Annotated in this window: 99 protein-coding genes and 1 pseudogene (1 of these 100 only partly in view); 65 read left to right on the top strand and 35 right to left on the bottom strand. The window is 69.9% G+C overall.

Annotated features, from left to right (window positions below):
- The 7 genes from ACWD5F_RS37465 to ACWD5F_RS37435 form a co-directional block, all read left to right on the top strand.
- Positions 1 to 302, top strand: the end of a protein-coding gene (locus tag ACWD5F_RS37465; RefSeq protein WP_451260760.1) for a hypothetical protein. 733 nt of this gene lie to the left of the window's left edge; the window shows 302 of its 1,035 coding nt (coding positions 734–1,035); the start codon falls outside the window, past its left edge; its stop codon occupies positions 300 to 302.
- Between the two features lie 147 nt (positions 303 to 449).
- On the top strand, positions 450 to 773 hold the full coding sequence (locus ACWD5F_RS37460; RefSeq protein WP_451260759.1) for a hypothetical protein: 324 nt from the start codon (positions 450 to 452) through the stop codon (positions 771 to 773).
- Positions 770 to 2,122, top strand: coding sequence for a hypothetical protein (locus ACWD5F_RS37455; RefSeq protein WP_451260758.1), 1,353 nt, complete (start codon positions 770 to 772; stop codon positions 2,120 to 2,122). The genes ACWD5F_RS37460 and ACWD5F_RS37455 overlap by 4 nt, the downstream gene beginning before the upstream one ends.
- Positions 2,123 to 2,178: 56 nt before the next feature.
- Positions 2,179 to 2,856: a hypothetical protein gene (locus ACWD5F_RS37450; protein ID WP_451260757.1), complete on the top strand. Its 678-nt coding sequence runs from the start codon at positions 2,179 to 2,181 to the stop codon at positions 2,854 to 2,856.
- A 38-nt stretch (positions 2,857 to 2,894) separates the two neighbouring features.
- Entirely contained in the window at positions 2,895 to 3,572 is a 678-nt protein-coding gene (locus ACWD5F_RS37445; protein WP_451260756.1) for a hypothetical protein, read from the top strand.
- A 37-nt stretch (positions 3,573 to 3,609) separates the two neighbouring features.
- Positions 3,610 to 4,212, top strand: a complete 603-nt coding sequence (locus tag ACWD5F_RS37440; protein WP_451260755.1) for a dihydrofolate reductase family protein — start codon at positions 3,610 to 3,612, stop codon at positions 4,210 to 4,212.
- Between the two features lie 40 nt (positions 4,213 to 4,252).
- On the top strand, positions 4,253 to 5,224 hold the full coding sequence (locus tag ACWD5F_RS37435; protein ID WP_451260754.1) for an LLM class flavin-dependent oxidoreductase: 972 nt from the start codon (positions 4,253 to 4,255) through the stop codon (positions 5,222 to 5,224).
- Positions 5,225 to 5,346: 122 nt separating this feature from the next.
- Here ACWD5F_RS37435 and ACWD5F_RS37430 read toward each other — a convergent pair whose 3' ends face one another.
- Positions 5,347 to 5,835 carry a DinB family protein gene (locus ACWD5F_RS37430; RefSeq protein WP_451260949.1) on the bottom strand — a complete coding sequence of 163 codons (489 nt, stop codon included), beginning with the start codon at positions 5,833 to 5,835 and terminating at the stop codon, positions 5,347 to 5,349.
- Between the two features lie 134 nt (positions 5,836 to 5,969).
- On the opposite strand from ACWD5F_RS37430, the gene ACWD5F_RS37425 reads away from it, so the two are divergent.
- Positions 5,970 to 6,776, top strand: coding sequence for a class I SAM-dependent methyltransferase (locus tag ACWD5F_RS37425; protein WP_401713470.1), 807 nt, complete (start codon positions 5,970 to 5,972; stop codon positions 6,774 to 6,776).
- 15 nt (positions 6,777 to 6,791) lie between these two features.
- Here ACWD5F_RS37425 and ACWD5F_RS37420 read toward each other — a convergent pair whose 3' ends face one another.
- On the bottom strand, positions 6,792 to 8,060 hold the full coding sequence (locus ACWD5F_RS37420) for a winged helix DNA-binding domain-containing protein (protein ID WP_451260753.1): 1,269 nt from the start codon (positions 8,058 to 8,060) through the stop codon (positions 6,792 to 6,794).
- A 749-nt stretch (positions 8,061 to 8,809) separates the two neighbouring features.
- On the opposite strand from ACWD5F_RS37420, the gene ACWD5F_RS37415 reads away from it, so the two are divergent.
- The 7 genes from ACWD5F_RS37415 to ACWD5F_RS37385 all read left to right on the top strand — a co-directional run bounded on the left by ACWD5F_RS37415 (position 8,810) and on the right by ACWD5F_RS37385 (position 15,920).
- Positions 8,810 to 9,583 carry an isoprenyl transferase gene (locus tag ACWD5F_RS37415; RefSeq protein ID WP_401713467.1) on the top strand — a complete coding sequence of 258 codons (774 nt, stop codon included), beginning with the start codon at positions 8,810 to 8,812 and terminating at the stop codon, positions 9,581 to 9,583.
- Positions 9,584 to 9,928: 345 nt separating this feature from the next.
- A complete protein-coding gene (locus tag ACWD5F_RS37410) occupies positions 9,929 to 11,254 on the top strand; it encodes a PhoH family protein (RefSeq protein ID WP_402352406.1) in 1,326 nt (441 codons plus the stop codon).
- A gap of 400 nt (positions 11,255 to 11,654) precedes the next feature.
- Complete coding sequence (locus ACWD5F_RS37405; protein ID WP_451260752.1) at positions 11,655 to 12,368, top strand: aggregation-promoting factor C-terminal-like domain-containing protein; 714 nt, start codon at positions 11,655 to 11,657, stop codon at positions 12,366 to 12,368.
- Positions 12,369 to 12,526: 158 nt separating this feature from the next.
- Positions 12,527 to 13,999 carry an AI-2E family transporter gene (locus ACWD5F_RS37400; protein WP_451260751.1) on the top strand — a complete coding sequence of 491 codons (1,473 nt, stop codon included), beginning with the start codon at positions 12,527 to 12,529 and terminating at the stop codon, positions 13,997 to 13,999.
- A gap of 134 nt (positions 14,000 to 14,133) precedes the next feature.
- Positions 14,134 to 15,030, top strand: a complete 897-nt coding sequence (locus ACWD5F_RS37395) for a MarR family transcriptional regulator (RefSeq protein ID WP_451260750.1) — start codon at positions 14,134 to 14,136, stop codon at positions 15,028 to 15,030.
- A gap of 58 nt (positions 15,031 to 15,088) precedes the next feature.
- Positions 15,089 to 15,487 (top strand): roadblock/LC7 domain-containing protein, encoded by a 399-nt coding sequence (locus tag ACWD5F_RS37390; protein ID WP_401713459.1) that lies wholly within the window; start codon positions 15,089 to 15,091, stop codon positions 15,485 to 15,487.
- 4 nt (positions 15,488 to 15,491) lie between these two features.
- Complete coding sequence (locus tag ACWD5F_RS37385; RefSeq protein ID WP_123998003.1) at positions 15,492 to 15,920, top strand: hypothetical protein; 429 nt, start codon at positions 15,492 to 15,494, stop codon at positions 15,918 to 15,920.
- Between the two features lie 30 nt (positions 15,921 to 15,950).
- On the opposite strand, the gene ACWD5F_RS37380 is transcribed toward ACWD5F_RS37385, so the two are convergent.
- The 5 genes from ACWD5F_RS37380 to ACWD5F_RS37360 all read right to left on the bottom strand — a co-directional run bounded on the left by ACWD5F_RS37380 (position 15,951) and on the right by ACWD5F_RS37360 (position 20,849).
- The gene (locus tag ACWD5F_RS37380; RefSeq protein WP_451260749.1) at positions 15,951 to 18,287 is read right to left on the bottom strand and encodes an ABC transporter permease; all 2,337 of its coding nucleotides are present in this window, start codon (positions 18,285 to 18,287) and stop codon (positions 15,951 to 15,953) included.
- Positions 18,284 to 18,973 (bottom strand): ABC transporter ATP-binding protein, encoded by a 690-nt coding sequence (locus ACWD5F_RS37375; RefSeq protein WP_401713453.1) that lies wholly within the window; start codon positions 18,971 to 18,973, stop codon positions 18,284 to 18,286. Before ACWD5F_RS37375 ends, ACWD5F_RS37380 begins: the two co-directional genes overlap by 4 nt.
- Positions 18,970 to 19,494, bottom strand: a complete 525-nt coding sequence (locus ACWD5F_RS37370; protein ID WP_123998000.1) for a PadR family transcriptional regulator — start codon at positions 19,492 to 19,494, stop codon at positions 18,970 to 18,972. The genes ACWD5F_RS37375 and ACWD5F_RS37370 overlap by 4 nt, the downstream gene beginning before the upstream one ends.
- Positions 19,495 to 19,668: 174 nt before the next feature.
- On the bottom strand, positions 19,669 to 19,911 hold the full coding sequence (locus tag ACWD5F_RS37365; RefSeq protein ID WP_451260748.1) for a hypothetical protein: 243 nt from the start codon (positions 19,909 to 19,911) through the stop codon (positions 19,669 to 19,671).
- Positions 19,908 to 20,849, bottom strand: coding sequence for an SPFH domain-containing protein (locus ACWD5F_RS37360; RefSeq protein WP_451260747.1), 942 nt, complete (start codon positions 20,847 to 20,849; stop codon positions 19,908 to 19,910). Before ACWD5F_RS37360 ends, ACWD5F_RS37365 begins: the two co-directional genes overlap by 4 nt.
- A gap of 268 nt (positions 20,850 to 21,117) precedes the next feature.
- Here ACWD5F_RS37360 and ACWD5F_RS37355 point away from each other — a divergent pair, with 268 nt between their 5' ends.
- Positions 21,118 to 23,565 (top strand): transglycosylase domain-containing protein, encoded by a 2,448-nt coding sequence (locus ACWD5F_RS37355; RefSeq protein WP_451260746.1) that lies wholly within the window; start codon positions 21,118 to 21,120, stop codon positions 23,563 to 23,565.
- A gap of 20 nt (positions 23,566 to 23,585) precedes the next feature.
- On the opposite strand, the gene ACWD5F_RS37350 is transcribed toward ACWD5F_RS37355, so the two are convergent.
- The 4 genes from ACWD5F_RS37350 to ACWD5F_RS37335 all read right to left on the bottom strand — a co-directional run bounded on the left by ACWD5F_RS37350 (position 23,586) and on the right by ACWD5F_RS37335 (position 29,861).
- Positions 23,586 to 25,049 carry a catalase gene (locus tag ACWD5F_RS37350; RefSeq protein WP_451260745.1) on the bottom strand — a complete coding sequence of 488 codons (1,464 nt, stop codon included), beginning with the start codon at positions 25,047 to 25,049 and terminating at the stop codon, positions 23,586 to 23,588.
- Between the two features lie 171 nt (positions 25,050 to 25,220).
- On the bottom strand, positions 25,221 to 27,371 hold the full coding sequence (locus ACWD5F_RS37345) for a SpoIIE family protein phosphatase (RefSeq protein ID WP_451260744.1): 2,151 nt from the start codon (positions 27,369 to 27,371) through the stop codon (positions 25,221 to 25,223).
- 325 nt (positions 27,372 to 27,696) lie between these two features.
- Positions 27,697 to 28,392, bottom strand: a complete 696-nt coding sequence (fomD, locus tag ACWD5F_RS37340) for a cytidylyl-2-hydroxypropylphosphonate hydrolase (protein ID WP_401713428.1) — start codon at positions 28,390 to 28,392, stop codon at positions 27,697 to 27,699.
- Between the two features lie 83 nt (positions 28,393 to 28,475).
- Positions 28,476 to 29,861: a class II fumarate hydratase gene (locus ACWD5F_RS37335; protein WP_401713425.1), complete on the bottom strand. Its 1,386-nt coding sequence runs from the start codon at positions 29,859 to 29,861 to the stop codon at positions 28,476 to 28,478.
- Between the two features lie 163 nt (positions 29,862 to 30,024).
- Between ACWD5F_RS37335 and ACWD5F_RS37330 the strand changes: the two genes are divergently transcribed.
- Positions 30,025 to 30,606, top strand: a complete 582-nt coding sequence (locus ACWD5F_RS37330; protein ID WP_451260743.1) for a SigE family RNA polymerase sigma factor — start codon at positions 30,025 to 30,027, stop codon at positions 30,604 to 30,606.
- Between the two features lie 53 nt (positions 30,607 to 30,659).
- On the top strand, positions 30,660 to 31,124 hold the full coding sequence (locus ACWD5F_RS37325) for a PASTA domain-containing protein (RefSeq protein ID WP_451260742.1): 465 nt from the start codon (positions 30,660 to 30,662) through the stop codon (positions 31,122 to 31,124).
- A 74-nt stretch (positions 31,125 to 31,198) separates the two neighbouring features.
- On the opposite strand, the gene ACWD5F_RS37320 is transcribed toward ACWD5F_RS37325, so the two are convergent.
- The gene (locus ACWD5F_RS37320; protein ID WP_451260741.1) at positions 31,199 to 32,866 is read right to left on the bottom strand and encodes a fumarate hydratase; all 1,668 of its coding nucleotides are present in this window, start codon (positions 32,864 to 32,866) and stop codon (positions 31,199 to 31,201) included.
- Between the two features lie 167 nt (positions 32,867 to 33,033).
- Here ACWD5F_RS37320 and ACWD5F_RS37315 point away from each other — a divergent pair, with 167 nt between their 5' ends.
- Both ACWD5F_RS37315 and ACWD5F_RS37310 read left to right on the top strand, forming a co-directional pair.
- Positions 33,034 to 33,741, top strand: a complete 708-nt coding sequence (locus tag ACWD5F_RS37315) for a DUF1707 SHOCT-like domain-containing protein (protein ID WP_451260740.1) — start codon at positions 33,034 to 33,036, stop codon at positions 33,739 to 33,741.
- Between the two features lie 173 nt (positions 33,742 to 33,914).
- Positions 33,915 to 34,292, top strand: coding sequence for a WhiB family transcriptional regulator (locus tag ACWD5F_RS37310; protein WP_123997989.1), 378 nt, complete (start codon positions 33,915 to 33,917; stop codon positions 34,290 to 34,292).
- Positions 34,293 to 34,360: 68 nt separating this feature from the next.
- Here ACWD5F_RS37310 and glpX read toward each other — a convergent pair whose 3' ends face one another.
- A complete protein-coding gene (glpX, locus tag ACWD5F_RS37305; RefSeq protein ID WP_451260739.1) occupies positions 34,361 to 35,395 on the bottom strand; it encodes a class II fructose-bisphosphatase in 1,035 nt (344 codons plus the stop codon).
- Positions 35,396 to 35,522: 127 nt separating this feature from the next.
- Between glpX and ACWD5F_RS37300 the strand changes: the two genes are divergently transcribed.
- Positions 35,523 to 36,080: a DUF4245 domain-containing protein gene (locus ACWD5F_RS37300; protein ID WP_451260738.1), complete on the top strand. Its 558-nt coding sequence runs from the start codon at positions 35,523 to 35,525 to the stop codon at positions 36,078 to 36,080.
- A gap of 70 nt (positions 36,081 to 36,150) precedes the next feature.
- On the opposite strand, the gene ACWD5F_RS37295 is transcribed toward ACWD5F_RS37300, so the two are convergent.
- The 4 genes from ACWD5F_RS37295 to ACWD5F_RS37280 all read right to left on the bottom strand — a co-directional run bounded on the left by ACWD5F_RS37295 (position 36,151) and on the right by ACWD5F_RS37280 (position 40,002).
- Positions 36,151 to 36,741, bottom strand: a complete 591-nt coding sequence (locus ACWD5F_RS37295) for a malonic semialdehyde reductase (RefSeq protein WP_451260737.1) — start codon at positions 36,739 to 36,741, stop codon at positions 36,151 to 36,153.
- 216 nt (positions 36,742 to 36,957) lie between these two features.
- On the bottom strand, positions 36,958 to 37,197 hold the full coding sequence (locus tag ACWD5F_RS37290) for an exodeoxyribonuclease VII small subunit (protein WP_451260736.1): 240 nt from the start codon (positions 37,195 to 37,197) through the stop codon (positions 36,958 to 36,960).
- 10 nt (positions 37,198 to 37,207) lie between these two features.
- Positions 37,208 to 38,425, bottom strand: coding sequence for an exodeoxyribonuclease VII large subunit (gene xseA / locus ACWD5F_RS37285; RefSeq protein ID WP_451260735.1), 1,218 nt, complete (start codon positions 38,423 to 38,425; stop codon positions 37,208 to 37,210).
- A 203-nt stretch (positions 38,426 to 38,628) separates the two neighbouring features.
- Positions 38,629 to 40,002, bottom strand: coding sequence for an APC family permease (locus ACWD5F_RS37280; protein ID WP_451260734.1), 1,374 nt, complete (start codon positions 40,000 to 40,002; stop codon positions 38,629 to 38,631).
- A 106-nt stretch (positions 40,003 to 40,108) separates the two neighbouring features.
- Here ACWD5F_RS37280 and ACWD5F_RS37275 point away from each other — a divergent pair, with 106 nt between their 5' ends.
- Both ACWD5F_RS37275 and ppgK read left to right on the top strand, forming a co-directional pair.
- Positions 40,109 to 41,182, top strand: coding sequence for a 4-hydroxy-3-methylbut-2-enyl diphosphate reductase (locus tag ACWD5F_RS37275; RefSeq protein WP_451260733.1), 1,074 nt, complete (start codon positions 40,109 to 40,111; stop codon positions 41,180 to 41,182).
- A 29-nt stretch (positions 41,183 to 41,211) separates the two neighbouring features.
- Entirely contained in the window at positions 41,212 to 41,967 is a 756-nt protein-coding gene (gene ppgK, locus ACWD5F_RS37270) for a polyphosphate--glucose phosphotransferase (protein WP_451260732.1), read from the top strand.
- A 119-nt stretch (positions 41,968 to 42,086) separates the two neighbouring features.
- Here the strand turns inward: ppgK and ACWD5F_RS37265 are convergent, their stop codons facing one another.
- The gene (locus ACWD5F_RS37265; protein WP_451260731.1) at positions 42,087 to 42,689 is read right to left on the bottom strand and encodes a DUF6542 domain-containing protein; all 603 of its coding nucleotides are present in this window, start codon (positions 42,687 to 42,689) and stop codon (positions 42,087 to 42,089) included.
- 235 nt (positions 42,690 to 42,924) lie between these two features.
- Here ACWD5F_RS37265 and ychF point away from each other — a divergent pair, with 235 nt between their 5' ends.
- Positions 42,925 to 44,013, top strand: coding sequence for a redox-regulated ATPase YchF (gene ychF / locus ACWD5F_RS37260; protein WP_401713389.1), 1,089 nt, complete (start codon positions 42,925 to 42,927; stop codon positions 44,011 to 44,013).
- A 106-nt stretch (positions 44,014 to 44,119) separates the two neighbouring features.
- Here the strand turns inward: ychF and ACWD5F_RS37255 are convergent, their stop codons facing one another.
- A complete protein-coding gene (locus ACWD5F_RS37255) occupies positions 44,120 to 45,811 on the bottom strand; it encodes an AIPR family protein (protein WP_451260730.1) in 1,692 nt (563 codons plus the stop codon).
- Between the two features lie 195 nt (positions 45,812 to 46,006).
- Between ACWD5F_RS37255 and ACWD5F_RS37250 the strand changes: the two genes are divergently transcribed.
- Positions 46,007 to 47,512: an ATP-binding protein gene (locus ACWD5F_RS37250; RefSeq protein ID WP_451260729.1), complete on the top strand. Its 1,506-nt coding sequence runs from the start codon at positions 46,007 to 46,009 to the stop codon at positions 47,510 to 47,512.
- Between the two features lie 37 nt (positions 47,513 to 47,549).
- On the opposite strand, the gene ACWD5F_RS37245 is transcribed toward ACWD5F_RS37250, so the two are convergent.
- Positions 47,550 to 49,892: a hypothetical protein gene (locus ACWD5F_RS37245; RefSeq protein WP_451260728.1), complete on the bottom strand. Its 2,343-nt coding sequence runs from the start codon at positions 49,890 to 49,892 to the stop codon at positions 47,550 to 47,552.
- 65 nt (positions 49,893 to 49,957) lie between these two features.
- On the opposite strand from ACWD5F_RS37245, the gene ACWD5F_RS37240 reads away from it, so the two are divergent.
- From ACWD5F_RS37240 to ACWD5F_RS37220, 5 genes and pseudogenes are all read left to right on the top strand, one after another.
- The gene (locus tag ACWD5F_RS37240; protein WP_451260727.1) at positions 49,958 to 51,190 is read left to right on the top strand and encodes a CHAT domain-containing protein; all 1,233 of its coding nucleotides are present in this window, start codon (positions 49,958 to 49,960) and stop codon (positions 51,188 to 51,190) included.
- 20 nt (positions 51,191 to 51,210) lie between these two features.
- Positions 51,211 to 51,555 carry a hypothetical protein gene (locus tag ACWD5F_RS37235; RefSeq protein ID WP_451260726.1) on the top strand — a complete coding sequence of 115 codons (345 nt, stop codon included), beginning with the start codon at positions 51,211 to 51,213 and terminating at the stop codon, positions 51,553 to 51,555.
- Positions 51,552 to 52,172, top strand: coding sequence for a hypothetical protein (locus ACWD5F_RS37230; RefSeq protein WP_451260725.1), 621 nt, complete (start codon positions 51,552 to 51,554; stop codon positions 52,170 to 52,172). Before ACWD5F_RS37235 ends, ACWD5F_RS37230 begins: the two co-directional genes overlap by 4 nt.
- A 237-nt stretch (positions 52,173 to 52,409) precedes the next feature.
- Positions 52,410 to 53,381 (top strand): glycoside hydrolase family 11 protein, encoded by a 972-nt coding sequence (locus ACWD5F_RS37225; RefSeq protein ID WP_451260724.1) that lies wholly within the window; start codon positions 52,410 to 52,412, stop codon positions 53,379 to 53,381.
- A gap of 34 nt (positions 53,382 to 53,415) precedes the next feature.
- A pseudogene (locus ACWD5F_RS37220) lies at positions 53,416 to 54,117 on the top strand (polysaccharide deacetylase family protein); the annotation flags it as partial.
- Between the two features lie 190 nt (positions 54,118 to 54,307).
- Here ACWD5F_RS37220 and ACWD5F_RS37215 read toward each other — a convergent pair.
- Positions 54,308 to 55,063, bottom strand: a complete 756-nt coding sequence (locus ACWD5F_RS37215; protein ID WP_451260723.1) for an SDR family oxidoreductase — start codon at positions 55,061 to 55,063, stop codon at positions 54,308 to 54,310.
- Between the two features lie 15 nt (positions 55,064 to 55,078).
- Positions 55,079 to 56,581: an FAD-dependent monooxygenase gene (locus ACWD5F_RS37210; protein ID WP_451260948.1), complete on the bottom strand. Its 1,503-nt coding sequence runs from the start codon at positions 56,579 to 56,581 to the stop codon at positions 55,079 to 55,081.
- Positions 56,582 to 56,707: 126 nt separating this feature from the next.
- Here ACWD5F_RS37210 and ACWD5F_RS37205 point away from each other — a divergent pair, with 126 nt between their 5' ends.
- The 5 genes from ACWD5F_RS37205 (at position 56,708) to ACWD5F_RS37185 (ending at position 61,501) form a co-directional block, all read left to right on the top strand.
- On the top strand, positions 56,708 to 57,319 hold the full coding sequence (locus ACWD5F_RS37205; RefSeq protein ID WP_451260722.1) for a TetR/AcrR family transcriptional regulator C-terminal domain-containing protein: 612 nt from the start codon (positions 56,708 to 56,710) through the stop codon (positions 57,317 to 57,319).
- Between the two features lie 177 nt (positions 57,320 to 57,496).
- Positions 57,497 to 58,426 carry an ABC transporter ATP-binding protein gene (locus tag ACWD5F_RS37200; RefSeq protein ID WP_451260721.1) on the top strand — a complete coding sequence of 310 codons (930 nt, stop codon included), beginning with the start codon at positions 57,497 to 57,499 and terminating at the stop codon, positions 58,424 to 58,426.
- Entirely contained in the window at positions 58,426 to 59,289 is an 864-nt protein-coding gene (locus tag ACWD5F_RS37195; protein ID WP_451260947.1) for an ABC transporter permease, read from the top strand. Before ACWD5F_RS37200 ends, ACWD5F_RS37195 begins: the two co-directional genes overlap by 1 nt.
- Before the next feature lie 22 nt (positions 59,290 to 59,311).
- Complete coding sequence (locus tag ACWD5F_RS37190) at positions 59,312 to 60,670, top strand: sensor histidine kinase (protein WP_451260720.1); 1,359 nt, start codon at positions 59,312 to 59,314, stop codon at positions 60,668 to 60,670.
- Positions 60,671 to 60,832: 162 nt separating this feature from the next.
- Positions 60,833 to 61,501, top strand: a complete 669-nt coding sequence (locus ACWD5F_RS37185) for a response regulator (RefSeq protein WP_451260719.1) — start codon at positions 60,833 to 60,835, stop codon at positions 61,499 to 61,501.
- Positions 61,502 to 61,508: 7 nt separating this feature from the next.
- Here ACWD5F_RS37185 and ACWD5F_RS37180 read toward each other — a convergent pair whose 3' ends face one another.
- Complete coding sequence (locus ACWD5F_RS37180; protein ID WP_451260718.1) at positions 61,509 to 62,411, bottom strand: LysR family transcriptional regulator; 903 nt, start codon at positions 62,409 to 62,411, stop codon at positions 61,509 to 61,511.
- A gap of 99 nt (positions 62,412 to 62,510) precedes the next feature.
- Here ACWD5F_RS37180 and ACWD5F_RS37175 point away from each other — a divergent pair, with 99 nt between their 5' ends.
- The 8 genes from ACWD5F_RS37175 to ACWD5F_RS37140 all read left to right on the top strand — a co-directional run bounded on the left by ACWD5F_RS37175 (position 62,511) and on the right by ACWD5F_RS37140 (position 72,755).
- Positions 62,511 to 63,389, top strand: coding sequence for an SDR family NAD(P)-dependent oxidoreductase (locus tag ACWD5F_RS37175; RefSeq protein WP_451260717.1), 879 nt, complete (start codon positions 62,511 to 62,513; stop codon positions 63,387 to 63,389).
- A gap of 284 nt (positions 63,390 to 63,673) precedes the next feature.
- Positions 63,674 to 65,881, top strand: a complete 2,208-nt coding sequence (locus ACWD5F_RS37170; RefSeq protein WP_451260946.1) for a DEAD/DEAH box helicase — start codon at positions 63,674 to 63,676, stop codon at positions 65,879 to 65,881.
- Positions 65,882 to 66,000: 119 nt separating this feature from the next.
- Positions 66,001 to 67,185 carry a DUF4190 domain-containing protein gene (locus ACWD5F_RS37165; RefSeq protein ID WP_451260716.1) on the top strand — a complete coding sequence of 395 codons (1,185 nt, stop codon included), beginning with the start codon at positions 66,001 to 66,003 and terminating at the stop codon, positions 67,183 to 67,185.
- Between the two features lie 147 nt (positions 67,186 to 67,332).
- The gene (locus tag ACWD5F_RS37160) at positions 67,333 to 68,085 is read left to right on the top strand and encodes a GntR family transcriptional regulator (RefSeq protein WP_401713334.1); all 753 of its coding nucleotides are present in this window, start codon (positions 67,333 to 67,335) and stop codon (positions 68,083 to 68,085) included.
- A gap of 350 nt (positions 68,086 to 68,435) precedes the next feature.
- Positions 68,436 to 68,636, top strand: a complete 201-nt coding sequence (locus ACWD5F_RS37155) for an SPOR domain-containing protein (protein WP_401713331.1) — start codon at positions 68,436 to 68,438, stop codon at positions 68,634 to 68,636.
- A 63-nt stretch (positions 68,637 to 68,699) separates the two neighbouring features.
- The gene (locus ACWD5F_RS37150; RefSeq protein ID WP_401713328.1) at positions 68,700 to 69,113 is read left to right on the top strand and encodes a (deoxy)nucleoside triphosphate pyrophosphohydrolase; all 414 of its coding nucleotides are present in this window, start codon (positions 68,700 to 68,702) and stop codon (positions 69,111 to 69,113) included.
- 147 nt (positions 69,114 to 69,260) lie between these two features.
- Entirely contained in the window at positions 69,261 to 69,722 is a 462-nt protein-coding gene (locus ACWD5F_RS37145; protein WP_401713325.1) for an ATP-binding protein, read from the top strand.
- 330 nt (positions 69,723 to 70,052) lie between these two features.
- The gene (locus tag ACWD5F_RS37140) at positions 70,053 to 72,755 is read left to right on the top strand and encodes a SpoIIE family protein phosphatase (protein ID WP_451260715.1); all 2,703 of its coding nucleotides are present in this window, start codon (positions 70,053 to 70,055) and stop codon (positions 72,753 to 72,755) included.
- 60 nt (positions 72,756 to 72,815) lie between these two features.
- On the opposite strand, the gene ACWD5F_RS37135 is transcribed toward ACWD5F_RS37140, so the two are convergent.
- The gene (locus ACWD5F_RS37135) at positions 72,816 to 74,573 is read right to left on the bottom strand and encodes a hypothetical protein (protein ID WP_451260714.1); all 1,758 of its coding nucleotides are present in this window, start codon (positions 74,571 to 74,573) and stop codon (positions 72,816 to 72,818) included.
- Between the two features lie 100 nt (positions 74,574 to 74,673).
- Here ACWD5F_RS37135 and ACWD5F_RS37130 point away from each other — a divergent pair, with 100 nt between their 5' ends.
- On the top strand, positions 74,674 to 75,786 hold the full coding sequence (locus tag ACWD5F_RS37130; protein ID WP_451260713.1) for a hypothetical protein: 1,113 nt from the start codon (positions 74,674 to 74,676) through the stop codon (positions 75,784 to 75,786).
- Positions 75,783 to 76,838, top strand: a complete 1,056-nt coding sequence (locus ACWD5F_RS37125) for a phosphotransferase family protein (protein ID WP_451260712.1) — start codon at positions 75,783 to 75,785, stop codon at positions 76,836 to 76,838. Before ACWD5F_RS37130 ends, ACWD5F_RS37125 begins: the two co-directional genes overlap by 4 nt.
- On the opposite strand, the gene ACWD5F_RS37120 is transcribed toward ACWD5F_RS37125, so the two are convergent.
- Genes ACWD5F_RS37120 through ACWD5F_RS37105 form a run of 4 tightly spaced genes read right to left on the bottom strand, consistent with a single transcriptional unit; the run spans position 76,813 to position 80,660 of the window.
- The gene (locus tag ACWD5F_RS37120; RefSeq protein WP_451260711.1) at positions 76,813 to 77,589 is read right to left on the bottom strand and encodes a succinate dehydrogenase/fumarate reductase iron-sulfur subunit; all 777 of its coding nucleotides are present in this window, start codon (positions 77,587 to 77,589) and stop codon (positions 76,813 to 76,815) included. The genes ACWD5F_RS37125 and ACWD5F_RS37120 overlap by 26 nt on opposite strands.
- Entirely contained in the window at positions 77,586 to 79,529 is a 1,944-nt protein-coding gene (locus ACWD5F_RS37115; protein ID WP_451260710.1) for a fumarate reductase/succinate dehydrogenase flavoprotein subunit, read from the bottom strand. Before ACWD5F_RS37115 ends, ACWD5F_RS37120 begins: the two co-directional genes overlap by 4 nt.
- Positions 79,529 to 80,350, bottom strand: a complete 822-nt coding sequence (locus ACWD5F_RS37110) for a hypothetical protein (RefSeq protein WP_401713305.1) — start codon at positions 80,348 to 80,350, stop codon at positions 79,529 to 79,531. The genes ACWD5F_RS37115 and ACWD5F_RS37110 overlap by 1 nt, the downstream gene beginning before the upstream one ends.
- Positions 80,351 to 80,369: 19 nt before the next feature.
- On the bottom strand, positions 80,370 to 80,660 hold the full coding sequence (locus ACWD5F_RS37105) for a hypothetical protein (protein WP_123997959.1): 291 nt from the start codon (positions 80,658 to 80,660) through the stop codon (positions 80,370 to 80,372).
- 370 nt (positions 80,661 to 81,030) lie between these two features.
- On the opposite strand from ACWD5F_RS37105, the gene ACWD5F_RS37100 reads away from it, so the two are divergent.
- The 7 genes from ACWD5F_RS37100 (at position 81,031) to ACWD5F_RS37070 (ending at position 92,273) form a co-directional block, all read left to right on the top strand.
- On the top strand, positions 81,031 to 83,232 hold the full coding sequence (locus ACWD5F_RS37100; protein WP_451260709.1) for an ABC transporter family substrate-binding protein: 2,202 nt from the start codon (positions 81,031 to 81,033) through the stop codon (positions 83,230 to 83,232).
- 250 nt (positions 83,233 to 83,482) lie between these two features.
- Positions 83,483 to 85,390, top strand: a complete 1,908-nt coding sequence (gene typA, locus ACWD5F_RS37095) for a translational GTPase TypA (RefSeq protein ID WP_401713298.1) — start codon at positions 83,483 to 83,485, stop codon at positions 85,388 to 85,390.
- Between the two features lie 656 nt (positions 85,391 to 86,046).
- Positions 86,047 to 87,084: an ABC transporter permease gene (locus ACWD5F_RS37090; RefSeq protein WP_451260708.1), complete on the top strand. Its 1,038-nt coding sequence runs from the start codon at positions 86,047 to 86,049 to the stop codon at positions 87,082 to 87,084.
- Between the two features lie 87 nt (positions 87,085 to 87,171).
- The gene (locus ACWD5F_RS37085; RefSeq protein WP_451260707.1) at positions 87,172 to 88,980 is read left to right on the top strand and encodes an ABC transporter substrate-binding protein; all 1,809 of its coding nucleotides are present in this window, start codon (positions 87,172 to 87,174) and stop codon (positions 88,978 to 88,980) included.
- A gap of 90 nt (positions 88,981 to 89,070) precedes the next feature.
- Positions 89,071 to 90,051 (top strand): ABC transporter permease, encoded by a 981-nt coding sequence (locus tag ACWD5F_RS37080; protein WP_451260706.1) that lies wholly within the window; start codon positions 89,071 to 89,073, stop codon positions 90,049 to 90,051.
- A gap of 21 nt (positions 90,052 to 90,072) precedes the next feature.
- A complete protein-coding gene (locus ACWD5F_RS37075; RefSeq protein ID WP_401713287.1) occupies positions 90,073 to 91,134 on the top strand; it encodes an ABC transporter ATP-binding protein in 1,062 nt (353 codons plus the stop codon).
- Between the two features lie 11 nt (positions 91,135 to 91,145).
- Entirely contained in the window at positions 91,146 to 92,273 is a 1,128-nt protein-coding gene (locus ACWD5F_RS37070; protein ID WP_451260705.1) for an ABC transporter ATP-binding protein, read from the top strand.
- Here ACWD5F_RS37070 and ACWD5F_RS37065 read toward each other — a convergent pair.
- The gene (locus tag ACWD5F_RS37065; protein WP_451260704.1) at positions 92,267 to 93,007 is read right to left on the bottom strand and encodes a class I SAM-dependent methyltransferase; all 741 of its coding nucleotides are present in this window, start codon (positions 93,005 to 93,007) and stop codon (positions 92,267 to 92,269) included. The genes ACWD5F_RS37070 and ACWD5F_RS37065 overlap by 7 nt on opposite strands.
- 138 nt (positions 93,008 to 93,145) lie before the next feature.
- Here ACWD5F_RS37065 and ACWD5F_RS37060 point away from each other — a divergent pair, with 138 nt between their 5' ends.
- The gene (locus tag ACWD5F_RS37060) at positions 93,146 to 94,429 is read left to right on the top strand and encodes an MFS transporter (protein WP_451260703.1); all 1,284 of its coding nucleotides are present in this window, start codon (positions 93,146 to 93,148) and stop codon (positions 94,427 to 94,429) included.
- A gap of 165 nt (positions 94,430 to 94,594) precedes the next feature.
- On the opposite strand, the gene ACWD5F_RS37055 is transcribed toward ACWD5F_RS37060, so the two are convergent.
- From ACWD5F_RS37055 to ACWD5F_RS37035, 5 genes are all read right to left on the bottom strand, one after another.
- Positions 94,595 to 95,644 carry an ABC transporter ATP-binding protein gene (locus ACWD5F_RS37055; protein ID WP_451260702.1) on the bottom strand — a complete coding sequence of 350 codons (1,050 nt, stop codon included), beginning with the start codon at positions 95,642 to 95,644 and terminating at the stop codon, positions 94,595 to 94,597.
- 25 nt (positions 95,645 to 95,669) lie between these two features.
- Complete coding sequence (locus tag ACWD5F_RS37050; RefSeq protein WP_451260701.1) at positions 95,670 to 96,710, bottom strand: ABC transporter ATP-binding protein; 1,041 nt, start codon at positions 96,708 to 96,710, stop codon at positions 95,670 to 95,672.
- Between the two features lie 49 nt (positions 96,711 to 96,759).
- Positions 96,760 to 97,740, bottom strand: a complete 981-nt coding sequence (locus tag ACWD5F_RS37045) for an ABC transporter permease (protein ID WP_451260700.1) — start codon at positions 97,738 to 97,740, stop codon at positions 96,760 to 96,762.
- Positions 97,741 to 97,842: 102 nt separating this feature from the next.
- Positions 97,843 to 99,573: an ABC transporter substrate-binding protein gene (locus tag ACWD5F_RS37040; protein ID WP_451260699.1), complete on the bottom strand. Its 1,731-nt coding sequence runs from the start codon at positions 99,571 to 99,573 to the stop codon at positions 97,843 to 97,845.
- A gap of 95 nt (positions 99,574 to 99,668) precedes the next feature.
- A complete protein-coding gene (locus tag ACWD5F_RS37035; RefSeq protein WP_401713264.1) occupies positions 99,669 to 100,694 on the bottom strand; it encodes an ABC transporter permease in 1,026 nt (341 codons plus the stop codon).
- A gap of 396 nt (positions 100,695 to 101,090) precedes the next feature.
- Between ACWD5F_RS37035 and ACWD5F_RS37030 the strand changes: the two genes are divergently transcribed.
- Genes ACWD5F_RS37030 through ACWD5F_RS37005 form a run of 6 tightly spaced genes read left to right on the top strand, consistent with a single transcriptional unit; the run spans position 101,091 to position 106,901 of the window.
- Positions 101,091 to 102,725, top strand: a complete 1,635-nt coding sequence (locus tag ACWD5F_RS37030) for a peptide ABC transporter substrate-binding protein (protein ID WP_451260698.1) — start codon at positions 101,091 to 101,093, stop codon at positions 102,723 to 102,725.
- A gap of 6 nt (positions 102,726 to 102,731) precedes the next feature.
- Complete coding sequence (locus tag ACWD5F_RS37025) at positions 102,732 to 103,655, top strand: ABC transporter permease (RefSeq protein WP_401713259.1); 924 nt, start codon at positions 102,732 to 102,734, stop codon at positions 103,653 to 103,655.
- Positions 103,648 to 104,628 carry an ABC transporter permease gene (locus tag ACWD5F_RS37020; RefSeq protein WP_451260697.1) on the top strand — a complete coding sequence of 327 codons (981 nt, stop codon included), beginning with the start codon at positions 103,648 to 103,650 and terminating at the stop codon, positions 104,626 to 104,628. The genes ACWD5F_RS37025 and ACWD5F_RS37020 overlap by 8 nt, the downstream gene beginning before the upstream one ends.
- A 4-nt stretch (positions 104,629 to 104,632) precedes the next feature.
- Entirely contained in the window at positions 104,633 to 104,839 is a 207-nt protein-coding gene (locus ACWD5F_RS37015; RefSeq protein ID WP_451260696.1) for a hypothetical protein, read from the top strand.
- 9 nt (positions 104,840 to 104,848) lie between these two features.
- Complete coding sequence (locus ACWD5F_RS37010; RefSeq protein ID WP_451260695.1) at positions 104,849 to 105,823, top strand: ABC transporter ATP-binding protein; 975 nt, start codon at positions 104,849 to 104,851, stop codon at positions 105,821 to 105,823.
- Positions 105,816 to 106,901: an ABC transporter ATP-binding protein gene (locus ACWD5F_RS37005; protein WP_451260694.1), complete on the top strand. Its 1,086-nt coding sequence runs from the start codon at positions 105,816 to 105,818 to the stop codon at positions 106,899 to 106,901. The genes ACWD5F_RS37010 and ACWD5F_RS37005 overlap by 8 nt, the downstream gene beginning before the upstream one ends.
- Positions 106,902 to 107,029: 128 nt before the next feature.
- Here the strand turns inward: ACWD5F_RS37005 and ACWD5F_RS37000 are convergent, their stop codons facing one another.
- A complete protein-coding gene (locus tag ACWD5F_RS37000) occupies positions 107,030 to 109,144 on the bottom strand; it encodes a prolyl oligopeptidase family serine peptidase (protein WP_451260693.1) in 2,115 nt (704 codons plus the stop codon).
- A 196-nt stretch (positions 109,145 to 109,340) separates the two neighbouring features.
- Here ACWD5F_RS37000 and ACWD5F_RS36995 point away from each other — a divergent pair, with 196 nt between their 5' ends.
- From ACWD5F_RS36995 to ACWD5F_RS36970, 6 genes are all read left to right on the top strand, one after another.
- Positions 109,341 to 109,535: a hypothetical protein gene (locus ACWD5F_RS36995; protein ID WP_123997939.1), complete on the top strand. Its 195-nt coding sequence runs from the start codon at positions 109,341 to 109,343 to the stop codon at positions 109,533 to 109,535.
- Positions 109,536 to 109,581: 46 nt separating this feature from the next.
- Positions 109,582 to 110,460: an N-acetyl-1-D-myo-inositol-2-amino-2-deoxy-alpha-D-glucopyranoside deacetylase gene (gene mshB, locus ACWD5F_RS36990; protein ID WP_451260692.1), complete on the top strand. Its 879-nt coding sequence runs from the start codon at positions 109,582 to 109,584 to the stop codon at positions 110,458 to 110,460.
- The gene (locus ACWD5F_RS36985) at positions 110,457 to 110,867 is read left to right on the top strand and encodes a DUF6113 family protein (protein WP_451260691.1); all 411 of its coding nucleotides are present in this window, start codon (positions 110,457 to 110,459) and stop codon (positions 110,865 to 110,867) included. Before mshB ends, ACWD5F_RS36985 begins: the two co-directional genes overlap by 4 nt.
- A 155-nt stretch (positions 110,868 to 111,022) precedes the next feature.
- Positions 111,023 to 113,332: a hypothetical protein gene (locus tag ACWD5F_RS36980; RefSeq protein ID WP_451260690.1), complete on the top strand. Its 2,310-nt coding sequence runs from the start codon at positions 111,023 to 111,025 to the stop codon at positions 113,330 to 113,332.
- A gap of 125 nt (positions 113,333 to 113,457) precedes the next feature.
- On the top strand, positions 113,458 to 114,384 hold the full coding sequence (locus ACWD5F_RS36975; RefSeq protein ID WP_451260689.1) for an ABC transporter ATP-binding protein: 927 nt from the start codon (positions 113,458 to 113,460) through the stop codon (positions 114,382 to 114,384).
- Positions 114,381 to 114,954 (top strand): ABC transporter permease (locus ACWD5F_RS36970; RefSeq protein WP_451260688.1); only part of this gene is annotated, 574 nt, incomplete at its 3' end. The genes ACWD5F_RS36975 and ACWD5F_RS36970, both read left to right, overlap by 4 nt.

Below are 114,954 nucleotides of genomic sequence, written 5' to 3'. Positions count from 1 at the left end.
CGGTCTCGGTGAAGATCGAACCCGGCACCGCGGACGCCCAGACCTACCCCGCGTCCGGCGTCTGCCCGCTCGACGGCGACCGCATCGGCGAGCCCTACGCCAAGGGCAAGGCCGGCGAGACCCCGCCCTGCGGCGTGAAGTATCTGCGCTCCTCGGGCGACGGCACCTACCCGCTGCGGGCCACGATCACCTGGAACATCAGCTGGACCGGCACGAACTCCCCGGGCGGCGACCTCGACCCCGGCACCTTCGGCGCCACCCAGAACGTCGTCGTACAGGAGATCCAGGCCGTCAACCGCTGACCCCGGCAACCCACTCCACTCCGCCGCACCCCCCGCTGTCCGGTAAGCGCTCCCCCTAAAGAGGGGAGCACCCCACCGTCCGTCACAAAACCCGGACCCGGTCGTTCCTCCCATCGGTGCTGATCAACTGGGGAGAGGGACCGGGGCATGGCGGAACGCTTGGTCGTCGACGGCGACGAACTCGCGCATTTCATGAAGCTGTTGAAGAAGTCGAGCAACTCACTCAGCGGACTGCGCAGGGCCTTGAGCGATGCGACCGTCGCCGGGCTCGGGACAGACGATCTGGACTCCGCCTGCGAGGACTTCCAGGAGGACTGGAAGGACGGCACAGAGCAGATCGGCGAGCAGACGGAGGGCCTCGCCGAGATCATCGGCAAGAGCCGGGACAGCTACCGAGAGGTCGACAAGGCGCTGGAGGAGGCGCTGAAGAAGGCTCGCGGCGGCGGTGTCGGGGCGAGTGGTGCGAAGTGACGTACACCCCCGGTGTCGAACGACCGGGCGCAGCTCTCGACCCCCGGTCCCGCGCCGACCTCGACAAGCCGCAGGGCCTCAAGTCATCGCGGCCGATGGCCAATCCGGACTACCCGCATCTGGGGTTCAACCCCGCGCCGGGCAACACGGACACCGTTTGTGATCTGCGGAAGAAGCTCACGAACTGCGCCAAGGTCCTGGAGGAGACCCACGGCCTGGTCACCAAGTTGTTGGACGGCAGCTACTGGCGGGGCGACGCCGCCGTCGCCTTCCGGGAGCAACTCGGCGACGGTCCGTTGCCGCTCAATCTGAAGAACGCCGCGCACTCGATCCACAAGGCTGCCAAGCAACTTGCCCGATGGGAGGACGGACTCGACGAGTTCCAGCGGCGGGCCAAGCGCCTGGATGACGATGCGAAGGACGCGCGGGCCGTGCTCGCCCGGGCGAAGGGCCGCGCGAGTGATGCGGAGAACGACCTCGGCGCCCACGAGAAGGGCTCCCGGCACGGCGACGCGAAAGCGGCGTTGACCCACGCGAATACGGCCGTGGCGGAGGCGCAGGCCGAACTCGACAAGGTCATCGGCAGAGCGAAGAAGCTCGCCGAGGAGCATGAGGAGAAGGCCCGGCACCGGGCCGGCAAGATCCGCGATGCCACCAGGAGGCTGGCGCCGCACGAGCCGGGCTTCTTCGAGGACGCGCTCGACTGGTTTGTCGACAACCTGCCGGACATTCTCAGTTGGGTCGCGGCCGGCCTCGCCATCGCGGCCCTGTTCGTCGTCACCGGCGGCACCGCCGCGGCCGTACTGCTTCTGGCCGCGTCCGCGTTGAGCGCGGGAGCGGTCGTGGGGAGACTGATGAAACCGGAGGTCCGCACGTCCCTGTGGGACGGCGTCCGGCATGGGGAATTCGACGCCGACTTCTGGAGCAACGCAATCGGTGTCGCGGCGGACGGCCTTGGGATGCTGCCCGGCCTGGGGGCCGTCAGCAAGGGAGCGCCCTTGTTGGTCAGGGGAGTGGGCGAGGCCGGTGAGGCGCTGACGCTCGGCCAGAGGTTTCTCGCCGCCGGGGACAGGACCGTCGCCGAAGCCAAGGAGTTCACCGAACTGCACAATCCGTTCACGTCGTGGGTGGTGGAGAAGGCACCGCGTCTGACCAGGACCGTCGAGGTCGTCGAAACGGTCGCTCCGTGGGCCGGTTTCACCACCGCCTCGTACGGCGTGGCCGCCAGTCGTTTCGACTCCCTGGAGAGCGACGGGGTGGCCAATTCCGGTACTGCGGCGGACGGCCTCCTACTGGGGCCTGTCGACGTGGCGGAGACGGTGGACCTTGCTCGGCGTGTATTCCAATAGGCCCCAAGCTGCTCAAATCCCTGAAACGACAACGAGTGGGAAGGCGACCGCCTGACATGAATGCGATCCACCATCCTGTGGCGTGGGATCATCCGCCGACCCGTCATGCTTGGGCGAGGCACATGGCCATGAACGTGATCGGACTCGTCGGCTGGCCCACGGGCTGGATCGCGCTGCTGGGCCTCTCGACGTACACACCCAACTGGATTGTCTGGTTCTTCGTGCCGTATTTCCTCTACGGCTTCTACCGGTTCGTCAATCAATTCACCTATTTTCCCTGGGCCTTTCGGATGCGCCGCATCCTGCGCGCGTACGCATGGCAGGCCCTCGAAGGCGTGCCCAGCGGGATCGGGAAATACCCCGGTGCCCAGGACGACGGCATGTGGTTCGAGTTTCGGAATCCGGCTGATCCGGAGGCGAGGATCCCGTTGGTGTTCATCAAGCACCAGCGGTCCTACTGGTGGCTGAGGCGCATGGACGGCCCCCGCACCAAGCCCGGGCGCAGAGCAGAGATCGAACCCCTCTGGTTCGCGGGCGACCCGCGCTTCTTCGCGGTCATCGCCGCGCCCGCTCGGGGTGGCAAGACGCCCAAGCGCCTCCATCTCCTCTATCAGCGCCCGGTGTTCGACCGCCGTTGCACTCCGGAGAACTGGGATGCCGCATCCGCGGACATCGAGCGCGCCCAACGCGCCGGCGCCGTACAGGTCGGCCACGTTCCGCAACCGCACCTCTAGCGCAACCGACAACGCACCCGCACGGAGTCCCGCGAACCATGACGGCACCCCTGCCGAACCTCGTCATTCACCCCAGCGCCAGGACAGAGGGAGACGGCATCTGGTTCCTCAAGCCGCCGGGATTCGTCTCGTTGCCCCTCGACTCCCTCTCTGCCGAGCCCGCTTCCCGGAAGACCGAGGCACTGCGGGAGGCGATGGAACCTCTCCTGGCCACAGCACCCGACGAGCCGGCGCGACAGCGTTTCGTCGCTGATCTCCTCTTCGCCGAGCGGTTGTTCGCCACCTTGCGCTCGGACGGCACCGTTCACTGCTCCCTGGGTCTGCACCGCAACGACACCGGAGACGGAGACGCGGGCATGGTGTGCTCCCTGTTCACCGTCACCTGGGTGAACACCGCATGGGCTCCCCGAGGCGTGACCGCAGCCCGTGCAATCACCGCCGCGGAAGGCCACACACATGTCGAGTACGCCGAAATGCCCTGTGGCCCGGCCTCGTTCAGTGAGAGCGTCCGCACTCCCCGGGTGGACTCGGGCTTTCCGCAGGAGCCCTTGCTTCAACTCCACGCACACCTTCCGCACCCTGACGGCACGAGCCTGGCGCTCCTCACCCTCAGCACAACTGCCACACCCCACCGGGACCATTTCCGCCGGCTCCTACGCCAGATCGCGGAACTGGTGAGTTTCGACGATCCGTTCGCGGCGGACTCCCAGGGATGATTGCGAGGACGTGAGCCGGGAGAAGGAGAAGTGTCAGATGCCGAAAATCGTGTTGATGATGTCCGTGTCCCTCGACGGCTACATCGAAGGCCCCGACAAAGACATCTCCTGGCACACCGTCGACGACGAACTCCACCAGCACTTCAACGACGAGATCGGACAGCTGGGCGCGTTGCTCAGTGGGCGGGTCATGTATGAGCTGATGGCGGACTTCTGGCCCACCGCCGACGCCGACCCCGAGGCCGACGCCGTGACCGCCGAGTTCGCCGGGATCTGGCGGGAGCTGCCGAAGGTCGTGTACTCGCGGACGCTCGCGCGGGCCGAGTGGAACGCCACGGTGGTGCGGGAGATCGTGCCCGAGGAGGTCGCCGCGCTCAAAGAGGGCACCCGTGGGGACCTCTGGGTCGGTGGGGCCGGTGTCGGTGGGGAGTTTCTGCGGCTCGGGCTGGTCGAGGAGCTGCGGTTGTACGTCCATCCCGCGCTGGTCGGGCAGGGGACGCGGCTCTTCCCGGAGGCGACCGACATCGCCACCTCCCTCCGCCTCCTCGAGAACCGTGTCTTCGGCAACGGCGTCGTGCTGCTCCGTTACGGCATGGGCATGAGCAGGGACGGGGGCAGCGACGGTTTGTCAGGGGTGTAAAGGTGTTGTTCCTGCTCCCCGCGCCGGGTAGGAAAGGTCCATGACTGGACTCGGCGCTGTGTTCCGGCCCCAACTGCCCCCTGAGCGACTGCGTTCCGTCGCCCGGCTCGCTGATGAGACTGGGCTGGAGGAACTGTGGTTGTGGGAGGACTGCTTCCGGGAGGGCGGGATCTCCACCGCCGCGGCGGCCCTCGCCTGGACCGAACGCGTGCGGATCGGCGTGGGGCTGCTGCCCGTCCCGCTGCGCAACGTCGCCGTCACCGCCATGGAGGCCGCCGCCCTGCACCGCATGTTCCCCGGCCGCCCGATCCTCGCCGTCGGCCACGGCGTGCAGGACTGGATGGGCCAGGTCGGCGCCCGCGTCGAGTCACCCGTGACCCTGCTGCGGGAGCATCTCGACGCGCTGCGCGCCCTGCTGGCCGGTGAGCGGGTCACCACCAGCGGGCGGTACGTGAAACTGGACGACGTCGCGCTCGACTGGCCGCCCGCCGAACCCGTCCCCGTTCTCGCCGGCGCCACCGGACCCCGTACGCTCCGCCTCGCCGGTGAGGCCGCCGACGGCACCGTCCTGACCGCCAGTACTTCGCCCGAGGGCGTACGCCGGGCCCGCCAACTCATCGACGAGGGGATCAACGGGAGGAACGAGCAGCGGCAGAAGGCCACCGGTCCAGCCCCCGCAGACCTCTCCTCCGCCGATCCCGCCTCCTCCGACCCCTCCTCCGCCACCAGCTCCCCCCAGCCCCCAACCCCCCGGCACGAGGTCGTCGTCTACCTCCTCGCCGCCACCGGTCCCGACGCCCCCGCCCGCCTCCGCGCCGAACTCGCCGCCGAGGGTGTCGAGTCCGTCCCCGACCTCGGTGTCGCCGGGGACGCCGGAGCCGTCGCCAAGGCCGTTCAGCGGCTCGCCGACGCCGGTGCCGACACGGTGATCATCCAGCCGACGGGCGACGAGCCCGACCCCGAGGGATTCGTACGGTTCGTGGCGGAGGAGGTCCGGCCCCTCGTCCCGTAGCCCTCAATCCGCGGGCCCCCAATCCACGGGCCGCCAATCCGTGGACCCCGTTCCGTAACCCCTCGTCCCGCAACCCCCGTCCCGTAACCCCTCCCGCCGCGACCATCGCCCAGGCCGACACCTCAGCCCCGGCGATGGTCCCCGGCCGCCCCGTCGAGCAGCTCCCGCACGATGTCCATGTGCCCCGCGTGTCTCGCCGTCTCCTCGATCATGTGGACCAGGGTCCAGCGCATCGACACGGAGTGCTCGCGCCACGGGGGCCGGCCCAGGTCGTCCAGTGATCGCCCGGCGATCATGAGGTCGGCGGCGGCGCGGGCGCGGCCGTAGAACTCGATGATCTGTCCGGTCGTCTCGTCCTGGTCCGCGCGCATGTCCTCGTCGCTGTACGGGTCGAACCACAGCGGCTCGACCTCGCCGCCGAAGGTCTCCACGAACCACCCGTACTCGACCGACGCCAGGTGCTTCACCAGGCCGAGCAGAGTCGTGCCCGACGGGGTCATCGGGCGCCGCAGCCCCTCGTCGTCCATCCCCTCCAGCTTCCACAGCACCGCGTCCCGGTGCCGGTCGAGACTCTCCCGCAACGTCTCCTTCTCACTGCCCGCGTACGGCATGCCCATTGCCGTCGTGCCTGCGGACGGGGCACCTTCGCCCGCCGTGCTCCCCGCCACCGTGCCCGATGCGTTACCAGTCGTCATGCTCGAAAAATTAGCAGCGCCCACTGACAACGCCCTGTCACGATGACCACATGGACGTACACCCGCGCACTTTCGAAGACCTGGTCGCCGAAGGCGTCGCCGTCCCCACCGCAGGCTGGGACTTCTCGTGGTTCGAGGGGCGGGCCAGCGAGGCGCGGCCCTCCTGGGGGTACGCCAGTTCGATGGCGGAGCGTCTCGCGGAGGCGACCGCCGCGCTCGACATCCAGACCGGGGGAGGGGAGGTCCTCGGGTTCGCCCTCGGCTCCGTCCCCCGCCCGTTGCCCGGCGCCGCCCCGCGCCCCCTCCTCACCGCCGCCACCGAGGGCTGGCCGCCGAACGTCGCCAAGGCCACCGCCCTGCTCCGCCCGCACGGCGTCGCCGTCGTCGCCTCCGGGGAGGACGCGCCGCTGCCCTTCGCCGACGCCGCCTTCGACCTGGTCGTGAGCCGGCACCCGGTGCGCGCGCACTGGCACGAGATCGCCCGCGTGCTCCGCCCCGGCGGCACGTACTTTGCCCAGCACGTCGGCCCAAGCAGCGTCTACGAACTGGTCGAGCACTTCCTCGGCGCCCAGCCCGACGCGACCCGCAACGCCCGCCACCCCGACCGCGAGCGCGCCGCCGCCGAGGCCGCCGGTCTCGAAGTCGTCGAACTGCGCGCCGAGCAGCTGCGGATCGAGTTCTACGACATCGCCGCCGTTGTCCACTTCCTGCGCAAGGTGATCTGGATGGTCCCCGACTTCACCGTGGAGAAGTACGAGGACCGACTCCGCTCCCTGCACGAACGCATCGAGTCCGAGGGCCCGTTCGTCGCGCACAGCACCCGCCACCTCTTCGACGCCCGCAAGCCCCTCGCCTGAGAGCCCTCACGCCCGTCACGCGTGCGGCCCCGTCGTCACCGCCCCGATCACTAATTCCGCCTCCGCCTCCAGCACTTCCCCCACGCGTCGGACCCGCTCGCCCAACTCCCGTTCCTGGCCCGCCGTCAGCCGCCCGAGCGGCTCGACCGTGACCGTCGTACGACGTCCCCGGCGCCGTTGGTGCCAGACCCCGGCCACGATCCCGTCGACCAGCAGCACAGGGAAGTTGCCGGCCTGGCCGCCCGCGAGGGCCCTTCGGTACGCGGCCCCCGGGAACAGCAGCTCCCGAGGCTGCGCGGCGATGGCGTACGCATCGAAGTACGGCAACAACCGCACCCCGCGCGCGGGTTCGGAGGAGAACACGGTGTCGCCGGCCACGACCCAAGCGACCCCGTTCCCTCTCCCACTCCCGTTGCCGCTCCCGTCCCCGGCGCCCTTGGGCGCCACCCCCTCCAAGACCGCCCCTCCCAAGACCGCTCCCTCCAGGACCACCTCCTCGATCTCCCCCGCCGCCGCCAGCTCCCCGAACAGTTCCGCCGCCCAACCACCCCGCGCCGCGAGCCACTTGGCGAAGTGCGCCGGTGTCGACGGGCCGTAGGCGTGCAGATAGCGGCGCACCAGCTCACGCAGCGCCTCGTCCGCGGGCTGCGGGGCGAAGTGCGGTGGGCGGGTGTACGTCACCTTGCGGCCCCGGTTCGGCCCGAAGCAGAGGGCGCCCGACTGGCCGGCCCGGTGCATCACTTGGCGCCAGCGCGGCCACAGATCCTGGAAGGCGGGCATCACCCGGTCGCCGGCCCAGGGCCCGGTGCGGGCGACCACCGCCTCGCCCAGTTCGTCGATGGTCAGACAGGTCCCGTCGAGCGCGTCCCCGATCGCCGTCACGATCTCCCGCGCCTGCTCCTCGGTGACCCGCACGTCCGGCGCGAACGGACTGGCCCCGCCCGGTACCGCGGGCAACGCCGAGCACCACAGGGGCAGTTCGCGCGTCGGCAGCAGATGCACGGTCCCGCGCGGACCGTACGCCTTCACCAACGACGCCGACGCCGAATCCGTCGACGATGCCGACGTCTCGTCTCCCCACAACCCCGTCCGTACATCCGCGCGCGTCAGCCCGACCGCGCGCACCCCCACCGACACCTCCGCCGCCGACAGCACTTGCGCGTGCGTGGCGAGCATGGCGCTCACCACATCGGCGACCGGTGTGCCCGCCGGCGCCGGGTTGGCCAGGAACTGCCGCTCCATGCGACGCGCGCTCGCCTGTTTCCACGTGATCGTCAGGGTCATGGACCGACGGTAGAGGGGGAGTAGGACGGGAGGTGTCCGCCATGGCATAACACCCCCACAGCGCCCGCCTACGGCGTATTCGCAGGCAGGGGCGGGGTTTCCACATTGTTATCGAGGTCGGCTCGCATCTGGGCCTATGGCTCACGTAAGTTCGTACCAAGGTAATTCGCGTGAGCAAAGCTGCGCGGGCGGCACCGCGCAGTGGAGGGGGCTGCGCGGTGCCGATTTTTCTGTGGTTCCGTGACCGTCCGTTTGTGCCCATGTGCGCGTCAAGTGAGCGTTCGCCGACGGGGTCACCCACCCGGGGGACGGGTAAAACGCCTGGGAATCCGCTGTGTTTCGGCCATGTGCGCGCTACGAAAGGGCCCTTGTACGGCCATCGGCGCGTCGCCGTTCGATTCCGGAGAGTAGTTGTGGCACGCCGATGCACGCAGCATCACTTACGAAGGGTTATGGTGGAAACCCCCCCTCGGGCCGGTCCGTATCCCCCCCACGGACCGGCCCGTTTTATGTGGGCGGACAGGGATACCCGGAGCGGACGCTCACGGCAGGCACCCGGGGGTTGCGGGAACCGCTCGACCGGCCCCCGCCGTCCTGCACTCGGCGACGCATCCTCAAGCACCGCAACTTCAAGCACCGCGTCTCGCACCACCGCGTCCTCGACCGCCGGACCCCCCAACTCGGGTGCGGCCAGGCAGCGGTACGCTGCCGACGCGGGGACCGCCACCGTACGGAGGGGCTGACATCACGTGAACCTGCGCGACAAGCTGCGCGGCCTGCTGGTCAGGCTCTACGCACGCCGGGTGGAAGGCCACCTGGACCACGCTCAGGTGCCCAAGCACATCGGCGTCATCATGGACGGCAACCGCCGCTGGGCGAAGGCCGCGGGCTCCACCACCGTGCACGGCCACCGGGCCGGCGCGGAGAAGATCGAGGAGTTCCTCGGCTGGTGCACCGAGACGGATGTCGAGGTCGTCACTCTCTGGCTGCTGTCGACGGACAACTTCGACCGGCCCCAGGACGAGCTCGGCCCGCTCCTCGGCATCATCGAGGACGTCGTGCGCACCCTCGCCGCCGACGGCCGCTGGCGCGTGCACCACGTCGGCACCCCCGACCTGCTGCCCGGCCAGATGCAGACCGCGCTGAAGGAGGCCGAGGAGGCCACCGCGCTGGTCGACGGGATAGTGGTCAACGTGGCCATCGGTTACGGCGGCCGGCAGGAGATCGCCGACGCCGTGCGCTCGATGGTCCTCGACGCCCACGACAAGGGCCACTCCATGGAGGAGCTCGCCGACGCCGTCTCCGTCGACATGATCAGCCGCCACCTCTACACGGGTGCGCAGCCCGACCCCGATCTGGTGATCCGGACCAGCGGCGAACAGCGGCTGTCCGGATTCATGCTGTGGCAGTCGGCCCACTCGGAGTACTACTTCTGTGAGGTCTTCTGGCCGGCCTTCCGCAAGGTCGACTTCCTGCGCGCACTGCGCGACTACGCGCTGCGCCACCGCCGCTACGGAGGCTGACGGCGGGCCGGCAGGGGCCGGCGGGGCGGTCCGGGAGACGACGGGACCATCCCTTTTGGGGCGGAAGTAACAAGGAGTTCACCGGGGCGCCGTCATATGCCGTGGCATGGCGGCGCATGTTCGAGGGCATAAGCCAAGCAGGTCGACGCCCGAACCACGGGTGTCGGATCTCAGCGGACGGCACGGGGCCGTCCGCCCGGGAGGCCCTTTGCACCAGCTCGACCGTGCGGTCACGGCACGGAAGAAGCAGTGGAGGGCCGGTTCTCGGCCCGTGCATAGCGGCCGTCGACCGGTCCAGCTCCACTCCGTCGCTCCCCGACCTCATCCGAGGGGGTACGTCCTTCCGTGGTGACCAGCACAAAGCGCCGTATGCCAGACCGGCGCACCTATGTTCTCGACACCAGCGTCCTGCTGGCCGACCCGAACGCCATGACCCGCTTCGAGGAGCACGAAGTAGTGCTCCCCATCGTCGTGGTCACGGAACTGGAGGCCAAGCGGCACCATCCCGAGCTCGGGTACTTCGCCAGGCAGGCCCTGCGCCTGCTCGACGACTACCGGGTGAAGTTCGGTCGCCTCGATGCCCCCATCCCGATCGGGGAGCTGGGCGGGACCATCCGTGTCGAGCTCAACCACTCGGACCCCAGCGTGCTGCCCAGCGGCTACCGCCTGGGGGACAACGACTCCCGCATCCTCGCGGTCGCCCGCAATCTGCAGGCCGAGGGGTTCGACGTCACGGTCGTGTCCAAGGACCTGCCGCTCAGGATCAAGGCCTCGTCCGTCGGGCTCCTCGCCGAGGAGTACCGCGCGGAACTCGCCATCACGGGCTCCTCCGGCTGGACCGGAATGTCCGAACTGACCCTGGCCGGCGAGCAGGTGGACATCCTCTTCGAGGAAGGGCACGTGTACGTGCCCGAGGCCGCCGACCTTCCCGTGCACACCGGGCTCACCATCCAGTCCGAGCGCGGCAACGCGCTGGGCCGGGTGACGTCCGAGGGCAACGTCCGCCTCGTGCGCGGCGACCGGGAGGCGTTCGGCATCAAGGGCCGCAGCGCGGAGCAGCGCATCGCGCTGGATCTGCTGCTCGACCCGGACGTCGGGATCGTGTCGATGGGAGGCCGGGCCGGCACCGGCAAGTCGGCGCTCGCGCTCTGCGCGGGTCTTGAGGCGGTCCTGGAGCGCCGCCAGCACCAGAAAGTGATGGTCTTCCGGCCGCTGTACGCGGTGGGCGGACAGGAGCTCGGCTATCTGCCGGGTTCCGAGGCCGAGAAGATGGGCCCCTGGGCGCAGGCGGTCTTCGACACGCTCTCCGCGGTCACCAGCCGCGAGGTCATCGAAGAGGTCACGGCGCGCGGGATGCTCGAAGTGCTGCCCCTGACCCACATCCGCGGACGCTCGCTGCACGACGCGTTCGTGATCGTGGACGAGGCGCAGTCACTGGAAAGGAATGTCCTGCTGACCGTTCTGTCCCGGATCGGCGCGAATTCACGGGTGATCCTGACCCATGACGTCGCCCAGCGGGACAATCTGCGGGTCGGTCGCTACGACGGTGTGGTCGCCGTCGTGGAGAAACTGAAGGGACATCCGCTCTTCGCGCATGTCACGCTGAACCGGTCCGAGAGGTCCCAGATCGCGGCCCTTGTGACCGAAATGCTGGAGGACGGGCAGATCTGACCCAAGTGCTCAACTTGCGGTAGCTACTCGTTGGTTGGCGCCGTCCGGAAAGGCCAAGAGCCTAGCCGGGCGGCGCCTTCGCGTGGCCCTGTTTCTCGAATTCACCGGCGCCAAACGGGATGTGAGCTTTCACACGCAACTCAGAATTGCCACCCGACGTCCGGTTACGGCAGAGTCTCACTCCTGTCAGGCCCCGCATACGACACACCTGTGCCCCCAGCGGTACAACGCCACAGCAGCATCACAGCCAACTGAACAGCGTCGTCGTATGCCGCCCGAGCACCAAGCGGCGCTCCCCTCGTGGGAGTTGCCCACCGGGCCCGTGCCTCCCGTGACCCCGCAGTTGGGAGGCCAGTGTTCAGGGGCACGATTGCGTCCGCCAGGGTCACCGAAGCGGGCGATGCTGGAAGGAAACCGTGTGAGCCGGATCTCGGTCCGGGGATTCGCAGTGGTCTCGGCCACCGCGGTCACCGCCGTCGGAAGCGTCGTGGGCGTTGCCTCGGGCAGCGTGGCGCAGAACAACGACGCAGAGGCGACGGCAACCGATGCGACGCTCCTCGCGGACATACCCGCGGGCCAGCAGGCCCACGTGCAGCTGGCGTCCCTGACGCAGCAGGCGGACGCGCAGGCCATCGCGGCCGACGCGAGCGCCAAGAAGGGCGCCGAGGAGCTGGCTCGCAAGCAGGCCGCCAAGACCGCCCTGCAGAAGAAGGCCGACGCCGAGAAGGCGGAGAAGGAAGCCAAGGAGCGCGCCGAGGCCAAGAAGGCCGCGAGCCGCACCAGCACGCGTGACGCTTCCTCCTTCCCGGTACAGAGCTCGTACTCGGTCGCCCAGATCCAGGCGATCGCCCGCCAGATGGTGCCGAGCGCCCAGTTCCAGTGCTTCAGCAACATCGTGGACCACGAGTCCGGCTGGAACATGAACGCGGTCAACGCGTCCTCCGGTGCCTACGGTCTCTTCCAGGCACTGCCCGCCTCCAAGTACTCCTCGGCGGGCTCCGACTGGCAGACCAACCCGGCCACCCAGATCAAGTGGGGCCTGAGCTACATGGACGGCCGCTACGGCAGCCCGTGCGAAGCCTGGTCCTTCTGGCAGGCCAACAACTGGTACTAGGCCGCCACGCCTGAGCCGTCGCCCCGAAACCGACGGCCGCACCTCTCAACCTCGCGCAGCCCCTCCCCGTCCTTAGGGGAGGGGCTTTCGCCCTGTACGGTCGGACGCGACGACTCCAGGGAGGAGTGGTGGGCACGGACGGGGGTAGAGGGCGAATCATGTCGCGCGTGCCTGGATGGCTCGGCCGGATCGGCGCCGGACTCACGGATCTGAGTGAGCGGCTGGATCAGCGCCGGGCCGAGGTGGAGCGGGAGAGCTCCGACTCCGACGTACCGCCGCCGCCCGTCGCGACGGAACCGGCCCGGCAACCCGCGGACCGCGCCAAGCCGAAGACCGCCGAGGGCGCCGAGTCCGAGGACCCGCCGGCCGACCGTCCGCCGGCCGCGCCCGTCGTGACCGTCAAACGCCCCTCCGCGCCCCGCCAGCTCACCGTCCGCCCCGATCCCGCCCAGGCGGTGCCCTGGGGCGTACGGGTGGCGGCCGAGGCCGGCTGGCGGCTGCTGGTGCTCGCGGGCACCGTGTGGGTGCTGATGCGGGTCATCAGCGCCGTCCAACTCGTCATCCTCGCCTTCGTGATCGCGCTGCTCATCACGGCGCTGCTGCAGCCGACGGTGGCGCGGCTGAAGCGGCGCGGGGTGCCGGGCGGCCTTGCCACCGCGCTCACCGCGATCCTCGGCTTCTGTGTGATGGGCCTGATCGGCTGGTTCGTGACCTGGCAGGTCATGGAGAACATCGACAACCTCTCCGACCAGATCCAGAACGGCATCGACGACCTGCGCAACTGGCTGCTGAAGAGCCCGTTCCACGTCACCGACAAGCAGATCAACCAGATCGCCAAGAACCTGCGCGACGCGGTCGGCGCCAACACCGACCAGATCACCTCGGTGGGCCTGGAGGGCGTCCAGGTCGTCATCGAGGCCCTCACGGGGATCCTGCTGGCGTTCTTCTCGACGCTCTTCCTGCTGTACGACGGTGAGCGGATCTGGGGCTGGGTGCTCAAGCTGGTTCCCGCGGACGCCCGGCCCGGCGTGGCGGGTGCGGGACCGCGCGCCTGGCACACGCTGACGGCCTACGTCCGCGGCACGGTGATCGTCGCCCTCATCGACGCGACCTTCATCGGCGTCGGCATCTACTTCCTCGACGTGCCCATGGCCGTCCCGCTGGCCGTGTTCATCTTCCTGTTCTCCTTCATCCCGCTGGTCGGCGCGGTCGCCTCCGGCGCGCTCGCGGTGGTCGTCGCGCTGGTCACCCAGGGCGTGTTCACCGCGGTGATGACCCTCGCCGTGGTCCTCGCCGTCCAGCAGATCGAGGGCCACATCCTCCAGCCCTTCATCCTCGGCCGCGCGGTCCGCGTCCACCCCCTCGCGGTCGTCCTGTCGGTCGCGGCGGGCGGCATGGTCGCCGGCATCGGCGGCGCGGTGGTCGCCGTACCGCTGGTGGCGGTGTCGAACACGGTGGTCAGCTACCTGAAACGGTATTCGGAGGAACAGCAGGAAGAGGAGCAGGAACCGGAACGGGACGAGAGCCTCGAACAGGAACCGGAACAGCGGAACCTCGAGGATTCGCCTCCGACGGCCGATACCGACCCGCCCTCGGATCGCTCAAATGCGGCGTCGAACGAAGTGAATTGACACGTCCTCCGGCGCAACTTCCGTCACCTGAAGACAGGTTGGAAACCCCCGGCCGGAATATGCGCCCGGACTGATACACCTTCCCCCCTGAGCGCTACGCGTCAGGCGTATGTGCGACACGGCAGGGGGGCGTGATGTCGGGGTACGACCTCCTGGCGCGGTCCCTGGTCGCGTGCGGACGGGAGGGGCTGACGGGGGAGTTGCGGGTGGCGGGGGCGCCCGGCGGGGTCTTCCATCTGCGGGACGGGCTCGTGGTCGCCGTCGAGTCGCCGGGGGCGCCGGGGCCCGAGGCGCTGCTGCTGCGCTCGGGGCGTATCGACGGGGAGCAGTGGGCCGCGCTGGTGCGGGAGGCGGGGGGCGCGCGCTGGCCGGTCGCCGGGCTGATCGCGCACGGGTACGCGGGGGCCGCGCAGCTGCGGGTGGTGTGCGTGATGGCCTTGCAGGACGCCGCGTTCGCGATCGCCGCGGGCGGTGTCCACGGCTGTGAGCGCACCGAGGGGGAGGTGGGGCCGCCGGCCCCGGTCACCGTCGGTGAGCCGCCCGGACGGCTGCTCCAGGACGCCTCCCGCAAGCTCGCCGCGGTCGCCGCCATGCCCCGGCCCGTCCATCCCGACCGGGAACGGCCCGTGCCCGCGGCCGGGTGGGCCGACGGCCCGCTCACCGAGTTGCGCAGCGAGCTGCTCGCCCAGGCGGACGGTCGCCGTACCGCCCGTGACCTGGCCTTCCGCACCGGACGTGGGGTCTACACCGTCACCGTCGAGGTGGCCCGCATGCTCGCCGAGGGGCTCCTGGAAACCCCGGGACCGCCCACGCCGATCGTCGTCCGCACCCCGCCGGGCGGGGTCCGGCAGCGCACCCCGCCGCCCGCGCCCGCACCGCCCGTGCCCACCGCGCCGCGCGCCGTCGAACTGCCCCGGCGCAGCCCCGGCGCCAGCGGCATCACGGAATCACTCACCCCCTCGCTCGCCCCGGAGAAGCACGGCGCGAGCTGGAAAGGGTTCTTCCGGCTGCGGAACGGAACCTCGAAATGAAAGAACTCCGAGATGAAAAGACCGATCAATTGCGAACAGAATATGGGGAGTTGATTCCATGGACCATGAAGCGCTGACCCTGGAAATGCGCGGACTGCGCGAACAGGTGGCCGGCATCACCGACACGGCGCTCGCGGCCGCCGACGGACTGCTCATCGCCGCCGACACCGCCGACTCCATCGACCCGGAGGGCCTCGCCGCCCTCGCCGCGGCCGGCCTCGGCCTCGCCCGGCGCACCGCGGCGGCGACGGACCGCGGCACCTTGCGACGGACGGTGACCTACGGCAGCCACGGCTGCGCGGCCTTCTACGCCGTCGGTGACGCCGCCCTCATGGTCGTACTCGGAGACGAGGGCATCGACGTGGACCACCTGCACCGGGCGACCCGGCAGGCGCTGCACCGCATCGACCTGATCCTCACCGAGAAAGCACCGGAAAAAGCACCAGAAGGAGTCTGAAGGGATGGCGACGAAGCGCATGACCCCAGGTTTCTCCGACCAGGTGATGGGCCTGGTCAAAGCACTCCGCACCGATGCCCCCGACTGTGTGGCCTCGGGCGTGGTCGACATGTCCACCGGGATGCTGCTGTCGTACGAGACGGTGGACAACCACCCGCCAGAGATCCTCGACCTGCTGGCGGGCGCGACCCTCGACCTGTTCCAGGGCCGTACGGTCGTGATGATCGAGGACGTCTTCAAGGAGCGTCGCGGGATCACCAGTGACCACCACTTCTTCCAGGAGATCCTCGTCAACAGCGAGAACCTCACCCATCTGTTCGTGCGGATGACCGAGCAACAGGACGTCGTCGCCGTGGTCGTGTGCCGCAAGTCGGTGAACGTGGGCATGCTCTTCGCCCAGGTCCGCCGGGTGGTACGGGAGTACGGACTCTGACCGGAGCGAGCGGGGGGCTGCGGGCGGCTGCTACTCCGTGCGCAGTCCGTCCGGCCGCATCATGCGCAGCAGCGGCGGCAGGCTGAGCAGGGTCACGGCCAGGACGATCCCCGCGCCGACGCCCGTCATCTGCAGCACGCTCGTCCAGTCCACGCGCACCGTCGTGTCCGTCATCCTCAGCAGCACCGCGCCCAGTGTCAGCCCGACCGCCGACGCGAGCGCCAGCCCCAGGGTGATCGGGATCGCCGTCTGCCACAGCACGGACAGGCTCAGCGTGCGCCGCCGGGTACCGAAGGCGACCAGTGCGGAGAGGAGCTTCTTGCGCTCGCGCAGCTGCTCCAGCTGGGACACCAGCAGACTCGCCCCGATCAGCGCCAGCACAGCCGCGGCGCCGACGAACAGGCCGGTGCGGATGGAGGTGTACTTGTCCGACCGCTGGGTGGCCGACCACGTCATCGGATCCGTCATCGGGTCGACGGCGGTCGCCGTGTTGCGGACCAGGTCCTGCACATCGGGCACCGACTGGTCGAGGCTGAGATAGACCTGCCCGCTCAGGCCCGCCAGGGTGGCGGCCGGCAGCGCCTTCGGGGTGACCAGGAAGCCGCCCCGCTCGTAGCCGGTCATGTCCTTGCGCGAATCGGCGGTCTTCACGTCGGCCGGCAGCGGCCAGGGCAGCTCCTTGCCGCGCGTGGAGTCACCCTCGTAGCTCGGGTCGACGTACAGCGTCCCGCCCGCCTTGGCGAGCTTGGGCGTGTCGTTGTCGTACTCGACGTCGCGGACGGCGAAGACGTCGCCGTCGTGGCACGAGGACAGCCGGGCCACCTCGCGCAGCGCCGTACAGCTGCCGACGGTCATCGAGCTGGAGTGCTGGGGGTCCGAGCGCCGGTCGCCGAGGGTGCCGTCGGAATAGACGTTGACCGCGCGCACGCCCTCGGTCGCCCGGAACTTCGCGGCGGCCTGCGCGGTCGACACCCCGCTCGGCAGCGTCACCTGCATCTGCGCCCGCGTCACGTCGAGGCCGGTGTTCTTGGTGTAGTCGCCGTCCACGCCCGCGAACAGCATCTGCAGCGCGATCGCCCCGGCCACCGCCACCGCGATGCCGTTGACCATCCGGGCCGCCGAGCCGCTGCTCAACTGGAGCCTGCGCACGGCCAGTTGCCAGGCGACCCCGCCCGGGCCGAGCCGGGCGACGACCGCCTCCACGATCCACGGCAGCAGCGCGGTGATGCCGACCAGGAGCAGCATCACGCCGCCGGTGACGAGGTACTGGTTGAAGTCGCCGTTGGTACGGCCCTGCCCGATCATCGGGTAGAGCATCGCGAGCCCCGCCAGCGGCAGCAGCAGCCGCCACCACAGCCGGCGCCGGGCCGGCTTCGCCGTACGCACCACGCCGAGCGGCTCGATGACCACCCCGCGCAGGGCGAACAGCGTCACCAGCACCGCGGCCGCCGGCACCGCGAGGGCGACCAGCAGGGCCAGGGCGGGGGAGGGGTTCAGATAGCTCGGGAACACACTGACGTCGAAGACCTCCATGGAGCCCGCGATCTGCCGGCCGATCATGAAGAACCCGGCACCGAGCACCAGGCCGAGCACCGAGCCAGCGAGCGCCTCACCGGCCGCGATCCGCCGGGTCATCCGGCTGTCGGAGCCGACAAGGCGCAGCGCCGCGAGCCGCCGGTCGCGCCGCTCGCCGCCGAACCGCACGGCCGCCGCGATGAAGACCGCGACCGGCATCAGCAGCGCCACGAACACGACCAGGACCAGCAGGAGCAGCACGGGGTCCATCGCGTCGGACGACGGGTTCGGGTCCCCGAAGTGGTCGATGCGCTCGACCCGGCCGCCGTCGACCTTCGGCGCGAGACCGTCGGCGCCCCGGTAGAAGGCGAGTTCGGCCGAACCGACCAGCCCGCTCTCGCCGATCGTCCCGATGATCTTCTGCGGCAGCCGCTCCCGCAGCAGCTTCCCGTCGGAGGACTCCAGAAGCCTCTTCAGCGCGGGGGAGACGACGATCTCGCCCACCCCCGGGAACTTCGCCACACCGGGCGGCAGCGGGGCCTTCGGGCCCTCCGGCTCCAGCGCCCGGCCCCGGACGTCCTTGTCGCGGAAGGTCGTACCGACACTCGCGACGATCACGGTGTCGTCGGCCTTCTTGATCCTCTTCGCGGTGTACGTGATGTCGCTGCGCGCGGCCTCCCGGTCGTGCCGCACGTTCAGCGCGTTCGGCAGGGCGGTGGTCAGCAGCAGCAGCGCCACCCCGAGCCCCACGCCGACCGCGGTCAGCAGGGCCCGTACCCAGCCCTCGCGCCCGCCGGCGAAGGCGAACCGCACCCCCATGGCCAGGTCCCTGACCCACTGCCCCGCCTTCATACGGCCCGCTCCATGTCCCGGGACTTGCCGTCCCGTACGACGATCTCGCGGTCGGAGTACGCGGCCACCCGCGCCTCGTGCGTGACCAGGACGACGGCCGCGTTCGTGGACCGGGCCGCGTCGGTGAGCAGTTCCATGACGCGCTCGCCGTTGAGCGAGTCGAGCGCGCCCGTCGGCTCGTCGGCGAACAGCACGCGCGGACCGGTGACCAGCGAGCGAGCGACGGCGACGCGCTGCCCCTGTCCGCCGGACACCTCGCCGGGGCGCTTCCTGCCGAGGTCGTCGACCTCCAGGCGCTCCATCCAGGTCAGCGCGGCCCGCTCGGCCTCCTTGCGGGAGGTGCCGTTCAGCCGCAGCGGCAGGGCGACGTTCTCCACACAGGTGAGTTCGGGCACGAGCTGGCCGAACTGGAAGACGAAGCCGAACTCGGAGCGCCGCAGCTGACTGCGCTGCGCGTCGCTCATGGTCGCCATCTCGCGACCCTGGTAAGTGATCGAGCCCGAGTCGGGCGGCACGATGCCGGCGAGGCAGTGCAGCAGCGTTGACTTGCCGGACCCGGAGGGGCCCATCACGGCGACGACCTCGCCGGGGTGGATGGAGAACTCGGCGCCGTCGAGCGCGAGCGTGGGGCCGTAGGCCTTGCGCAGGTCCTGGGCGGCCAGCAGGGAACCGGGCGGAGGAGTCACTTGGCCACCGCCTCACGGAGCTTGTCGAGCCGCGCGGCCGTCAGCTCCAGCCAGCGCAGATCGGCTTCCAGGTGGAACAGGGCGTGGTCGCAGACCAGTTGGTCCGCCAGATCGCCCCGGCGCTTGCGGTCGGTCAGGATGCGCATGCTGCGCAGGTGCTCGGAGCGCTGGCTGTCGAGGATGTCGGCGGCCTCGCGATGGGTGAGCAGCGCCAGGACGACCTTGGTGTAGAGGGTCGACTGGAGGTACTCCTCCGGCTTCTCCGGCGTCGCCAGCCACCGCTCCACGTCGGTGATGCCGGCGTCGGTGATCGCGTAGCGCTTGCGCTCGGGGCCGCCGCCGGCCTCGATGCCGTCGACTTCCACGAGCCCGTTCTTCAGCAGCCGGGACATCGTCGAGTAGACCTGGCCGTAGTGCAGCGGCCGGTCGTGACCGAACTTCTCGTCGAAGGCCCGCTTGAGGTCGTAACCGTGGCGCGGGCCGGACTCCAGGAGCCCCAGGAGGGTGTGACCGATGGACATGCGGAGCACTCTACACACGGTGTATACGCCTCATGTATACGCGGTGTGTGTAGATCATGGCGGGGTGTACGGGTGCGCAGGTGGGGGCCGATTGTCACGGTTCTGCTACATGGATTCGGTCGCCCTGGCTCTGGCCGCCCTGGCTCCGGCTGCTCTGGCTCCGGCTGTCCGGGGTCAGGTCTCGCGGTCGGTGGGCGGGCGGCCTCTGCGCGGGATCGGTCCCGCCTGGTCCGGCAGGCGGCCGGCCTCCTTCAGCGCCCTCCGCAGCAGGAACTCGATCTGCGCGTTGGCGGACCGCAGTTCGTCGCCGGCCCAGCGGGCGAGGGCCTCGTAGACGGACGGGTCCAGCCGCAGCAGCACCTGCTTGCGCTGCTGCGGCCGACTTTGAGGGGCCGACCCCTCGGAGGGATCCGTCACTGGTAGAGAGTCCCGGTGTTGAGGACGGGCTGGGGCGCGCGGTCGCCGCACAGCACCACCATCAGGTTCGACACCATCGCCGCCTTGCGCTCGTTGTCCAGCTCCACGATGTCCCGCTCCGAGATCCGCGCGAGCGCCGCCTCGACCATGCCCACCGCTCCGTCCACGATCTGCCGCCGGGCCGCGACGACCGCGCCGGCCTGCTGCCGCTGGAGCATCGCCGAGGCGATCTCGGGAGCGTACGCGAGATGCGTGAAGCGCGACTCGATGATCTGGACGCCGGCCGCCTCCACGCGTGCGTGCAGTTCGACGGCGAGCTTCTCGGTGATCTCCTCCGCGTTGCCGCGCAGCGAGAGGCCGCCCTCGTCGTGGGCGTCGTAGGGGTACTCGATGGCGATGTGACGGACCGCGGCCTCGGTCTGGGTGGCCACGAACTCCAGGTAGTTGTCGACCTCGAAGGTGGCCTGCGCGGTGTCCCGCACCTTCCAGACCACCACCGCGGCGAGCTCGATCGGGTTGCCGTAGGCGTCGTTGACCTTGAGGACGGCGGTCTCGTGGTTGCGGACCCGGGTGGAGATCTTGGAGCGCGAGGTGAAGGGATTCACCCAGCGCAGCCCGTCCTGGCGGATCGTGCCGCGGTAGCGGCCGAAGAGCTGGACCACGCGCGCCTCGCCGGGCGCGACCGTGTTCAGTCCGAGCAGCGAGATCAGGGACGCGAGCAGGACGAGGACACCGCCGACGGCGAAGCCGGCGCTCACGGAGGCGGCCACGAACAGGCCGACGGCGGCCAGGATCCCGGCCAGCCCGAGCAGCAGCACGAGCCCGCCCCCGATGCTGTGCGCGGTGAACTCCCGCACGTGCGGCGCGGGCATCTCGGGCAGGTCGGCGGGTGTGTCGGCGGTGGGTGCGGAGTCGTGTGCGGAGTCGTGTGCGGACATGGTGGGGCCCCCGTTCTCGTACGGTTTCGTACGTCTTCGCCGTGCATATCGCGGCTCTAGCTAAGTGATATCACTTTACCCCGTGGGGCAACCCTTCACGCCTCTCGGCCGTCGGTTCCGTTGGGACGGGTGCTGATTCTCACGTCCGAGAAAGGACGGATCGGCGGACCTGTGTCACAACTCCCGGTGTTAGCTTTCTGAGCTGACTTGAGCGGCGAACCTGTGTGACGTGTGAGCACACATGACCGAAGCGGAGCGGAACGGACCAATGGGACGGGCGGAAGAGAGACGAGCGCGACAGCGCGGCGGTCGCCGCGCGGCGCCCCCTACGCGCTCGTCCGAAGAGACGGCGTCGACGGCCCCCACGGGCCCCTCCGGGACGACGTCCACGGCGACCACGGCCACCGCCGAGGCCGAACCCACCGTCATCGGCGGCCGGGCCGCGGCCCGCAAGGCGGCCCAGGCCGAGGCCAAGGGGCGGGGCAAGGGCAAGACCGGCAAAGGTAAGAACGACAAGAGCTTCCTGCGCCGGATGTTCACGTGGAAGAAGATCGTCGGGGCCGTCTTCGGGTTCTGTCTGCTCGGCATGGGCGCCTTCATCGCGATGTACATGATGATCGACATCCCGGCGGGCAACGCCGACGCGCAGCTGCAGAGCAACGTCTACAAGTACAGCGACGGCAGCCTGCTGACCCGTGACGGCGAGCGCAACCGCGAGATCGTGGACCTGGCCAAGGTGCCCAAGAAGGTCCAGTACACGTTCGTCGCCGCCGAGAACAAGACCTTCTACCAGGACGGCGGCGTCGACCTGAAGGGCACCGCCCGCGGTCTGCTCAACACGCTGTCCGGCAAGGGCACCCAGGGCGGTTCGACGATCACCCAGCAGTACGTCAAGAACTACTACCTCACGGCCGACCAGACCGTCACGCGCAAGCTGAAGGAACTGGTCATCTCGCTCAAGCTGGACCGCGAGAAGTCCAAGGACTACATCCTCGCCGGCTACATCAACACCAGCTACTACGGCCGCGGCGCGTACGGCATCCAGGCCGCCGCCCAGGCTTACTACCGCGTCGACGCCGAGGACCTCAACGTCCAGCAGGGCGCCTACCTCGCCGCGCTGCTCCAGGCGCCGAGCCAGTACGACTGGGCCGTCGCCTCGCCCACCGGCCAGAAACTGGTGAAGGCGCGCTGGAACTACGTACTGGACAACATGGTCGGCCAGGGCTGGCTCGACGAGGCCAAGCGCGCGGAGATGAAGTTCCCGGTGCCCAAGGAGCCCAAGGCCGCGCCCGGTATGGGCGGCCAGACCGGCTACCTGGTGGACGCGGCCAACGACCAGCTCGCCAAGCAGCTCGTCACGCAGGGCACGGCGGACAACGTCAACGACGCCCTGACCATGGTCAAGGCGGGCGGCTGGACCATCACGCTGAACATCGACAAGAAGCGGCAGAAGGCGCTGGAGGCCGCCGCCAAGTCGCAGCTGACCAGCAAGCTGGACCCGAAGAAGCGCAAGGTCGACGGGGACGTCCAGGCCGGCGCGGTGTCGGTGAACCCGAAGACGGGCGCGGTCGTCGCGCTGTACGGCGGCACGGACTACTACAAGCACTACCGCTCCAACGCGACCCGCGTGGACTACCAGCCCGCGTCGACGTTCAAGCCGGTCATCCTCGCCGCCGCCCTCGACGAGGACGCCAAGACCCAGTCCGGCAAGGCGATCTCCGCGAACACGATCTACGACGGCACCAGCAAGCGCCAGGTCGTCGACAACGGCACCAAGGTCGGCTTCGCCCCGGAGAACGAGGACGACCAGAACTACGGCGACATCACCGTCCAGACGGCGATGAACAAGTCCGTCAACTCCGTCTTCGCGCAGATGGGCGTGGACGTCGGCATGGACAAGGTGCTCAAGGTCGGCAGTCAGATGGGCATGGACACCGCCGACCTCAAGGCGGTGCCCGCGCAGACGCTGGGCACCATGGGCGCGAGCCCGTGGCAGATGGCCGGTGTGTACGCGACCCTCGACAACCACGGCAGACAGGTCACCCCGACCATCATCAAGTCGGTCGAGAACAGCAAGCGCCAGGTGAAGCTGCCGGATCCGATCGGCGCCCAGATCGTCAGCCGCGAGGCCGCCGACACGGTCACGTCGGTGCTGACGGGTGTGGTCGACGACGGTACGGCGAAGAAGTCGGTGCGGGACAACGAGAAGCGCGACGGCCAGCAGGTCGCGGGCAAGACGGGTACGTCCGACAACAACAAGTCGGCCTGGTTCACCGGCTACACGCCTGACTTGGTCACGTCGGTGGGCCTGTTCGGTGAGGGCAAGAAGGGCGGCGCACAGGTCACACTGACCGGTGCGACCGGTCTCATCCCCGCCCCCGGCCGCATCAACGGTGGTGGCTACCCGGCGCAGATCTGGGCGACGTACATGTTCGGAGTGACCAAGGCGAACAACAAGTTCGACCTGGACACCACGCAGGGCGCGGCCGTCCAGCCGAGCACGACGCCGACGGTCTCCGAGACGCCCAGCGAGACGCCCAGCGAGTCGGCGACGACGTCCAAGCCGCCGACGAGTTCGGCGCCGCCCAGCCAGTCGCCGACCACCTCGGCGCCGGTCGAGACGCCGAGCCAGTCGCCGACCACGTCCCCACCGGCCTCCACACCGGTGGAGACACCGACGGAACCGGAGAACCCGCTGGGCGACGACGACCAGTAGGTACGACGTCGGCGGGGACGTCAGTCCCCGTCGACCTCGGCGGCGATCCGCTCGCCGATCTCCTTGTCGATGGCGCGCCAGTACTGCAGGGCGCGGTCGAGGACCGGGCGGGACACGTCGGCCTTCAGATGCCCGCTGACGTTCGACACCAGCCGGTCGCGGGCCGCGTCGTCGAAGACTTCGCGGACCATCGTGCCGGCCTGGCCGAAGTCGTCGTCCTCGCGGTGCGGCTTCGTCGCCTCACGGACCAGTTCACCGGCGGTCTGCCAGCTCGCCGGATCACCGAACCGCGCGTAGTCCGCCGCGGGGCCGCCGTAGGAGTTCGGCGCGTACGGCCGGGCCGCGTCGGACGCCTCGTAGCGCATCGGGCCGTCCTTGGCGTACGAGTTGACCGGGGAGTGCGGTCGGTTCGGCGGCAGCTGGGTGTAGTTGGGGCCGATCCGGTACCGGTGGGTGTCCGGGTAGGAGAACAGCCGGCCCAGCAGCATCTTGTCCGGCGAGGGACCGATACCGGGCACCAGGTTCGAGGGCTCGAAGGCGGCCTGCTCGATGTGGACGAAGTAGTCGTCCGGATTCCGGTTCAGGGTCATGCGGCCGACGTCGATCAGCGGGTAGTCCCCGTGCGGCCAGACCTTCGTCAGGTCGAAGGGGTTGAAGCGGTAGTCCGCCGCGTCCTCGAACGGCATGATCTGGACCTTCAGGCTCCAGCTCGGCGCGTTCCCGGACTCGATCGACTCGTAGAGGTCCCGGCGGTGCTTGTCGCCGTCGGACCCGGCCAGTTCGTCGGCCTCGGCCTGGGTGAGGTACTCGATGCCCTGGTCGGTCTTGAAGTGGTACTTCACCCAGAACCGCTCACCGGCGCCGTTGATCCACATGTAGGTGTGGGAGCTGTAGCCGTTCATGTGGCGGTACGTCTTCGGGATGCCCCGGTCGCCCATCAGCCAGGTCACCTGGTGTGCCGACTCGGGGGAGAGGGTCCAGAAGTCCCACTGCATGTCGTTGCTGCGCAGCCCGGTCGCCGGGTGGCGCTTCTGCGAGCGGATGAAGTCCTGGAACTTGATGGTGTCCCGGACGAAGAAGACCGGGGTGTTGTTGCCCACCATGTCGTAATTGCCGTGCTCTGTGTAGAACTTGAGCGCGAAGCCGCGGGGGTCGCGCCAGGTGTCGGGCGAGCCCTGCTCGCCGGCCACGGTCGAGAACCGGGCCAGCATCTCGGTGCGTTTGCCGGGCTGGAAGAGGTCCGCCCTGGTGAACTGGCTGACGTCGTTGGTGACTTCGAACGTCCCGTACGCGCCGCTGCCCTTGGCATGGACCACCCGCTCGGGGACCCGCTCCCGGTTGAACTGGGCCATCTTCTCGATGAGGTAGTGGTCCTGGAGCAGGATCGGGCCGTCGGGCCCGACGGTGAGCGAGTGTTCGTCGCTCTCGACGGGGATGCCCGCGTTGGTCGTCGTGTACGGAATCTGCTGGGGTGCCTGCGTCACGATTGTCCTCCCATCCTCGGGTGAGGGGTCGGTCAGGCGCTTCGCGTACCCCAGCAGTCAACGCCTCCAACATGATGTCGGCAACTTTTGGACGCGATCCAGAATTGATGCGGTTCTGGACCGGTTCGGGTCGTGGTTCAGCTCGGCTCGTGGTTCAGCTCGGCTCGTGGTTCAGCTCGGGTTGCGGTTCAGCTCGAACCAGACCACCTTGCCGGTGCTGAGCCGGGTCGCTCCCCACCGTCTGGCCAGTTTGTTCACCAGATACAGCCCGCGACCGCCCTCGTCGGTGGCCCGCGCCTGCCGCAGCCGCGGCAGCTGAGGCACGTCGTCGCCGACCTCGCAGCGCAGCACGTCGGTCCGCAGCAGCCGCAGGGTGACCGGCCGGGAGGCGTACCGCACGGCGTTGGTCACGACCTCGCTGACCAGCAGCTCGACCGAGTCGCTCATGTCCTCCATGCCCCAGCGGGACAGCGCCCGCCGGGCCAGCCGGCGGGCCCGGCCGGGGGCCGCGTCCTCCGGTTCGAGGAACCAGTACGCCACGTCGCTGGGCGCGATCCCGTCGAAGCGGGCGGCGAGCAGCGCGATGTCGTCGTCCCGGTCGCCCGGGCCGAGCATGTCGAGCACCTCGTCGCAGAGGGCCTCCAGCGGCGGCGGATGGTCGGGGCCGGTCAACTGCGCGGTCGCGGCGAGCTTCTCGCGCAGCTGCTCTATGCCGGTCCAGACGTCCCGCAGACGGGACTCGACCAGGCCGTCGGTGTAGAGGAGCAGGGTGGCGCCCGCGGGCGCGTCCAGTTCGACGGCCTCGAAGTCCACGCCGCCGACGCCGATCGGGGCGCCCGGCGGCACCCGCAGCACCTCGGCCCGGCCGCCCAGGTGGAGCAGGACGGGCGGCGGGTGGCCGGCGTTGGCGATGGTGATGCGGTGCGAGACCGGGTCGTAGACCGCGTAGAGGCAGGTCGCCATGCGGTCGGTGCCCAGGCGCTGGGCCTGTTCGTCCAGGTGGTGCAGGACCTCCTGCGGGGGCAGGTCGAGGCCGGCCAGCGTCTGGGCCGTCGTGCGCAGCTGGCCCATGATCGCCGCGGAGGTCATGGAGTGACCCATGACGTCACCGACGACGAGCGCCACGCGGCTGCCGGGCAGCGGGATGGCGTCGTACCAGTCGCCGCCCACCCGGGCCGTCTCGGCGGCCGGGAGGTAGCGGGAGGCCAGCCGGACGCCCGTGGGGCGCGGGAGCGTCTCGGGCAGCATCGTGCGCTGCAACTCGTCGGCGATGTAGGCCTCGCGGCCGTACAGCACCGCCTTGTCGATGCCGAGCGCGCTGTGCGTGGCCAGTTGGGCCGCGACCAGCAGGTCGTCCGGCTCGAAGGCGATGCGGTCGGGGCGGCGCAGGAAGAGCGCGGCGCCGATCACCCGGCGCCGGCCGCGCAGCGGGGCGAGGATCGCGCGCTGGCCGCCGGGCACGCTGAACTCGCAGCCGTCGCCCAGCAGTTCGGGCAGGGCGGCGCGGGCCGCGGGGGCGTCCGTGAAGACCGGGCGGACCCCGCGCAGCACCTCGGCGAGCGCGCTGCCGGGGCGGACCTCGCACAACTCGGCGCCGAGCAGATCCAGTTCGGTCACCTCCGCGGGCTCCGGCTGGAGTGCGGGCGTGAACCCGGCCTCGCTGTCCCGCTCCGCCGGTATCCGGTCGGTGCGGCGTAGCCGCAGCAGCAGCGGCCCTGTGGGCCGCTCGTCGCCGACCGGCAGCGGGTCGCGCAGATAGACCAGGATCGCGTCCGAGAACGTCGGCACGGTGGCCCGGCACAGCCCCATGACGATCTCGTCGAGGTCGATGCCGCGGGCGATCCGCCGGGTGGCGGCGCCCACGAACCGCAGCCGGTCCCCGTCCCGCCGCATGGGCGTGGGCCGCCCGGGCGGCAGTCCCTGTCCGGTACGGCGCTCGGAGTCGCCGGAGCCCTGCGGCCCCGCCTGCTCGGCGCCGGGCTGGGCGGGGATGCCCTCGGGCGCGGGCCGCGGCCGGTGCGTGTCCGGTTCCGCGACGGCCGGCTGCGAGTGCTCGGAGCCGGCCGCGTCCGCGGAAGTGGCCGAATCCGTGCCCTTGCCCGTGCTCTTGCCCGTGGCCGTACCGGTGCCCTTGTCCTTGTCCTTGTCGCACGGATGAGCCGTGCCCGGTGTCGACGGTGTCTCGCCCGTGCGCGCCTGTGCGGGTAAGGCGGCCGAGGGCGATGCCGTCGCCGGTGTCGGGGTGTGCAGGAGCGCCCCGCGGGGGTCAGCGGGGTCGACGCCCGGCTGTGGGCGCTCGAAGGAGATGGGGTGCTCCGTCACGCGTGTCGAATCCGTCCGTCCGGGGCTGCGCGCCGCGCGCGCAGTTCGTCCCGCAGAAAACCCGATACCCGGAATACGTGTCCCAGGAACGGAATTCCCGCGTGGTCAGAAGCTGTTCCTGCGCCACCGGCGCACCGTCTGCGGCTCCCAGGGCCAGGACCCGCGTCCACGCAGGCCCTTTCGGTCTTGCCCTCGTACCCCTCGCTCACGTCCTGCCGCCCCTCGGTGACGATCGGTCAAGCCCAGCGCATGCTCCGGGAGTTGCTACTGCGCGCCCTTGCGGAGGACGATCCTACGGTTGCGGACCGGGGGCGCATCAAGGGTCTCATGTGGACATGTGCGCGGGCATACGGTCCCAGCCCTCCGGGAGTGACGGTACATCCCAGGACGGATCCGGGCGCCAGTGCTGCCATCCGTCGCCGAACGGCGGGCCCCAGGCGCGGATCACCTCCACCGCCGAACGCCCCGCTTCCCGTACCCGCTCGGCGACTTCGGCGTCCATCAGCCCGTCCCGCTGGGCCTGCGCGAACTCGTCCTCGTCCCGCCAGTGCCAACTGCGGTCCGGGTGCACGGAGATGTCGAGGAAGTGGTCCTCGGAGTCGACGCCGCCGGCCCACCGCACCAGCGGCGTCTCCAGGTTCACGTACCAGTTCTTGAACCGCCAGCCCGGCTCCCAGAACAGCCACACCGACCAGGGCTCACCCGGCCGCGCCAGCTTCAGCACGCCCGTGCCGAACCAGGTGTCGAGCTGGACCGTGCGCGGCTTGGTGTAGCGCGACTCCAGCGGCTCCTGGTGCACCGGCGTACCGTCGCTGAGCACCGGCTTCACGCACTCGGTGCCGGGCGCGAGCCACACGGCGAGCAGCTCGGCGTCGTCACTCACGACCGTGACGGGGCGCGCGATGTGAAAACCCCGGCCCGCGTTCTCCCGGTACCGCCACAGGATCTGACTCCCGGGGGCCCAGAATCCCGCCGAACCGCCCGTTTCCGCTTCAGCTCTCACCGCTCCGCCCTCTGCCATGCACAGATATTAGGTGCCACAGGCATACGACGCTGCGGTCCGCGTCACGGTTCACGAACACTCTGGTTCTGGTTCGCAATCGGTTACGGGTGCGTCATGCGCAGGACATCCAGGGCCTCGTCGAGCTGTTCGACGGTGAGGTCGCCGCGTTCGACGTACGGGCCCTCCAGCACCACCTGGCGGATGGTCTTCCGCTCGGCCAGCGCCTTCTTGGCGACCTTGGCGGCCTCCTCGTACCCGATGTACTTGTTCAGCGGGGTCACCACGGACGGGGAGGACTCGGCGTACTCGCGGGCCCGCTCGCGGTGCGCCACGATGCCGTCGATCGTGCGGTCGGCCAGCAGGCGGGAGACGTTGGCCAGCAGCCGGACCGACTCCAGGACGTTCTTCGCGATCACCGGCAGCATCACGTTCAGCTCGAAGTTGCCGGCGGCGCCCGCGGCGGCCACCGTCGCGTCGTTGCCCACGACCTGCGCGGCGACCATGAGCACGGCCTCCGGGACGACCGGGTTGACCTTGCCGGGCATGATCGAGGAACCGGGCTGGAGGTCGGGGAGGGAGATCTCGGCGAGGCCGGTGCGCGGCCCGGAGGCCATCCACCGAAGGTCGTTGGAGATCTTGGTGAGGGAGCCGGCGATCGTCCGCAGCTGTCCGCTGGTCTCGACGACGCCGTCCCGGGCGCCCTGGGCCTCGAAGTGGTTGCGGGCCTCGGTGAGCGGGAGCTCCGTGGCGCGGGCGACCTCCTCGATGACGGCCGCGGAGAAGCCGGGCGGGGTGTTGATGCCGGTGCCCACCGCCGTGCCGCCCAGCGGCAGCTCGGCCAGCCGGGGCAGCGAGGCGTGCAGCCGCTCGACGCCGTACCGCACCTGGGCCGCGTACCCGCCGAACTCCTGGCCCAGCGTCACGGGCGTCGCGTCCATCAGATGGGTCCGCCCCGACTTCACCACGTCCGCGAACTCCTCGGCCTTGCGCTCCAGGGAGGCGGCGAGGTGCTCCAGGGCCGGCACGAGGTCGCGGGTGACGGCGGCGGTGGCGGCGATGTGCAGGGAGGACGGGAAGACGTCGTTGGAGGACTGGGAGGCGTTCACATGGTCGTTCGGATGGACGTCCCGGCCAAGGCGCTCGGTCGCCAGGGTCGCGATGACCTCGTTGGTGTTCATGTTCGAGGAGGTGCCGGAGCCGGTCTGGAACACGTCGACCGGGAACTGGTCGTCCCAGTCCCCGCGCGCGACCTCCGCCGCCGCCTCCTGGATCGCCTCGGCGATGTCCTTGTCGAGCACCCCGAGCCGGGCGTTCACCTTCGCCGCGGCTCCCTTGATCCGCGCCAGCGCCTCGATGTGCGCGCGCTCGATCCGCTGCCCGGAGACGGGGAAGTTCTCTACGGCCCGCTGCGTCTGCGCCCGCCACTTGGCGTCGGCGGGCACGCGGACCTCGCCCATGGAGTCGTGCTCGATGCGGTAGTCGCTCATGTCCCGTACAGCGAACGGGGCGGCCCGGATGTTCCGGACCGGGGCCGTTCTTCGCGTCCTTCGCCCGAACGGGTTTCCGGCCTGTGACCCAGGTCTCAGAACGGCCGTGCAGCAGAAGCGGAGATGTCCACGTCGAGAAGGGGTGACAGGAAGGGAGGAGCGTGTGGAGAGGGACTTCAAGGCACCGGACTTCACGGCGGCGGACTTCCCGGCACCGGCTTTTCCGGCATCGGACTTCCAGGAATTCGTGGCCGCTCGATCGACCGCGCTGTTCCGGGGCGCCCTCGTCCTCACGGGCAACCGTGAGGCGGCGGAGGACCTGGTCCAGGAGACCCTGGAGAAGGCCTGCCGCAAGTGGCGCGTCATCGCCTCGAAGGACGCTCCGGACGCCTACGTCCGGCGGATCATGGTGAACCTGGCCAACGACCGCTGGCGGAGATTCCGCCGCCTGACCACGACTCCGCACCCGGAGACCGGCGACACCGCCGCCCCGGGGGACGAGTACGGACAGGTGGACAGCAGGGACCAGTTGGTGCGCGCGCTGCAGCAACTGCCCATGCGGATGCGGACGGTGGTGGTGCTCCGGTACTTCCACGATCTCTCGGACGGCGAGATAGCGGCCGACCTCGGCATCACGCCGAGCACGGTCCGCTCCCAGCTGGCCCGGGGCATCGAGAAGCTCAGAAGCCAGTTCCCCGCACTCTCCGGCCCTTCGGCCCCGCGGCACACGGAAGGAATCCGATGACCTCGTACGGCGACGCACGGCCTTCCGGCCGCACACCTTTCGAAGAGGAACTGATGAACGCCATGAACCGACTCGCCGACTCCGCCGAGACCCCCGAGTTCGACGCCCCCCGGATCGAGCGCCGCACCCGTCGCCGCCGTACCGCCGGCATCGCGGCGGTCGCCGCCGCGCTCATCGCGGCGGGCGGCGGCACGGCCCTGGCCACCTCGGTGGCGAGCAACAGCAGTTCGACCCCGGCGTCGAGCACCAGCAGCCCGGCCGCCACCACCGTCACCGGCAGCGACGCCACCACCCTGCTCTACACCTTCGCCGACGGCACCCACACGCGGCTGGAGGTCGGCGGCTACGACCTGCAGATGGCCAAGGCCGTCCTGGAGAAGACCCAGACGAAGCTCGGCAGCGTCACGAAGAAGGCGGTCAAGAACTGCAAGCCGGGCTCGGTGGTCGAGGTGTCGCCGCACGCCCCGACGGCCATCAAGCCGGGCGACACGATCGACATCGTGCTCTGCGCCGGCTGACCGGTCCCGACCCGGAACGACGACGCCCGCCCCTGCGTCAATCAGGGGCGGGCGTCCGTCAAAGGATCACACGGTCACGCGAGGCCGGGCCCGCGCACCGGGATCGTCGTGAACGTCGGCGCCGGGGCCGGGTCCTGGAAGAAGTCGTTGCCCTTGTCGTCGACGACGACGAACGCCGGGAAGTCCTCGACCTCGATCTTCCAGACCGCCTCCATGCCGAGCTCCTCGTACTCGACGACCTCGACCTTCTTGATGCAGTCCTGGGCGAGCCGGGCGGCCGGGCCGCCGATGGAGCCGAGGTAGAAGCCGCCGTGCGCGTCGCACGCGTCCGTGACCTGTTTGCTGCGGTTGCCCTTGGCCAGCATCACCTTGGAGCCGCCCGCGGCCTGGAACTGCTCGACGTAGGAGTCCATGCGCCCGGCCGTCGTGGGACCGAAGGAACCCGACGCGTAACCCTCGGGGGTCTTCGCCGGACCCGCGTAGTACACCGGGTGGTCCTTCAGGTACTGCGGCATCTCCTCGCCCGCGTCCAGGCGTTCCTTGATCTTGGCGTGCGCGATGTCACGGGCCACGACCAGCGGGCCGGAGAGCGAGAGCCGGGTCTTCACCGGGTACTTGGTCAGTTCGGCGAGGATGTCGTCCATCGGCTGGTTGAGGTCGATGCGGACGACGTCCGAGGACTCGTCCAGGTGCTCGTCCGTCGTCTCCGGCAGGAACCGCGCGGGGTCCGTCTCCAGCTGCTCCAGGAAGACGCCCTCGGGCGTGACCTTGGCCAGCGCCTGGCGGTCGGCGGAGCAGGAGACGGCGATGGCGACCGGGCAGGACGCCCCGTGCCGCGGCAGCCGCACCACGCGCACGTCGTGGCAGAAGTACTTGCCGCCGAACTGCGCCCCGATGCCGATCCGCTGCGTCAGCTCGAAGACCTTCTGCTCCAGCTCCTTGTCCCGGAAGCCGTGCCCCAGCTCCGAGCCTTCGGCCGGGATCTCGTCCAGGTAGTGCGCGGAGGCGTACTTCGCGGTCTTCAGGGCGTACTCCGCGCTGGTCCCGCCGACGACGATCGCCAGGTGGTACGGCGGACAGGCCGCCGTACCCAGCGAACGGATCTTCTCCTCCAGGAACTTCATCATGGAGCCCTCGTTGAGGACCGCCTTCGTCTCCTGGTAGAGGAACGACTTGTTGGCCGAGCCGCCGCCCTTGGCCATGAACAGGAACTTGTAGGCGCCGCCGTCCGTCGCGTACAGCTCGATCTGGGCCGGCAGGTTCGACCCGGTGTTCTTCTCGTCCCACATCGTCAGCGGAGCCATCTGCGAGTACCGCAGATTGAGGTTCAGGTACGCGTCGTAGATGCCGCGCGACAGGGCCGACTCGTCGCCGCCCTCCGTGAGGACGTTCTGCCCGCGCTTGCCCATGACGATCGCCGTACCGGTGTCCTGGCACATCGGCAGCACGCCCGCGGCCGCGATGTTCGCGTTCTTCAGCAGGTCGAGGGCCACGAACTTGTCGTTGCTCGACGCCTCGGGGTCGTCGATGATGCGCCGCAGCTGCGCCAGGTGCGCGGGCCGCAGATAGTGCTGGATGTCGTGGATGGCCTCCTCGGCGAGCTTGCGCAGCGCCTCCGGCTCCACCTTGAGGAAGGTCCGCCCGTCGGCCTCGAAGGTGGAGACACCCTCGGAGGTCACCAGCCGGTAGGGGGTGGTGTCCTCTCCCATGGGGAGCAGATCGGTGTACGCGAACTCAGGCATCTCAGCCCATTCCTCACTCGACGGACGGTCACCCACCGACACTGGCGGGCGCTCACCAGCGTAGAACCTGCCACTGACACGGTCCTTGTGAGGTAATCCTCAGTTGGCCGGACTTGGTTATCCACACCCCCTAGTCGCGATCTATCGCGTTTCGGTACGCTGCTGTCGTGGACCTTCAGAAGCAGCCTCAGCAGCAGGACAGGGCACCGCGCGCCGCCGACCCCGAGGTCGTCGAGCTGCGCGCCTCGGACGCGGACCGGGACCGTATCGCCGACATCCTGCGCGAGGCCATGGCCGAGGGCCGGCTCACGCCCGACGAGCACGCCGAGCGGGTCGAGGGCGTGCTCGCCGCCAAGACGGTGGGCGAGCTGGAGGTCTTCGTCCGGGACCTGCCGGTCGCGCACCGCCGCGCCGCCCCCTCCTTCGCCGCCGACCGGCCCGCCCCGGACACGGTCCCGGCGGAGGCCGACGACAACGTGGTGGCGGTGTTCAGCGCCGCCGTCCGCAAGGGCCGCTGGCGCGCCGGGCGCCGGATCCACGCGTACGCGATCTTCGGCTCGGTGGAGATAGACCTCAGCGAGGCGATCTTCGAGTACCAACAGGTCATGATCAAGGTCGTCTCCGTCTTCGGCGACATCCAGATCCGCGTTCCGGAGAACGTGTCGCTGCGCGGCACCGGCGGCGGCGTGCTCGGCAACTTCGAGGTGGACAACCTCGACGCGGAGGACCAGGAGGCGCCCGTCGTGTACGTCGACGGGTGGGCCGTACTGGGCAATGTCGAAGGCCGACCGAAGCGCGGCAAGCTCGTCGCGGACATCATCGATCGGGTTCAGCGCAAGGTCGACAAGAATTTGCGCAAGCACTTGGGCCGTTGACGGTTGCGAATCGAACGGTTTCCGGAGGGAGTTGGTCCACCCGCGGTCGGGTGGGCACGGGGCTCCGGCGCCCCGAATTCCAGCGGTTCGGAACTCAGTGCATAGGCACGCGCACAGCGGGTAGGCCTTGCTGCATCGTCTCTCGCTCGCGAAGCCGTCGTCAGGAGTAGACCGTGCTGCAACCGCCGCATTCGTCCCTGCAGGTCGCTGCCGTTCCGGCCCAGCGGGTGCCAGTGCGGGACAGGGACCAAGACGCACCCTGGCACACCGAGGCGGTGTGCCGGCGCGACGAGGCCGGCCTGTTCTTCGCACCGTCCAAGGAACCCACCGCCGCCCGACTCTCCCGGGAGGCGGCCGCGAAGCGCGTGTGTGCCGGCTGTCCGGTCATGGTCGAGTGCCGAGAACACGCACTGCTGCAACCCGAGCCCTACGGAGTCTGGGGCGGTCTCACCGCGGCGGAACGCCGAGTGGTCCTGGCCCGCAGGCGCCGCCGCGACATGGAGTTGAAGAAGGCGGCGAGGGCTTCGGGCCGCATAGCGCAGGCAGGCTGACACACGCGAAGGGCGCCCCCACCGCACCGGGGGCGCCCTTCGCGTTGCGAACAAGCCGTTGTGGGGCCCTACTTGGCGCGGTCGAAGTCGATCGCGCTGTACGCCCGCAGCTTGCTCAGCCGGTGCTCCGAGTCGATCCGCCGGACCGTGCCGGACTTGGACCGCATCACGATGGAGTCGGTCGTGGCGGTCTCCGAGCGGTAGCGCACACCCCGCAGCAGCTCGCCGTCCGTGATCCCGGTCGCGACGAAGAACACGTTCTCGCCCGACACCAGGTCGTTGTTGGTGAGCACCCGGTCCAGGTCGTGCCCGGCGTCCAGCGCCCGCTGCCGCTCGGCGTCGTCCTTCGGCCACAACTTGCCCTGGATCACACCGCCCAGGCACTTCACGGCACAGGCCGAGATGATGCCCTCGGGGGTGCCGCCGATACCGAGCAGCAGGTCCACGCCGGTGCCCTCGCGCAGCGCCAGGATCGAGCCCGCGACATCGCCGTCGGAGATCAGCTTGATCCGCGCACCGGTCTCCCGGATCTCCTTGATGATCCCGTCGTGCCGCGGCCGGTCCAGGACGACGACGGTGACGTCCTCGGGGGTGACCCGCTTGGCCTTGGCGACCCTGCGTACGTTCACCGAGATCGGGGCCTCGATGTCGACGAACTCCGCGGCCTCGGGCCCGGTGACCAGCTTGTCCATGTAGAACACGGCGGACGGGTCGAACATCGAACCCCGGTCCGCGGCGGCCAGCACGGCGATCGCGTTCGGCATGCCCTTGGCGTTGAGCGTGGTCCCGTCGATCGGGTCGACGGCGATGTCGCACTCGGGCCCGGTGCCGTCACCGACGCGCTCGCCGTTGAAGAGCATCGGCGCCTCGTCCTTCTCGCCCTCGCCGATGACGACGACGCCGTTCATCGAGACGGTGGAGACGAGCGTCCGCATGGCGCGCACCGCGGCACCGTCCGCGCCGTTCTTGTCGCCGCGCCCGACCCAGCGGCCCGCGGCCATCGCGGCGGCTTCGGTCACTCGGACGAGCTCAAGGGCGAGGTTGCGGTCGGGGGCTTCGCTGGGAACTTCGAGTTCGGTCGGCAAGTGATGATGCTCGGTCATCGAGGCGCACCTTTCTGATACGACGACGGCCGGATGAGGGTTCGACCATCGACTCTATCGTCAGTCCGACAAAATGAGCAGGGCCCCCCACGGATGAGCGGACCGGGCACCTGCGACGATGGGGCGCGTGGCAGGTTCGAACAGCGAGACCGGCAAGACCGGCGCGACCGGCAGGACCGGCAGGCAGAAGACGGTCCGGGACATGATTCTGTCCCTGGGCCTGATCATGATCGCGGCGGCGGTCATCTACGTCTTCATTCCGCACGACGACTCACCCCCGGACATCAAGCCGGTCGACTACCGCGTCGAACTGCTCACCGCGCGCCGCGCCGCCTCCTATCCGGTGGCCGCCCCGGAGGGCCTGTCCACGGGCTGGAAGGCGACCTCCGTCCGCTTCCGCGGCGACGAGTTCGACGCCTGGCACCTCGGCTTCAACGCCCCCGGTGGTCAGTACGTGCAGGTCGAGCAGTCGACTCAGAAGCCGGGCGCGTTCATAGACGCCGCCAGCCAGGGCGCCGAGGCGACGAAGGCCACCCAGCGGATCGACGGCCGCACCTGGACGCGGTACACCGGCGGCCGGTACGACGCCCTCGTGCTGTCGGAGAAGGGCTCGACGACGGTGGTCGCGGGCACGGGCTCGTACGCGCAGCTGACGGAGATGGCGCAGGCGCTGAAGACGGAGTGACCTGCCGCCCACGTGCGACGAAGGCCCCCGGCTGATGCGCCGGGGGCCTTCACGCGTGTGGGGTCCGTCCTCAGACCGTGGTGACGACCTCGTCGTACGACAGCCGCGGGGAGCGCGGGAACCAGGCGTCCGGGCCCGGCTTGCCGATGTTGATGACGACGAACGGCGTGTGGTCGTCGTCCAGGAACTCCTTCTGGACGCCCGCGAAGTCGAGACCGGTCATCGGTCCCGCGGCCAGGCCGGCGGCGCGGATGCCGATGATGAAGTACGCGGCCTGGAGGGCGGCGTTCAGGGAGGCGTTGGCCTCGCGGACCGTGCGCTCGCCGAAGACGGCGTCCTTGGCCTGCGGGAAGTGCGGGAAGAGGGTGGGCAGTTCCTCGTGGAACTCGTTGTCCGCGGAGAGGATCGCGACCAGCGGGGCGGCGGCGGTCTTCTTCTGGTTGCCCTCGGCCAGGTGCTGCACGAGGCGCTCGCGGGCCTCGGGGGAGCGGACCAGGGTGATGCGCAGCGGCGACTGGTTCATCGAGGTCGGGCCGTACTTCACCAGGTCGTAGATCGCCTGCACCTGCTCGTCGGTCACCGGCTCGTCGGTGAAGGTGTTGGCGGTGCGGGCCTCGCGGAACAGCAGGTCCTGGGCGGCGGGGGCGAGAGCGAGAGACATGCGGACTTCCTCGGGGGGTAACCTGGAACCGGATAACCGGACCGTGGTCCGGATCTGCTTACGGCATGAAGGTACGCCAGATGAAGTTCAAGGTTCAACAAAAAGCGGGGTGACGTGATCCGCTTCACATACGTGACCGGATGGCGCGTCGGCGCATACGGCAGGGGCGGCACCGTTCCGCGCGGTGCCGCCCCTGCTCCGTACTCGGTGCCGTACCTACTCGGCGTCGGCTTCTTCCGCCGCCCCGCCCTCTTCCTCCGCCAGCGCCGCGTCCAGCCGCGCCCGGGCCCCGTCCAGCCAGCGCCGGCACACCTTGGCCAGCTCCTCGCCGCGCTCCCAGAGCGCCAGGGACTCCTCCAGCGTCGTACCGCCCGCCTCGAGGCGTCGTACGACCTCGATCAGCTCGTCCCGCGCCTGCTCGTACCCGAGCGTCTCTTCCGCCACCTTGCTGGTCATTCCGCCCACCCTATGCATCGCCCGCGTCGACTCGAACCGTGAACTCGCCCTCGGCGACCCGCGCCCGCAGGGACTCCGCCGCCGTCACGTCGTCCGGCGCGCGGACCACATGACCGTCGGCCTTCTGCAGCACCGCGTACCCGCGCTTGAGGGTGGCGGCGGGGGAGAGCGCCACCACGCGCGCGTGCGTGTGCGTCAGCTCGGAGTCGGCGCGGTCCAGGAGATGCCCCAGGGTGCGCCGCCCCCGGTCGAGCAGGGACGCGACATGGTCGGCCCGCTCGTCCACCATCCGGTGCGGATCCTCTATCGAGGGCCGCGCCAGCGCCTGCGCGAGCCCGCGCTCCTCCCGCTCGACGAAGGCCCGCACCGAGCGCCGGGCCCGGTCCCGCAGCTGCCGCACGCGCTCGTGCTCCTCGCCCACGTCCGGTACGACCTTCTTGGCGGCGTCGGTGGGGGTGGAGGCCCGCAGGTCGGCCACGTAGTCCAGGAGCGGGTTGTCGGGCTCGTGCCCGATGGCGGACACGACCGGCGTACGGCACTCGGCGACCACGCGCACGAGCTGCTCGTCGGAGAAGGGCAGCAGGTCCTCCACGCTGCCGCCGCCGCGCGCGACGATGATCACGTCGACGTCCTCGGTCTCGTCGAGCTCCTTCACGGCCTGCACGACCTGCGGCACCGCGTGCACGCCCTGCACGGCGACATTGCGCACCTCGAAGCGGACGGCGGGCCAGCGGTGCCGCGCGTTCTCCAGCACGTCCCGCTCCGCGGCGGAGGCCCGCCCGCAGACCAGCCCGATCAACTGCGGCAGAAACGGCAGCGCCTTCTTCTGCTCCGCCGCGAACAGCCCTTCGGCGGCCAGCGACTTCTTCAACTGCTCCAGCCGCGCGAGCAGTTCCCCGACCCCGACCGGCCTTATCTCGGTGGCCCGCAACGACAACTGCCCCCGCGGCGCGTACCACTCGGGCTTCGCCTGTACGACGACCCGCGCGCCCTCGCTCACCACATCGGCGACCGTGTCGAACACCTGCCGGAAGCAGGTCACGCTGATCGAGATGTCGTACGAGGGATCACGCAGCGTCAGAAACACCACACCGGCGCCGGGTCGCCGCGACAGCTGGGTGATCTGCCCCTCGACCCACACCGCCCCCAGCCGGTCGATCCACCCCCCGATCAGCCGGGAGACCTCACCGACGGGGAGCGGCGCTTCCGCGGACGTGTTGAGAGCCATGCAGGTGAGCGTATCCGCAGGCACCGACAACGGGCCGGACGCGTGCGGTGGGCTGGGCGGGAGCGGTCGTTGGGGCGGGATGCCGGGGCGGGACGCCTCCGCCAGGCCCCGTCGGCTCGGCCTGCTTCCGTCGAGCCCTGCCGGCTCGGCCTGCTTCCGTCGAGCCCTCCCGGCTCGGCCTGCCTCCGCCGAGCCCCGCCGACTCAGCCCGCCTCCGCCGGCCCCCGCCCGCGTTGCGCGATCAGCACCGCCAACCCGATCGCCAGCCACACCGCGCCCACCACCTGGGCCGTCCCCGACGCCTCCACGATCACCGCGATCGTGATCGCCGCCCCGAGCACCGGCATCAGCACGTGCCGCCACCAGACGACCGGTCCGCCGGCCCGGCGTACCGCGAACCAGCTCACCACGCTCGCGTGCAGCAGGGTGAAGGCCGTCAACGCGCCGATGTCGACCACCGACACCAGGTGGTCCATGCCGTCGTCCCGGCGAGCCGCCCAGACCGCGGCGACCAGGGTGATGACGGCCGCGCAGAGCAGCGCGATCCGCGGCACCCCGGAGTCCGTCTTCGACAGCGCCCGGGGCAGCCTCCGCTCCCGGCCCATGGCGAACAGCAGCCGCCCCGCGGCCGCCTGTCCGGCCAGCGCCGCGAAGGCCGCGCCGATCGCCTTGCTGACGGCCACCAGATCGTGCAGCCAGGTACCGACGGAGACGTCCACGGCGTCGTAGAAGGCCGTCCCCTGCTTGCCCGGATCGGCGGCCAGTTGGGCGGACGTCGTCGGCTCCAGGAGCGCGACCAGGTACGACTGCGCCACGAACAGCACACCCGCAAGCGCCAGGCAGAACAGCACCGCGCGGGCGACCTTCTCCGAGCCGCCCGTGACCTCCTCCGCGAAGGACGCGATCGCGTCGAAGCCGAGATACGACAGCACCGCCACCGACACCGCGCCGATCACCGCCGACAGCGCGAACGCCCCCTGCGTGCCGTCCCCGGACAGCGGCGACAGCCACCCCCGCTCGGCCCCGTCCCGCGCGAGGACCACCACCGCGGAGACGACGAAGATCAGCAGCACCACGATCTCCGTCGCCAGGACCAGGAAGCCGACCCGGGCCGCGGCCCGTACGCCCCACAGGTTCAGCAGGGTCGTGACGACGACCGCGATCGCCGTCCACACCCAGCGCGAGACCTCCGGGACGAGCGAATTCATCGCGATCCCGGAGAACAGGTACGCCACCGCCGGGATGAGCAGGTAGTCCAGCATCGCCATCCAGCCGGCGACGAACCCCGCCTCCTTGCCGAGCGCCACGCGCGCGTAGGCGAACACCGACCCCGCCAGGGGGACCACCCGCACCATCTGCGCGTAGCTGAAAGCGGTGAACGCCATCGCGATCGTCGCGACGACGTAGACCAGTGCCACGGCCCCGTGCGACTTCGCGTCCAGGGTGCCGAACACGCCGACGGGAGCCATCGGGGCGATGAACAGCAGCCCGTAGACGACGAGGTCCCGGAAGCCGAGGCTCCGCCGCAGGTCGTGCCCCGCCTCGTCCGTTCGTGCCGTCGTACCGGTCCCGGACATCGTGCCTCCGCCTGTGCCTCGCCCGTCGAGTCCTTCCCCACCCCTCCCACCGCACGGCCAGTCTCCCCAAGGAGGCGATCTTTGACCCGTCGGGCGCGGCCTTACGATGGTTCTCATGACTGCTTCGCCTGGCCGCCGTGTCCTGCTCGCCGCCCCCCGGGGCTACTGCGCGGGTGTGGACCGCGCCGTGATCGCCGTCGAGAAAGCCCTGGAGCAGTACGGGGCTCCGATCTATGTCCGGCACGAGATCGTGCACAACAAGTACGTCGTGCAGACCCTTGAGAAGAAGGGCGCCGTCTTCGTCGAGCGGACGGAGGAGGTCCCCGAGGGGAACATCGTCATGTTCTCCGCGCACGGTGTGGCCCCCGTCGTCCACGAGGAGGCCGCGCGGGGCCGGCTCGCCACCATCGACGCGACCTGCCCGCTGGTCACCAAGGTCCACAAGGAAGCCGTCCGCTTCGCCAACGACGACTACGACATCCTCCTGATCGGACACGAGGGCCACGAGGAGGTCATCGGCACGTCCGGCGAGGCCCCCGACCACATCACGCTGGTCGACGGCCCGTCCGACGTCTCCAAGGTGGAGGTCCGCGACCCGTCCAAGGTCGTGTGGCTCTCGCAGACCACGCTCTCCGTCGACGAGACGATGGAGACGGTCGACGCCCTCAAGACGAAGTTCCCGCAGCTCATCTCGCCGCCCAGCGACGACATCTGCTACGCCACGCAGAACCGCCAGCTCGCCGTGAAGCAGATGGGCGAGGAGGCCGAGCTGGTGATCGTGGTCGGCTCGAAGAACTCCTCCAACTCCGTACGGCTCGTCGAGGTCGCCAAGCTCGCCGGCTCCCGCGAGGCCTACCTGGTGGACTTCGCCGACGAGATCGACGAGGCCTGGCTGGAGGGTGTCTCCACGGTCGGTGTCACCTCCGGCGCCTCGGTGCCGGAGATCCTGGTCGAGCAGGTCCTGGAGTGGCTCTCGCAGCGCGGCTTCGAGGACGTCGAACTGGTCCGGGCGGCCGAGGAGTCCATCACGTTCTCCCTGCCCAAGGAGCTGCGCCGGGACCTGCGTGACGAGGCGGCCGCGCTGGTCGCGGAGCGCGGCGGATCCGGAACGGGGTCGGGTACGGGATCGGGTACTGGATCCAGTGCGGGATCCGTTACGGATACCGCCTCCGCTGAGTGACTGTCAGTCCATCGTCGTAACGTAGAGCCATGCAGATCTTCGGTGTGGACATCGGTGGGTCCGGGATCAAGGGCGCCCCTGTGGATTTGGACAAGGGCGACCTGGCGGAGGAGCGCTTCAAGGTGCTCACTCCGTACCCGGCGACGCCCGACGGAGTGGCGGACGGCGTCAAGGAGGTCGTCGAGCACTTCGGCTGGACGGGCCCGGTCGGGCTGACGTTCCCGGGCGTGGTGACGGGCGGGTCGACGATCCGTACGGCGGCCAACGTCGACAAGAGCTGGATCGACACGGACGCGCGCGTGCTGTTCAGCGACCGGCTCGGCGGGCACGACGTGACGGTCGTCAATGACGCGGACGCGGCGGGCGTCGCCGAGATGGCCTTCGGCGCGGGCCGCGACCGCAAGGGCACGGTCATCCTGTTGACCTTCGGCACCGGCATCGGCAGCGCGGTGTTCGTGGACGGCGTCCTCGTTCCGAACACCGAGCTGGGCCATCTGGAGCTGCACGGCCACGACGCGGAGACGCGCGCCTCCAGCAAGGCCAAGGAGGACGGCGAGCTGACCTGGGAGCACTGGGCGCACCGCGTCCAGAAGTACCTGGCCCATGTCGAGATGCTCTTCACGCCCGAGCTGTTCATCATCGGCGGCGGAGTCAGCCGCAAGGCAGACAAGTTCCTGCACTTCATCGAGGACATCAAGGCGGAGATCGTCCCGGCGCAGCTGCAGAACAACGCGGGGATCGTGGGCGCGGCGATGCACGCGGCGGGGCGGGACGGCGACCGGTAGTCGGTTGTCGGGTCGGGTCGCCTCCGGCGGCCGGCGGGTGCCCGTCCCGTCCGGTCGGCTCACCGGCGGTCGGCGGGCGGCGGTCCGGTCAGGTCACCGGCGGGCTGTGCCCCGGTAGGTCACCGGCGGGCGGCCCGTGCCGTCGCCGTCCGTTGGCGCATCAGGTGGATCTTGCGGGCGGAGGCGATCAGGCCCGCGACGAGGGTGCCGCCGTACAGCCAGCCGGCCTGGGTGGCGAGGGCCGTCACCAGGCCCATCAGGCGGCCGAGGATCCCGCCGTTGCTGTCGGCGACGGGCAGCAGGCCGAAGGCGAAGGCGATCGGTACGACGACCGGGGCGGTCACCAGGTCGCCCCGCCGCACCCAGCACGCGGTCAGCACGCACACCGGCAGGAACAGCACGCCGTAGACGGTCAGGGACGACCCGAACAGCAGCGCGTCCAGGCCGCCGAGCACGAACATCACCGCCCCGCAGAACAGCCCGCCGCCCAGCCCCGTCAGCCGGGGGTTGGGCATCCGCCGCACTGCCTCGATCAGCGGCGGACCGGGCCGGCGTACGGGCGTCGTCGGGCGGGCGGCCGGGCGGTTCGCGGGGCGCCGCTGCCCCGGGCGCGCGCCGCCGCTCCCGCTCCTGCCGCTCTCGCCGCGTGTCGCCTGCGGGGGCAGCGGGGGTGTGCCGCGTCGCGGTCCGTGCTGCGGGGGTCGCGTCCTGTGTTGCTCCACTGGACAAACTTAGGTCGGTTTATGTGCCGAATCGCTTCCGGGACACGCCGGGGGGCGGACCTTGGCCAAGCGTTCGACTCGTAGCCGGGGCGGGGTCGGGCACGCCGTAGACTGGTGGATCGGCCCGCCCGCGCACTGAAGAAGAACCGCGTACCGAAGAAGGACCGGGCCCGCAATCCCAGTGCCAGCCCCAGTCCCAGCCCCTTGATGTCTCTCACGTACGGGAAGTCGCAACGTGTCGCTCACGATCGGAATCGTCGGTCTGCCGAATGTCGGCAAGTCGACCCTGTTCAACGCCCTGACCAAGAACGACGTGCTCGCGGCCAACTACCCGTTCGCCACGATCGAGCCCAACGTCGGTGTGGTCGGCGTCCCCGACGCGCGCCTGACGAAGCTGGCCGAGATCTTCTCCTCCCAGAAGGTCATCCCGGCGACCGTCGACTTCGTCGACATCGCGGGCATCGTGAAGGGCGCCTCCGAGGGCGAGGGCCTGGGCAACAAGTTCCTGGCGAACATCCGTGAGTCCGACGCGATCTGCCAGGTCATCCGCGCCTTCAAGGACGAGAACGTCGTGCACGTCGACGGCAAGGTCTCGCCCAAGGACGACATCGAGACGATCAACACCGAGCTGATCCTCGCCGACCTCCAGACCATCGAGAAGGTCCTGCCGCGCCTCCAGAAGGACTCGCGGATCAAGAAGGACATCGTCCCGAAGGTCGCGGCGGTCGAGGCGGCGAAGGACATCCTGGAGCGCGGCGACACCCTCTTCTCGCAGGGCATCGTCCAGGGCTCGGGCAAAGAGGAACTCCTCCACGACCTGCACCTGCTGACGACCAAGCCCTTCCTCTACGTCTTCAACGTCGACGAGGACGAACTGGTCGACGAGGACTTCAAGACCGAACAGCGTGCCCTGGTCGCCCCCGCCGAGGCGATCTTCCTCAACGCCAAGCTGGAGCAGGACCTCGCCGAGCTGGACGAGGAGGACGCGATGGAGCTGCTGGAGTCGGTCGGCGCCGACGAGCCCGGCCTCGCGACCCTCGCCCGCGTCGGCTTCGACACCCTCGGCCTGCAGACCTACCTCACGGCCGGCCCCAAGGAATCCCGCGCCTGGACCATCAAGAAGGGCGCGACGGCCCCCGAGGCGGCCGGCGTGATCCACACCGACTTCCAGAAGGGCTTCATCAAGGCGGAGGTCATCTCCTTCGCCGACCTGGTGGAGATGGGCTCGGTGGCGGAGGCTCGGGCGAAGGGGAAAGCGCGGATGGAGGGCAAGGAGTACGTGATGCAGGACGGGGACGTGGTGGAGTTCAGGTTCAACGTCTGAGCTTGGTGACATAACACCGCACCGGCGACCTGGTAAAAATCCAGATCAAATGGGGCCGACTCTTCCAGGAGTCGGCCCCGTGCTGTTTCTCGTGTTGAACAGCTCGTCAGTCGGAACCCAACTTGGCCTCGACTTGGGCGACCAGGTCGCGGCATTTTGTGGTGTTCTTGAAGAGCGGTGCGAGATAGTTGTTCGAGTAGGTGTTCTCGATTGCCTCAGCGAGGTGTTCAAGGGCGATGCCGGTCACTTTGTGGACTCGCTTCATCTCCTTGGTCCAGTCGTAGTTCGCATCGTTGATCTTGTCCAGTCTGAGTTGGTTGAAGACCAGCTGCAGCACAAGTCGGTTCCCGTGCGCGGCCACCGCGAACTCCCTGTCGACGAGATTCTTCCGGCGATCGGCGAGGTCTGCCTCGACGGCACGCATCACCTGAACGCAACGCCATACCCGGTGCGCGCTGGTTCCGTTGTTGAACAGATTTATGTAAGGCGCCCGTTCGGTGTTTTCGGACAGTCGGCCAACCGCACTCTTCGCCAGGACCGTGTAGTACGGATTGTTGTGGGCGCAGGCGAGGGCGACGATGGCGTCTTCGACGGTGCACCCGTCGCTCTCCGCGGGCACATTTTCGCCGCGCTTGACCGAGTACTGCTTGTGCAGAGACAGAAGCATGTCCCGACGAATGCGTTCCTGTTGTTGATCAAGTGCGACGAAGTCGCGGCTCTCGACACTGTTCTGGGTGTTCGTCGCCCGGGTTACATCCGTGGCGAAATCGGGAGGACATCCCTCGAGCGAGATGAATCGAACCCATACGCGGGCTTCCTCGAGAGACTTTTCCTCCTTCTTTGCGGCTCGGTGGATGCTCGCCACGGTCTGTGCCCCATTGACCACGCTCACGCCCTCGATCGCGAAGTCCCCGTAGGCATGGGTGGAGCCACCGCGAGGCGTCTTCCTGATGGACTCGCAGAGCGCGGTGATTCCGTTGTTGAAATACCAGAAGTTCTCGCCCTGAGTCAGCAGCGTGTGAGTCAAGCCCTCGTTCACCTCGGTGTTGCCGAGTGACTTGCGCAGATTCTGCGAGAAGAGCCTATCGCCGTGTTGTTCGAACCAAGAGGCGATTTCCGTTGCTTGAACAAGTCCGTAGTACGCCTGATAGGGAAGGTCGACTTTCCCCCACTGCTCGATGGGAACGGCCAGCTCGATCCGTGGTCCTGCTGTTCCTTCGACCACCATGGAGTGGAATTCCCGCAGGCCAAGTACTTCCAGGGTGACCACCGGGTCATTTTCGTTGGCTTCCGCCAGGAAGTCGTCGAACACGTGCTGGGCTTCCGTCGGCAGGGTGCTTCGGCCCGTAGTGGCGACAACCACGATGAAGGTGACTGCGGCATCGCTCAAAGCCGCAGTGATTTCCGTGCGACGCGCTTGGAGTCTCGGCGAAAAGCGGTCGAACTTCATGTTGAACAGGTCGCTGCAGCCGTTCCGGATCTTGAGCGCATCGGCCTGGGAGAGCCCGGCGTTTCCTGAACTGTCCAACTTCGACTGGACGATGACGATCCGCCGATTTTCGTCGTCGATGGCCAGAGCGTCGATACCGTTGTCGTGAAACCCATCGGTCACGGCGGTGGCGGCCTCGTCCGGGGAACAACCCGTGAAGCGCTGGACGGCGCGAGCTGCCAGTGCCCTGCTGAGGAAGATGGTGTCGGACTGGGCGCTCTGGTTGCCCGTCACATCGCTTAAGTCGATAAGACCGGTGAAGTCCTGCCTGAGTGAATCTTTGACATGGTGAACATGCAGTGTCCGCATGGAGGTCCCGCCCCTCATCCCCTGAATCAAGAGATTCAGGGTAGCCCTTGGGGCGGGCCTGGCCTCGGCCTTTTCGGCGCTGAGCAGTGAGGTTGCCACTGCTCGGGGCCGAGGGCGATGGTGAGCCCCAGCACGACACAAAGTGTCGAAGTAGACTTAGACGAAACCTGTCGAAGTCGAGTTGCGGGAGCGTGGGTGGAGAAGAGCCTGCTGGTCAAGCCGGACGACGTGGTCGATCGGGACCGGGAGTGGGATCTGCTCGCGGAGTTCCTCACCGATCCGGACCCGGCGATGCGGCTCGGCATCGTGTCCGGGCGGCGGCGGCACGGGAAGTCGTACCTTCTGCAGGCTCTGTCCGAGCAGGTCGGCGGCCTGTATGTGACAGCGGTCCGGGAGGAGGGGCGGCTGCCCGCGATCCAGCGGTTCAGTGACGCGGTCGCCGCCCACGCCGGTCTGCGGGCGGGTAGCCTGCGCCTGACCGACTGGCGTGACGTTCTGTCCAACGCCCTTGAGGTGACCGCCCGTTCCTCGCACCCGCTCCTGGTGATCGACGAGTTGCCGTACCTGCTCCAGCACTCGCCTGAAATCCCGGGGCTGTTGCAACAGCTCTACGACGAACGCCAGCGGGGTGCCCCGCCCGGTGCCGGGCCGGGGCCACGCCTGATCCTGTGCGGCTCCGCGATGAGCGTCATGCACGAACTGCTGTCGGGGACCAAGCCACTGCGCGGACGTGCCGTGGTCGATCTACGGCTGGGCCCCTTCGACTACCGCGACAGCCGGACGTTCTGGCAGATCACCGACCCGCTGACCGCGCTGAAGGTGCACGCGGTCCTGGGCGGGGCCCCCGGCTACCGGCCGGTGGCCGCCCGGCCGCATCCGGACGACGGCTTCGACGCCTGGCTCACCCGGACGCTGCTCGATCCTGGGCGGGCGGTGTACTCGCGTACCGAGACCGAGTACCTGCTGCGCGAGGATCCGAGGATCACGCAGCACACTCTGTACTACGACATCCTCACCGCGATCGCGCAGGGCGCCACCACCCCCAGCAAGATCGGTGCCGCCCTGGAGCGCCCGCGCAACGCCGTCGCTCACCCGCTCGGAGTGCTGGAATCCACCGGCTACATCCAGCGGGAACAGGACATCCTCCGCTCCCGGCACCCCGTCATCACGCTCGCCGACCCCGTCATCCGTTTCAACCAGCTCATCACCCTCCCGCAGGCCGCCGCCGTGGAGCAGGGCTTCGCCGAGCAGGTGTGGCAACAGGCCGCTCCCACCTTCAACTCCAAGATCCTCGGACCGCACTTCGAGGACCTGGCCCGCGACTTCACCCGTCGCTACGCCCACACTCTGTTGCCCGACGGACTGCCCGGCCCGGTCGGTACCACCGAGGTCGCCGATCAGGCCGCCCGGACGAAGCACGAGGTCGACGTCATCGCCCTGGCCGCCGGCGAGCGCCCACAGGCTCCCCGCGCGCGGATCGCACTGCTGGGCGAGGCCAAGGCGACCGCCGCCCGTCGTGGGACCGGTGACCTGGAGCGCCTGGAACGTGTCCGTGCCCTGCTCGCGGATCAGGGGTACGACACCGGCGCCACCGTTCTGGCCCTGTACTCCCTGCATGGCTTCTACCCCGACCTCGTGGGCCTGGCCGACCGCCGTGACGATGTCCTCCTCGTCGATCTGCCCACTCTTTACGGCAGTTGACACCACGAGCTGCCGGCCCTGGGGCCAGGCAAAGCGATCACAGACCGGGATCGCGGCTTTCGGCCAGCAGGTTGCGCAGGTTCTCGATACGCCGGGCCAGATCGGGATGTGCGGCGGCCAGCCTGACCATCTCGTCGTCTCCGCGAAGGGACTGCGCCAGGAGGATGCCACGCCCCTTTTCGAGAACCCCGACGGCGTCCTCGGGACGGCCGACCTCCACGCAGGCCGCGACGGCGTCCGTGGCGAGGCCGCTGAAGTCCGCCAGACTTCGTTCCTGGTCGACACGGGAGACCCTGGGCCCGAGGTGATCCGCGAGAAGTTCGACTGCCCCGGTGAGAGCCTGCGCTGTCTCAGTCCAGTTGCCGGCTTGCGCGGCGACTTTGCCCCACAGGCGTCGGTAGGCGACCAGGTCGGCGGTCCGGGGCGGAGCGGACCGGGAGGCAGCGCGGAACAGGTCACGGGCACGTAGGTCGAGGCCGGGGTCGCCCACCGCTTCGCCGAGCCGCTGAAACGCCTGGGCCAGATGAATGCAGAGCACGCCGTAGGCCGGATCCGCGGCGTTCGCCGAGTCGGCGCAGGGGACCAGCACGGTGACGGCCTCTTCCACCAGCCGGAGATCGTCGTCATGGGTACCGAGCATGAGGAGCTGGCCGCCCAGATTCGAGAGGTGGCCCAGGCGGTCCGGATGGTCCTGAGGAGTGGCGTCCACCGCCGCGCGGGCCAAGCGAAGTCCGTCTGCCAGCCACGTGCGTTCGCGCGTCACCCTCCACATCAGCCCATGTGCCGCACTGTGGTTGTGCAGATACATCGGTAGCCCGGGATCGTCGGCCGGCGCCTCCGCGACCGCCCTCCTCCCCAGCGCGAGCGCCCGTTCGATCTCCTTCCGGTCCCTGCTGAGGGTCCCGGCACGCAGCATCATCGATCCCAGGTTGTTCAGGTACATCGCCTTCTCGCCCGAACCGTCGGGGGCTCGCTCGACGGCCAAGGAGAGAAGCGCGATGGCGTGTTCGATCGCAACGCTGTCGCCGCTGCTCTCCCACCGCGCGCGCATCGCGCGGGCCAGCCGGTTGAGGGACTTCGAATCGCCCAGTTCCATGCCGGAGAGATGTGACCCCAAAGCGCTGATGATCTCGTCGATGTCGGAGAGGTCGCGCTTGTGGTCCCAGCGCGCCCAGAGAACATCGCCCAGACGCCGGGCCCGCTCCTCGGCGGGTACGCCCCGCTCGGAGTCGCCGACCTGTTTCACGAGATCGATCACGGTGTCGAGCAGTGCCGGATCCTCGAACTGGATCCAGGCCAGGTACCAGCTGTTGGCGAGCATCGCGAGCGTGGACGGACGGATGCCCGGTCCGATGTCGCTCATCTCCCGCAGGACGGCGATCACTTGTTCCTTGTCCGCGCTGCCCCGCTCGGCCATGAGCGCGTGCGCCAGGAAGCCCATACGCGTGACGCGGAACGGATCGTCGGCGTCAGTGATCCTCATGGACTCGAGGAGCACGGACACGGCCTCGGCATGGTCGGCGGAACTCTCCGACACGAGCCAGCGGTTGAGGTGCGCCCGCCCGAGGTTCTCGGTGAACCCCGCCTTGCCGTCCATCCCGTCGGACATGGCCGTGACCGCTTCCCGCAGGATGGCGATCGCCCGATCGAAGGTGGCAAGGTCACCCGTGCGTGTGGCCTCCTCCGTCAGCGTTCCGCCGATCGTCGCCTTCCGGATCGCGGCATGCTCGTCGTCCCCGTCGCCACCCTCCTCTTTGAGGAGCGCGTCGAGGACCTCGACGATCTCTTCGTCGGGCTCCGCGCTCCCTTCCTCGCGTGCCCAACTCAGCGCGCCCAGATGGTTGTTGAGGATGTCCTTGCGGTAGGGGTGACCAGGAGGGCATGCGGCGACCGCACGTCTGAGGAGTTTCAGGGCCACCGGCACCACCGACTCGTCCTCGGTCGCTCTGGAGTACGCCAGCACGGTGGACGCGGCGTTGCTGAGATCGGCGGGATCGTCGCCCGTCTCGGGCTCGCGTCCTTCGAGCGCGGTGAGGATCCACCGGACCTGAGTCGGTTGCTGCACATCGGGAACCATCGCGAGGATCTTGTACAGACCCACGGCGCCGACCAGCTCGTTCGTCGGGTCATAGGGCGTTGCCGAGTGGCGGGCGAGATACAACTTCGCGGCGGCTTCCAACGCGGCGACGAGGTGAGGCAGGGAACCGCCCAGCCGTTCCCCCAGATTCGACACCAGGATCCGGCCGAGAGCTGCCTGTACTTTCTCCGTGTGCAGGTGGGCGTAGTCCTGATGGACGGCCGCTTGGTGGATCGCCTCACGCAACACCATGACGGATTCCATCACTTGGGCGCGTAAGGCCTCTTGGTCGTTCTCGCTCATGCACCCCGTCCGTTCCGGCTAGCCTTGTCCCAGTGTCCAGGCGTTCATTCGACCCCGTGGGGAATATGGAGCTTTCGCTCCAACTTGAGGCGACGTTGGCCGAGGTGCGCGCCCTGCCTGGTTTCGAGGGCTTCCTCTCGCACCCGGAGCCCGAGGCTCTCTTCGGAGTCGCGGATCGCGGCCCCGTGGTCGTGGTCAACGTCAGTGGCTGGCGCTGTGACGCGCTCCTGCTCCGCCCGGAGGGTGTGACCGTCCAGGAACTCCCGACGCTGACCGCGGCGGACGTCGCCGATCGGGTCCGTGAGTATTTGGAGACGCTCGGTCGGCTCGCCGAGTCGGCACACCGCCTCCAACAGGCAAGGCTCCGGTTCGAGGCGGGCGAGCAGTCCTTCGACGCGAGCAGAGAGGTCAGCGAGGCTCGCCGGGCCTACTACCGGGTGCTGGGTGAGATCGAGAGCATGCTCACGGCCCTGACCGAGTGGATGTGGGACGCCATCGCCGGACCAGTGCTGTCGGCCCTCGGCCATGGCGCTCGGGCGGAGGGAGACACAGACCTGCCTCGCCTCTGGTGGTGTCCGACAGGGCTTCTCGCGCTGCTGCCGCTGCACGCCGCGGGCCGAGACGGAGACGGCGTTCTCGACCGGGTTGTCCCTTCTACGACACCCACGCTTCGTGCCCTGGTCGAGGCACGCAAGGAATCGACCGACGAGTCGGACTCCCGTCTGTTGCTCGTCACGGCGAGTGATGTCCCGGACGTCGCGTCGTTGCCGAACGTGCACCGTGAACGGGCCTTTCTCACCGACCTGTTCGCCGGACAGAGCACTCTTCTCGATGCCGAGGACGCCGTCGTGGAGCGGGTCCGGGCCGAACTGCCCCGGCACCGATGGGTTCATTTCAGCTGCCACGGAGCCCAGGACCTGTTGCAGCCCTCCCAGGGCGGACTGCTGCTGTCGGACGGACGCCTCACCATCGGTGACATCAGCACCGGGCACTTCCGGGGCGATTTCGCCTACCTCTCCGCGTGCCAGACCGCGACCGGGGGACTGGTCCTGCCCGACGAGGCCATCACACTGACCGCCGCGCTGCACTACGCCGGTTACCGCCATGTCATCGGGACGCTCTGGTCGGTCTATGACGAGGTCGCCGCCGAGGTGACCGAGGCGGTGTACGCCGACCTGACCAGCACGGGAGTCTTCGATCCCGCACGGTCGGCACATGCCCTCCATCGTGCGACCACCGAACTGCGCGGCCGACGAGCGTTGAGTGCGTGGGTGCCGTTCATCCACACCGGACCGTGACCCAGGGCCAGGAGGTCCCCATGCCAGAAGTCGCCGCCGAGAAGGCCTACCAGGAGATCACCGCCCCGGAGTACGGATCTCTCGTGGCAACCACCTTCGTCCTCCAGGAGGCGGGCCGGGCCGGCAGTCTGCTCAGTGGCCCCTGCCCGCGCTGCGGCCATCGCTGTGACGTACCCGTCGTCGACAACGTCTTCAAAGGCCTGCCGGGTATGCCGGGACTGCCCTGGGGGAACAGGCGTCGGCCCGCCGAGGACCGTATCGAACCGATGGTCTGCGAGTGCGGCGGGGAACACCCCGGCCGGCCGACGGGACGGACCGGGTGCGGAGCCTATTGGACGCTGGTCATCAAGAACGGATCCAGGTGACCGGACGCCTCGCTGCGGGGCCGCCGGCCACCGCCGCCGACCTCTACCACGCGCAGGAGCGCCGCCAACTGCTCACCACCGAACTGCAAAGGGTGCGGGAGACCGCTGCCGCCTGGCGCAACGGTCTGGGCGGCCTGCTGGTGGGCCTCGTCGGCTTCAGCCTCATCAAGGGGCGGTCGGACGTGGGCCAACTCGCCGGTGACTGGGCGATCGCCGTCGGCTGCGTCCTTCTCCTCGCCCTCGCCACGGGTGGCCTGGGCGCGTTCCGGTTGATCCGTGCCGCGCACGGGCGCCCGGCCCTTACTGAAGTCCGTGATCTGGCACCAGGACCGCTCGCCGAGCATACGGAAGCCCTGGACTCGGTCCGGTCTCTCGCCTCGGGGGTCCGCCTTGCCGCCACCTGCGCCCTGCTGTTGGTGGCGGCTGTGGGCATGACCTGGTACGGACCGGAGAAGGAGTCCCCTTCCCTGGAGATCACGACGCCTTCGGGCCCGATCTGCGGCACTACGGTCCGCGTTGCCGCCGGACGGCTCGTCCTCAAGACCTCGGGAGGCGAGGTCACCGTCGATCTCACCAAGGTGACGACTCTGAAAGCCGTGACTGCTTGTCCTCCCTGAGGAGCGACGGCCCCTGCTCAGGCCGCTCGGAAAGGCTTCGAAACATTCGATCGCAACATTCGATGTATAGATCTTGAAGCTTTGTGCGCCGTGCGGTGAGTCATGCCATGGATCGCTTGCGAACCGCGTTGATCTGCGGTTATCCATCAGCGCGCAGTGCTATTCAGGTGGCGAATATTTCGCTCGCGACACCGAAACTATTGACAGCTGTCAGGGCCAGTTCAAAACTGACGCCGCATGGACAACACACCCGCACGTACGACGAACTTCAGGCTGTTGGCCGGCGGTGCCTGTGCCCTGCTGCTGGCTCTTCTCGCGGCGATGACCCTGCCCGGCACCGCGAGTGCCGACACGGTTGTCACCACGAATCAGACCGGTACCGACAACGGCTACTACTACTCGTTCTGGACCGACTCCCAGGGGACGGTCTCCATGAACCTCGGAGCCGGTGGCAACTACAGCACCTCATGGAGCAACACCGGCAACTTCGTGGCCGGCAAGGGCTGGAGTACCGGCGGGCGCCGGAGCGTGACGTACTCGGGGACCTTCAATCCGTCCGGCAACGGCTATCTGGCGCTGTACGGATGGACGTCGAACCCGCTCGTCGAGTACTACATCGTGGACAACTGGGGCACCTACCGGCCCACGGGAACGTACAAGGGCACCGTCACCAGTGACGGCGGGACGTACGACATCTACAAGACGACGCGGTACAACGCCCCCTCCGTGGAAGGCACGAAGACCTTCGACCAGTACTGGAGCGTCCGGCAGTCGAAGCGGACCGGCGGCACCATCACCACCGGCAACCACTTCGACGCATGGGCCCGGGCCGGGATGCCTCTGGGCAGCTTCAGCTACTACATGATCCTCGCCACCGAGGGTTATCAGAGCAGCGGGAACTCCAACATCACCGTGGGCGGCACCGGTTCGGGCGGCGGTAGTAGTGGTTGTGCCGCCACCTTGTCCGCCGGCACGCAGTGGAGCGATCGGTACAACCTCAACGTCTCGGTCTCCGGGGCCAGTAGCTGGACCGTGACCATGAACGTGCCCGCCCCGGCCAAAGTCCTCTCCACCTGGAACATCGCCGCCACCTATCCGAGCAGCCAGGTGCTGACCGCCAAACCCAATGGCAGCGGCAACAGTTGGGGCGCCACCATCCAGCCGAACGGCAACTGGACCTGGCCCAGCGTCTCCTGCACGGCGACCTGACCCCTCAACTACCGAGGCTGGAGGACCACTTCGGATGAGAGACGCATCGCACCTCTCGTTACGTTCACGCTCCCTGGTCGCCGGGCTGGTGGCCGTCGTCGCCCTGACCGCCGCGGGCACCCGTACCGTCGGCGCGGCCACCCCGGCGCGGGCCGCCGCCTGCAACGGGTACGTCGGGCTCACCTTCGACGACGGACCGTCCGGCAACACCCCCACCCTGCTCAACGCGCTGAAGCAGAACGGCCTTCGGGCCACGATGTTCAACGAGGGCCGGTACGCCGCCACCTACCCCTCGCAGGTCAAGGCGCAGGTCGACGCCGGGATGTGGGTCGGCAACCACAGTTACAGCCACCCGCACCTGACGCAGCAGAGCCAGGCGACGGTCGACTCGGAGATCTCCCGGACCCAGCAGGCCATCGCGAGCGCGGGCGGCGGCACACCCAGACTGTTCCGGCCTCCCTACGGCGAGACCAACGCGACGGTGAAGGCCGTCGAGGCCAAGTACGGCCTGACGGAGATCATTTGGAACGTCGACTCGCAGGACTGGAACGGCGCGAGCACCGACGCGATCGTCCAGGCGGCCGGTCGGCTCACCAACGGCCAGGTGATCCTCATGCACGACTGGCCGGCCAACACGGTCGCGGCGATCCCGCGTATCGCCCAGGGCCTGGCCGCCCGCAATCTCTGCGCCGGGACGATCTCCCCGCAGACCGGCCGCGCCGTCGCCCCCACCGGCTGAGGCGTCACCATCCAGTCGAACGGCAACTGGACCTGGCCCACGGGCTCCTGCTCCGCGAGCTGATGTGCGGAGTGTGGATGAGTGGCGTGACCCGACCGGTAAAGGGTGCGGGATCCCCGTAACATCCCGCACCCTTTGCCCGTCCACGCCGCCCTCAATGCCACTCCATCAACACCCCCGCCCCGCCTCAGAACCCCCGCCGCGCCCCACCATCCACCGACACCATCACCCCGGTCACATACGAAGCCGCCGGTGACAGTACGAACGCCCCCGCCCGGCCGAACTCCTCCGGTGACCCATATCGTCGTAGCGGAATCGCCGCCTCGTTGGCGGCTCGTCTGCCCTCCGGGTCAGGGGACAGGCCGTCCAGCTCGCGCATGCGCTCCGTGCCGATGCGGCCCGGGAGCAGGCCGAAGACGCGGATTCCGCGTGGGCCCAGTTCGTCCGCGAGGGACTTGGTGAAGCCGGCCAGGCCGGGGCGCAGTCCGTTGGAGATGACCATCCCGGGGGCCGGTTCGTGGGCCGTGCCGGACAGGACGAGGCCGATGGAGCCGTCCTCCGGCAGTTCCGCCGCGGCCGCCCTCGCCAGCCGTACCGCGCCCAGGAACACCGACTCGAAGGCCGCCCGCCACTGTTCGTCGGTGGTGTCGGCCACGGTGCCCGCGGGCGGGCCGCCGACGCTGATCAGGATGCCGTCGAAGGCGCCGAACAACTCCCGTGCGGTGGCGATCAGTTGGTGGGGTGCCTGCGGGTCGGCGTTGTCCACGGCGACTTCCGCCGCGTTCGGGCCCAGCTCGGCCGCCGCCTCGACCGCGCGCTTCTCGTCGCGGCCCGTGACGACCACCTTCGCGCCGTCGGCGACCAGTTCACGGGCGACGGCGTAACCCAGTCCCCGGGTGGCGCCGGTGAGGACGTACACCCTGTCCTTCAGTCCGAGATCCATGAGTCCGGTTCCTCTCTAGCGGCCCAGAGCCGTGGCGACGACGGCGTCCACCTGCGCCGCCAGCTTCGTGTCGTCCTCCTCCGTCCAGGCCCATGTGACGTGGCCGTCGGGGCGGATGAGGGCGGCGCGTACGTCCTTCCAGGCGTCCCGCGTCCGGTCGGGCGCCCCGCCGTGGACGGTGACGCGGTCCTGGGCGCGGTCGGTGAGCGCGCCCGCGGCCGTGAGGTCGAGCAGGACGTACGAGTCCGCCCGCAGTGCGCCGAAGAGGGTGCTGTCCGTGCCGGGGAGGGCGAAGTCGGGGGCGCGGGTGCCGGTCACCGGGTGGGCCGCGGGGTCGGCGCTCGGGTAGGCGACGTCCAGGGCGGTGAGGCGGCCGGCCAGTACATCGCTGAACTCCCTTGATTCCGGGACCATTCGGCTCAGCAGGTCGCGCAGGGCCAGGCCCTCGGGCGTGAACGCGTGGAACAGGTAGGTCTGCGCGCGGCTGTGCTCCATCAACTGTTCTCCGACCGGGTGGCGGTCGGTGTGGTAGCTGTCCAACAGCCCCTCCGAGGCCCAGCCGTCGATCGTCGCGGCCAGCTTCCAGCCGAGGTTGAAGGCGTCCTGGACACCGACGTTCATGCCGACACCGCCGGTGGGGTAGTGCTGGTGCGCGGCGTCGCCCGCGAGGACGACGCGGCCACGCCGGTACTCGGTGGCCAGGCGCGTGGCGTTGCCGTAGCGCGAGAGCCAGGACGGGTCGCGCATGCCGAAGTCCTCGCCGGCGATGTCGACGACCTTCCGCCGCAGTTCGTCCATGGTGAGGTCGCCGGGCCACTCGGTGGTCTCGCTGTCGGGGCTGGTGCCGGCGATGCGCCACCGGTTGTCGGGCAGCGGCACGATCATCAGGCCGCCGCGCTCGGTGAAGCGGTTGAAGCCGGGCGCCGGCGGGTGGTCGAAGAGGACGTCACCGAGCCACCCGAGGTAGCGGGAGTCCGTGCCGGGGAACTCGATGCCGGCCGCCTCGCGCACGGTGCTCCGGGTGCCGTCGCAGCCGGCGACGTACTCCGCCCGGATCTCGTACGGCCCCTGCGGTCCCGCCACTTGGACGGTCACCGCGTCCGCGTGCTCGGTGAGGCCGGTGACGCGATGCCCGCGCCGGACGGTGGCGCCGAGCCCGAGGGCGTACTCCTCGAAGAGCGCCTCGGTGCGGGCCTGGGGGATGAAGAGGGTGTACGGGAACGGGGTGTCCATGACGGAGAAGTCGAGCCGGTCGGACAGGTTGGCGAAGTGGCCCGTGGAGATCTTCAGGCTCTCGTCGAGGAAGCGCTGATGGATGCCGCGGGAGGCCAGCACCTCGACGCCGCGCGGGTGCACGGTGAGCGCCTTGGAGCGGTCGTCGATCTCGGTGCGGAGCTCCAGGACGGTGACGGAGATGTCGTTCAGCCGCAGGTCGGCGGCGAGCCAGAGCCCGACGGGGCCGCCTCCGGCGATGACCACCTGCGTCGTTTCCGTCTGCTGTGCGGACGCCTGCTGCACCGACGCCTGCCGCACGGATGCCTGCTGTGCTGCCACGTGACCACCTTCTTCTGCCGCCGAGTCGCCTGATCGGGTAAGGCTCTTGGTCACTGACCAAGAACTCTCGCCGTGCAGTAAACTAGGTCGGTGACCAAGACGCAACAGAGCGACCGGCTGGATCCGGCCACCGTGATCCGCGCGGGACTGGACCTGCTGGACGACAAAGGGCTGGACGCGGTGTCCACGCGCGCGGTCGCCGACCGGCTCGGCGTGCGGATCAACACCGTGCAGTGGCATGTGAAGACCAAGGCCCGGATGCTGGACCTGATGGCGGACGCCGTACTCGGCGAGATCCCGCTGACCGACCTGCCGGCCGCCCCCGCCGAACGGGCCCGCGAACTCGCCCGCCGCTTCCGCCGCGCCCTGCTCTCCCATCGCGACGGCGCGGCCCTGGTGGTCGGCACCTACCCCGCCGAACCGGGCACCCTGTCCTTCGCGGAGGCCCTGGTGGAGGCGCTGCTGGCGTGCGGCCTGGGGGACCGGGAGGCCGCGTGGACCTCGTGGGCGGTCATCTACTTCGCCCTGGGCCTCACCCAGGAGGAGCAGGCGGTCGACCACCGCCCCCTGGGCGACATCCTGGCCCGCGCGATCTCCGAGACGACCCACCCCTCCCTGCACCGCGTGGCCGGACATCTCGCGCCGGCGTCCTTCGACGAGCGCTTCGAGGTCGGGGTGGCCGCGCTGCTCGCGGGGACGTGAGGGACGGGGCCGCCCACCTGAAGGAGGAGTCGGGCCGACCTCGTGGTGGTACCGCGGTACCACTCGCCCGCCGAAGAGTCCCCCTGGGGCCCACGGGCCGCGCCGGTCGCGCCCATAGCGTCGAACTCGGACACCGCGGCGTATCCGCGGCCGGGTTCAGGCAGGGAAGGCGCCCCCATGATCGAGGTACGGCAGTTGACGAAGCGCTACGGGGACAAGACGGTCGTCGACAATCTGAGCTTCACCGCCAAGGCCGGCGAGGTGACCGGCTTCCTCGGTCCCAACGGCGCGGGCAAGTCCACGACCATGCGCATGGTCGTAGGACTGGACTCGCCCACCGACGGCTCGGTCACCGTCAACGGCCGGTCCTACGCCCGCCATTCGGCGCCCCTGCACGAGGTCGGCGCGCTGCTGGAGGCCAAGTCGGTGCACCCGGGGCGCACCGCGTTCAACCACCTGATGGCCCTCGCCTACACCCACGGCATCTCCCGCGCCCGGGTGGACGAGGTCATCGAACTCGCCGGACTGAGCAGCGTGGCCGGAAAGCGGGTGGGCGCCTTCTCGCTCGGCATGGGACAGCGGCTCGGCATCGCCGCGGCGCTGCTCGGCGACCCGTCGATCGTCATGCTCGACGAACCGGTCAACGGACTCGACCCCGAGGGCGTGCTGTGGGTGCGCAACCTGCTGCGCCAACTGGCCGACGAGGGACGGGCCGTGATGCTCTCCTCGCACCTGATGAGCGAGACCGCGCAGATCGCCGACCACCTGGTGATCATCGGCCGCGGCCGGCTGCTCGCCGACACCACGGTCGACGACTTCACCCGGGACGCCGGCAGCGGAGCGGTGAAGGTCGCCACCGCCGACACCGCCAAGCTGCGCTCCCTGCTGATCGGTCCCGACATCACGATCACCTCGTCGTCCACCGAGGAACTCATGGTCCGCGGACGCGACGCCCGGGAGATCGGCGCCATCGCGGCCGCCCACGGGGTCGCGCTGTACGAACTCACCCCGCAGGCCGCCTCCTTGGAATCGGCGTTCATGGACCTCACCCGCGACTCCGTCGAGTACCAGAGTGCTCCGGCCGGCGCCGCACGAAAGGCTGCATGATGACCGTCACCGACCTTTCCGCGAACCCGAATCCGGCTTCTACCCCGGCGCCGCCCCGCACGACCGTGCGCAAGGTGACCGGAGCGCGCGTCCTGCGCTCGGAGTGGGCCAAGTTCTGGTCCCTGCGCTCCACTTGGATCACCCTGGGCGTCGCCGTCTTCCTGCTCGTCCTCTTCGGGACGATCGCCGCCCACACCTACAGCCCCGACGCCGTCGGGGGCGGCGGACGGCCCGGTCCCGGTGGCGACAGCGGCGACAGCGACGCGGTGAGCCTGGCCCTGACCGGGGCGACCTTCGCCTCCCTCGCCATCGGAGTGCTCGGCGTCCTGCTCTCCGCCGGCGAGTACACCACCGGCATGATCCGCTCCACGCTCACCGCGGTCCCGCGCCGGTTGCCGGTCCTGTGGGCCAAGGCCGCCGTGATCGGGCCGGTCGCCCTGGTGCTCACCGCGGTCGGCGCCCTGGCCGCCTTCGAGTTCGGCGCGCCGGGTCTGGACGGCACGGACATCGCCCTGTCCCTGGGCGACGACGGTGTGCTGCGCAGTCTGGCCGGTGCCGGGCTCTACCTCGCCCTGGTCGCCGTGTTCGGCGTGGCCCTCGGCATGCTGATCCGCTCCTCCGCCGGGGCCATCGCGGCCCTGGTCGGCATCCTGCTGATCCTGCCGGGACTCGCCTCCCTGCTGCCCGACTCGTGGGACGACACCCTCAGCCCGTACTTCCCCAGCAACGCGGGCCAGGCGGTCTACGCCCTGCACCAGTCGTCCGGCTCCCTGTCCCCGGGAGCGGGGCTCGCGGTCTTCGCCGGCTGGGTGGCCCTGGCACTCGTCGGGGCGGCCGGCCGGCTCATCAGCACGGACGCGTGATCGGTACCGGACAATGGTGGTCATGAGTCCGCACCGCGCGGCAGCCGCCCCGGACCTCGGCCCGGGGACGGCCCGCCCGCCGCTCCCCGGGTCCGACAGCGTGTGGACGCACTCGCTGCTGGCCCGGCTGCTGGGCGACCGGGGGCACCGGCCGTGGCTGGGCGCCCGGCACCCGTGGCTGGTCGACACGGCCCTGGCACTGCTCATCGTGTTCATCACGCTGCCCGTCCTGATCCGCGGCGGAACCGAGCGGTCGCCCTTCGACGACGACCCCCGCGTCCGGTTCCCGGTCATCGTCCTGTGCTTCTTCGTCGCCGCGCACGTCGCTCCGCTGTTCTGGCGGCGCAGGGCCCCGACGATCACGTTCTTCGTCATCGCGCTCGTGTCGCTGCTCCAGTGGTCGCTTGAGGTGTGGCTGCCCACCGGTCTTGCCGGGCTCGTCGCCCTGTACACGCTGGCCCGCCACGGGTCCCTGCGGATGCTGGGCTGGGCGGTCGCGCTGACCGCGAGCGAGCTGCTGCTGGCCGCCTTCGTGCTGGTCCCCGGCAAGGGGGACCACCCGGTGCTCGGCACTTTCCTGCTGCTGGGCACGGTGACGGCGTCCGTCGCCGTCGGGCTGGCCCTGCGCGTCCAGCGGATGTACATGGCGGCGCTGGAGGACCGGGCCAGACGGCTCGAGATCGAGCAGGAGCAGCGTGTCCGGCTCACCGCCGCCGCCGAACGCTCCCGGGTCGCCCGCGAGATGCACGACATCGTCGGCCACAACCTCTCCGTCATGGTCAGCGTCGCCGACGGCGCCGCGACCCTCGCCGCCAACCGGGGCGAGCGATCCGCCGAGGCACTGCGCGTCCTCGGCGACACCGGCCGCCAGGCCATGAACGAACTGCGCCGGGTGCTCGGCGTGTTGCGCGAGGGCCAGCCGGACGAGCGCCTGCTCGGTCCGCAGCCCGGGATCGACGACCTGGACCCCCTCGTCGCACGCGTGCGCGCGGCCGGCCTGTCGGTCACCTACAGGACGGTGGGCGACCTCGACGCGCTGGGCAGCGGTGTGCAGCTCACCGTGTACCGCGTCGTCCAGGAGTCCCTCACCAACACCCTCAAGCACGCGGGCACCGGCGCGAGTGCCGAGGTCACCGTCGCGGTCGAGGCGGGACAGGCCCGGATCAGGGTCGCCGACACCGGCGTACCACCGGGCGCGCTTCCGCGCGCGAAGCAGGCGGGCCCCGAGGGCGACCCCGCCGACCCCGGTCACGGCCTCGTCGGCATCCGCCAACGGGCCGCCATGTACGGCGGCACCGTCGTCGCCGGCCCGGCCGACACCGGCCACGGCTGGACCGTGGACGTCGTACTCGACGTACCACCAGGAGACCATCAGCCATGACCACCGTGCTCATCGCCGCCGACCAGCCGCTGTGGCGCGGGGGTGTTCGCGGTCCGGGTGGCGCCGGCCGAGGTTGGATCGCGGGTGTCGTGTTCGACGTATTGCCGGGAGAGCCGCTGTCATGACCACCGTGCTCGACGTACTGCCGGGAGACCCGCTGTCATGACCACCGTGCTCGTCGCCGACGACCAGCCGTTGCAGCGCATGGGCGTTCGGATGCTCATCGAGGGGACTCCGGGACTGACCGCGGTCGGGGAGGCCGAGCACGGTGCCGAGGCTGTGCGGATGGCCGCCGAACTCCGGCCCGACGTCGTCCTCATGGACATCCGCATGCCCGGCATGGACGGACTGGAGGCCACTCGCCGGATCGTCGCGGCCGGCGGCCGCACCCGCATCCTCATCGTGACCACCTTCGACCTCGACGAGTACGCCTACGAGGGCCTGCGGGCCGGAGCCAGCGGCTTCCTGCTCAAGGACGCGCGCCCCGAGGAACTCGTCGCCGGCATCCGCGCGGTCGCCACCGGCGACGCCGTCGTGGCCCCCCGCCTGACCCGTCGCCTCCTGGACGCCTACGCCCACCAGGTCCTCGCCCCCGCCGAACCGCCCGCCCAGGACCACCCCGTGCTGCGCGCCCTCAGCGACCGCGAGCGCGAGGTTCTCGTCGCCGTCGCCCAGGGCTGGACCAACACGGAGATCGCCGACCACCTCGTCCTGACGGAGTCCACGGTCAAGAAACACGTCGGCCGCGTCCTCGCCAAGATCGGCGCCCGCGACCGCATCCAGGCGGTGATCATGGCGTACGACGCCGGACTGGTGCGGGCCAAGCCGTAGCCGGGCGCTACGCATCGCCCTTCACCTGCCGGCAGACCTCCGCGTACGCCCGTACCAGGGGCCGGTCGTCGTCCCGGCGCCAGGCGAGGGCGTAACGGCTGGGGGAGATGCCGCGCACCGGGCGGGTGACGACGTCGCCCAGGGTGATCAGCGGGGCGTTGCCCGCTGCCACCAGGCAGATGCCGAGGCCCGCGACGAGGGCCTCGTACGTCTCCTCCGTGCCCGCGACCTCCGCGCCGATCCGGGGCGGGCGGCCGTCGCGGTCGGACAGGGCGAGCCAGTGGTCGCGCAGCGGGCCCGCGCTGTGCGGGAGGGCGAGGAAGGGCTCGTCGGCCAGGTCGGCGAAGTCGATCCCGGCGCGGGCGGCGAGCGGGTGGGTGCGGGGGAGGGCGACTAACCGGGGCTCCTCGGCGACGACCGTCCACGCGTAGCGGGTCTCGTCCGGCAACGGCAGCCAGACGAAGGCGACATCGGCGTCCCCGGCCGCGAGGCCCGCGGTCGGATCCTCCCAACTCACCTGGCGCAGCCGCACCACCGCCTCGGGGTGCGCGGCCGTGAAGCGGGAGCGGATCGCGGGCAGCAGGCCGCCGCGGCCCGGGCTGGTGCTCATGCCCACCACCAGCGTGCTGCGCTCCGCGGCCCGCGCCTCGGCCACCGCGACCGCGGCCTCGGCCCAGTCGGCCAACACCCGGCGCGCGTACGGCAGTAGGGCCGCGCCCGCCGCCGTGAGCGTGACCCCGTGCCGGTCGCGGCGCAGCAGCTCGACGCCCAACTGCCGCTCCAGGGCCCGGATCTGCTTGCTCAGCGCGGGCTGCGAGACGTAGAGCAGCTCGGCCGCGCGCGTGAAGTGCAGTTCCTCGGCCACCGTGACGAAGTAGCGCAGGTCCCGCACATGTACGTCCGTGGTCATGCCCATCGGTTATCACCGAAGGTCTTGGACGGGCAACCATCCCTGGCGGCACGGTGGTTCACGGACGACCCAGTGACGGGGACGGGGACGGAGAGCGACATGAACAAGGTGTGGCTGGTGACCGGCGCGAGCAGCGGGCTCGGCCGGGCGCTCGTGGAAGCGGCCGTGGCCGACGGTGACGTGGTGATCGGCGCGGCGCGCAGGCCCGAGGCCATGGCCGACCTCGTGGCCGCCCACCCCGACCAGGTGGAGGCGCTCCGGCTCGACGTCGCCGACACGACCGCCGCGGAGCCCGCGGTACGGGACGTGGTCGCGCGGCACGGACGGATCGACGTCCTGGTCAACAACGCGGGCCGCGGCCATGTCGGCGCCTTCGAGGAGACCACCGACGAGGAACTGCGCGACCTCTTCGACGTGCACGTGTTCGGCCCGGCGGCGCTGGTCCGCGCGGTCCTGCCCCACATGCGCGCACGGCGCTCGGGCGCGATCGTGCAGATGAGCAGCCAGGGCGGGCAGACCTCCTACCCCGGCTTCTCGGCGTACAGCGGCAGCAAGTTCGCCCTGGAGGGCATGTCCGAGGCGCTCGTCGGCGAGGTCGCGGAGTACGGCATCAAGGTCCTCGTCGTGGAGCCGGGTGCCTTCCGTACGTCGTTGTACGACGGGACGCGGGCCAGCGCCGACAGCCGCGTGTACGCCACGGTGGGCGGCACGCGCGCGATGGTGCGGGCCGGCTTCGACGGCGAGGCCGGCGACCCGGCCAAGGCGGCGGCCCTGATCCTGGCCGCCCTGGAATCGGGCAGCACCCCGCTCCGTCTGCCCCTCGGCGACGACGGCGTCAGCGCGGTCCTCGACCACCTCGACCAGGTGCGCGAGGAGGTCGAGACCTGGCAGAAGCGCACCAGGGCGACCGGGTTTCGCGACGTCGGCGGCTCGATCGGCACGGGAGATCCGGGTGACCTGGGAGAGTCAGGGGACTGAGAGGGCCGCGGACGAGCCGGCCCGCGCCGCGGGCCGCCCGCTGAGGCTTCCGGGACTGGTGCGACTGGCCTTGTCCGCGCCAGGGTGAGACCCGGGCCGCACCGCTAGCCCGACCTGACCTCTCCCTCGGGCCGCCCGGCCCTCAGGTCGCCCTCGCTCGCAAGTCGTCCCTGCCCTCAAGTCACCCCCGCCCACCGGGCAGGCCCTCTGTCCCGGACCCGCCCCGTTGTCAGTTCCCGGTGTCAAGATGGGCTCAACGGGGTGGACGGCGATTGAGGGACGGAATGGCGCGGGGCGAGGAGGTGGCGGGGGCGTCGGAGACGGACGCGCCGGTGGGGCGGCGGGCCCGGGGGGTGTTCGCGGAGGGCACGCGGCTGTACGGGGCCGCGCGTGCCGTGCTCGACGATCACGCCCGCGCGCTGGAGGCCGTGCGGTCCGCGATGGCGCCGCTGCGGGACGAGCTCGTCGCCGAGGCGCTCGGGTCCATCCCGGTCGCTCGGCTCAAGGACGCCACGGAGGGCCGGCTGCGGCTGGCGGCCGTCGAGGCGGCGGGGCTGACCACTGTGCGTGCGGTGCACGACGCGAGCCGTTACGACCTGCGCCAGATTCCCGGCGTCGGCGCGCAGACCGCCGACCAAGTGCTCGCCGCCGCCCGGCAGATCGCCCGCGAGGTCGAGCAGACCGTCGCGGTCCGGGTCGACGTCGATCACCCCGAACCCCGCACCACCGCCCTCGTCGTCGCCCTGCACCGACTGGTCGAGGCCGGACCCGAGCTGCGCCGCGCCGTGGACACCGCCGCACGCCTCGACCGCAGACTCCGCGAACTGCTGCCCGCCGCCCGCCCGGCGACGAGCCGGGTCCGCCTCGCGCTCGCCGGCCGCCGCCGCAGAGAGGCCGCCCTCGCGGCGACGGCGGAGCTGCGCGAGCTGACCTCAGGGCCCGCCGCCCGCAGCACCGGCCTCCAACTGGCCCAGGCCTCCACCGACCTGCTGCGCGGCCCGGCCGCCGACATCGAGGCCTGGGTCGACTTCGAGCTGCGCTCCGCCGAGTACTACAGCCAGCTCGCCGAGGCCGGCGAGCACCGCAGTGACGAGGCCGCCGCCGAGGGCTTCCTGCCGGCGGACGTCGCCGAGCGGGTGCGCGCCCAGCCGCTGGACGACACCCACCGCCGGGTCTCGCTGCGCGGCTACCAGTCCTTCGGCGCCCGGTTCGCCCTCGCCCAGCGCCGGGTCGTCCTCGGCGACGAGATGGGCCTGGGCAAGACCGTCCAGGCCATCGCCGCGCTGGCCCACCTCGCCGCGCGCGGGGACAGCCACTTCCTGGTGGTCTGCCCGGCCAGCGTGCTCATCAACTGGACCCGCGAGATCGGCTCCCGCAGCACACTCCGGGCCCTGCCGGTGCACGGCCCGGACCGCCAGGACGCCTACGCCGAGTGGCGCGAGCGCGGCGGCGTCGCCCTCACCACCTTCGACGTGCTGCACACCCTGCCCGCCCCGAACGGCACCGGGCCCGCGATGCTCGTCGTCGACGAGGCGCACTACGTGAAGAACCCCGACACCCGCCGCGCCCGCGCGATCGCCGGCTGGACCGGGCAGTGCGACCGCGTCCTGTTCCTCACCGGCACCCCCATGGAGAACCGCGTCGAGGAGTTCCGCGCCCTGGTCCGCTACCTGCGCCCGGAGCTGGTCCCGCAGATACGCGACAGCGCCGCGGTGGCCGGCCCGTACGCCTTCCGCAAGTCCGTCGCGCCCGCCTACCTGCGCCGCAACCAGCAGGACGTGCTCACCGAGCTGCCCGCGCTGCTCCAGGTCGACGAGTGGGAGGCGTTCGGCGCCGCGGACCGGCTGGCCTACCGCGCGGCCGTCGCCGAGGGGAACTTCATGGCGATGCGCCGGGCCGCCTACGTCGACGCGGAGAAGTCCGCGAAGCTCCAGCGGCTGCGCGAACTGGTCGCGGAGGCCGCGGCGAACGACCTCAAGGTGGTCGTGTTCTCCTACTTCCGCGATGTCCTGGAAACGGTCCGACAGGCCCTGCCGGAGCCGCAGTTCGGGCCCGTCTCCGGCTCCGTCCCGGCCGCCCGCAGGCAGCGGATGGTCGACGAGTTCACGGCCGCCGAGGGTCACGCGGTGCTGCTCTCGCAGATCGAGGCCGGGGGCGTCGGGCTCAACCTCCAGGCCGCGTCCGTGGTGATCCTGTGCGAGCCGCAGGTCAAACCCACCCTGGAACACCAGGCCGTGGCCCGCGCCCACCGCATGGGTCAGGTCCGCCCGGTCCAGGTGCACCGCCTGCTCGCGACCGACAGCGTGGACGAACGCCTGCTGCGCATCCTGGAGAACAAGACCCGCCTCTTCGACGCCTACGCCCGCCGCAGCGACACCGCCGAGTCCACCCCGGACGCCATCGACGTCACCGACGGCGGCATCGCGCGCCGGATCGTCGAGGAGGAGCAGCGCAGACTCGCGGGCGAGCCGGTCAAGGAGCCGACGGACTGACCTGCGCGGACCAGGGGCGGACCGGGGGTCGGGCCCCATTCCGTCCCCGCCCGTCTCCCGCTTACCATGCGCCAGTCGTACGACCGTTCAGCACAGCCCACCCCAGGAGCGCGGCACTCTTGTCCATACCCCCGCCCCCAGGGCCCCCGCAGCCCCAAGGGCCGTACCAGCAGGGTCCCTACGGCTACCCGTACCCGCAGCAGCCCTGGGGCCAGGGCCAGGGCCCGTACGGCCCGTACGGGCAGCCCGCCCCCGTCAACGGCGTGGCCATAGCCTCCCTGGTGCTCGGCATCCTGTGCTGCGTCCCGGGCGTCGGGCTCGTGCTGGGTCTGGTCGCGCTCGCGCAGATCAAGCGGAAGGGCGAGCGGGGCAGGGGGATGGCCGTCACCGGGTCCGCGCTGTCGGCCCTCGGCCTCACGCTGTGGGTACTGGTGCTGGCCACCGGCGGCCTGAACGACATGTGGGACGGTGTCAAGGACAGCGCCCGCGACAACGGCAGCGCCTACACCCTCGCCAAGGGCGAGTGCTTCGACGCGCCCAGCGGCTCCCTGGAGGGCTTCGCCTACGACGTCGACCAGGTGACCTGCGCGGGCGAGCACGACGGCGAGGTCTTCGCGGCCCTCCGGATACCCGGATACGGGGACTCCGCCGCCTACCCCGGGGACGACAAGGTCACCGACATCGCCGACACCCGCTGCTACGCGCTCCGCTACGACTACGCCATGGACCAGTGGGCCGTACCGGACTACGTCGACATCTACTACCTGACCCCGACCCGGGACAGCTGGCGGCTGGGCGACCGCGAGATCACCTGCGTGTTCGGCAACACCGACGAGACGGCGAGCCTGACCGGGTCGCTGCGCAACGACGCGGCGACCCTGGACGCCGACCAGCGGGCCTATCTCATGGCCGTCAACCTCGGGAACAGGGCCATGGACGGGCAGCCCGTGGACAGCCCCGACGACGACCTCGCGGCCAACCGGAAGTGGGCGGACCGGATGGCGACCGCGCTCACCCAGGAGGCACGTCAGCTGCGCGGACACCGCTGGCCGGCCGGGGCGGACAAGCCGGTCGGGAAGGTCGCGGCGGAGCTGGGGACCATCGAGAAGGAGTGGGAGCGGGCGGCGGCGGCCGAGGACGCGGACGCCTTCTACGTGTCGTACGACCGGATCCTGACGCTCTCCACGCCGGACCACTCCCTCACCGCCCGCGAAGCTCTGGGCCTGGCCACCACCCCGCCCTCGGACGGGGACACGGACGGCGGCGGGGGCGACGGGGAAGGTGACTCCGGTCTCGAGGTGTGACGGCTCCCATAGCGGGGAGAAAGTGCCTGCGTAAAGGCTTTCCCCGGAACAAGTCATCACATCGGGTGATTCTCTGGCCTTTGCTTGCATGGTCGAACCCACGGTTGCCACGCTGTTGCTGTCTGTACAACCTGATGGGAGCGGCCAGTGACTTTCGGTGAGCAGCCGGCGTACCTGCGCGTCGCGGGTGATCTCCGCAAGAAGATCACCGACGGGTCGCTGCCACCGCACACCCGCCTGCCGTCCCAGGCCCGGATCCGCGAGGAGTACGGCGTCTCGGACACGGTCGCGCTGGAGGCCCGCAAGGTGCTGATGGCCGAGGGTCTGGTCGAGGGCCGCTCCGGCTCGGGGACGTATGTGCGCGAGCGGCCCGTGCCGCGCAGCGTCTCCCGCTCCGGCTACCGCCCGGACGGCGGGGCCACACCGTTCCGTCAGGAGCAGGCCGACGGCGAGACGCGCGGCACCTGGGAGTCCCGCAGCGAGCAGGCCGAGGCGAGCGGCGCCGTCGCCGAGCGGCTCGGGCTGCACCCCGGCGACCGCGTGATGTGCACGCGCTACGTGTTCCGGGAGGCCGGCGAGGCGATGATGCTCTCCACCTCCTGGGAGCCTCTCGCGGTCACCGGCCGCACACCGGTGATGCTCCCCGAGGAGGGCCCGCTGGGCGGCATGGGCGTCGTCGAGCGCATGGCGGCGATCGACGTGATCGTGGACAACGTCACCGAGGAGGTCGGCGCCCGCCCCGGCCTCGCCGAGGAGCTGCATGCCCTGGGGGGCGTCCCCGGACATGTCGTCCTGGTCATCCAGCGCACGTTCTACGCCTCGGGCCGCCCCGTCGAGACCGCGGACGTGGTGGTCCCGGCCGACCGCTACCGGATCTCGTACCACCTGCCGGTGAAGTAGCGCACACCTTTGCGGCGCCCGCCCCCGCGGGCCCCGGTCCGTACCCCCGCCGCGCGCCCCTGCGACCCCGTCGACCGCCGGTGGAATCCGGTCGTTCTCGCAGGTCGCTCACGACTGCCCGAGATGCCCCTGACCGGATGCGTCGGTGGCCGCGGGCGGCGCGTACCGTGTCGCGCGCCCCCTTCACTCTGGCCGGTTGCGTACCTCTTTGTGAAAAGCCGTATTCGCTGCGTGAAGGTTAGGCGTAGGCTCGGGCATATGCGGATTGCGGTTTCCTTAGCGGGCGGGGCACGGCACGAGCCGCGGTTGGGCGGCGGAGCTGCTGGGGTGGGACGGAGGGGCGGGGCTTGATGAACGACGGCACGATCACTCTTCCCTGGCTCGTCATACGGCAGGACGACAACGGCAATCGCTACCGCGTCGGCAGGTACGCGACCCGGGCCGAGGCCCAGAAGATCGCCGACAGCCTCGACGACCGCGGACACAAGCAGCTGTACTGGGTCGAGCAGCTCGGCCAGAACGGACAGAGCGGTACGAGCACCGCCAACTGAGGCCCGCTGCCGGGTCGGACTCCAGGGAGGCCCGGGTCTTCGGGCTCCCGTAGGCTCCCGCGCATGACGGAACGGATCGTGGTGGGAGCCGCCCTGCTCGACGGCGGTCGCCTGCTCGCCGCGCGCCGCAGCGCGCCCCCCGAACTCGCCGGGCGCTGGGAGCTGCCCGGCGGCAAGGTCGAGGAGGGCGAGGCACCCGAGGCGGCCCTGGTGCGCGAGCTGCGCGAGGAACTCGGCGTGGACGCCGAGCCCGTCGAGCGCGTCCCCGGACAGTGGCCCCTGCGCCCGCCGTACGCCCTCCAGGTGTGGACCGCCCGGCTGCTCCCCGGCTCCGCGGGACCCGAGCCCCTCGAGGACCACGACGAGCTGCGCTGGCTGGGCCCCGGCGAGCTCTGGGACGTGGACTGGCTCGACCCCGACGTGCCCGCCGTCCGGGAAGTGGCTGCCCGGCTCGTGACGGGGTACGTGTCCGAGTAGCGACGGAGTACGCGTCCGGGTGGCGGGGGAACAGCGCGGGGTGCGGGGCGAGCGCGCGGCGAGACCGGGGCGCCGGACCGGGCGCCCCCTACGCCGTTCGTGCCACAGTGCGCCGCTACGGACGGTACTGCGCGCCGGATATCGGGTATGTGCCCATTAACCCCACGAAACCGGACATGCGTGGGCTTGTCGGCCTGGGAAGTGATCGGCGTGAGCGACACCGAAGGCGAAGGCGCCGAGTGGAGCTTTCCCGCGGAGCCCGGCGCCGTCCGCAGCGCCCGCGCCGCCGTCCGCCGACAACTGCACGAGTGGGACCTCGACACCCTCGGTGACCTCGCCGCGCTGCTGGTCAGCGAGCTGGTGACCAACTCCCTGCGGCACGCCACCGGCCCCATCGGCGTCCGGCTGGTCCGTCCCGATCGGCTCGGGGGCGTGCTGCTCGTGGAGGTCTCCGACCCGCTGCCCGACCCGCCCCGCGAGCGCGTGGCCCGCGCCGAGGACGAGAGCGGCCGGGGTCTGCAGCTGGTCGCCCTCTCCTCGCGCCGCTGGGGCACCCGCCCCGGCGAGGCCGGCAAGACGGTGTGGTTCGAACTGGCGGTGCCCGGGTGAACCGCGCACCCGTCCCCGAGCGTGTCCTTCAGCGGATCCCGCGCACGAACCCTGTGTGCACGGGCCGGAACGGTCCGGCGGAACCCTGTACGGGGGCCTTCGTGCTGTCCAGTGGCTGGTTCAGGCCAGTGGCAGTTGTCGACGAGCGTGATTCGACGACGTGTGGGCTGGTTAGAAGACTGGAAGTGTTGTCACGGTCCGGACCGAAAACCGTCGGGACCGTGCTGTGATCGTGAACACCGTGTTGTGCGGCGCCGTAGTGCTGGATACTGCGGGCAGCCGCCCCCGGTGACCGGTGCCGGACGCGGTGAGCTGGAGGGGACGGTTCGCGTGAGCGAGATACCAGCGAAGGCCACGGGGTCCGAGGACCCGTCGGACGGCGCGAGGACGGAGGCCGCGGGTGATGCCGCGGCCGACGTGAGGCGTGGAGCCACGGGTGGCTCGGCGCTGTCCTCCTCCGGGTCCTTCTCCGGCGCGGGTCGGCACGACATCGGCTTCGGCTCCGACGAGGCGCCGCCCTACGACGCCATGTGGCAGAGCAGCCCGCCCGGCTCGATCTACGACTACATCAAGGTCGCGTCCTTCTCCATCGGCCCCGACGGGCTGGTCGACCAGTGGAGCCTGCGGGCCGAGCAGCTCTTCGGGATCCCCGCCGAGCACGCCGTGGGCATGGATCCCATCGAGGCGTTCATCGACTCCGACCTGCGCGAGCAAGGCCAGCGGAAGATGGCCGAGATCCTCGACGGGCGCGAGTGGACCGGAGTGGTCCCCTTCCGGGTGCCGGAGACGGTCGACGGCGAGGGCGGACGGGAGGGCCTCGCCGAGGTCTACGTCATGCCGACGCGGACCGAGGAGGGCGAGAAGGCCGCCGTCTGCATCGTCGTGGACGTGCGCACCCTGCGCAGCATCGAGACCGACCTCGCCGCCTCGCAGGCGATTTTCGGCCAATCTCCTTTCGGGTTTCTGCTGATCGACCCGGACCTGCGGGTCCGCCGCGCCAACATGCGGTTCGCCAGCCTCTTCGGCGGTACGCCCGACGACCACCGCGGCATGGGCGTGTCCGACTATCTGCCGCGCCCCGAGGCCGAGCGGGTCACCGCGACCCTGCGGCGCGTCCTGGAGACCGGCGACTCCATCACCGACATGCACGTCACCGGCTTCCTGCCGGGCTCCGACGAGCGCCGGCACTGGTCCATCAACCTCTACCGCGTGCACAGCGGCAGCGGCCGCCCCATCGGCATCGCCTGGCTCGGAACCGACATCACCGCCCGTCGCGCCGCCGCCCGGGAAGCGGCCGCCGCACGGCGCAATCTCGCCCTTCTGAACGAGGCGGGCGCCCGCATCGGCAACTCCCTCGACCTGGAGACCACGGCCCGCGAACTCCTCGACGTCGTCGTCCCCGGCTTCTGCGACCTCGCCACCGTCGACCTCTACCAGGGGCTGCTGGCCGGTGACGAGACCCCGCCGGGCCTCGCCGACGGCAGCGCGGAGCTGCGCCGGGTCGCGTTCGCCAGTGCCGTCTCGGACGCGCCGCTGCCCGGTTCAGGCGACCCGGTCCCGGTCGGCGCCGTGCACCACTTCTCGTTCAACTCGCTGTGCGCGGACGCCCTGCGCACCGCCCGCACGCAGAGCATCCCGCCCGAGGAGGGCGGCCTCGTCCAGTCCACGCTGGCCGTGCCGATGGTCGCCCACGACACCGTCGTAGGACTCGCGCAGTTCGCGCGGACCAAGGGGAGCGAGCCGTTCGGGGACCGGGACCGGGATCTCGCCGTCGAGCTGGCCGCGCGGGCCGCGGTCTGTATCGACAACGCCCGGCTGTACCGGCGCGAGCACGAGCGGGCGCTGATACTGCAACGGTCGTTGCTGCCGCCCGGCGACCCGGTCGCCTCCGGCCTGGACATCGCCTGTCGCTATCTGCCCGGCAACTCCTCCGCCGACCGGCCCAGCGAGGTCGGCGGCGACTGGTTCGACGTCATCGAACTGCCCGGTCACCGCACGGCGTTGGTGGTCGGCGACGTCATGGGCCGCGGGCTGCGTGCGGCGGTGGCGATGGGTGAACTCCGCTCCGCCGTCCGCACGCTGGCCCTGCTCGACCTCGAACCGGCGGAAGTCCTCAGCGCGTTGGACGAGATCGCCCGCGGCCTCGGCGCCCCCGGCGGTGTCCAGCAGGCCACGCGCGCCGCGCGCCGCCCCCGCGAGGCCGACCTGTCCGAGGTGTACCTCGCGACCTGCGTCTACGCCGTCTACGACTCCGTCACCCGCCGCTGCACCTTCGCCAACGCGGGCCATCTGCCGCCCGTCCTGGTCGAACCCGGCGAGGACGCGCTGATGCTCGACGTGCCGCCCGGCATGCCGCTCGGGGTCGGCGGGGAGCCGTTCGAGGAAGTGGAGGTCGAACTGCCCGAGGGCGCGCTGCTCGCGCTCTACACGGATGGACTGGTCGAATCCCGCGACCACCCGCTCGACGAGGGCCTCCAGGCTTTCGTCGGCGCGCTCACGGACCCCACCCTTCCGCTGGAGGACGTCTGCGACCACGTCCTCAACACCCTCGACAGCCACCACGGCGAGGACGACATCGCCCTCCTCATGGCCCGCGTCCAGGGCCTGCCCGCCGACTCGGTCGGCGACTGGACCCTCCCGCGCGAGCCGCGCAGCGTCGGCAAGGCCCGCGAGTACGCCCGTGGCCAGCTGCTGACCTGGGACCTCGAACCGCTGGTCGACACGACGGAACTGCTCGTCAGCGAACTGGTCACCAACGCCCTCCGCTACGGCGAGGGCGACATCAGACTCCGCCTCCTCCTCGACCGCACCCTCGTCTGCGAGGTCTGGGACTCCGGCCTGGTCCAACCCCGCCGCCGCCGCGCCCGCGACACGGACGAGGGCGGCCGTGGCCTCCAGCTGGTGGGCCTCCTGAGCGCGGCCTGGGGTTCGCGCCGGACGCCTCGCGGCAAGACGGTGTGGTTCGAACTCCCGCTGCCGGACGGGGAGACGGGCCTGACGGATCCGGCGGAGGCGTTGCTGAGCCTTTTCTGACCGGTTCCCTCCGGGGGCGGGGACAGAGAGCAGAGGCGGGGGCCGAGGCGGGCGGCCGGATCAGGGAAGGTCGGCGTCGTCGTGCCGGGCCCGGGTGCGCGGCCCGCCGAAGCTCGGGGGCGTGCCCCCGTCCAGCAGGACCTCGCCGAGGACCGCCCCCGCGAGCCCGCTCGCATGCTCGGCCGCGCCCGCGACCGGATTGCCGTGCGCCCGCACGTCCCGCTCCGCGAGCGCACGGGCCTCGCGGGCCAGGGCGTCGGCGGCGAGCGGGTCGGCGGGCTCCGCACCGAGCAGCCGTACCGCCTCCGCGAGCCGGGTCCGGGCGCCGGCACCGACGACACCCCGGTGCGTCGAGACGAAACCGTCCGCGCCACGCACGCTCGACCCCGCCACGAACGACGCGGCCACCGCCAGCACCCCGGCCGACCCGCCGGTGACCGGCAGCACGGCCCCCACGACCCTGCGCAGGGCGTCGACCGGGTCGTACGGCCCACCGGTCACCTCTTCCCGTACGGCGGCCAGGACGAGGTCGGCCCGGGAGAGGCGGGCGTGGAGCTCGGAGGGGGTGAGGGCGGGCGCGGTCCTGGTGCCGGCGGGCGACGCGGTGTCGTCGGCGTCGACGGCTGGGTTCCCCTGGGCTCCGGCGGCTTGCGTGGCCGGATGGGACTGCCCTGCCCGGTCGGACCCGGCAGGCCGGCGCGCGCCGGCGGCTCGCGCCGTCGGACCGTCCCCGCCTCCCGCCGCCCGCGCAGCGGCCCGCGCCCCCGCGAGTTCGGTCTCCGCGCCCGTCAGTGCGGTCGGGAGCAGCGCCTCGGCTCTCGTGAGGTCGGTCGCGAGGTGGTCGACGGCGTCGATGAACTCGGCCGCCTGCGTCACCGCGCCCTCGGCCTCGCGCAGGTGGCGGATCGCTCGTCGGCTCTCGCCCCGGTAGGCGGTCTGGCGGGACTCGTTGAGGCGGGAGGTGGTGAACACCAGGCGGTCCTTGGCGTGTTCGACGTATCCCGTGACGCGGTCGACCGCCGCCGGGCCGTACCGGTCGCCCAACTCGGTCAGCGTCGTCTCCGTGGCGCCTGTGCGGCCGGCCAGTTCCCGGAACCGGGTCTCCGCGATTTCCAGGGCCTCGCCCACGCCGCGTTCCAGTCCCCGCAGCCGGTCGAACGCGGGGGCCTCGGCGTCCAGTACCCGCCCCGCCTCCTGGCACCGGCCGACGATGCCGGCGAGCGCGTGCCGCCGGGCCGTCCCGTCCTCCGGGACGCCGTCGTCGTACTGCCGGCGCATGCGGAACGCGGCCGAGAGTTCCGCCTCGGCGTCCCGCAGCACCTTCGTGAAGGGTTCGGCGGCCGGCTCTCCGAACCGTGTCGTCGCGAACCCGAGTTCCTCCCGGCTGGTGCGCACCCAGTCGTCGGCCTCAGTGAGCAACGCCCTTGCGCGCTCGTCGAGTTCGGGGAGTGGAGGTTCGGCGGGGGAGGGGAGGGCGGATATTCGCGCGGGGGTGGTGCGGTTCTTCGCCCGGCGGGTGCGTCGTACGTATCCGTATCCGGCGAGCACGATCGCGGCTCCCACGGCGACCAGCGGCAGCACCAGGTCGACGGTGGACTTCTCGTCCTCCGCCCGCGCGGCGGACGCGGCCTCGGTCGCTGTCGCCGTGTCCTGGGTCGTCCGGGCCGCCGGAACCGGCACGGCGGCGTTGATCGTCATCCCCGGCAGCACCAGCCACACCACCCCGGCGAGACCGCCCACCAGGGTGTGCACCACCCGCACGGATATATGAGCCCGCCCGGCCCGCCGCGGCCGACCTCGAATCAAGGATGACGTCACATTTCGGAGCGTATGAGCAGGAATGCGGGTGCGCGACCGGGGTGGGGCAAGGGTGGGGCCGGGGAGGCGGCGGGCGAGGGCGATGACGGAGGGGGACGGCGTGCCGGAGCAGCAAGAGGAGCAGCAGGAGCAGCAGCAGGAGCAGCAGGAGGAGTCGGTCGAGGGGGCCGCCGCTCCCGAAAAGCCGGAAAGCCCGCGCAGACCATGGCGCCGCCGTCTCGGACTCACCGCCCTCGCCCTGTTCCTGGCCTTCCTCCTGCCCGTGCTCGCGGCCGGGACCGCCCTCCGCCTCAACTACACCGGCGACCCGGCAAGCGGCACGTACACCCGGAACCGCGACGCGATCTGGCTCGGCCACGCCTGGGTCGACGGCCGGAAGACGGACGCGGACCTGGCAGCCCTCGCCCGCCGTCTCAAAGGCACCGGTATTCGCGACCTGTACGTCCATTCAGGACCCCTGGAGCACGACGGCACCCTCCCGGAGTCGGACTACCCCAGGGCCGCCTGGCTGATCGAGTCGGTCCACCGCGCACTGCCCGGCGTCCGCGTCCAGGCCTGGCTGGGCGACGTACTCGCCACCGAGGGCCCGGACGGCCTGCACCTGGAACGCGCGGCGACCCGCACCGCGATCGTCGCCTCGACCCGCCAGATCCTCGCCGCCGGCTTCGAGGGCGCCCACTTCGACCTCGAACCCCTCCACTCCGGCGACGGCGACTACCTCGACCTTCTCGACAGACTGCACGCGGTCACCGAGTCCCGTCACGCCCTCCTCTCCGTCGCCGCCCACCAGATCGACCCGCTCCCCTCCCTCCACTCGGTCTGGGGCGTCTTCACCGCGCACCCCAAGTGGTGGTCGCAGGCGTTCTTCGGCCAGGTGGCCCGCCGGGTCGACCAGATCGCCGTCATGTCCTACGACACGGCACAACCTCTGGAGAGCCTCTACGGCGGCTACGTCGCCCAGCAGACCTCGCTCGCCCTGGAGGTCACCCCGGAATCCACCGACCTCCTCATGGGCCTGCCCTTCTACTACGAGAGCAACTTCGACCACTGGGGCCACGCCGAGACCGTCCCGGCCGCCGTCCGGGGCGTCCGCCTGGGCCTGACCCGCACGGACGCCGACCGCGCCCGCTTCGGGGTCGCCCTGTACGTCGACTTCGCCGCCACGGAGGATGACTGGACGGCCTACCGGAAGGACTGGGTACACACGTCGTGAGCCGCCCCCAGCAACCTCGTACGCAGCGACCCCGCACGCACCTGACCCGTACCGACCTCGCCCCCCTCACCCGGGCCGCCCTCGGACCCCACCGCGCCCTCACCGCGGTCACCCGCCTCCGCGGCGGCTCCAAGAAGGGCGTCTACCGGCTGACCCTCGACGACGAATCCACCGCCGTCGCCTACGTCTGGTCGCCCGACGAGGACTACTGGGACGCCGTGCCCCCCGACCCGCGCGACCCCTTCTCCCACGGCACCGGCCTCGGCCTGTTCACCGCGGCGCACGACCGCCTCGCGGCAGCCGGCGTCCGCACCCCCGCCCTCCGGTACGCCGACGCCACGCACACCCACCTCCCGGCCGACGCGGCGATCGTCGAGGACGTGCGGGGCGACAGTCTGGAGGAGGCCCTGCGACGCGAACCCCGGGCGGCGGCCGGGACGTTGGAGCGGTTCGCCGACCTGCTCACCGTCCTGCACGCCCAGCAGGGGCCGACCTTCGGCAAGGTGGCCCTCGTCGACAACGGCGGTGTGCCGACGGGGAGTTCGTGCGAGGGCCTGGTCGCCGGGCGGGCCCTGGGCGACATCGCGGAGATCGCCGCCCGCGAGCCACGGGCGGCCGCCGTCCGTGCCGAACTGGCGGACGCCGTACGGGATCTGGCCGCCGCCGTCCGCCCCCGCGACCGGCACACCCTCATCCACGGCGAACTCGGCCCGGACCACGTCCTGGTGACCGCCGACGGACACCCGGCCCTGATCGACATCGAGGGCCTGATGTACTTCGACGTGGAGTGGGAGCACGTCTTCCTGCGGTTCCGCTTCGGCCCGCACTACGACGTGCTGCGCACCCCCGACGGCACCCCTGACCGCACCCGCGACCGCACTTCCGGCCTGGACGAGGACCGGCTCCGGCTCTACCGCCTCGCCATGCATCTCTCCCTGGTCGCCGGTCCCCTCCGGCTGCTCGACGGGGACTTCCCGGACCCGGAGTTCATGCGCGGCATCGCCGAGTACAACCTCGGGCAGGCACTCAGCCTTCTGCCGACCGCCTCCTGATCTTCGAGCCCAGCCACACCAGCGGGTCGTACTTGCGGTCGACCGCCCTCTCCTTCAAGGGGATCAGCGCGTTGTCCGTGATGTGGATGCCCTCGGGGCAGACCTCCGAGCAGCACTTGGTGATGTTGCAGTAGCCGAGGCCGTGTTCCTCCTGGGCGGTGGCCTTGCGGTCCAGGCCGGTGGACTCGGCCGCGTCCAGGGGATGCATGTCCAGTTCCGCGACCCGCATCAGGAAGCGCGGGCCGGCGAAGGCCGTCTTGTTCTCCTCGTGGTCACGGACCACATGGCAGGTGTCCTGGCACAGGAAGCACTCGATGCACTTGCGGAACTCCTGCGAGCGGTCCACGTCCTCCTGGAACATGCGGTACTCGCCGGGACCGAGCTCGGCGGGCGGTACGAAGGACGGAACCTCCCTGGCCTTCTGGTAGTTGAAGCCGACGTCCGTGACCAGGTCGCGGATGACCGGGAAGGCGCGCAGCGGCGTCACCGTGATCGTCTCGTCCCGCGTGAAGACCGACATGCGGGTCATGCACATCAGCCGCGGCCGTCCGTTGATCTCCGCGGAGCACGAACCGCACTTGCCCGCCTTGCAGTTCCAGCGCACGGCGAGATCGGGGGTCTGGGTCGCCTGGAGGCGGTGGATGATGTCCAGCACCACCTCGCCGTCGTTGACCTCGATCTTGAAGTCCTCCAGGCCCCCGCCCTTGATGTCACCCCGCCACACCTTGAAGGCGGCCTCATAGCTGCTCACTCGTAGAGCTCCTCTTCGGCGAGGTACTTGACCAGCTCCTCTTTCTCGAAGAGGGCGAGCAGGTCGGCGCGGATGGGTTCGGTGGTCTCGCGGGTGAGGGTGATCTGGCCGCTGACGGGGTCCGTCGCGAACAGACCGCCCGTGGGGTCGGTGAGCGCGCACAGGAGATTGATGTTGCGCCACTTGCGGTCCATCGCGGGGTGGTCCTCGCGGGTGTGGCCGCCGCGCGACTCCGTGCGCTCCAGCGCGGCCCGGGCCACGCACTCGCTGACCAGCAGCATGTTGCGCAGGTCCAGGGAGAGGTGCCAGCCGGGGTTGAACTGCCGGTGCCCCTCGACGCCGGCCCGCCGGGCCCGTACCCGAAGATCCGCGAGTTTCTCCAGCGCCTGCTCCATCTCGCCCTCGCGGCGGATGATGCCGACGAGGTCGTTCATGGCCTGCTGGAGCTCCTGGTGCAGGGTGTACGGGTTCTCCGGCGGGCGGCCGTCGTCCTCGCCGGGGGCGGGGCCCTCCGCGGAGAAGGGGCGCAGGGCCTCCGCCGCCGCCGTGTCGATCTGGTCCTCGTCCACCGGCGGGCGCGCGTCGGTGAGGCCGGCCGCGTACTCGGCCGCGTGCCAGCCCGCCCGGCGGCCGAACACCAGCAGGTCGGAGAGGGAGTTGCCGCCCAGGCGGTTGGAGCCGTGCATGCCGCCGGCCACCTCGCCGGCCGCGAACAGCCCCGGCACCCCGCGGGCGGCGGCCGTGTCGGAGTCGACCGCGATGCCGCCCATCACGTAGTGACAGGTGGGCCCGACCTCCATCGCCTCCGCCGTGATGTCGACGTCCGCCAGCTCCTTGAACTGGTGGTACATGGACGGCAGTCGGCGCCGGATGACCTCGGCCGGCATGCGGGTGGAGACGTCGAGGAAGACACCGCCGTGGGGGGAGCCGCGGCCCGCCTTCACCTCGGAGTTGATGGCCCGGGCGACCTCGTCGCGCGGGAGCAGCTCCGGTGGGCGCCGGTTGTGGTCCGGGTCCTCGTACCAGCGGTCGCCCTCCTCCTCCGACTGGGCGTACTTCTCCTTGAAGACGTCGGGGATGTAGTCGAACATGAAGCGTTTTCCGTCGGAGTTGCGCAGCACCCCGCCGTCACCGCGGACCGACTCGGTGACCAGGATGCCCTTGACGGACGGCGGCCAGACCATGCCCGTCGGGTGGAACTGCACGAACTCCATGTTGAGGAGCGGCGCCCCGGCCAGCAGCGCCAGCGCGTGGCCGTCGCCCGTGTACTCCCACGAGTTCGACGTCACCTTGAAGGACTTGCCGATGCCACCGGTCGCGATGACCACGGAGGGCGTCTCGATGACGAAGAAACGGCCCGACTCGCGTTCGTAGCCGAAGACCCCGGAGACGCGGTCGCCTTCTTTCAACACCCTTGTGATCGTGCATTCCTGGAAGACCTTGAGGCGGGACTCGTAGTCGCCGGTCTCGCGGAAGTCCTCCTGCTGGAGGGACACGATCTTCTGCTGAAGGGTGCGGATCAGCTCCAGGCCGGTGCGGTCGCCGACGTGGGCGAGGCGCGGGTACTCGTGGCCGCCGAAGTTGCGCTGCGAGATGCGGCCGTCCTTCGTGCGGTCGAAGAGGGCGCCCCAGGTCTCCAACTCCCATACCCGGTCCGGGGCTTCGCTCGCGTGCAGCTCCGCCATCCGCCACTGGTTGAGGAACTTGCCGCCGCGCATGGTGTCGCGGAAGTGGACCTCCCAGTTGTCACCGGAGTTGACGTTGCCCATCGCCGCCGCGATGCCGCCCTCGGCCATCACCGTGTGCGCCTTGCCGAACAGCGACTTGCAGATCACGGCCGTACGGGCGCCGCGCTCGCGCGCCTCGATGGCGGCCCGCAGGCCCGCGCCACCGGCGCCGACCACGACGACGTCCCACTCCTGTCGGTCGACCACGGACATCAGAAGAACCTCGGATCATCGAAAGCGCCGGAGGCGACCAGGTACACGTAGAAGTCCGCGAGCGCCACGCTGATCAACGACGCCCAGGCGAGCTGCATATGACGGTTGTTCAGCTTCCCCACGAACTTCCACGCCTTGTAGCGGACGGGATGCTTGGAGAAGTGCTTGAGCTTGCCGCCGACGATGTGCCGGCAGGAGTGGCAGGACAGGGTGTACGCCCAGATCAGCACGATGTTGGCCAGGAAGACGAGGGTGCCCAGGCCCATGTGGCCCCAGTGGTAGTCCTCGTCCCGGAAGGTCAGCACGGTGTCGTAGGTGAGCGTGCCCGCGACCAGCAGGGCCGCGTAGAAGAAGTACCGGTGGACGTTCTGCAGGATCAGCGGGAACCGCGTCTCGCCCGAGTACTTCTTGTGCGGCTCGGCCACCGCGCAGGCCGGCGGGGACGCCCAGAAGCCCCGGTAGTAGGCCTTGCGGTAGTAGTAGCAGGTCAGCCTGAAGCCCAGCGGGAAGATCAGGATGATGATCGCGGGGGAGATGCCCCACCAGCTGCCGAAGAGGTCCGCGTTGGGGCCGTTGTGCATGGTCGCGCAGCGGTCGGCCAGACAGGGCGAGTAGAACGGCGAGACGTAGGGCGCCGAGTAGTAGTTCGTGTCGGCGAAGGCCCGCCACGTCGAGTACACGATGAACGCCAGCAGTCCCGCGGCGGTGACGGCGGGGGCCAGCCACCACCGGTCGGTGCGCAGGTGGTTCGCGTCGATCGCGGCGCGCGTACCGGTGCGTACGCCGCCGCTGTTCGGATGGGGTTCCGTACCAGTGGCCAACTCATGACTCCGGTCGGGTTCAGGGGGCTCGGCGGTCGCGGGCGCCGAGTCCCTCGTCGTCCGAGTCCGTCCACAGGCTGTTGTCGTACGGGGCGTCGGACATGGGGAGGAGATCGGGGCGTTTGGGGGCGGTCGGCGCGGAGGCCGCGTCGCGCAGCAGCGCGACGCTCTCGCGCAGGTGGTTGGCGTCGGCGCGGACGCGCCGCATCTCCAGGCCTGCTGTGCCGAGCTGTTTCTCCAGTCGGCCGACCGACCGGAACAGCTCGTCGAGACTGCGCTGGACATGCGTCAGTTCGTCGTGCACGGACATGACGTTTCCTCACTTCCGCGGGCGGCTGTGCCCTGGACGTAAACGTTCATGCGCCTGCGAGTGTTGCGCGTCACACCTCTCGGTGGGAAGCGGTGTGCACGTATTGGGTTCGGTGCGTTGTCTTGTGCGAGGTGGGTGGGGGCGCGCGTTCTGGGGGCTGCGCCCCCAGACCCCCGTCGGCCCAAGGGCCTCGTCCTCAAGCGCCGGACGGGCTGGATGTTGCGCCGCATGGGTGGGGTTCCGGTCTTTCCCCGCCGTGTCTGCCAGCTCTGGCGAACCCTTTCCTCTTCAGTGGCGGCATAGATCTGATCAGCTCCATATACCGCCAAATGTGATCGTTTGCGGCGGCTCACTCCCGGAGGTAGACGAGATGGCCCACGACGGCGTCGGACTGCGCGCGGTCATGCGCTCGGTCGCCTTCCTGACCGCGGGTGTGCTCGCGGTGCCGGCGGTCGCCGGGTGCAGTTCCGAGGACTCGGCGGGCAAGCCGCTCGCCGGACAGGAGATCGCGCCGGCCGGCCGCGAGCTGGTCGCCGACGGCGGCACGCTGCGGTGGGCCGTGGACGACGTGCCGGAGACGCTCAACACGTTCCAGTCGGACGCCGACCCGGTCACCGGGCGGATCGCGCAGGCGACGCTGCCGAGCATGTACCGGCTGGACGCGGACGGGCGTCCGCAGGTCGACGGCGACTACCTGGAGTCCGCCAAGGTCGTCGAGACCGAGCCCAAGCAGGTCGTGCTGTACAAGCTGAACCAGCAGGCGGTGTGGAGCGACGGCCGGGAGATCGGGGCCGCCGACTTCGCCGCGCAGTGGCGGGCCCTGTCCGGGAAGGACAGTGCGTACTGGACCGCCCGCAACGCCGGGTACGAGCGCATCGAGAAGATCGAGCGCGGGGCCAACGACCTCGAGGTCAGGGTCACCTTCGGGCGGGCGTACGCCGACTGGAAGTCGCTGTTCTCGCCGCTGTACCCCAAGGGCGTCATGGGCACCCCGGACTCGTTCAACGACGGGGCGCGCAGGAAGCTCAAGGTCACGGCCGGGCCCTTCGTCGTCAAGAAGGTCGACCGCAAGGACGACCAGGTCACCCTCGCCCGCAATCCGCGCTGGTGGGGCCACCCCGCCAAGCTCTCCGGGATCGTCCTGAAGGCCGTACCGCGCGACGAGCGGGCCGCCGCGCTGGCCGACGGGGAGATCGACCTGGCCGAGATCGACCCCTCGGCGGCCGACCGGATCGCCCTTGCCGGGCGGACCGGGGGCACGAACACGCCGTTGCAGGGCGCCTCGCCGATGGCGGAGCCCGGCTCCGGGCGGGCCGCCGCGAAGTCCCTGAAGCAGCTGAAGAAGCAGGGCAAGAAGGGCGCCAAGTACGAGAAGCAGCAGGAGGCGCTGCGCGCCTTCGAGGTGCGCAAGTCGCTGGAGCCCGCCTTCACCCAGCTCGCCCTCAACGGTTCGGAGGGGCCGCTCGCCGACGAGCGGGTGCGCCGGGCCGTGGCCCGGGCCCTGGACCGGAAGGCGCTCGCCAAGGCCGTGCTCGGGCCGTTGGGGCTGCCCGCCGTGCCGGTGGGCAGTCATCTCGCGCTCTCCGGGCAGGCCGCCTACGCCGACAACAGCGGCGCGCTGGGCGACCAGGACACGGGCGAGGCGCAGGCGCTGCTCGCGGACGCCGGGTGGGTGTCCGGCGGACCGCTGAAGGAAGAGAAGAAGAAGGGGGAGAAGGGCGCCGGGCCCGAGGGGAAGAAGGCCGACGACGAGTCCGCGGGCGGCGACGAGGGGACGTACATCGTCGGCGAGGACGACAAGGCGCCCCAGGAGCCCGAGTGGGAGCGCAGGGCCGACCCCAAGGACCACCAGGGCACGCACGGGAAGAAGAGCGGCGGGAACAAGGGCGGCACGCACCTCGCCGACGGCAAGCAGTACGCCGAGAAGCAGGTGAAGCAGGGCGGCGCACCCGGGGCGTACGCCCCCAAGGGCACCCCCGCGCCGGGTGCCGCGGCGGCGCCGCTGGCCAAGAACGGCAAGCCGCTCACGCTCCGCTTCGTGCTCCCGTCGGGGGCCGGGTCCGCGACGCTGCGCACGGTCGCCGACCGGATCGTCGCGATGCTGGACCGGGTCGGCATCCGGACCGAGATCATCAAGGTCTCCGACGACAGCTACTTCAAGGACCACATCGCGTCCGGCCAGTACGACCTCGCGCTGTACTCCTGGCCCGCCTCCGCGTTCCCCGCCACCGACGCCCGGCCCGTCTACGCCAAGCCGGTGCCGGCCGCCGACGGGTCCCTGAACGTCGAGCAGAACTACACGCGCGTCGGCACCGACCAGGTCGACCAGCTCTTCGACCAGGCCGTCGGCACCCTCGACGGCGACGAGAGCGCCGACCTGCTGCGCAAGGCCGACTCCCGCATCTGGGCCGCCGCCGGCTCCATCCCGCTCTACCAGCGCCCCCAGCTCACGGCCGGCCGGAAGGACCTGGTCAACGCCGGCGCCTTCGGCTTCCAGACCCCGGTCTACGAGGACATGGGCTTCCTGAAGAAGGGCGCGAAGCGCCCCTCGGCGAGCCCGGACAAGGACTAGAGCCTGTACGCGTCCGACAAATGTGACCAAGGCCGCCGCCCCGCATCCCAGCGGGGCGGCGGCCTGCGCACGGAGGGCGGGGGACCGGGGCCGCCGGACCCGCGGAGCGGTCCGCGCAACGGCCCGCGGAGGCCACCCCTGGCTCAGGCCCGTAGGATGGGGTGAGGCCGTGGCGTGTCCAGCCCGGCAGGGTCCGCGTAACACAGACGTACGCGTAGGCCTTCCTCACACTCCGGGAGAACGCCACACCATGGCCACGCGCCACGACATCCGCAACGTAGCCATCGTCGCCCACGTCGACCATGGCAAGACCACACTGGTCGATGCCATGCTCAAGCAGGCCGGTGCCTTCGCCGCGCATGCCGCCGAGTCGCTCGACGACCGCATGATGGACTCGAACGACCTGGAGCGTGAGAAGGGCATCACGATCCTGGCCAAGAACACGGCCGTCAAGTACCACCCGAAGGATGGCAGCGATGTCATCACCATCAACATCATCGACACCCCGGGCCACGCCGACTTCGGCGGCGAGGTCGAGCGCGGTCTGTCGATGGTGGACGCGGTGGTGCTGCTCGTCGACGCCTCCGAGGGCCCGCTGCCGCAGACCCGCTTCGTGCTGCGCAAGGCGCTCCAGCAGCGCCTCCCGGTCATCCTGTGCATCAACAAGACGGACCGCCCCGACTCCCGGATCGACGAGGTCGTCAACGAGACCTACGACCTCTTCCTGGACCTGGACGCGGACGAGGAGCAGATCGAGTTCCCCATCGTCTACGCGTGCGCGCGCGACGGTGTGGCCTCGCTGACCAAGCCCGACGACGGCACGGTCCCGCAGGACAGCGACAGCCTGGAGCCCTTCTTCTCCACGATCCTGTCGCACGTCCCGGCCCCCCAGTACGACGAGGCCGCCCCGCTCCAGGCGCACGTCACCAACCTGGACGCCGACAACTTCCTCGGCCGTATCGCGCTGCTCCGCGTCGAGCAGGGCGAGCTGCGCAAGGGCCAGACCGTCACCTGGATCAAGCGCGACGGCACGATGTCCAGCGTGCGCATCACCGAGCTGCTGATGACCGAGGCGCTCACCCGCAAGCCGGCCGAGATGGCGGGCCCCGGTGACATCTGCGCCGTGGCCGGTATCCCGGACATCATGATCGGCGAGACGCTCGCCGACCCCGAGAACCCGATCCCGCTGCCGCTGATCACGGTCGACGAGCCGGCCATCTCGATGACCATCGGCACCAACACCTCGCCGCTGGTCGGCCGCGGCGGCACCGGCAAGGGCGCCTCCGCGAAGGCCGCGGTCAAGGACCGCAAGGTCACCGCCCGTCAGGTCAAGGACCGCCTGGACCGCGAGCTGATCGGCAACGTCTCGCTCCGCGTGTTCGACACCGAGCGCCCCGACGCCTGGGAGGTGCAGGGCCGCGGTGAGCTGGCGCTGGCCATCCTGGTGGAGCAGATGCGCCGCGAGGGCTACGAACTGACCGTCGGCAAGCCCCAGGTCGTCACCAAGGACGTCGAGGGCAAGGTCTACGAGCCGGTCGAGCGCATGACGATCGACGTGCCCGAGGAGCACATGGGCGCGGTCACGCAGCTCATGGGCGTCCGCAAGGGCCGGATGGACAACATGTCCAACCACGGCTCGGGCTGGGTCCGCATGGAGTTCGTCGTGCCCTCCCGCGGGCTCATCGGCTTCCGTACCGAGTTCCTGACCGGTACGCGCGGCACGGGCATCGCGCACTCCATCCACGAGGGTCACGAGCCGTGGTTCGGCACGCTGACCACCCGTAACAACGGCTCGCTGGTCGCCGACCGCGCCGGTGCCGTCACCGCGTTCGCGATGACGAATCTCCAGGAGCGCGGTGTGCTGTTCACCGACCCCGGCACCGAGGTGTACGAGGGCATGATCGTCGGCGAGAACTCGCGCTCCGACGACATGGACGTGAACATCACCAAGGAGAAGAAGCTCACGAACATGCGGTCTTCCTCGGCCGACTCGTTCGAGGCGATCGTCCCGCCGCGCAAGCTCTCCCTGGAGCAGTCCCTGGAGTTCTGCCGCGACGACGAGTGCGTCGAGGTGACCCCGGAGTCCGTTCGCATTCGCAAGGTGGTGCTGGACGGTCGTGAGCGCGCCCGCTCCGCGAGCCGGGCCAAGCACAGCTGACGAAGGTCGACTATCGGCCAAACAAGGCCCGGGCGTCCCCATCTTGGGGGCGCCCGGGCTTTTTGCAACCGATTTTTCGGCGACCGGTGTCCGTATTGCGGAGATCCCCGCCCGATACCCATGTAACACGTCCGTTTCGCGGCCTTCTCCTCCCGAACAGTTTGTCCAGATTTTGGAAGATGTACGCGTCAGCTGTGACCGAATTGAGATTTGAAGACAGTGGTCGGTGCATGGCTCATGGCAGATAGTTAGCCGCGTAGCGCTCGGGTCAATGGGTCTCGTGCTGTGGGGACAGCACCGGCTCGCGAGCACCATGGGGGTGTCTGACCCCTCCGTCAGGGGTGTCGGAGGACAGACGTGTGCCCCCTCCCGTTCGGTGAATACGTGGAGTCATGAGGAGGAGCCCCATGCGCGGTGTCACGAACACCAGGTGGGCCACGCCGTCCGTCGTCGCCAATTGCCCTCGCGCATACGGCGGTTCAGTCTGAGGATGCCTACGGCCGTTTAACGCGGGCCGACGCCTACGCGCGTCCGGCTGCGGGTTTCCCGGCCTCCTCGGGGTTCCCCCCACGCTTCTTCATGATCCGTTCCGCGATCGCGCACACCCTGCGCCGGTCGCCGGCTCGGCACACCCACACCTGTGAAATGGGCCAACTGTGACAAGTCCTCTCGACGTTGAAGGCGGCGGCGGTACGTCGGTCGTCGTCGACGGCGCCCCACAGCCTCCGGCGCAGCCCGAGGCCGAGAAGCTCGAAGGCCGCTCGCCCGGCCAGTTGATGTGGATCCGCTTCAAGCGGGACCGCACCGGCGTGATCTCGGCTTTCGTCGTGCTCTTCTTCTTCGTGATCGCGCTCGCCGCGCCCCTGATCTCGAAGCTGTACGGCAAGGACCCGTACACCGTCTACGCGGACGAACGCCCCGAGCTGTTCGACAGCGCGGGCGTGCCGGTGCAGCCCAACGGCGGTATCAGCAGCGAGTTCTGGTTCGGTTTGGAACCCGGCAACGGCTACGACGTGTTCACCAAGTTGATCTACGGCATCCGCACCTCGCTGATGATCTCGATCACCGTCACCCTCGCCGTGATCGTCACCGGCATCCTGCTCGGTGTGACGGCGGGCTACGTCGGCGGCCGGACCGACTACGCGATCGGCCGCGTGATCGACTTCCTGCTCGCCTTCCCCTCCCAGCTGTTCTTCATCGCCAGCATGCCCGTCGTGGTCTCGCTGTTCGTGAGTCCGACGGACGAGACCCCGACCTATGTCCGGGTGGTCGCGCTGATCGTGGTGCAGTGGGTGCTCGGCTGGATGAGCCTCGCGCGCATCCTGCGCGGCACCACACTCGCCCTGCGGGAACGGGAGTTCATCGAGGCGGCCAAGGTGAGCGGGGCCTCCCCGTGGCGGATCATCCGCCGGGAGATCCTGCCCAATGTGGTGACTCCGCTGCTGGTGCAGTCCACCTACATGCTGCCGAACTTCGTGACGATCGAGGCCGGTCTGTCGTTCCTCGGCGTCGGGATCGTCGAACCGACGCCCGACTGGGGCCAGATGTTCTCCAAGGCGTCGACCGAGCTCGTACAGCAGAACGACATCACCTACATGTTCTTCCCCGGCGTCTCGATGATCATCTTCGTCGTCGCGTTCAACCTGCTCGGGGACTCTGTCCGGGACGCCTTCGACCCCAAGTCGTCGCGCTGAACGGCAGTTTGTGGGCGTCCTCGCCCGGATACCGCACGGTAATTCCTGATTGCACTGGTGACACACAGATGGGTGGAAACTTCAGTGATGAGTAGGGGCGGACGCCACGCATACGCCGCTTTGTCAGTGTTCGCGGCCGGGGCACTCGTGCTCACCGGTTGCAGCAAGGGCGGCAGCGACGCGAGCGACAACGACAAGAAGGACCAAGAGAACGCCAAGAACCAGCAGGCGTCGATCAAGTTCGGCGATGCGTCGGACTCGAACGGACCCGCGGCCGCGGTGGCGGGCGCCAAGAGCGGCGGCACGATGGAGGTGCTGCAGCGCGACAGCTTCGCCCACCTCGACCCGGGGCAGATCTACGTCTCCGACGAGATGGCGCTCTCGCAGCTCATCCACAGAGGCCTGACCGGCTACAAGGCGACCGGCACCGACGGCAAGGGCCACGAGGTCGTCGGCGACCTCGCCACCGACTCCGGCACCACCACGGACGGCGGCAAGACCTGGAAGTACACGCTGAAGGACGGACTCAAGTTCGCCAACGGCACGCCGATCACCTCCGCCGACGTCCGGCAGACCTTCGAGCGGCTGTTCGCGCCCTTCATCAACCAGGGCCCGAGCTACATCCAGCAGTGGCTGGCCGACTCCTCCGGCGCCGACTACCGCAAGCTGCTGCCGGACGGCCCCTACAAGGGCAAGCACCTGCCCGCCACCGTCCTGGACACGCCGGACGAGAAGACCGTCGTCTTCAAGTTCAAGTCGCCGCACCCGGACCTGCCGTACGCGCTCGCCATGGCGGGCTACTCCTTGGTCTCCGCCAAGGGCGACACCAAGGAGAAGTACGACAAGGCCCCGGTGACGACCGGTCCCTACAAGATCCAGTCGTTCAAGTCCGGCAAGTCGATGGTGCTCGTGAAGAACACCAACTGGGACCCGAAGACGGACCCGATCCGCAACCAGTACGTGGACCAGTGGGACTTCACGTTCAACCAGCAGTTCGAGCAGTCCACCAAGGCCCTGCTGGCCGACAGCGGCGCCGACGCGACCGGCATAAGCCTCAGCAACCAGGTCGACGCGGGCAACCTGTCCAGCGTGCTCAAGGACCCGAAGATGAAGTCCCGCACGATCTCCGGCTACCAGCCCTACGTGGGCCAGATGAACATCAACATGAGCAAGCCGGAGCTCAAGGACATCAAGGTCCGTCAGGCCATCGCGTACGCGCTGCCGATCACGCCGTTCATCCGCGCCTTCGGCGGCACCGACGCCATGGAGGTCGCCGGCGGCTTCCTGAGCCCGACCGTCAGCGGCTACGACGCGAAGTTCGACCCGTTCGGCAAGAAGAAGAAGCCCGCGGGTGACCCGGTCAAGGCCAAGAAGCTGCTCGAAGAGGCCGGCAAGCTCAACATGAAGCTGACCTTCGGCTACACCAACACCCCCGAGGGCCAGCAGTACTCCACCGCCATGGCGGCGGGCCTGAAGAAGGCCGGCTTCGACGTCCAGCGCCAGGAGATCCCGGCCGAGACCTACTACGACCAGGTCAGCAAGCTGGACAACCAGTTCGACATCTTCCACACCGCGTGGGGTGCCGACTGGCCGTCCGCCTCGACCGTCATCCCGCCGCTGTACGACGGCCGGGGGATCGCCGAGGGCGCGCAGAACTACTCGCAGGTCAACGACGCTCACGTGAACAGTGAGATCGACCGGATCAACAAGATCACCGACCCGGTCAAGGCCGCGGCCGCGTGGGAGCAGGTCGACCAGTACCTGCTCACCAAGGTCGTCAACGCGGTCCCGACCGCGTACTACAAGCAGACCCAGATCGCCGGTTCCAAGGTCGGCGGCTTCGTCTACGACGACGTGATCGGCGGCGTCGACCCCCGTCGTCTCTTCATCAAGTAACCACCGTCGGACCGGTACCCGGTGCGCGGCCCCACAGGGCCGCGCACCGGGTACCGCCCCACCCGTCGACGTCAGAGAGCTGCCCCTGTCATGCTGCGCTTCCTCTTCCGCCGGTTCCTCGGTGCCGTCGTCATTCTCTTTCTGTTGAGCATCGTGACGTTCCTGCTGTTCTTCGGAATGCCCCGTGACCCGGCGCTGCTGATGTGCGGCAAGACGTGCAACCCCACCAGCCTGGCCAACATCCACCATGTGCTGGGCCTCGACAAGTCGATCCCCGAGCAGTACGGGATCTTCCTGCACAACCTCGTCTTCGGCAGCAACGAGTTCGCCCAGGGCCCTTGCCCCGCCCCCTGCTTCGGGTACTCGTACCACACCAACGACCAGGTCTGGTCGACGCTGCTCGACCGGCTGCCCACCACCGTCTCGCTCACCATCGGTGGCGCGGTGGTCTTCCTCATCGTGGGTCTGGGCACCGGCATGATCGCCGCCTGGAAGCGCGGCAGTCTGGTCGACAAGATCGTGACTGCCTCGTCGATGGTGCTCAGTTCGATGCAGATCTACTTCCTGGGCCCGCTGGCACTGGCGATCCTCGTCTACCAGACGCACATCTTCAGCAAGCCCGCCTACGTCGACTTCACCTCCGATCCGCTCGCCTGGTTCGACGGGCTGATCATCCCGTGGGTGGTGCTGTCCACGATCTTCGCCTCGCAGTACACGCGTATGGCGCGCTCGTCGATGATCGAGCAACTCCAGGAGGAACACGTACGGACCGCCCGCGCCAAGGGCATGTCCCGCAAGTACGTCTTCTTCCGCTACGCCTGGCGCGGCTCGCTGATCCCGATCGTCACCATCTTCGGCATCGACCTCGGCTCGCTGCTCGGCGGCGCCATCATCACGGAGTACACCTTCGGTCTGCCGGGCCTGGGCCATCTCGCGGTGGACGCCGTGTCCTTCAGCGACCTGCCGCTGCTGCTGGGCGTGATGCTGTTCTCCGCCACCATGATCCTGCTGTTCAACATCATCGTCGATGCCTGCTACGCGTTCATCGACCCGCGCGTGCGGCTGTCCTAGGCCGGGTAAGAGGAGACTGTCGTGACCACTCTGACCAAGGAAGCCGGGGCACCCGTACCGGCCGACGCGGGCGCCTTCCTCTCGGTGCGGGACCTGCACGTCAGCTTCAAGACCGAGGACGGCATCGTGAAGGCCGTCGACGGGCTCTCCTTCGACGTGCAGCGCGGCAGGACGCTGGGCATCGTCGGCGAGTCGGGCTCCGGCAAGTCCGTCACCAACCTGACGATCCTCGGCCTGCACGACCCGAAGTTCACCACCGTCGAGGGCGAGATCCTCCTGGACGGCCAGGAGTTGACGACCGCCCGCGAGTCCGATCTGGAGAAGGTGCGCGGCAACAAGGCCGCGATGATCTTCCAGGACCCGCTGACCGCGCTCTCCCCGTACTACACGGTGGGCCGGCAGATCGCCGAGCCCTTCATGAAGCACACCGGGGCCTCCAAGCGGGTGGCCTGGGAGCGCGCGGTGGAGATGCTCGGCAAGGTCGGCATCCCCAACCCCAAGGAGCGGGCGAAGGACTACCCGCACCAGTTCTCCGGCGGTATGCGCCAGCGCGCGATGATCGCCATGGCGCTGGTCTGCGACCCCGACCTGCTGATCGCCGACGAGCCGACCACGGCCCTCGACGTCACCGTGCAGGCGCAGATCCTCGACCTGCTCAGGGACCTCCAGCGGGAGTTCGGCACCGCGATCGTCTTCATCACCCACGACCTCGGCGTGATCGCCGACATGGCCGACGACATCATGGTGATGTACGCGGGCGGCGCGGTGGAGCGGGGCACAGTGAACGAGGTGCTGCGCTCGCCGCAACACCCCTACACCTGGGGCCTGTTGAACTCCATGCCGCGGCTGGACTCGGCGCTCGACGAGCCGCTGAACCCGATCCCCGGCGCCCCGCCCTCGCTGCTGACCCCGCCGTCCGGCTGCCGCTTCCACCCGCGTTGCACCTTCCAGGACCGGGTCGGCGGCAATCGCTGCGTGACCGAACGTCCGCTGCTGGCCCCGGACCGGGCCTCCGCGTGCCACCTCACGGCGGAGCAGAAACGCACCATCTTCATCGAAGAGATCAAGCCCCGACTGGGCTAGGAGGAGACGTCATGAAAGAGGACCTCGTCCTTCCCGCCCCGCGGGAAGCCGCCGCCGAGTCGGCCGGCGAACCCCTGCTCCACGTGGCAGGACTCACCAAGCACTTCCCGGTCAAGGGCGGTTTCCCGATCCGCCGTACGGTCGGTGCCGTGCAGGCGGTCGACGGCATCGACCTGACCGTGCACGTCGGCGAGAGCTTCGGTCTGGTCGGTGAGTCGGGCTGCGGCAAGTCGACGACCGGGCGGCTGATCACGCGGCTCATGGAGCCGACGGCCGGCACGATCTCGTACCGGGGCAAGGACATCACCCACGCCAGCCGCAAGGAGCTGGCACCCATCCGCTCCGAGATCCAGATGATCTTCCAGGACCCGTACTCGTCGCTGAACCCGCGGCAGACGGTCGGCAAGATCATCTCGGGCCCGATGGAGATCAACGACATCGTGCCCGAGGGCGGCCGGGAGAAGCGGGTCCGCGAACTCCTGGAGATCGTCGGTCTCAACCCCGAGCACTACAACCGCTTCCCGCACGAGTTCTCCGGCGGCCAGCGTCAACGCATCGGCGTGGCACGGGCGTTGGCCCTGGAGCCGAAGCTGATCGTGGCGGACGAGCCGGTCTCCGCGCTCGACGTCTCCATCCAGGCGCAGGTGGTCAACCTGCTCCAGAAGGTCCAGGCGGAACTGGGCATCGCGTTCCTGTTCATCGCCCACGACCTGGCGGTGGTACGGCACTTCTCGCAGCGGGTGGCCGTGATGTACCTCGGCAAGATCATCGAGGTGGGCGACCGCGAGTCCATCTACACCCGCCCCCGGCACCCGTACACCCACGCCCTGCTCTCCGCGGTGCCCGAGGTGAACCTCTCCGACGAGCCGGACGGCGCCCAGCGCGAGCGCATCCGCCTGGCCGGCGACGTGCCGTCGCCCATCTCCCCGCCCTCCGGCTGCCGGTTCCGCACCCGCTGCTGGAAGGCCCAGGACAAGTGCGCGGCCGAGGAGCCGCCGCTGATCCAGATCTCCGGCAACCACGAGGGCCATCTGACGGCCTGCCACTTCCCGGAGGAGCCGACGATCGAGGGGCGCGACGAGGACATCGTGCTCGACCCGGCGCTGGCGGCGCTGGAGGAGGGGCCGGAGGCTCAGTAGGCGGCCCGTGCCACGGTGACGATCTCGGGGCTGGCGGGGGCGAGCGGTCCTCGCCCCCAGTCGCCGTACTGCTCGACGACGGTGAGGCCGGCCTCGGTGAGGAAGCGGGCGAGGGCGTCGGGGGTGAGGAAGCGCAGGGTGGACCGGCAGACCTGGGGTCCCTTCCACCGTGCGCCCTCGTAGGTCTCGGTGAACGTCACCCGGTCGCCGCGGACGGGCAGTTCGACCTCGTGCCACACCTGGACGGCGGTGCCGTCCGGGTCGCTGATCTCGTACCGGCGCTGTGGGGTCCAGCGCTCCCAGGCGCGCGCCGAGGGATTGCGCGTCTCGAACACGAACCGCCCGCCCGCGCCGAGGGCCGCGCGCACGGACCGCAGTGCCGCGCGGATCTCCTCGTCGGCGACGATCTCCTGGAACGCGTGCCCGGTCATCACCACGAGGTCGAACTCCCCGTCCCAGGCCCGGCTGCGCAGGTCCCCGAGCACCCACTCGACGTCCCGTTCGGCGTCGCGGGCCCGGACGAGCATGGCGGCCGCCGGGTCGAGGCCCATGAGCCGGCCCCGGTGTCCGTCGGATCTGGCCCGGGCCAGCAGACGTCCCGTGCCGCAGCCGACGTCGAGCACGGAGGACGCGGACATCACCAGTTTCAGGTAGAAGTCGTCGCCCGGGCCCCAGCAGTTGAGCACGTCATAGAGCGCGGCGAGCGATGGATCGGCGAAGGCACGGTCGACCACCGGGGAAGTGTGGCACACCTGCCAGGCGGGACATGACAAGATCGCGAATTCAACTGGCGGGAACGGCCGGGGAGTTGGCGCGACACCGTCGGCGGGGGTGCGTGCCGGGCTCAGGTCGGAGTCGTAGGGTGCCTGTTCGTGACGGTGACAGAGTCTTCCGACGGGGCGCCGCTCTGGCGTGACCGGCAGTTCGTGGTGCTGGCCGGGGCACGGGTGATCTCCGTGCTGGGCAACGGCTTCGCGCGGGTGGCACTCGCGTTCGCGGTGCTCTCCCTGCCGGGGGCGGGCGCGGGCACGTTGTCGCTGGTGCTGGCCTGTCAGGCGGTGCCGCAACTGGTGTTCATCCTGGTCGGCGGGGTCATCGCGGACCGCATGTCACGGTCGCGGCTGATGGCGTCGGCGGATGTGCTGGGTGCCGGGGCGTACGCGGGCCTCGCGGCCATGGTGCTGACCGGGCACGCGCCCCTGCCGGCCATGTGTCTGTTCGCGGTGGCGGCCGGTACGGCCACCGCCCTGTTCGCGCCGGCGCTGGACGGTCTCGTACCGCTGCTCGTGCCCGCGAGCCGTCTGCAACGGGCCAACGGCCTGCTGCGGATGGGCATCAACGGCTCGATGCTCCTTGGCCTGGCCCTGTCCGGCGTGACGGTGGCCCTGGTCGGCGCGGGGTGGGCGCTCGCGCTGAACGCGGCCTCGTTCGTGGCCAGCGCGGCGCTGACGGCGCGGTTGCGGGTGACCACATCTCCTCGGGCGAAGGCGTCCGGCTGGGCCGATCTCCGGGAGGGCTGGCACGAGTTCGCCTCCCGGCAGTGGCTGTGGGTGGTCGTCGCCCAGTACGCGGTGGTCGTCGCCGCGGTCAACGCCAACGTCGGTGTCCTGGGTCCGTTGGCGGCCGAACAGCATCTCGGCGGCCCGCGGGCGTGGTCGGTCATCGTGGCCGCGCAGGCCCTGGGCACGATCGCCGGAGCGGGCCTGGCGGCTCGGGTACGGGTGAGCCGCCCCGTCCTGGTGGCGGTGCTGTGCACGTTTCCGGCCGCCCTGCCCATCATCCTGCTCAGCCTCCGGGCCCCGGTCTGGCTGATCGCCACGGCGATGTTCGCCGCGGGTGTGGCCAGCGACGTCTACGGCGTCCTGTGGACCACCACGGTCCAACGCCGCATCCCCGAACAGGCCCTGTCCCGAGTCAGCTCGTACGACTGGTTCGGCTCCCTCTCCTTCGCCCCCCTCGGCCTCCTGATCGCCGGCCCCGTCGCGGCGAGAGTGGGCACGGACACGGCCCTGGCGGGCTGCGCGGCGTCGATCGTCGTGGCGACGGCGGGAGCACTGCTGTCACCGCAGGTACGGAGGCTGCGCACCGCGGACGAGGAACCTTCCGGTGGGCTGCCGTCGCACGCAACGGCCTCCGAGTCGAGCGGCAACCCGTAGAGCCGCCGCGAGAACAGCCCCGTACAGAGCGAAGGCCCGTGCCCCACGCGAGCGCGTGCGGTACGGGCCTTCTTCTCCCCGGGGAGCGGACGTTCATGGGCTCGGGTCAATGGGCCTGGAAAGTCCGTTCCGCGAAGGGTGGCGGCTGACGGTAAAGGGGTGTTGTCAGGCCGCCGCCTCGGGGTTCTTGGAGAGACGCGGGGCCGGGACGAGGACCTCGGTCTCCGGGTAGTGGCAGGCGGTGAGGTGGCCGGGCTTGTTGCCCTCGACCTGGACCAGCGGCGGTGCCTCGCTCGCGCACTTGTCCGTCGCCTTCCAGCAGCGGGTGCGGAAGCGGCAGCCGGAGGGCGGGGAGATGGGGGAGGGCACGTCACCGACCAGGCGGATGCGTTCGCGGACCGGCCCGTCGTCCTCCACCGTCGCCTCGGGTACGGCGGACAGCAGCGCCCGCGTGTACGGGTGGCGCGGGTTGCCGTAGAGGTCGTCGCGGTCGGCGATCTCCACGATCTTGCCGAGGTACATGACCGCCACGCGGTGCGAGAAGTGCCGGACGATCGCCAGGTCGTGGGCGATGAACACGAACGCGATGCCGAGTTCCTGCTGGACCTTCTGGAGCAGGTTCACCACCTGCGCCTGGATCGAGACGTCCAGGGCCGACACCGGCTCGTCCGCCACGATCAGCTTCGGCTCCAGAGCCAACGCCCGTGCCACGCCGATGCGTTGACGCTGACCGCCGGAGAACTCGTGCGGGAAGCGGTTGTAGTGCTCGGGGTTGAGACCGACGATCTCCAACAGCTCACGGACGCGGGCCTCACGGCCGCCGGCCGGGTTGATGTCGTTGATCTCCATCGGACCGGACACGATCTTGCCGACCGTCTGCCGCGGGTTCAGCGAGGCGTACGGGTCCTGGAAGATCATCTGGATCTCGGAGCGGATCGGCGCCAGCTGCTTGCGGCCCGCGTGGGTGATGTCCTGCCCGCGGTAGGTGACCTTGCCGCCGGTCGGTTCCAGGAGGCGGGTGATCAGCCGGCCGGTCGTCGACTTGCCGCAGCCCGACTCGCCGACCAGGCCCAGGCTCTCGCCCTCGGCGACCTGGAAGTCCAGGCCGTCGACGGCCTGCACGGCACCGACCGTACGCCGGATCGGGAAACCGCCCTTGATCGGGAAGTGCTTGGTCAGCCCGCTGACGTCCAGGAGGGGGTTCGTGTCGCTCATGATGGGAAGTCCCGTTTCTAGTACGTCAGTTGTGCTGGGCTACGGCGGCGAGGTCGGCGAAGAGCTCCCGGCGCTGCTGGGTGGTGAGGTGGCAGGCGGAGCCCCGTCCGTCGACCACCTCCAGCGCGGGCCGCTCGCTCGCGCACCGTCCGCCCGGGACCTTCTCGGCGAAGGCGCAGCGCGGGTGGAAGTGGCAGCCGGTCGGCGGGTTGAGCAGCGAGGGCGGCGATCCCGGGATCGGCATCAGCGGCACGTCGACCGGTCCTTCGAGGCTCGGCATGGAGCTGAGCAGACCGAGCGTGTAGGGGTGCTGGGGGTCCGTCAGCACCTCCTTCTTGGTGCCGCGCTCCACACACCGGCCGCCGTACATCACCAGGACGTCGTCCGCGATGTCGGCGATGACGCCGAGGTCGTGCGTGATGAACACGATGGCGGTGCCGAACTCCTGCTGGAGGTCCTTGAGCAGGTCCATGATCTGCGCCTGGACCGTCACGTCGAGGGCCGTGGTCGGCTCGTCGGCGATGAGCAGTTCCGGGTCGCAGACCAGGGCCATGGCGATCATCGCGCGCTGGCGCATACCGCCGGAGAACAGGTGCGGGTAGTCGTCGACCCGGATCTCGGGCTGGGGGATCCCGACCCGCTTCAGCATCTCGATCGCGCGCTCCCGGGCCTCCTTCTTGGAGGCGCCGGTGTGCTTGCGGTAGGTCTCGGCGATCTGCTTGCCGACCGTGTGGTACGGCGACAGCGAGGCGAGCGCGTCCTGGAAGATCATGGACATCTTGTTGCCGCGCAGCCGCTCCAGCTCCCGCTCGCTCGCGGTGAGGAGCTCCTTGCCGTCGAGCAGGATCTCGCCCTCGATCGCGGTGCGGTCGCGGTCGTGCAGGCCCAGGATCGTCAGGTTGGTGACGGACTTGCCGGAGCCCGACTCGCCGACGATGCCGAGGGTCTTGCCCTTGGCGAGGTCGAAGGAGAGCCCGTCGACGGCCTTGACGGTGCCGTCCTCGGTGGAGAAGTGGACCTTCAGATCCCTGACGGAGAGGAAGGGCTGCTGATCGGTGCTCGTCACGGAGACGCTCCTGGGGGGTGATGCGGGGGTAGGGGGTACGGGCGGAGGGTCAGGCGAGCCGGATCCGCGGGTCGATGAAGGCGTAGGCGGCGTCGACGATGATGTTGAAGAACACGATCGCGGCGGCGGCCAGCACGGTGACGCCAAGCAGCATCGGCAGGTCGCTCTGGTTGACGGAGGTCACCGCGAGCCGGCCGATGCCCTGGAGGCTGAAGACCTGCTCGGTGATGATCGCGCCGCCGATGAGCGTGCCGAGGTCGATGCCGAACACCGTGACGATCGGGCCCATGGCGCCGCGCCAGGCGAAGCGCAGGAAGACGTTCGCACGCGAGAGACCCTTGGCGCGGGCGGTGCGGACGTAGTCCTCGCTGAGCTGCTCGACGAGCTGGGAGCGGGCCATGCGGGTGTAGTTGGCGGTGAAGATGATCGACAGCACGATCCACGGCAGCAGCAGGCCGGAGAACCACGAGACGGGGTTGTCGGTCAGCGGCGTGTACGAGGGCTGGTCGAGGATGCCCGCCTTGAAGACCAGGAAGTACAGCGCGATGTAGCCGACGAAGTAGATCTGGAGCGAGGAGCCCAGCAGCGAGGCCGAGGTCGCGAACTTGTCCAGGAACTTGCCCTGCTTGAGCGCCGCGATCATGCCGGTGCCGACGCCGAAGACCAGGAAGATGGCGGCCGAGCCGAAGGCGAGCGAGAGGGTCAGCGGCAGCCGGTCCATGATCGTGCCGAAGACGGGCTCGTTGTTGGCGAAGGAGTAGCCCAGGCACGGCGCGTTGCAGTTCCCGAAGCCGCTGTAGTCCCGACCGACGAAGATCCCCTTCAGCCAGTACCAGTACTGGACCGGGATCGGATGGTCGATGCCCAGGTTGTGCCGGATCTGCGCCAGCGAGGCCGGCGTGCAGTTCTTGCCGCAGGACATCATGGCCGGGTCACGCGGGACGGCGTAGAAGAGCCAGAAGGTGATGGCGCTGATGATCAGGAGAATGACCAGCGCGCCGATCGTACGGCGGACAAGGAAGCGGAACATGGGGTCAGGACTTTCCGGGCGAGGCGCCGTTGCCGGGGCGTGAGGGGTGTGGAGCCGGTGGGGGCGGCCCGGTGCGGGACCGCCCCCTGGTGCCGCAGGCGCCTACGCCTTGGCGTAGAGCCTGGTGAGCGCGATGCCGGTGTTTCCGGCGTCGTAGACGAAGCCGCCGACCTTCGTGCCGTGCATCCAGTTGCGGATGGCGTGGTAGTCCGGGACACAGGCCGCGAGTTCCATGACCTGCTTGTCGATGGCGCCCCAGGCCTTGTTGGCCTCGTCCGCGTCGGTGATCAGCGAGGCGGCCGCGATGGCCTTGTCGACGCTCGCGTTCTTCAGCTGCGCGTAGTTGCTGCGGCCGTCGCCGATGTTCGCGCCGTCCCAGCAGGGATAGAAGACCGAGTAACCGCCCGGCCAGTCCGGGCTCCAGCCGGCCGCGAACAGGTCGTACTGGTTGTCGATCTTGCCGATCTGGGTGTAGAAGGTCGACTTGTCGATCTGCTTGTTGACGACCGTGAAGCCGGCCGCCTCCAGCGCGTTCTTGATCGCCACGGCCTGCTTCACCGCGTTGTCCGACGTCTGGTAGGCGATGACCAGCTTCTGGCCGACCTTGCCGGCCTCCTTGAGGAGGGCCTTGGCCTTGACCGGGTCGCCGCCGGGCTTCTTGGTCTTGCCGTAGAGGTCGAACTCCGTGTAACCGGGCGTCACCGGGGAGAAGATCGTGGTCGCTATCTCGCTGGTGGACGCGCCGCCGCGGATGGTCTGCAACTGCTGGTTCGGCCAGGCGTAGTTGATGGCCTGACGGACCTTGACGTCCGTGATCCGGGTGGTGTTGATCGGCCAGTAGTAGGTGACCGTGTCGACCGCGGTGAGCACCTGCTCCTTGAGCTTCGCGTTGGTGAGGACCGTGGCGATCCGCTCGGGGGCGACCTCGTTGAAGATCGACATCGTGTACTGGTCGTTGCCCTTGTCCGCGATGTAGCGGTCGGTCGAGGCCAGCAGTTCGAAGCCGAACTGGAAGAGGTACTTGTCCGGGTAGGCGTTGCGGATCGGGTCCGTCGCCGCGTCCCAGTGCTCGTTGCGGATGTACGTCAGGGACTTGCCGACGTCGCGGGCGGAGATCTTGTACGGGCCGCAGGAGAACGGCTGCTTGTCGTACTTCTCCTTGGTGTCCTTCGACTTCTTCACGAAGGAGTACGCCCGCTCGGCGAGCGTGAAGTTGAAGTCACCACGGGCCTCGTTGAGGCGGAAGGTGACAGTCCTGCCGTCGATCTCGATGGAGTCGAGGCTCTTGCCCTCGTAGGGGCCCTTGTACTTGTCGCCGCCCACCAGGAACTGCTGGACGTAGCGCGGGCCCTCGGTGACGAAGGAGGCGAAGAGGCGCTCGAAGGTGTGGCGGACGTCGTCCATGGAGAGGTCGGAGCCGTCCTCCCACTTGATGCCGTCCTTGATGGTGAACGACCAGGTCTTGCCGCCGTCCTTGGCCGTGCCGGCGTCCGTGGCCACGTCGCCGACCAGGGTGGCGCCGCCCTTGGCGTCGAGCTTGTAGCCGGTCAGGCCACGCATGATCGGGGTGGTGATGAGGATCTCGGTGGAGACGTAGATCTGGGCCGGGTCGAGGTGGTCCATGTCGAACTGGTCGAGCCCGTAGATCGTCCCGCCCTTGACCGCGCCGGCGACCTCGGGGGCGGGGCCCGTCGAGTCGGCCTTCGTGCCGACCTCGATCTTGCTCTGCTTGGCCTTGCTGACCGAGGGGATCTTGTTCTTCGAGGTCGAGTTGGAGCCGCCGCAGGCGGTCAGCACCGTGCTCGACGCCGCGACCACACCGGTGGCGATCATGAAGTTTCTACGGGAAAAAGACACAGCAACCCTGCCTTATGGGTGGGACGGGACCAGCCGGACGACATTGACCGGGCCGGGGAAGAGAGAAGGGGTCAGCGCTTGGACTTCGGGTCGAGCGCGTCGCGCGCCGAGTCGCCGAGCAGGTTGAACGCCAGGACGAAGATCACCATGGAGAGGCCCGGGAAGAGCATGAAGGTGAAGTCCTGGGTGTAGAACTGGGCGCCCCGCTGGATCATCACGCCCCAGTCCGGGGTCGGGTCGATCATGCCGACACCGAGAAAGGCGAAGCCCGCCTCAGCGGTCACGTAGGCCGGGAGCATGAGCGTGGACTGGATGAGGATCGGGGTCCACAGGTTCGGCAGCAGCTCCTTGAAGACGATGCGCGCCGGCGACGCCCCGGTCACCTTGGCGGCCTCGACGAACTCCCGCTCGCGCAGGCCCAGTACCTGGCCGCGCAGCAGGCGGGCGATCGACGCCCAGCCGAAGAACGAGAGCATGACGATGAGCGCGGTGGCCCGCAGCCAGGTCGGGATGTTGTCGTCGGCGGCGACGAACAGGCCGAACACCACCGGCATGAAGGCGATGATGAACAGCGTCGAGGGGATCGACAGCACGATGTCGACGATCCGGCCGACGATGTAGTCCGTCCTGCCGCCCAGGTAGCCCGCGGTCACGCCGATGACGACACCGAGGGCGGTCGTGATCAGGGTGGCCGCCAGGGCGATGCCCAGCGAGGTCCGGATGCCGTAGATCAGGAAGGTGAAGACGTCGCGGCCCAGCTGCGGCTCGATGCCGAACCAGAACTGCGAGCTCATGCCGCCGTTGGCGCCCGCCGGGTACGAGAACGGGTCGAGCAGGCTCGGGTCCTGGCTCGCGTACGTCGTGTACGGGTTCTTCCCGTACAGCTTGGAGATCAGGGGCGCGGCCAGTGCGATCGCGAAGAAGAAGACCACGATGATCGCGGATATGACACCCGTACGGTCCCGTTTGAAGCGGCGCCACGCGAGCTGTCCCGGGGACCTGCTCTCGTTGGCCTTCGAGTCGGGAGAAGTGATCGACTTCTCGACGCTCTCGTCGGTCACCTCGAGCGGGGCCGTGGATGGAGTTGGGGGGGTCATGGTGCTCCTGGCCCAAGGGAGGGTCTGATGAGACTCCGCAGGGCGCTCCCCTACGGGCTACGCCGGACTTTTTCAACGCAATTCATGCAAGGTCAATAAATTCTCGGTCGAGTTGGGTTTCTCTTTGCAATATTTGCGCCCGCTTGGCCAAGTCGATACTACGCGCGTAGCACTCCGTGATGGATCCGTGCCTGATTTCCGACCAACTACGCCAAACGGGCAACGCGTTCGATATGCGGACGTGCGTGTATCGGAATGTGTACACGGGTGAACATCTGTCACCCCTGGCGGCCATCCGGACGACGGGTCCCCCGAACGGTCTCGACCGGTGTGCGGCGCGCCCTTTTTGTGTCGATATTGGCCGGTAACGGATTGGCAGTCTTGAGGAGGCACTCCATGCGCGGAGCCACGCACGCCAAATGGGCCGCAGGCGCGGCGGCGGTCGCACTCGCCGTGACGGGCTGCGGGGGCGGGGGCAGCGACAGCGGCGGCGGTGACGGCAGCGCGGTGCTCAGCTCCTCGTGGGGAGACCCGCAGAACCCGCTGGAGCCGGCCAACACCAACGAGGTGCAGGGCGGCAAGGTGCTCGACATGATCTTCCGCGGGCTGAAGCGGTACAACCCGAAGACGGGCGCCGCCGAGGACATGCTCGCCGACAAGATCGACACCACGGACTCGCAGAACTTCACGGTCACGATCAAGGACGGCTGGACCTTCAGCAACGGCGAGGCGGTCACCGCCAAGTCCTTCGTCGACGCCTGGAACTACGGCGCGAGCCTGAAGAACAACCAGAAGAACGCGTACTTCTTCCAGTACATCGTGGGCTACGACAAGACCCACCCCGACGACGGCTCCAAGCAGACCGCGGACACCCTCAGCGGCCTCAAGGTCACCGGCGCCAGGACCTTCACCGTCCAGCTGACGCAGAAGTTCTCGACGTTCCCGGACACCCTCGGCTACCCGGCCTTCGCGCCGCTGCCCAAGGCGTTCTACGACAACCACGCGGCCTGGGTGAAGAAGCCGATCGGCAACGGGCCGTACACGGTGAAGTCGTACGCCAAGGGCTCACAGATGTCCCTGCGGACCTGGGCCGACTACCCGGGCACGGACAAGGCGGAGAACGGCGGCGTCGACCTCAAGGTCTACACCGACAACAACACCGCCTACACCGACCTCATGGCCGGCAACCTCGACCTGGTCGACGACGTCCCGGCGGCCCAGCTCAAGAACGTCAAGAACGACCTCGGCGACCGCTATCTGAACACCCCCGCCGGCATCATCCAGACCCTCGCGTTCCCGTTCTACGACAAGGACTGGAACAAGAGCGGCTCGGACAAGGTCCGCAAGGGCCTGTCCATGGCGATCAACCGCAAGCAGATCACCGACACGATCTTCCAGAAGACCCGCACCCCGGCCACCGACTGGACCTCACCGGTCCTCGGCAAGGAGGGCGGCTTCCAGGACGGGCTGTGCGGGGACGGCTGCGACTACGACCCGACCGAGGCCAAGAAGCTGATCCAGGAGGGCGGCGGACTGCCCAACGGCCAGGTCAAGATCAGCTACAACGCGGACACGGGCTCGCACAAGGAGTGGGTGGACGCCGTGTGCAACTCCATCAACAACGCGCTCGGCAACGACAAGGCCTGTGTCGGCAACCCGGTCGGCACCTTCGCCGACTTCCGCAGCCAGATCACCCAGAAGAAGATGTCGGGGCCGTTCCGGGCCGGCTGGCAGATGGACTACCCGCTGATCCAGAACTTCCTCCAGCCGCTCTACTACACTAACGCCTCGTCCAACGACGGCAAGTGGTCCGACAAGGACTTCGACAAGCTCGTCAACCAGGCCAACACCGAGACCGACACCGGCAAGGCGATCTCGCTCTTCCAGGACGCCGAGAAGGTGGTCCGCGACAACATGGCGGCGATCCCGCTCTGGTACCAGAACGGCAGCGCCGGCTGGTCGGACCGGCTCTCCAACGTCGCGCTCAACCCCTTCAGCGTCCCCGTCTACAACGAGATCAAGGTCAGCTGACCCGCCGTGGGGCGCTACGTCGTGAGGCGGCTGCTCCAGATGATCCCGGTGTTCATCGGGGCCACGCTGCTGATCTTCCTGATGGTGAACGTGATGGGCGACCCCATCGCGGGCCTGTGCGGCGACAAGCAGTGCGACCCGGCGACGGCGGCCCAGCTCAAGAAGGAGTTCGGCCTCGACAAGCCGGTCTGGCAGCAGTACCTGACCTACATGGGGAACGTCTTCACCGGTGACTTCGGTACGGCGTTCAACGGCCAGAAGGTCACCGACCTGATGTCGACGGCGTTCCCGGTCACCATCCGGCTGACGATCGTGGCGATCCTCTTCGAGATCGTCATCGGCATCTCGCTCGGGGTCGTCACCGGCCTCAGGCGGGGCCGGCCGGTCGACACCGTGGTCCTGCTGCTCACCCTCGTCGTGATCTCCGTCCCCACCTTCGTCACCGGCCTGCTGCTCCAGCTGCTGCTCGGTGTCGAGTGGGGATGGATCAAACCGTCGGTCTCCACGGAGGCGACCTTCTCCGAACTGATCGTGCCGGGCCTGGTACTGGCCTCCGTCTCCCTGGCCTACGTGACCCGGCTGACCCGCACCTCCATCGCGGAGAACCGGCGCTCGGACTACGTCCGTACGGCGGTGGCCAAGGGCCTGCCCCGCCGCCGGGTGATCATCCGCCACCTGCTCCGCAACTCACTCATCCCCGTCGTCACCTTCATCGGCACCGACATCGGCGCCCTGATGGGCGGCGCCATCGTCACCGAGCGGATCTTCAACATCCACGGCGTCGGCTTCCAGCTCTACCAGGGCATCCTCCGGCAGAACACCCAGACCGTCGTCGGCTTCGTCACCGTCCTCGTCCTCGTCTTCCTGGTGGCCAACCTGCTCGTCGACCTCTTGTACGCCGTACTCGACCCGAGGATCCGCTATGCCTGAGCAGCCGCACGATCCCGAACTCGCGATCGCCGGCACCGGCATGGGCGGTCCGATGGACCTCGCGACGAGCGAGGCGGAGACGCTGGACCGGTCGCCGGGCGGTCCCGACGGCACCGGCCCGCAGGACAGGCCCCGCTCCCTGTGGTCCGACGCCTGGCGCGACCTGCGCCGCAACCCTGTCTTCATCATCTCGGCGCTGGTCATCCTCTTCCTCGTCGTCATCTCCATCTGGCCCTCCCTGATCGCCTCGGGCAACCCCCTCAAGTGCAACCTCTCCAAGGCCCAGGAGGGCTCCCAGCCGGGCCACCCCTTCGGCTACGACGGCCAGGGCTGCGACGTCTACACGCGCACGGTCTACGGCGCCCGTACGTCCGTGACGGTCGGCGTCCTCGCCACGCTCGGGGTCGCCGTCCTCGGCTCGGTCCTCGGCGGCCTCGCCGGCTTCTTCAGCGGGGCGTGGGACTCGGTCCTGTCCCGCATCACCGACATCTTCTTCGCGATCCCGGTGGTCCTGGGCGGCCTGGTCCTGCTCTCCGTCGTCACCAGCAACACGGTCTGGCCGGTGATCGGCTTCATGGTGCTGCTGGGCTGGCCGCAGATCTCCCGGATCGCCCGAGGCTCGGTCATCACCGCCAAACAGAACGACTACGTGCAGGCCGCCCGCGCCCTCGGCGCCTCCAACTCCCGGCTCCTGCTGCGGCACATCGCGCCCAACGCGATCGCCCCGGTGATCGTCGTGGCGACCATCGCGCTCGGCACGTACATCTCCCTGGAAGCGACCCTGTCCTACCTCGGCGTCGGCCTCAAACCGCCCACGGTCTCCTGGGGCATCGACATCTCGGCCGCCTCCACCTACGTCCGCAACGCCCCCCACGCCCTCCTGTGGCCCTCCGGCGCCCTGGCGATCACGGTGCTCGCGTTCATCATGCTCGGCGACGCGGTCCGCGACGCCCTCGATCCGAAGCTGAGGTGACGGCGTGACGGTGCTGGAGGAGTGCGGGCAGCGGCCGGCGTTCCGGGTCCTCGTGCCGGAGCCGGCGGGGGCCGGTGGCCGGGCGGTGGATGCGGATGCGCCGGCCGCCCCGCCCGCCCGGAGGCCCTCGGCCGGGCCGGCGGTCGCCGTGTCCGCGTTCATCATGCTCGGCGACGCGGTCCGCGACGCCCTCGATCCGAAGTTGAGGTGAGTCGGCGTCATGCTGCTCGAAGTGCGGGACCTGCATGTGGAGTTCAGGACTCGGGACGGGGTCGCCAAGGCTGTCAACGGGGTCGACTACGGGGTGGACGCGGGGGAGACCCTTGCGGTGCTGGGGGAGTCCGGGTCCGGGAAGTCCGTCGCCGCGCAGGCCGTGATGGGGATCCTCGACATGCCGCCCGGGAAGATCACCGGCGGCGAGATCCTCTTCCGGGGCAAGGACCTGCTCAAGCTCAAGGAGGAGGAGCGCAGGAAGGTCCGCGGCGCCGAGATGGCGATGATCTTCCAGGACGCGCTGTCCTCCCTCAACCCCGTGCTCTCCGTGGGCGACCAGCTCGGCGAGATGTTCACCGTGCACCGCGGGATGTCCCGGAAGGACGCGCGCACCAAGGCGGTCGAGCTGATGGACCGCGTGCGCATCCCGGCCGCGAAGGAGCGTGTCCGCGACTACCCGCACCAGTTCTCCGGCGGTATGCGCCAGCGCATCATGATCGCCATGGCGCTCGCCCTGGAGCCGGCGCTCATCATCGCCGACGAGCCGACGACCGCCCTGGACGTCACCGTCCAGGCCCAGGTCATGGATCTGCTCGCCGAGTTGCAGCGCGAACTGCACATGGGGCTCATCCTCATCACCCACGACCTCGGCGTGGTCGCCGACGTCGCCGACCGGATCGCGGTGATGTACGCGGGCCGGATCGTCGAGCAGGCGCCGGTGCACGACATCTACAAGGCGCCCGCACACCCGTACACCAAGGGCCTGTTGGAGTCGATCCCGCGGCTCGACCAGAAGGGCCAGGAGCTCTACGCCATCAAGGGACTGCCGCCCAACCTCATGAACATCCCGCCCGGTTGTGCCTTCAACCCCCGCTGCCCGATGGCCCAGGACGTGTGCCGCACGGACGTACCGCCCCTGCACGAGGTGGACGACCAGCGGGTGAGCGCCTGTCACTTCTGGAGGGAGTGCCTCAATGGCTGAGTCGATCCTGGAAGTCAGCGGCCTGGTCAAGCACTATCCGTTGACCCAGGGCATCGTGTTCAAGAAGCAGATCGGTGCCGTCAAGGCCGTCGACGGCGTCGACTTCGCGCTCGGCAGGGGCGAAACCCTCGGCATCGTCGGCGAGTCCGGCTGCGGCAAGTCGACGGTCGCCAAGATGCTGGTCAACCTGGAGAAGCCGACGGCCGGTTCGATCAAGTACAAGGGCGAGGACATCACCACCCTGTCCGGCCGCGCCCTGCGCACCGTACGCCGCAACATCCAGATGGTCTTCCAGGACCCGTACACCTCCCTCAACCCCCGTATGACAGTGGGCGACATCATCGGGGAGCCCTACGAGATCCACCCCGAGGTGGCCCCCAAGGGCGACCGGCGCAAGAAGGTCCAGGACCTGCTGGACGTGGTCGGGCTCAACCCCGAGTACATCAACCGCTATCCGCACCAGTTCTCCGGCGGCCAGCGCCAACGCATCGGCATCGCACGGGGGTTGGCCCTGCGCCCCGAGATCATCGTGGCCGACGAACCGGTCTCCGCCCTCGACGTCTCCGTCCAGGCCCAGGTGATCAACCTGCTCGACCGGTTGCAGACCGAGTTCGAGCTGTCGTACCTCTTCATCGCCCACGACCTGTCGATCGTCCGGCACATCTCGGACCGGGTCGGCGTGATGTACCTGGGCCGGATCGTGGAGATCGGCAAGGACGCCGAGATCTACGACCATCCCACGCACCCCTACACCCAGGCGCTGCTGTCCGCCGTCCCCGTGCCCGACCCGGAGGCCCGCGAGCACCGGGAGCGGATCATCCTCGTGGGTGACGTGCCGTCACCGACGAACGTCCCGTCCGGCTGCCGCTTCCGCACCCGGTGCTGGAAGGCCCAGGAACGCTGCGAGTTGGAGGTGCCGCTGCTGGCGGTGCCCGCGGAGTTCCGGCTCATGAGCGGTCCCGCCGCGCACGACTCGGCCTGCCACTTCGCGGAGGAGAAGCAGGTCGTGCCGACGGACGAGCCGACGGACGAACCGGGGCCGGAGAAGGCGGGAGAGGACGGCAACGGGCCGGGATGACATGGCGCATCCCGGCCCGTTTACGGCACCCGCACGGCCGTACGCTGTTCAGACTGGCGCGTCCGTATATCGGTACCGCTTCCGCGAAGTTGCCTGCGTGTAAACGCGATTCGCGGGCATTTGTGCGGTTATTTCAATGATCGTTTGAGGAAGTCCAGCTGAAGCAGGAGCAGATTCTCGGCGACCTCCTCCTGCGGGGTCATGTGGGTCACCCCGGACAGCGGGAGCACCTCGTGCGGCCGGCCGGCGGCCAGCAGGGCGGAGGACAGGCGCAGTGAGTGGGCGACCACGACGTTGTCGTCCACCAGGCCGTGGATGATCATCATCGGGCGGTGCGGCTCGGCCGCGTCGACCAATCCCTCGTCGTGGACGACCGAGTTGCGGCGGTAGACCTCCGGCTGCTCGTCCGGGTGGCCGATGTACCGCTCCTGGTAGTGGGTGTCGTACAGCCGCAGATCGGTGACCGGGGCGCCCACCACCGCCGCGTGGAAGACGTCCGGGCGGCGCAGCGCCGCGAGTGCCGCCAGATAGCCGCCGAAGGACCAGCCGCGGATCGCGACCCGGCTCAGGTCGAGCGGGAAGTCGGCGGCGAGCGCCTGGAGCGCGTCGACCTGGTCCTGCAGGACGACCGCCGCGAGGTCGTCCCGCACCGCCTTCTCCCAGGCGGGGGAGCGGCCCGGCGTGCCCCGCCCGTCGGCCACGACGACCGCGAACCCCTGGTCGGCGAACCACTGCGAGGTCAGATACGGATTGCGCGCGGCGACCACTCGCTGACCGTGCGGACCACCGTAGGGGTCGAGGAGGACCGGCAGGGAGGTGTCACCGGCGTAGTCACGCGGCAAGAGCACGGCGCACGGGATTCGTCGTGCGCCCCCCTCGACAAGCGTCACACGCGGGGACAAACCGGGATCTTCGGCATGTGAGGTCACGGTCGCGAACTGTTTGCCGTCCCGCAGCAGCCGTACCTGCGCGCCCGGGTGGTCGAGCGAGGCGGACACCAGCACGGTCACGCCTCCGGCGCGCACCGCCGTGTGCACGCCGGGTTCCTGCGACAAGCGCTCCACGCCGAGTTCGCTGACGCGGTAGACGTGCACCTCGCCGATCTCGGACGCCTCGGCCTCCGCGCCCGCCGACGCCGAGACCAGCACGTCGTCGTCCCCGACCGCCAGTACCGCGCGCACGTGCAACTGCGGTCCGGTCAGGGGGCGTTCGCCGACCGCCAGGACCCGCGCGCCGCCTTCGTCGGCGATCCGCACGAGCCGTCCCGAAGGGCTCCAGCAGGGCACTCCGGGGAAAAGATCAAGCCAAATTGGATCTTCGTCCGCGTGCACCAGACGGGTCGCTCCCGTGTCCGGATCCACCGCCAGGTACAGCTGACTGCGCTGGTCGCGCGCCTGTACGAGGAGCAGCGGCGCACCCGCGTCTGACCAGTGCACATGCGCCAGATACGGATACCGCGCCCGGTCCCAGACGACCTCCGTGCGGGCCCCGTGCAGGCCGATCACGAACAGCCGCACCTCCGCGTTGGCGGTGCCCGCCGCCGGATACGGGACGTGCTGTGGATCACGTTCGGGATGCGCCGGGTCGGAGATCCACCAGCGCTGCACGGGCGTGTCGTCCACGCGCGCGACCAGCAGCCGGTCCGACTCGGGCGACCACCAGAATCCGCGCTGGCGCTGCATCTCCTCGGCCGCGATGAACTCGGCCAGTCCATAGGTGATGTTCGCCGACTCCGGCTCGGCGAGGGCCCGTTCACCCTCGCCCTCGGCGCCCACGATCCGCAGGGCGCCGCCGGCCACGTAGGCGACATGCCGTCCGTCGGGGGCCGGGCGCGGGTCGATCACCGGTCCGGGGACGGTGAGTTCACGTGCCGTGCCGGCCCGCAGTTCGGCCGTGAACAGCCGTCCCGACAAGGCGAAAGAGGCCAGCTCGACGGTCGCGTCGGTGGCATAGCCGACGATGCCGGCGCCGCCCTCACGACTGCGTTCACGACGGGCGCGCTCCTGCGGGGAGAGGTCCTCGGCGGCCCCGTCGAGCAGGGCGCGCGGGTCCGCCGCGACGCGCTCCCCGCCGTCCGTCGGATCCAGCACCCACAGTGAATTCGCCCTGTCCGTACCGGAGGTGGAGCGCAGGAACACGACCCGCGAACCGTCGGGCGCCACCGAGAACGCGCGCGGCGCACCGAGCGTGAAGCGCTGGGTGCGGGCGTGTCGGCGGGGGAAAGAGTCGGACGTCGTCGTCATGCTCCGACCATATTGGCCATGCGCCCCCTTGTGCGGCCGTGCGCCGATCGATGCGCGCGTGTGGATAGTTATGATCACTGACGCATGGTGGGTATGAATCCGCTGGCTGACGTATGGATTTATCTGCTGGATTCATCTGCCCCTTGGTCCGACTGGTCCGACCCCGCGTACTTGGGATCTTTGGAGGTGAGCCGCCGTGGCACTTTCGATTTCGGCGGTGGTGCTGCTGGCGATCGTCGTCTTCCTGTTGGTCAAGAAGTCGGGTCTGAAGGGCGGGCACGCCGTGGTGTGCGTCCTTCTCGGCTTCTACCTCGCCTCCTCGACCGTCGCTCCCACCATCAGTGAGCTGACGACGAACATCGCGGGGATGATCGGCAGCCTCAAGTTCTGACCCGGGCCGCGCCGGGCTTGTCGGTGGCGCCTCGTAGGGTGGCTCCATGACGGAACTGCCCGCTCGGCGTCTGCTCCTGGTGCACGCGCACCCGGACGACGAGTCGATCAACAACGGCGCGACCATGGCCCGGTACGCGGCCGAGGGTGCCCACGTGACCCTGGTCACCTGCACCCTCGGCGAGCTCGGCGAGGTCATCCCGCCGCAGCTGCGCCACCTGACCGGCACCGCCCTGGGCGAGTACCGCCGGGGCGAGCTCGCGGCGGCCCTGCGCGCGCTCGGCGTCGAGGACTTCCGTCAGCTCGGCGGCCCCGGACGCTACCGCGACTCCGGAATGATGGGCCTCGCCGACAACGACGACCCCGCCGCCTTCTGGCAGGCCGACCTGGACGAAGCCGCAGGCCACCTCGTCGAGGTCATCCTGGAGGTACGCCCCCAGGTCCTCGTCACCTACGACGAACACGGCGGGTACGGCCACCCCGACCACATCCAGGCCCACCGCGTCGCCACGCGCGCCGCCGAGCTGGCCGCCGACGCCGGGTGGCGGATCCCCAAGGTCTACTGGAACCGCGTGCCGCGCCCGGTCGCCGAGGCCGCGTTCGCCCGCCTCTCGGGCGCCCTGCTCGGCCTGCCCTTCGCCAAGTCCGCCGCCGTCGACGACGTGCCGGGCGTGGTGGCCGACGACCTCGTCACCACCGAGATCGACGGCACGGTGTACGCCGCCGCCAAGGCCGCCGCGATGCGCGCGCACGCGACCCAGATCGCCGTCGCGGAACCGTACTTCGCGCTCTCCAACGAGCTGGCCCAGCCGCTCTTCACGACGGAGTACTACGAACGCGTGGGGGGCGCCGGAGCAGCTCGGCGGGATCCCGGTGGGCGCGAGACCGACCTGTTCGCCGGCATCGGCACCGAGGAGGCGTCATGAGCGACCGGGGTTCCCTGCTCGCGCAGCCCTTGCAGCGGCCCTCTCTCGGGCGGGCGCTCCTCTACGTGGGGCTCTTCGTGCTCGGCGCGGTGGTCGGGGGCGCCGGGGCGCTGGTGCAGTCCGGCTGGTTCCCGGGCGGGCTGCTGCTCGCGCTCGTCGGCGAGGCGGGGCTCTGTCTCGGCGGCGGCTGGGCGATCGGCGGCCGGGGCGGGGCGATCGCGCCCGCCGCCGGCTGGATGGTCTCCGTCATCCTGCTCACCGCCAGCAGACCGGAGGGCGACTTCCTGTTCGCCGCAGGAGGTGGCTCTTATCTCTTCCTCCTCGGAGGGATGGCCGTCGCTGTGATCTGCGCCACCCTTGGGCAAGGGCGGCAACCAGGCGCCCGTGACGTCCGACTTGGCAAGTGACGTACCACTTCGCCGTTAAGGGCGCGTGCAAGTGCCGTGTGGGTTTACTCGGCGGTCGCGGGATACGCGCCAGACGTGGCCAGTATGGTGGTGCGCGCCGCCGAGCCGCCCGCTGAGGTTGTGTCGGGCGGCGGAGCCAACCGGGAGAACCTGCCTTGAGTCGTGAAACTGACACTCCGTCCTCCGGGCCCAACGGGCGCGGCGGGGCCGCCTACCCGTCGGGTACGCCGCCGTACGGGACCCCCGCGGTTCCCGACGCCGGTACGGACGCGGGTCGTTCGGCCGCGCAGCCGGAGGAACGCAAGACCGAGACCACGCTGACGACCCGGATCCGGATCAACATCCCCGGGTCGCGGCCCATTCCGCCGGTCGTCGTACGGACCCCCGTCACGGACGCGGACGCCCCCGACGGCAGTGCTGCGGAGGCCGAGGCTCCGGCGCTGCCCGCGCTGCCGTCCATGGGCTCCGGCGAGCCGCCCACCGGACAGGGCGGACCCGGCGCTCCCGGCGGCCCCGGCGGGGAGAAGACGAGCGACTGGTTCGCGCCCCGCAAGTCCTCGGCGGGCAAGCCCGATTCGGGCGGCGGTGCCACCAACGGCGCCGGAATCCCGGGCGGTTCGGCCGCCCCCGCCACGCCCCCCGCGGGGACCCCGACCCCCGGTGCCCGTCCCGGCGCGGGTCGCCCCGGCGGTGTCGTCGGCTCCATGAGCGTGCCGGGCGGCTCCCGCCCCGGCGGCGCGAGCGGTGCCCGGCCCGGCGGGACCAACGGTTCGGGGCTCACCGGGGCGACCGGCGGCCCGGTGGCCCCCGGACACGGCGGCGGCACCGGTTCCTTCGACGTCACCGAGGCGCTCGCCGCGGGACCGCTGGGCCCCGGCTCGCGTCCCGGTGGCGGTGAACCGCGCCGCGCCGAGCTGCCGTACTTCGCCGAGGGCGAGCGCGGGGAGCAGGGCGGCCCGGGCACCCAGGGCGGCTACGGCGGCCCCGGCGGCGCGAGCGGCTTCAACGGACCGGGCGGCCCCGGCGGCCCGGGCGGCGGCCCGCACGGCCCCGCGGGACCGACCGGCGGTCCGGTCACCGGCGACGGGCCGATGGCCCCGCAGCTGGGCGCCGGCCCCGGTGGCCCCAACGGCCAGGGCGGCTACGGCGGCCCGGGCAACCCGCACGACTTCTCGGCGCCCGGCGGCCCTGGCGGTCCTGGTGCCATGGGCGCTCCCGGCACGGGTCCGGGCGCCCAACCGCGCGGGCTCGGTCCCGGCGGCGGGCTGAGCGACGACACCGCGATCCTCACCCCGCAGGTTCCCGCCTCCGCCCGGCCCCCGCAGAGCTACCCGAATCCCGACAACGTCTCCGGGCACACCGTCACCAGCGGCATCCCGGTCGTCCCGTCCGGCCAGGGCGCGCCCTTCGGACCGGGCGCCCACACCGACGGACCGCTGCCGCACACCCCGCCCAAGCTGCCCGAGCCGGTCGCGCAGGACGTGCCGGCCGCGGCGTCGAGCAAGGCGGGCAAGAAGAAGAAGGGGCGCAGCAAGCTGGTGCTCCTGGTCGTCGCCCTGTTCGTCATCGGTGGCGGTGCCTACGGCGCCGGGCTGCTGATGAACCACACCGACGTGCCCAAGGGCTCCACCGTGCTGGGCGTCGACATCGGCGGCGGCACCCGCGACGACGCCGTCAAGAAGCTCGACGAGGCCTTCGGCAACCGCGTCAACAAGCCGCTGAAGCTCTCCGTCGGCGGCAGCACCGTCTCCCTCACGCCGGACCAGGCGGGCCTTCAGTTCGACGAGCAGGCCACGGTCGCCGCGGCCGCGCAGAGCGACTACAACCCGGTCTCCGTCGTCGGCTCCCTCTTCGGCAACCACCGGATCATCGACCCGGTCATGCCGGTGGACGAGGAGAAGCTGACCGCCGCCCTGAAGGACGCGGCCGGCGGCTCCGGCTCGGTGACCGAGGGCACGATCGAGTTCAAGTCCGGCAAGCCGGTCGCGGTCTACGGCAAGGCGGGCAAGGGCATCGACGCCGCGAAGTCGACCGACGCCGTCGTGCAGGCGTACCGCACCCAGGTGGAGACCGGCACGACCACACCGGTCACGGTCGCCACCACGACCCAGCAGCCGGCGATCTCGAACGCCGAGGTCGACCGCGAGATGAAGGACTTCGCGAAGCCGGCGATGTCCGCGCAGGTCGTCGTGCAGACCGACGCGCTGCACAGCATCCCGTTCGGTTCCCTGTCCCTGCCGAAGATCCTCGGCTTCAAGGCGGTGGACGGCAAGCTGGTGGAGACGTACGACCTCGACGCGCTGAAGGAGGCGTACGGCGCCACCTTCGACGGCGTGCTGATCACCCGGGGCACCGGCCAGAAGACGGCCGTCACCCCCCAGGACGTCGCCGGCGCGCTGCGCAAGGCGCTGGTCGGCAAGACGGCGGCGGAGCGGATCGGGGTCATCGACACCGACCCCAGCTGACGTCGACTCCGTGAGGGGGCGCCCGGTGCTCACCGGGCGCCCCTTCGTCGTATGACATCTGTCATCCGGCACTCAGGACCGCCGACACTGCCGGGCGGGAGCGCCCGGCGGCCACCATGGTCCACATGACGACGACAGCGGCGACGGCCACCACCCCGGTGGTCGGGTTCGACCAGGTGAGCAAGATCTACGGGGACGTACGGGCCGTGGACGGGCTGACGCTCGCTCTGCACCCGGGGGAGACGGTGGCCCTGCTGGGGCCCAACGGGGCCGGCAAGTCGACCACCCTCGATCTGCTGCTGGGGCTGAGGCAGGCCGACAGCGGCACGGTGAAGGTGTTCGGGAGCAGCCCGCGCGAGGCCATCGTCGCCGGACGGGTGGGCGCGATGCTCCAGAGCGGCGGGCTGATGGACGAGGTCACGGTCGCCGAGCTGGTCCGGCTCGCCTGCGATCTGCACCCCAGGCCGTACCCGCTGAGCGAGGTGCTGGCCCGCGCAGACATCGCGCAGATCGCCGACCGCAAGGTCAACAAGCTCTCCGGCGGCCAGGCCCAGCGCGTCCGCTTCGCCCTCGCCACCGCGGGCGACAGCGATCTGATCGTGCTGGACGAGCCGACCACCGGCATGGACGTCTCCGCCCGCCAGGCCTTCTGGGCCACCATGCGCGAGCAGGCCGACCGGGGCCGCACGGTCCTGTTCGCCACGCACTATCTGGAGGAGGCCGACGCCATCGCGGACCGCGTGCTGGTCCTGCACCGCGGCCGGCTCCTCGCGGACGGCACCGCCGCCGAGATCAAGGCGAAGGCGGGCGCGCGCAAGGTCGCCTTCGACCTGGAGGGCGAGATCGACGAGGCACCGATCCGGGAGCTGCCGTTCCTCACGTCGGTCGACATCTCCGGCCAGACGGTCCGCATCCAGTCCACCGACGCCGACGCGACCGTCCACGCCCTCTACGGCCTCGGCGTCTACCCCCGCAATCTCGAAGTCGCCGGGCTCGGCCTGGAGCAGGCGTTCGTGGCCATCACCGCCGCCGAGGAGGCGAAGTCGAAGTGAACAGCCTGATCAAGCTGGAACTCACCCGCGCCCTGCGCAACCGCAAGTTCCTGTTCTTCTCGGTGATCTACCCCTCGGCCCTGTTCCTGCTGATCGCGGGCAGCGCCGGCCGCACGGACAAGATCGACGGCACCGGCCTGAACGTCGCGACCTACATGATGGTCTCCATGGCCTCCTTCGGCGCCCTGACGGCCGTCCTGATGGGCAACAGCGAGCGCATCGCCAAGGAGCGGGAGAGCGGCTGGGTACGGCAGCTGCGGCTGACCCCGCTGCCGGGGCGCGGGTACGTGATCGCGAAGACCGCGAGCGCGGCCGTGGTCAGCCTGCCGTCGATCGTGATCGTCTTCCTGGTCGCGGCCACGGTGAAGGACGTACGCCTGGACGCCTGGCAGTGGCTCTCGCTCACCGGCGCGATCTGGGCCGGCAGCCTGGTCTTCGCCGCGCTCGGCGTGGCCATCGGCTACCTCGCCACCGGCGACGCGGTCCGCCCGATCACGATGATCACCTACTTCGGCCTGTCCCTGCTGGGCGGCCTGTGGATGCCCGCGACGACGTTCCCGCAGTGGCTCC

The organism is Streptomyces sp. NPDC002499 (assembly GCF_053595415.1).
The sequence above is the reverse complement of the archived record's forward strand: the minus strand, read 5'-3'. Positions and strand labels throughout refer to the sequence as shown.

Excerpts from the sequence above, each read along its gene's own strand:
- ACWD5F_RS36985 (WP_451260691.1), top strand. The coding sequence starts at position 110,457 with ATGAGCGACCGGGGTTCCCTGCTCGCGCAGCCCTTGCAGCGGCCCTCT.
- ACWD5F_RS37235 (WP_451260726.1), top strand. The coding sequence starts at position 51,211 with ATGCCAGAAGTCGCCGCCGAGAAGGCCTACCAGGAGATCACCGCCCCG.
- ACWD5F_RS37355 (WP_451260746.1), top strand. The coding sequence starts at position 21,118 with ATGGGACGGGCGGAAGAGAGACGAGCGCGACAGCGCGGCGGTCGCCGC.
- fomD (WP_401713428.1), bottom strand. The coding sequence starts at position 28,392 with ATGGCAGAGGGCGGAGCGGTGAGAGCTGAAGCGGAAACGGGCGGTTCG.
- ACWD5F_RS37175 (WP_451260717.1), top strand. The coding sequence starts at position 62,511 with ATGAACAAGGTGTGGCTGGTGACCGGCGCGAGCAGCGGGCTCGGCCGG.
- ACWD5F_RS37145 (WP_401713325.1), top strand. The coding sequence starts at position 69,261 with ATGTGCCCATTAACCCCACGAAACCGGACATGCGTGGGCTTGTCGGCC.
- ACWD5F_RS37440 (WP_451260755.1), top strand. The coding sequence starts at position 3,610 with ATGCCGAAAATCGTGTTGATGATGTCCGTGTCCCTCGACGGCTACATC.
- ACWD5F_RS37445 (WP_451260756.1), top strand. The coding sequence starts at position 2,895 with ATGACGGCACCCCTGCCGAACCTCGTCATTCACCCCAGCGCCAGGACA.
- ACWD5F_RS37085 (WP_451260707.1), top strand. The coding sequence starts at position 87,172 with ATGAGTAGGGGCGGACGCCACGCATACGCCGCTTTGTCAGTGTTCGCG.
- ACWD5F_RS37280 (WP_451260734.1), bottom strand. The coding sequence starts at position 40,002 with ATGTCCGGGACCGGTACGACGGCACGAACGGACGAGGCGGGGCACGAC.
- ACWD5F_RS37320 (WP_451260741.1), bottom strand. The coding sequence starts at position 32,866 with ATGCCTGAGTTCGCGTACACCGATCTGCTCCCCATGGGAGAGGACACC.
- ACWD5F_RS37200 (WP_451260721.1), top strand. The coding sequence starts at position 57,497 with ATGATCGAGGTACGGCAGTTGACGAAGCGCTACGGGGACAAGACGGTC.
- typA (WP_401713298.1), top strand. The coding sequence starts at position 83,483 with ATGGCCACGCGCCACGACATCCGCAACGTAGCCATCGTCGCCCACGTC.
- ACWD5F_RS37290 (WP_451260736.1), bottom strand. The coding sequence starts at position 37,197 with ATGACCAGCAAGGTGGCGGAAGAGACGCTCGGGTACGAGCAGGCGCGG.
- ACWD5F_RS37390 (WP_401713459.1), top strand. The coding sequence starts at position 15,089 with ATGGACCATGAAGCGCTGACCCTGGAAATGCGCGGACTGCGCGAACAG.
- ACWD5F_RS37240 (WP_451260727.1), top strand. The coding sequence starts at position 49,958 with ATGGAGCTTTCGCTCCAACTTGAGGCGACGTTGGCCGAGGTGCGCGCC.
- ACWD5F_RS37380 (WP_451260749.1), bottom strand. The coding sequence starts at position 18,287 with ATGAAGGCGGGGCAGTGGGTCAGGGACCTGGCCATGGGGGTGCGGTTC.
- ACWD5F_RS37185 (WP_451260719.1), top strand. The coding sequence starts at position 60,833 with ATGACCACCGTGCTCGTCGCCGACGACCAGCCGTTGCAGCGCATGGGC.
- ACWD5F_RS36975 (WP_451260689.1), top strand. The coding sequence starts at position 113,458 with ATGACGACGACAGCGGCGACGGCCACCACCCCGGTGGTCGGGTTCGAC.
- ACWD5F_RS37170 (WP_451260946.1), top strand. The coding sequence starts at position 63,674 with ATGGCGCGGGGCGAGGAGGTGGCGGGGGCGTCGGAGACGGACGCGCCG.
- ACWD5F_RS37010 (WP_451260695.1), top strand. The coding sequence starts at position 104,849 with ATGCTGCTCGAAGTGCGGGACCTGCATGTGGAGTTCAGGACTCGGGAC.
- ACWD5F_RS37180 (WP_451260718.1), bottom strand. The coding sequence starts at position 62,411 with ATGACCACGGACGTACATGTGCGGGACCTGCGCTACTTCGTCACGGTG.
- ACWD5F_RS37255 (WP_451260730.1), bottom strand. The coding sequence starts at position 45,811 with ATGCGGACACTGCATGTTCACCATGTCAAAGATTCACTCAGGCAGGAC.
- ACWD5F_RS37395 (WP_451260750.1), top strand. The coding sequence starts at position 14,134 with ATGTCGGGGTACGACCTCCTGGCGCGGTCCCTGGTCGCGTGCGGACGG.
- ACWD5F_RS37245 (WP_451260728.1), bottom strand. The coding sequence starts at position 49,892 with ATGAGCGAGAACGACCAAGAGGCCTTACGCGCCCAAGTGATGGAATCC.
- ACWD5F_RS37420 (WP_451260753.1), bottom strand. The coding sequence starts at position 8,060 with ATGACCCTGACGATCACGTGGAAACAGGCGAGCGCGCGTCGCATGGAG.
- ACWD5F_RS37115 (WP_451260710.1), bottom strand. The coding sequence starts at position 79,529 with ATGTCCGTGGTCGACCGACAGGAGTGGGACGTCGTCGTGGTCGGCGCC.
- ACWD5F_RS37195 (WP_451260947.1), top strand. The coding sequence starts at position 58,426 with ATGACCGTCACCGACCTTTCCGCGAACCCGAATCCGGCTTCTACCCCG.
- ACWD5F_RS37005 (WP_451260694.1), top strand. The coding sequence starts at position 105,816 with ATGGCTGAGTCGATCCTGGAAGTCAGCGGCCTGGTCAAGCACTATCCG.
- ACWD5F_RS37400 (WP_451260751.1), top strand. The coding sequence starts at position 12,527 with ATGTCGCGCGTGCCTGGATGGCTCGGCCGGATCGGCGCCGGACTCACG.
- ACWD5F_RS37035 (WP_401713264.1), bottom strand. The coding sequence starts at position 100,694 with ATGACCCCCCCAACTCCATCCACGGCCCCGCTCGAGGTGACCGACGAG.
- mshB (WP_451260692.1), top strand. The coding sequence starts at position 109,582 with ATGACGGAACTGCCCGCTCGGCGTCTGCTCCTGGTGCACGCGCACCCG.
- ACWD5F_RS37055 (WP_451260702.1), bottom strand. The coding sequence starts at position 95,644 with ATGAGCGACACGAACCCCCTCCTGGACGTCAGCGGGCTGACCAAGCAC.
- ACWD5F_RS37030 (WP_451260698.1), top strand. The coding sequence starts at position 101,091 with ATGCGCGGAGCCACGCACGCCAAATGGGCCGCAGGCGCGGCGGCGGTC.
- ppgK (WP_451260732.1), top strand. The coding sequence starts at position 41,212 with ATGCAGATCTTCGGTGTGGACATCGGTGGGTCCGGGATCAAGGGCGCC.
- ACWD5F_RS37460 (WP_451260759.1), top strand. The coding sequence starts at position 450 with ATGGCGGAACGCTTGGTCGTCGACGGCGACGAACTCGCGCATTTCATG.
- ACWD5F_RS37020 (WP_451260697.1), top strand. The coding sequence starts at position 103,648 with ATGCCTGAGCAGCCGCACGATCCCGAACTCGCGATCGCCGGCACCGGC.
- ACWD5F_RS37045 (WP_451260700.1), bottom strand. The coding sequence starts at position 97,740 with ATGTTCCGCTTCCTTGTCCGCCGTACGATCGGCGCGCTGGTCATTCTC.
- ACWD5F_RS37385 (WP_123998003.1), top strand. The coding sequence starts at position 15,492 with ATGGCGACGAAGCGCATGACCCCAGGTTTCTCCGACCAGGTGATGGGC.
- ACWD5F_RS37295 (WP_451260737.1), bottom strand. The coding sequence starts at position 36,741 with ATGTCTCTCGCTCTCGCCCCCGCCGCCCAGGACCTGCTGTTCCGCGAG.
- ACWD5F_RS37000 (WP_451260693.1), bottom strand. The coding sequence starts at position 109,144 with ATGACGACGACGTCCGACTCTTTCCCCCGCCGACACGCCCGCACCCAG.
- ACWD5F_RS37215 (WP_451260723.1), bottom strand. The coding sequence starts at position 55,063 with ATGGATCTCGGACTGAAGGACAGGGTGTACGTCCTCACCGGCGCCACC.
- ACWD5F_RS37100 (WP_451260709.1), top strand. The coding sequence starts at position 81,031 with ATGGCCCACGACGGCGTCGGACTGCGCGCGGTCATGCGCTCGGTCGCC.
- ACWD5F_RS37105 (WP_123997959.1), bottom strand. The coding sequence starts at position 80,660 with ATGTCCGTGCACGACGAACTGACGCATGTCCAGCGCAGTCTCGACGAG.
- ACWD5F_RS37150 (WP_401713328.1), top strand. The coding sequence starts at position 68,700 with ATGACGGAACGGATCGTGGTGGGAGCCGCCCTGCTCGACGGCGGTCGC.
- ACWD5F_RS37080 (WP_451260706.1), top strand. The coding sequence starts at position 89,071 with ATGCTGCGCTTCCTCTTCCGCCGGTTCCTCGGTGCCGTCGTCATTCTC.
- ACWD5F_RS37325 (WP_451260742.1), top strand. The coding sequence starts at position 30,660 with ATGAACGCCATGAACCGACTCGCCGACTCCGCCGAGACCCCCGAGTTC.
- ACWD5F_RS37155 (WP_401713331.1), top strand. The coding sequence starts at position 68,436 with ATGAACGACGGCACGATCACTCTTCCCTGGCTCGTCATACGGCAGGAC.
- xseA (WP_451260735.1), bottom strand. The coding sequence starts at position 38,425 with ATGGCTCTCAACACGTCCGCGGAAGCGCCGCTCCCCGTCGGTGAGGTC.
- ACWD5F_RS37450 (WP_451260757.1), top strand. The coding sequence starts at position 2,179 with ATGAATGCGATCCACCATCCTGTGGCGTGGGATCATCCGCCGACCCGT.
- ACWD5F_RS37430 (WP_451260949.1), bottom strand. The coding sequence starts at position 5,835 with ATGCCGTACGCGGGCAGTGAGAAGGAGACGTTGCGGGAGAGTCTCGAC.
- ACWD5F_RS37360 (WP_451260747.1), bottom strand. The coding sequence starts at position 20,849 with ATGTCCGCACACGACTCCGCACACGACTCCGCACCCACCGCCGACACA.
- ACWD5F_RS37435 (WP_451260754.1), top strand. The coding sequence starts at position 4,253 with ATGACTGGACTCGGCGCTGTGTTCCGGCCCCAACTGCCCCCTGAGCGA.
- ACWD5F_RS37275 (WP_451260733.1), top strand. The coding sequence starts at position 40,109 with ATGGTTCTCATGACTGCTTCGCCTGGCCGCCGTGTCCTGCTCGCCGCC.
- ACWD5F_RS37225 (WP_451260724.1), top strand. The coding sequence starts at position 52,410 with ATGGACAACACACCCGCACGTACGACGAACTTCAGGCTGTTGGCCGGC.
- ACWD5F_RS37405 (WP_451260752.1), top strand. The coding sequence starts at position 11,655 with ATGCTGGAAGGAAACCGTGTGAGCCGGATCTCGGTCCGGGGATTCGCA.
- ACWD5F_RS37370 (WP_123998000.1), bottom strand. The coding sequence starts at position 19,494 with ATGTCCATCGGTCACACCCTCCTGGGGCTCCTGGAGTCCGGCCCGCGC.
- ACWD5F_RS37425 (WP_401713470.1), top strand. The coding sequence starts at position 5,970 with ATGGACGTACACCCGCGCACTTTCGAAGACCTGGTCGCCGAAGGCGTC.
- ACWD5F_RS37335 (WP_401713425.1), bottom strand. The coding sequence starts at position 29,861 with ATGAGCGACTACCGCATCGAGCACGACTCCATGGGCGAGGTCCGCGTG.
- glpX (WP_451260739.1), bottom strand. The coding sequence starts at position 35,395 with ATGACCGAGCATCATCACTTGCCGACCGAACTCGAAGTTCCCAGCGAA.
- ACWD5F_RS37040 (WP_451260699.1), bottom strand. The coding sequence starts at position 99,573 with ATGATCGCCACCGGTGTGGTCGCGGCGTCGAGCACGGTGCTGACCGCC.
- ACWD5F_RS37190 (WP_451260720.1), top strand. The coding sequence starts at position 59,312 with ATGAGTCCGCACCGCGCGGCAGCCGCCCCGGACCTCGGCCCGGGGACG.
- ACWD5F_RS37070 (WP_451260705.1), top strand. The coding sequence starts at position 91,146 with ATGAAAGAGGACCTCGTCCTTCCCGCCCCGCGGGAAGCCGCCGCCGAG.